Consider the following 115,343-nt stretch of genomic DNA (forward strand, 5'->3'; position numbering starts at 1 on the left):
GGTAATGGATGATCCTGAATCGATCATGAAATGTACCAATAAAGTGTTTTTAACCGAGTTATTGAATCGCCATAAAGTGCCAGTGCCTAAAAGTTTAATTTTTAAAAAGTCTGATGAAAACTGGGTCGACAATGTCATTAATACCATAGGGTTACCCGCGGTACTCAAAGTCCCGGATGGCGCATTCTCGCTTGGGGTATTAAAAGTAAAAGATCGGCAAACCTTAATTGAACAAGCAAATAAAATTTTTGAACACAGCGCGTTAATTTTAGCCCAAGCGTTTATGCCAACGGATTATGATTGGCGGATTGGCATGTTAAACCGTCAACCTATTTACGCTTGCCGTTATTTTATGAGTCGTGGCCATTGGCAAATTTATCAGCACCACCAAAGCGGCCGTGTCAGTAGTGGCGATTTTGATTGTATGGATTTAAAAATGGTGCCGCAACAAGTGCTAGATGCCGCCACCAAGGCCGCTAATTTAATTGGTGCGGGATTATATGGCGTAGACCTTAAAGAGATAGAAGGCAAAGCTTACGTGATTGAAGTCAATGATAACCCCAGTATTGATCACGGTGTTGAAGATTTATTTTTAGGTGATTTGGTTTATGACAGGATAATGACTGAATTTTTAAGACGTATTCAGTTAAGAGGTTTGTAAGTGATCTTATCTCGAAATAATAAATCGCTTTTTATTGCTAATTCGAGTTGAGGTTAAAAATTAAATGGCCACAGCAAATATGATGCAGTGGCCATTTTTTAATATAATTCTAACTGAAGTTATTTATCTTCACACACTTTGAAACAGTTTCTGCCAGCGGCTTTAGCTTGATACATAGCCTTATCTGCACGTTCATACAAGGTGGAGAGCGAGTCAGTTTTACGCGATTGTGCAATACCTAAGCTACACTTAACCCCGTAATCGTTAAGATGTGAGTGTAATGGCAAGCTTTCGATGATGCGCTGACAAACAATACTTGCCGCATCAGTGTTACCTTCAGTGATAATGACAAATTCATCACCACCAATTCTAAATGCTTGGTCTGTGTCACGAATGGATTCATTAATTAATGAGGCAAAACTGGTGAGCACATTATCGCCAACGGTATGTCCAAACTGGTCATTTAATTGTTTAAATTTATCTAAATCAATAACAATCAATGACACATGGCCTTGTCGACGTTCAGCCCTAGCAATGCTTTTATGGATCACTTTACGAAAATAATAGCGATTGCCTAAACCGGTTAACGCATCAAACATAGCTTGATTAGACATTTGCTGATATTTCATTGCATTCTGAAACGGTTGTAACACTAACGCTTCAATATGGTTAAGCTGTTTCATTTGAATCGGGCTAAGCGGCACTGCGATGTAGTAGTGCAAGCGTATTGTATCTGATTCAGATTTAATGCTGCGTATAAGCTCAATACCGTGATGACGTCCCCAGCTAAACTTATGCTCACCAACAAATAGCTGTAATGCCTTGATCGGCAAATGTTGACCGACGACTTTGCCATAACAGGCAAATACTGTCCTAGGATCTAAACTTGCGTGCAGCTGTTGGATCACTTGGACAAGATCAAGTTCTGGCTCCATATGCAGATGAGCATTAGAACGATACCAATAATCTTCGGGAAAAAGTTCGGTTGCAATAGCAAAGTCCATAGGGTTACTCCAAAACGTTACAGCGAGATACATATGTTAAGCAAGGAGCGTGCCTAGATTTTTTTTCTCATATTTTTTAGGTGTTTGTTACTTTTGTATCATTTTGATAATAAGATGTAGTGGTATCTCGACGTATTTTTGACAAGGAGTTTTTGCCTATGGAACACAATATGTTTATTCATATTTTGTTTATGTTGGTCATTGCCATCGTTTCGATAGCGGTGCTAGGACGTTTGGGATTACCGGCTATTTTGGCTTACTTGCTTACAGGCGTGATCAGTGGCCCTAGTGGTTTACATTGGTTTACACAGCAACAAGTTCATTTTGTGGCAGAACTTGGCGTTGTATTATTGATGTTTACCTTAGGGTTAGAGTTTTCTGTGCCGCGGTTATGGTCAATGCGTCGAACAGTATTTGGTTTAGGCAGTGCGCAAGTGATTGTGACGACCTTTATCGCTGGTGGAATTGCATATCTTTTAGGTCAAAATCTTGTCGCTGCGGTGGTAATAGGATCTGCTATTGCATTGTCATCAACAGCGATAGTGCTCAAACTCATGAATGAGCAAGGCTGGTTAAGACGCCGTCATGGCGAGTTGTCTATCAGTGTGTTGTTGTTTCAAGATCTCGCCGTAGTACCCATGCTTATTTTATTACCCTTGCTAGCGAGTGATGGCACCCCAATGAGTTTAAACGGCATTCTTTATGGCCTACTCACGGGGATATTGGCATTTATAGGCTTAATGTCATTTGGTAAGTGGGTCTTGCCACGGATTTTTGATGAGGTTGCTCGTTCTCGTTCCAATGAACTTTTCGTACTTTCTACCTTAGTTGTGGCTTTAGTCACTGGTGCGTTTACTCAATGGCTTGGATTATCAATGGCATTAGGTGCATTTATTGCTGGTATGTTATTAGGTGAAAGTCAGTATCGACGTCAGTTAGAAGCGGATATTCGACCATTTAGAGACCTACTGATGGGATTATTCTTTATCTCTATTGGTATGTTGCTCGATTTTAATTTAGTCCTGCAGTATTGGTGGCAAATATTAGTCACCTTAATTTCTGTGGTCGTACTCAAAATTGTGATTGTGTATGGTCTACTCAAACTGGCGGGTGAGCATGCCAAAGTGGCGTTAAGCACAGCAATCAGTTTAGGTCAGGTTGGCGAGTTCAGTTTTGTTCTTTTAGCATTAGCGGTTAATTATCAATTATTAGACAATGAAATCAGTACGATACTGGTTGCAGTGGCCGTTATTTCAATGTCGTGTTCTCCTTGGTTAATACGCCATAGTGTGGATATTGCGAAAAAATTAAAAGGGGGTAAACCTTCCAAGGCAATGGTCGAGCAAACCGTTATATTACCCGCAAGTGAAGATGATGATTTTGTGGTAATACTGGGTTACGGACGGGTAGGGCAAACGATTGCCCGTTTTTTAAAAACCGAAGCCATTAGTTATATTGTTTTAGATTTAGATCCCACACGAGTGACAGAATCCCGTGCAGCAGGTGAGCCAGTCTACTTTGGTGATGCTTGTAAAATGGGGATTTTAAAACGTGTGGGTATTCGTCAAGCAAGCATGGTGGTGGTGACATTTGCTGAAGAGCGTCAAACCGAAGAAGCATTAGCGCTAAGTAGAAAGCTAGCGCCAGATGCAAAAATTTTAGTCCGTACTCGGGATGACTCAAACTTAACAGAATTAAAAGAGGCAGGGGCAACCCAGGTGATCCCTGAGTCACTTGAAGGCAGTTTGATGTTGGTGTCGCAAGTGCTGTATAAGTGCGGCGTACCATTACCTCGTATTATTAAACGACTTGAATCAGAACGTCGCAATCATTACCAATATCTGCATGGATTTTTCTCCGGCACTGAAACCGATTTTACCTTAGATTTGCTGCATGCGGTTTCGTTAAGTACTAGCGCTAGCAGTGTAGGTAAAAAGGTGGCAGATATTCCATGGTCGCAATTAGATGTCGAGTTGCGTGCTGTACGCAGAAAAGGCGCTGAAATCGAACCCGCACCAGATGATTGGGTGTTGCGCCGCAATGATATTCTGATGTTAGTAGGCAAACCACGCAGTATTGAAAAAGCTGAAGACTATTTATTACAAGGCTAACTTTCGCGGTTATTCGTCATCTAATTTATACCCCCTAAATATATTTTATTTAGGGGGTATTTTGTTTCGGCGATAGCTATTGGGCTTTTTTAGTTCCTTTAGAATTTTTTAGACTATAGCAGCATCTGCATCTTCATCTTCATCTTCATCTTCATCTTCTTCAATAGCGGGTATTGGTGAATTTGATCGGTATCTTGTGGTTAATACCTTCGATTAAATAGATTGTCGGCTTTCATTTTTGTTCTGCTAAGGTTATCAATTTATTAGATTATTCAATACGCAACATAGGTGTGTTTTTGATTTTTAGACCAAGAAATACGTGATCTGAATCAAGGAAAAGCAGACTAACTAAGTACCTCTAAATATGTAGTTAGTTCGCTTGATCTAGATCAATGTTGTTAATTAAATTTTCAGGCAGAGTGGCGTCAATTGTTAAGGATGTAACAGAAAAGCATCCAGTTGTTACCCTCATGGAGTATGAAAATGAATAAAAAATTAACCCTAGCTTTAGTTGCTGCAGGTGTATTATCTGCTGGTGTTTCTTCAGTTGCTGTAGCTCACCAAGCTGGCGATATCATTTTTAGAGCGGGTGCGGTTATGGTTGCGCCTGACGAATCAAGTCAAAATATCATCACCCCAGACTTAGGTGACCTTGGACAGTTTTCAGTTAGTGAAAATACTCAGTTAGGTTTAAACTTTGGCTACATGTTGACTGACAATTGGGCGGTTGAACTATTAGCTGCAACACCTTTTTCTCACGATATCTCTATCGCTGGTGTTGGTAAAGTTGCAGATACAAAACATTTACCACCTACATTAGTTGCTCAATACTATTTTGGTGATGCACAGTCTAAACTTCGTCCATATGTTGGTGTTGGTGTTAACTTTACTAACTTTTTTGACAATGAAATTACCAATGATGCCGGTGGTCGATTATCTGATTTGAGCTTAACTAATTCTTGGGGCATTGCTGCTCAAGTTGGTTTAGATTACCAAGTTAATAATAATTGGTTAGTAAATGCTTCTGTTTGGTACGCAGACATATCTACCGATGCAAGTTTTAATTATGCACCAGATGGTGGAGCTGTATCAGTACCCGTAACAATCGAAACTGATATCAACCCATGGGTTTACATGGTCAGTGTTGGTTACAAGTTCTAATTACTCGTAAGCAAATGCGATAAAAAATAGGAGCCTATGGCTCCTATTTTTGTTTTCAACTTGTATGCTATTGAGTATTAAGACCTTTTGTAATGAATAGCAGGTAATATCGATATCTGGTTATCAGTCTGAAGATGAAACAGGCTTGTTAATCTGGTTATTTATGAGATTTATTAACACAAGCATCGAATAACCAGTTTGTGGATTAAATGGCAATTCAACGACCGATTATCAGATTGCTACTCCGTTTTTTTCTTGGTTTTCCAGTGGCGAGTATTATAAATATATTCAGGTAACAATCGATTTAACCAGGCCACAATGCGCCAGCGCTTTGTAACATAAACCCGCCGTTTTCCATACTTCAACGCTGCTAATATCTGTTTGGCGACTTTCTCCAAAGGCGGCAGTAAAAAACGATTTTGCTGTATTGCGGCTTTATCGAGTAAACCCAATTGAATATCACTAATGGTAATAGGCAGCTTTAAACGCTGTGCATGCATACTCAGGCCTTGAAAATAATTTTCAGCAAAGGCTTTAGAGGCATGATAAGCAACACTTGGCCCGCCGCGTTGACCGGCAATTGAGTTGATTGCTGCTAATTGGCCATAACCTTGCTGTGTCATCAATTTGAACACGCAGTTGCATATAGCCGCAAAGCCTCTTACGTTCACTTCAATAATATCTTGTTCTAATTGCCATGGTAGCGACGCATCGTAACCATTCAATCCGGTATTGACTATGACTAAATGTGCCCCATTTTCGCTCTGCCAAACCTGACTTATTTGCTGGTTCAGTTTTTTGGGCTCAGAAATCGCCAACGGGAAAACGGCTGCTGGAACGGGGAGCGAATTGGCAAAATCGGTTAATGTGTCTGGATCTTGAACAAACAACAATAATTTTACGTTTTGAGCCGCAAGTTGGCGCGCCAGTTCTTTACTCAGCTGTGAGCTGGCACCAATAATCATAGCGGTAGCAATAGTGGTCATGAGGAGGTTTGACACTCATTATTTGAAATAGAAAGGTTATGATAGGAATATCGCTTGCGGATAACAAGCACGAAAATTTTTCAATATCGGAAGTGTAGACTTCTAGACGTCTTAATGTATTATAATGCGACGTCACTCAATGAAAGTAGGTGAATCATGATTAAACAAATTTTGTGTGTCATAGCGATGGTTGTGGGTCTTTCAGGATGCCAAACCTCGCCTTTAAATACTCAGATAGTGGGTGAAGTCTTGTATAAACAACGCATTGCACTACCTGCTGATTCTGTGATCCAAATCCAGTTACAAGATGTGTCACTGCAAGATGTTAAAGCAGTCGTCCTAGCTGAATATGAATTAAGTCCGGTAACGGGCATTACGCCTTTCGAGTTTGTGGTACCAACAGAGGCTTTTAAAACAGGTCATCGTTATGCCATCAGTGCACGGATCACTGTTGCAGATGAGTTGTGGTTTATTAATACGCAATCTTATCCCGTGAATATTACCGATCCGCAACCATTAACTGTGGTTGTAGATAAGGTAAAGCGATAATTTCAGCCGTATTTATCGATTAATAATTAGGTAAAGGATGTAGTATGCCGGTTCGAATTCCAGATGATTTACCCGCAGCAGGTATTTTAGAGTCAGAAAATATCTTTGTGATGTCAGAAACGCGTGCGGCGAATCAAGATATTCGCCCAATGCGGGTACTTATCTTGAATTTGATGCCCAATAAAATTGAAACAGAAACCCAGTTATTACGTTTATTAGGTAACACGCCCCTGCAGGTTGGTGTCGATTTACTGCGTATACATGATAAAGAGTCCAAGCATACTTCTGTTGATCACATGAATACCTTTTATCGCGACTTTGAAGACGTAAGGCATAATAATTATGATGGATTAATTATTACCGGTGCGCCTTTAGGGCAAATTGATTTTGAAGATGTTGTTTACTGGGACCACATTAAAGAAATTATTGATTGGTCGCAGAAGCATGTCACCTCAGTGTTGTTTTTATGCTGGGCAGCCCATGCCGGCTTATTTCATTTGTATGGCATTAATCGTGGTTTATTAGCCCAAAAACGTTCGGGTGTGTTTAACCATGTGCGTGCCAGTGAACCTCATCCTTTGTTACGAGGTTTTGATGATGAGTTTTATGCACCGCATTCGCGTTTTGCTGAAATTAACATTGAAGACATTCGACGCCATAGCGAGGTTGAAATTTTAGCCGAATCACCTGAAGCAGGTGCTTATATTGTGCTAAGCCGTGATAGCCGAAATTTATTCGTTATGGGCCATCCTGAATATCAAAAAGGCACCTTGAATGATGAATATCTACGTGATTTATCACAGGGTTTAAATCCAAATATTCCGATAAATTATTATCGCAATGATGATCCAAGCCAAGATCAAATCGCGCGTTGGCACAGTCATGGCAGTTTACTGGTAAGTAATTGGCTTAATTATTATGTGTACCAGTTAACACCGTATGATTTATCGGATATGAGTAAGATGACGCCTTGGGAAAGTAAGAAAAATACCTAATACAGACTTACGTAACATATTTGCTGATATAAAATTCCAATTAGTATGAACTAACGCTATCTTATAATGAGTTAAGTACATTATTTTTGCTTATTGTAGACTCACTATTAATTGGAATTTTGCTATTAAAACTTTTACTTTTATCGGTATTTTTTTTAAAGCGTTTATCCTAGCTTCTTACTTATTGTGTGAGACAGCTTCCTATGCTGCTCAACCAGCAAATTTCCCCCTGATTGAACAACAATTAGCACGGCTAACCGAGCCCAGCCAAAAAGTTGAATACATTAACCGCGTACTGCCAAATACCCACGACTGGTCAGCGCTAGATAAAGCACAATTACTTTACTACCTAGCTTCAGCTCAACAAGCCAATAAGGCATTTGAGCCTGCATACCAAAGCTATTCAACAATTATCGACATCCTGTCAGAAACCCAACATTCGGCCCTGTTGATCCAAAGTTACTTGGATAGGTCATCGTTAGTTTATTATCAAACCAATGATGATAAAAAATATTGTCCAGATAGACTCACTGCCTTGGAGCTCGCGCGTCAACAGCCTGAACAAATATTATTAGCATCAGCATTAACACTTGCTGCCTACTGCTTCAATCAAGCCAGCAATTTTGATATTGGCTTGAAGCACCTTGAGCAAGCCTTAGATATTGCTAAAACACAACAACTTGGTGCGGATATATTAGCGCCAATTTTAGAGGCTAGTGCCTCGATTTACCGTGATAATCATTTACACAAGCAAGCACAATCATACTTTTTACAAGCATTGGAACATTGGCAGCAAACTCATAATATTCAAAAAATGTTTACCATGCTACGTAACTTAGTGGGTGAAGCCATTATCTTGGCTGAGTGGGACAGCGTAGCCAAGTACCTTGAACAAATGAAAACATTACAAACTAACTCCCCAGAATATAAAGAATTTGCGTTTTTCTATTATTTTAATCAAGGCCGATACAATTATGAGCGGCATGAATTTGACAATGCAACCCAAGCGTTTGAAATTGCAAATGGGCTTTCTGCAACAACGGAGGAAACATTTTTTGTGACTCAAAACCTTGGATTTTGGTCGCTTAGTTTGTTTCAGCATCAAGATATTGTGACCGCGGGACAGGTGGCTGAAGCCTTTTTAAATTCAGCCAATATGAATAGTCAATCAACATCATTAATTGAACAGGTGAGGGCGGTTTACGCTTCATCTGAAGGCGACCATTTTAGCGCTCAAACGTATTTATTTACTGCTATCGATATTGAAAGAATCCATATGGAACAAACCGTTGCCAATGATGTGGTGCTGAATTCGCTAAACCACAATATTAAAATGGCCAACTATGAAAACGAATTACTTGAAAAAGCATTAGCCATCAACAAGCTAAATTTAAAAAACCAATTAGCCAAACAAAGTATCACCAAATTATCCATGATAACCTTTATTGTCATTGCCATTAGTTTAGGCGTAGTGGTGGTATTTTTAATTTACTCGAGAAAACAATTTATTCGCCGTTCACAAACCGACTTTTTAACCGGTATCGCAAATCGTCGCCATACCTTTATTGAAGGTAAAAAACGTTTAGTTTATTGCCATGAACATCAACAACCATTTACTTTAATTCTGTTTGATATTGACCATTTTAAACACATCAATGATAAATTCGGCCATGATATTGGCGATAAAGCGATTGTGGCTGCCGTTGGCCGTTGTCAGAGTTATATCAAACGGAGTGACATTATTGGCCGAGTCGGCGGTGAAGAGTTTTTATGTGTTTTCCCTAATACAAGCCAATCAGACGCAATGCAAATTGCCGAAAGAATAAGAAGAGTTGTTGCTGAGCAAGCATTTAAATTTGGTGGGGTTACCGTTGCTTTTACCATAAGCTTAGGTGTTGCAGTACACGAGCCTGACCCCGATATCGAGCTAGATGACAAGCTCAGTGAGCAATTGTTTAGTGATCTGGCTAAAAAAGCTGACCTTGCAATGTACAAGGCAAAAAACCAAGGCCGTAATCAAGTACAGTGCTATGTTGAAAGCACTTAGCTTTCCCTGTCATTTTGCGTGTCAACGCTAAGTTGATTTGTTCAGTTTTAAGCGTCTTTTTCTAGGTGTAAATCTTCACTGACACATAGACTCAAATTCATCGACTTCTTAGACTAATTATTACTTGCTTTACGTTCGCGTAAACGTCAAAGTGATATCATGTTTTTTTGTGATAATTAGTTTTTATTGGAGTAGTTATGAGTTCACAGCAAGCTGGAATGGCCAATCAGGCTCAAGACATCGTCATTGTTGCAGCAAAGCGTACCCCTATGGGTGGCTTCCAAGGTTCATTGTCATCAGTGAAATCCCCAGCCTTGGCGGCCGCCGCTATTCAAGGCTTGATTGCCGAATGTGGCATCGCATCTGCTAGCATCGATGAAGTGTTGATGGGCTGTGTATTACCTGCAGGTCTTGGTCAGGCGCCAGCTCGCCAAGCAACACTAGGCGCAGGTTTACCGCTTTCTGTTGGCGCTACCACGGTCAATAAAGTCTGTGGCTCAGGAATGAAAACTGTGATGCTAGCCCATGATTTAATTAAAGCCGGTAGTAGCGATATCGTTATTGCGGGTGGCATGGAAAGCATGAGCCAGGCGCCATACCTTTTAGATAAGGCGCGAAGCGGTATGCGTATGGGTCATGGAAAAGTAATGGACCATATGTTTTTAGATGGCCTTGAAGATGCTTATACCGGTGGCGCTATGGGCACATTTGCTCAAAAAACGGCAGATGATTATGGCTTAACCCGTGAGCAAATGGATGCGTTTGCACTTAGCTCTCTTGAAAAAGCTAACAATGCGATTAACTCAGGTGCTTTTAAAGCTGAGATCACCCCTGTTACTGTCAGTGATCGTCGTGGCGATATTGTGATTGATACTGATGAGCAACCGGGTAATGCTCGTCCTGAAAAAATTCCTAGTTTACGACCTGCTTTTACCAAAGACGGTACTATTACCGCTGCAAACTCAAGCTCAATTTCTGACGGTGCCGCAGTGTTGTTGCTGATGACACGTGAAAATGCTGCCAATTTAGGTTTAGCTGTTTTAGCCACTATCAAAGGCCACTCAACCCATTCACAAGAACCTGCTATGTTCACTACAGCACCTGTCGGCGCGATGAACAAATTGCTTGGTAAAGTGGATTGGACCAAAGATGATGTTGATTTATTTGAAATTAACGAAGCCTTTGCCATGGTCACCATGTTAGCTATTTCTGAACTTGGATTAGATGCAAATAAAGTCAACGTTAATGGCGGTGCATGTGCATTAGGTCATCCTATTGGTTGTTCAGGTGCGCGCTTGTTAGTGACACTCATTCATGCATTAAAAGCCCGCGGATTACATCGTGGTGTTGCGTCATTATGTATTGGCGGCGGTGAAGCCGTTGCTATGGCGATTGAAGTATAAAGCGACAAAATAACGTTCAACAAGACGAGCATTAATGAGCCATAACCCGACACATAGTGATTGGGACAAATACAACATCATTGCCATTAATGCTTACCCCGATTTAATCTGGTTCAAAGGGAAATATTATGACCACACAAGTAAAACATTATATTGATGGCGAGTTCACTGTTGGTAAAGGTACCCACAATATCGACGTCACTAACCCTATCAATAATGGTGTGATTGCTAAAATCAATGCAGCAACTCCCGCTGAAGTTGAACAAGCCATTCACAGTGCAAAAGAAGCGTTTAAAACTTGGAAAGAAGTGCCCGTTTCTGAGCGTGCAAGAGTGATGTTGCGTTATCAGCATTTGTTGAAAGAAAACCACGATCAAATCGCGACTATCTTAGCCCAAGAAACCGGTAAAACGTTCGAGGATGCCAAAGGGGATGTGTGGCGTGGTATTGAAGTGGCTGAGCATGCTTGTAATATTGCCTCATTAATGATGGGCGAAACCGTTGAAAACGTCGCACGTAATATTGATACTTACAGTTACACACAACCATTAGGTGTGTGTGCAGGTATTACCCCATTTAACTTCCCTGCGATGATCCCATTATGGATGTTCCCCCTTGCCATTGCCTGCGGTAACACTTTTATTTTAAAGCCATCAGAACAAGATCCTATGACCCCGCAACGTCTGGTCGAACTGTTTGTTGAAGCAGGCGCACCTAAAGGCGTGTTACAGCTGATACACGGTGATAAAGTGGCGGTTGATATTTTATTGCGCGATCCAGCAATTAAAGCCATTTCATTTGTAGGTTCTGTCGGTGTTGGTCAATATATTTACAAAACGGGTACCGATAATCTTAAACGCGTACAAGCATTTGCCGGTGCAAAAAATCACTGCGTGATCATGCCAGATGCCAGTAAACAACAAGTGATTAATAACTTAGTTGGTGCATCTGTGGGCGCTGCAGGCCAGCGTTGTATGGCTATTTCGGTAGCGGTATTTGTGGGTAAAGCAAAAGAGTGGATCCCTGAGTTAAAAGAAGCGCTGGCTAAAGTACGTCCTGGTTTGTGGAATGATCCAGAAGCGGCTTATGGGCCTGTTATTAGCCCAGCGGCTAAAGCGCGTGTGTTAAGCCTGATTGAACAAGGTAAGCAAGAAGGCGCCGAATGCTTACTTGATGGTAGCGATTTTACCGTTGCAGGCTATGAGTCGGGTAACTGGGTAGGCCCAACCATGTTTACCAAAGTCACCACAGACATGAGCATCTATAAAGAAGAAATCTTTGGCCCAGTGTTGTGTTGTATGGAAGCAGATAACTTAGACGATGCCATTGAGCTTGTGAATAACAGCCCTTACGGCAACGGTACTTCAATCTTTACGGCATCTGGCGGTGCTGCACGTAAATATCAACATGAAATTGAAGTCGGCCAAGTGGGCATTAACGTGCCAATTCCTGTGCCTTTACCTTTCTTCTCATTTACGGGGTGGAAAGGCAGTTTCTATGGCGACCAACATGCGTATGGTAAGCAAGCTGTGCGTTTTTACACTGAGACTAAAACTATCACCTCACGTTGGTTTGAAACTGACGCGGTAAGTGGTCCAAACATGAGTATCAATCTCAAGTAGTGATTCAAGTAACAGAAAAACAAGACCTTATGGCAGGCTACACTTGTGTTCACCTGCCAATAAATGACCCAAGAGTCATCCGACAGAACAAAGTAGGAGTCCCTCAATGGATTTTAATTTAAATGAAGATCAACGTCAGTTTGCCGATCTTGCCCGTCAATTTGCCGCCGATGAATTAACCCCGTTTGCCGCTAAATGGGATGAGGAGCATCATTTTCCTAAAGATGTTATCCAAAAAGCAGGCGAGTTAGGTTTTTGCTCATTGTACTCACCAGAGTCAGAAGGCGGCATGGGCTTGTCTCGTTTAGATGCCTCGATCATTTTTGAAGAATTATCCTACGGCTGTACCGCGACCACAGCCATGTTGACCATTCATAATATGGCCACTTGGATGGTGACCACCTGGGGAACCGACACCCTGCGAAGTGAATGGTCTGAGGGCTTAACAACTGGCCAATTATTGGCCTCTTATTGTTTAACTGAGCCAGGAGCTGGCAGTGATGCCGCTTCATTACAAACTAAAGCCGTACGTGACGGTGATGATTACATCATTAACGGCTCAAAAATGTTTATTTCAGGCGCCGGTGAAACCGAGTTATTAGTAGTGATGTGCCGAACGGGTGAAGCTGGGCCTAAAGGGATTTCAGCTATCGCAATTCCTGCTGATGCCGCTGGCGTGACCTATGGTAAAGCCGAAGATAAAATGGGTTGGAATGCGCAACCTACTCGATTAATCAGTTTTGAAAACGTGCGCGTTCCAGTGACGAATCTGCTAGGCGAAGAAGGCCAAGGTTTTACTTTTGCCATGAAAGGCTTAGATGGCGGGCGGATTAATATTGCCACTTGCTCAATTGGTACTGCGCAATCTGCACTAGATCGTGCCACCCAATACATGAACGAGCGCAAGCAATTTGGTAAGCCGTTAGCGGCGTTTCAAGCATTACAATTTAAATTAGCCGATATGGCTACCGATTTAGTTGCTGCTCGTCAAATGGTGCGTTTAGCGGCGTTTAAGCTGGATACCCAAGATCCAGAGTCGAGTGCATATTGTGCGATGGCAAAACGCTTTGCCACTGATGTTGGTTTTCAGGTATGTGATGCGGCGCTGCAAATTCATGGTGGCTATGGTTACATTCGAGAATACCCACTTGAGCGTCATTTCCGTGATGTCCGCGTGCATCAAATTCTTGAGGGTACCAATGAAATTATGCGTTTGATTATTGCCCGTCGTCTGCTGGATGAAAACGCCCATCCTATTCGTTAGCCCATTCTATTCATCAATAGGCTAATAAGCGCAGACAAGATAATTTCAACGGACGATAAGGCTTACATTATGACGACTAATACCACAGCAACCGATGCCATTTGGGTACGTATTGATGGCAACACTGCCATTATAAAAATGAATAATCCACCGGCCAACACATGGACCGCAGCCAGTTTACAAGCACTGAAAGCCAAAGTGCTTGAGCTAAATGACAATAAAGATATCTATGCCTTAGTGATTACAGGACAGGGTGAGAAATTTTTCTCCGCCGGTGCGGATTTAAATTTATTTGCCGATGGCGATAAAGGCAATGCGGCCACCATGGCCAAACACTTTGGTGAAGCTTTTGAAACCCTTAGCGCATTTAGAGGCGTATCGATTGCCGCCATTAATGGCTATGCCATGGGCGGGGGGTTAGAAGTGGCTTTGGCCTGTGATATCCGTATTGCTGAAACGCAAGCACAATTGGCGCTACCTGAAGCCACGGTTGGTTTATTGCCTTGTGCGGGCGGTACGCAAAACTTAACCGCCCTAGTCGGCGAGGGCTGGGCAAAGCGGATGATCCTTTGCGGTGAGCGCATTGACGCGGCTAAAGCTGAAAAAATCGGTTTGGTTGAAGAAGTCGTTGAGCAAGGGCAAGCACTCGATGCGGCACTTGCATTAGCTGCAAAAGTGGCCAAGCAATCACCTAGCAGTGTGGCAGTGTGTAAAACCCTTATTCAAGCCGGACGCACTATGGGGCGTAAGCAAGCATTACCCCTAGAACGTGAATTATTTATTGGTTTGTTTGATACCCAAGATCAAGCTGAAGGCGTTAATGCCTTTCTCGAAAAACGTCAACCGAATTGGAAGAATGCCTAATGACTCAAGATGTAATTTTTCAAACCCTTGGCACATTATCGGGCAAATCGATTGGGATCGTGACATTAAACATTGAAAAAGCCCTTAATGCGTTGAACATTGGTATGGTGCAAGCCATGACCAAGCAATTAAAACAATGGCAAACGGATGCGAGTATCGCCTTGGTTGTGCTTGATGGCAGCGGTGACAAAGCATTTTGTGCCGGTGGTGATGTGCGGGCAATTTACCATGCCTCAATTGCTAATCCGCATAAAATGACCGACGAAGCCTGTGATTTTTTCACCCAAGAATATCAACTAGATTATTTATTACATCAATTTGGTAAGCCCGTTCTAGTTTGGGGTGATGGTATTGTGATGGGCGGCGGATTAGGTTTAATGGCAGGCGGTTCTCATCGTGTGCTGACTGAACGCAGTCGAATTGCGATGCCTGAAGTCACCATCGGCTTATATCCCGATGTGGGCGGCAGTTATTTTCTAAATCGTATGCCTGGTAAAATTGGCCTGTTTTTAGGGTTAACTGCTTATAATATGAATGCTGCGGACGCGTTTTATGTCAATGTCGGTAATCACTTTTTAGCTAGCGATGATAAAGAGCCCTTATTTGATGCCCTAGCAGATATTCATTGGAGTGATGAGACTGAGAGCAATCATCAGGCGCTGACTCAGTTATTAAACGTCATGCAAGATAACGTCAGTGTTGAAATTGGTGAAAGCCCACTGGAAGCATTTCAACAGCAAATTGATTTATTAATGTCTGGCGACATTGAAGATGTGCATTATCAATTATCCAGCTTACAAACTGAATTAGACTGGTTAAAGCGAGCGCAAAAAACCGCCTTGGCTGGTAGCCCATTAAGTTGGCATTTGGTGTTTGCCCAGGCGCAATTAGGCACCGAATTAAGTTTAGCCGACTGTTTTAAATGGGAGTTAGGGATCAGTGTGAATTGTTGCTCCCATGGCGATTTTTGTGAGGGCGTTCGTGCGCTGTTAATTGATAAAGACCGCAATCCACAATGGCGATTTAATGATGTTTCACAAGTGAGCGATGATGCGCTCGCAGCATTATTAACATCCCCATGGCAAGCAGAACATCACCCGTTAAAAGACTTCTAAAAGGAATTGAACATGGCAACAGTAGCATTTATTGGACTAGGTAACATGGGCGGCCCAATGGCGGCCAATTTGATTAAAGCAGGCATGACGGTAACCGTGTTTGACTTAAATCCACAGGCCGTAGCAGCATTAACTGACCAAGGCGCATTGAGCGCCAAAACGGCATGCGGCGCAGCGGCGTCAGCAGACTACGTTATTAGCATGTTACCCGCGGGCAAACATGTTCAAAGTATCTATATGGGTGATGACCACAATAAAGGCTTATTAGATGTTGTCGGTAAAAACACCTTATTAATTGATTGCTCAACCATTGATGCAGCAACAGCGCAAATCGTCGGTGCAAAAGCGGCAGAAAAAGGGATTGAATTTATGGATGCCCCAGTATCAGGCGGCACCGCAGGCGCAGCAGCTGGCACATTAACCTTTATTTGTGGCGGCAGTGATGCTGCCTATGCACAGGCGCAGACGGTATTAACTGTGATGGGCGCGAACATTTTCCACGCAGGTCAGGTTGGCGCGGGACAAATTGCTAAAATTTGTAATAACATGCTGCTTTCTGTGTTGATGGTAGGCACCAGCGAGTCTTTGCAATTAGGTATAGATAACGGTTTAGATCCAAAAGTATTGTCTGATATCATGAAAGTCAGCAGCGGCGGAAACTGGACGCTGGAAAAATACAACCCTTGTCCAAATGTGATGGAAAACGTGCCATCTTCAAAAGGATATCAGGGAGGCTTTATGGTTGACCTAATGGTTAAAGATTTAGGCTTATCACAACAGGCGGCGTTAGGTTCAAACTCAAGCACACCAATGGGCGCATTAGCGCGTAGTTTGTATGTTAATCATGCTCGTCAGGGCCATGGTCGTCTTGATTTTTCGAGCATTTTTGAACAGTTCGCCAATCAAAATAAAAAGTAAAAGGACTCGGTAATGGAATTAAAAGATAAGGTTGTCGTCATCACAGGTGGCGCGGGTGGATTGGGTCTTGCCATGGCGCATGATTTAGCAGCCCAAGGTGCAAAATTGGCGCTTATCGATGTAGACCAACAAAAACTTGAGCAAGCGTGTGCTGATTTAGGTGCAACAACTGAAGTACAAGGTTATGCGTTAGACATTACCGACGAAGAAGATGTCGTTGCGGGTTTCAATTTTATCCGTGAAGATTTTGGCCATATAAATGTGTTGATCAATAACGCTGGAATATTACGCGATGGTTTAATGGTTAAGGCAAAAGACGGTAAAGTAGTTGACCGTATGTCTTATGAAAAATTCCAATCAGTTATCAACGTTAATTTAACCGGCACATTTTTGTGCGGCCGTGAAGCTGCGGCAGTAATGATTGAAACGGCTCAACAAGGCGTTATTATCAACATTTCAAGTTTAGCGAAAGCTGGTAATATGGGGCAATCTAACTATTCTGCTTCAAAGGCAGGCGTAGCGGCAATGGCAGTAGGTTGGGCGAAGGAGTTAGCTCGTTACAATATTCGTGCAGCCGCCGTAGCACCAGGAGTCATAGCTACCGAAATGACTGCAGCCATGAAACCTGAAGCGTTAGAGCGTTTAGAGAAAATGGTACCAGTAGGACGTTTAGGCGAAGCTCACGAAATTGCTTCTACCGTGCGTTTTATTATAGAAAACGACTATGTAAACGGGCGTGTATTTGAAATTGATGGTGGTATTCGCTTGTAATCTTAAGCGTGATATTATCGTTAAACAAAGCCGAGCTTAGCTCGGCTTTTTGCTGATGAATATTTATACATTTTAAAAGGGCTAAAAGTGAACATTTCAACGTTAGAACTGTGGATTAAAAAGGTCATGCTGGTGGTCGGTATACTCGGCGTTGTCGTGATGTACGGCGGCTTTTTATATCTTATGTTTAGTGGGCGCTCAACCGCAGGACTACCGTGGTTTTTACTGATTTCACCTTGGATATGTATTTATTTTGGTTTGTCACAAACCAAACAAATTGCCACCATTAATTGGTTTAAAAATAAGTTTACCCGTAATTAAAGTAACTTATCTGCCTAATACCAATGCAGCTAGATTTACGAATCTAGTTTGACTCCAAGTAAATTCTTGGAGTTTTTGGGCATTGTGTAACTTTTACATTTTTAGGCGTTTAGGTTATCACTCCTTAATACCTTCAATTTACCCTCTTCACCCTCTATATCATTGTATTTCTGCCCCCAAATACTGATTCATAATAAAGTTTACTTGGCAATAAAATCAATAATGGTGATTGTTCTTTTCTGACGAACATCATTGATATTTTGAGCTATCTTCTATGAGTTGTTGAACGTTTTTTAGTTGAAAGTTAATGTGTCTGACTTATCTACTTAGAGGTGATTTTATGTTTAATCGACGAGGTTTCATTAAGTCAATTAGTGTACTAACGACAAGTGTTTTACTTGGCGGCTCGAAAGTGGCAGTTGCAAAGTCGAACAGTAACAACGCTTGGTTTATGCCTGATGAGAGCTGTCCACACCAGCGCACATGGATGGCTTTTGGTGCCAGTCAGAAAATCTGGGGAAAGAAACTTTTACCTGAAGTTCAGCGTAACTTGGCCACCATAGCATTGACTATTGCACAGTATGAGCCTGTTTCAATGCTTGTTCGTGAAGCCGATTTACCCCTTGCTCAGCAGTTAATGGGGGATAAAGTTGAGCTGATTCGTTGCCAGCTTGATGATTTGTGGATGCGCGATATTGGTCCGGTATTTATTGTGACCGAAACGGGTGCTAAAGCCGCTATTGATTTCAATTTTAACGGCTGGGGCGAGAAGCAAGACTTCGACCATGATGCCGAAGTTGCTTCATTTGTTGCAATGCAAGCTAGTGTGCGGAGTATCGAGACTTACTTGGTACTTGAAGGCGGTGGAATTGAGGTTGACGGTCATGGCACGGCAATTATTACAGAAAGTTGTGTGCTTAATGAAAATCGTAACCCAGGCCTGAGTAAAAGCGAATGCGAGCGGGAGTTGAAACGTTTACTTGGGTTAGAGAAAATCATCTGGTTGCCTGGCGTTAAGGGCAAAGACATCACAGATGGCCACACTGATTTTTATGCGCGTTTTGTACGGCCTGGCGTTGTTGTTGCGGCCTATGATCCTGATCCGCAATCTTTCGATCACGCCGTAACAAAGCGACATCTGGATATTTTGGCTCTGGCGACAGATGCTAAGGGGGAAAAGTTACAAGTCTTGGTGCTTGAAGCTCCCTCGCTAGTCAGAGAAGAGTTTGATAGTCATGACTTTGCTGCTGGCTACATCAATTTCTATGTTTGCAATGGTGCCGTGATAGTCCCAGAATTTGGAGATCTTAAAGCCGACTCTAAGGCTAGGTTCACATTACAACAAGCTTATCCTGAGCGTGACATAATACAGATAAATATTGACGGCATAGCAGCAGGTGGCGGCGGTATACATTGCACAACCCAGCAGGAACCAAAAGTTTAATGTGATTCTTCCTTTGGAAACCGTTAAATGTTTCGAAAAGTCAGCTTTATGCTTGGACCTTTAAAAAGATAGCTATTACTAGTGGCTTTTGATCTTTTAAGCTGATTTTTACAGCGCTTTGTGGGAAATTTATACAAGGCAGAGGCTTTGAAATTTAGCTGACCTACATAAAAAAATCAACAACTTAGTATAAATTAACCACAAAGGCTGCCCGTAGGGGTCGACTAAAATTGTTTTATCCTTGGATAAGAAGTATTTACTTAGATTGTTAGGCTACATACTCCTTGCCGCGTCAAAAACGATTCTATCTCGAACAAAACTTAACCATGAAAGGTCAACAGACCTTCGCTTAAATAGTCGTTAGTTAAAAAATACGCCTTACTCGCACTTTTACTCATGTGTGGTTTGTAAGGCTCCAATCTGTGATTAGATAATTTTTCAGCTGAAAATATAAAATATTGCTTAGAATAGAGTTTTATATTTTCAAGCCTTATCAATGAATATTAATCAATGAATATTTATTGAAGTAAATAACGCATCTGAAAAGTGAAACAAAGCCAATGATATTTTATTGATTTTAAATTGTTAATTTTTTTAGACTATTGCTCTAATCTGGCTCGTAATGCTTTTAATGCAGGATCGCCTGGCGTGCGTTGCTCTAGCTCGGCCACTTCTTGTAATGCGGTTATTTTATCTCCGCTACCTTCTAGTGCTAATACATAAACAAATGCGAAACGGGCATTTTCAGGTTCAATGTGTTTCGCCTGTTTAAGAGATTCGAGAGCCTTTAACCAGTTTCGTTTTATCACATAAATTAACCCGAGATTATGCAATGCCATGGGGTGCTTGGGCTCAATTGTTAAAATTTCTTCTAACAGCACTTGAGCTTTATCTAGTTGGTTTGTTTCACGGTAAACACTTGCTAGATTTAGTTTGCTGGGCAAGAAACTTGGCTGAATGAGGATTGCTTTCTGATATTGAAGCTGTGCCTGTTCTAAGTCACCAATTTTATATGCCAAATCGGCGAGTGCAATTTGAGCTGATAATAAATCTTGCTGTTGCTGATAAGTGATGACGGCTTCGAGTAAGGCATCTTGCATAGGCTGTTGTGCCTTTTCGGGCAGTTGCCCTCGAAACGCAGGAGCCAATAATTGAATCGCCTTTAAGCGCACATTTTTATGATCGTCATACAATAAGCCAAAACCTACTTGCAGTTGTAACTGTTGCGGCGAGCGCTCTAATACATCAATTACGCCTAATTTTACTAAGCTTTCTTCTGAGTTTGCTGCCTCGTTTAACACTTGCATGTTTTCCACTTTGCTCATGTCTAAATGACTCAGTAACACTGCACGGCGCATCGGTGGTTGGCTTGGGTCAAGCACGAGTTTGGCAATGTTGGCTTGGCCTTTTGTTGGATCTGTTTGGTTTAACAGTAGCGCACTGCCGATGTCATCAAAGCGGCCGAATACAGATGCTTTTTTATGTTCAAGTTGTTGCTGAGACCATTTACTGTCTTTGTCTTGGTGACAACCTAAGCAAACATCTGAAGTGCCTAACTGCTCGCTAACCCAAGGATTGGGAATTCGAAAAGCATGATCTCGGCGATCATCCACGCCCATATAACGTGTAGAGGGCATATGGCAATCAATACATAAAGCCCCAGCAGAACTGGCTTTGTGTAAGGTATGTTGAGGTGTATCAAATTCGGTGGATAAGTGACACTGTGCGCATAGGCTATTATCAACAGCTAACACTTTCCCGCTGTGCGGTTCGTGGCAGTTGCTGCACACCACGCCTGCGGTCGCCATTTTACTTTGGCTGAATGATCCATATACAAATACTTCATCCAGTATTTGTCCATCATTATGGTATAAATCCGGCACAGCCAAGCGTGGAATATAATGCTGACTATATTCACCAGGATCATTTGAATCCGTTAGTGAGGTCCGGCGACTATGACAGGCAGCACAATGGTCAAGTTGACTATTTCCCAATGACAACATTGAAGTATCAGTTCGTTCAGCAATGACTTTTCCTGGCTTAAATACCCAGTTCGATTTTTTATGTAAAGGCTTTTTAAATCCTGAATTAGCGGTTGTTTGCTGCGCTTCTGATGAAAGATTGACATGTTTCTCTGCACTGCCATGGCAGGCTTCGCAACTAACATTAACTTCACTAAATGTGGTGTTATAATGTTTAGTATTTTCATTGAAGCCACGTTTTAAGTTGGTCGAATGGCACTGGGCGCAACGGGCATTCCAATTGTTAAATTGACCTTGCCAGTCGAACGGTGAATTAGGAATATGAGTATTTTCATAGAGGTTATACCAACGCTGACCTCCATCGGCTTTTTTTCTAGCATCCCAAGCGACAGTATAAGCCTGTAAACGACCACCACCTATATCGACCAAAATTTGTTGTAAAGGATGATAACCAAAAACATAAGGCACTTTATAGCGTTTACCGGTTTTGCCATTTTGTCCTGTTTCAATATAATAGCCCGCAGGGTCTTTGCTGAATACTGTCCAACCATCTTTAGATTCAAATCTCGTTTGATTAAAGTCACCTAATACATTGTCATCATTTGCTGGGAGCATGGCTTTTGCATGGTGAGATTGTTGCCAATTTATCACTTCACTTTGATGGCAATCGCCACAGCTTTTATTACCGATATAATTTTCGATGGCGATGCTTTTGTTACTTATTAAGGCAGTAATAAAGAATAAGGCTAAACAATAAAAATGTGCGAGTGACACCATAGATTGTCTCATATTGTTATATAAATATTATTGTAAGTTGGCTTTCCAAATAGAAAGGGCGCAATGCGCCCTTTCAAATTCATCACTGTGGTGTGAAATTTATTTACTTGGGTTTTCTTGTAATTTATCCATTACTTGATCCAAGCTAAAACTTGCAGCTTTTTGACTGGGTGGAAATTCCTTAAAGGTGCTTAAGAATTTACCCACGTAAGCTTGTGCTGGTACCAGCATGTAAGCATGATCAATTAACCAGTCATAGTATGTATTAGAGGTTATATCCGCATTTTCGTATGGATCCATGCGTAAATTGAAAATTTTAGGAACTCGCAGCTCAACAAAAGGTTCTGCCCAAATCTGCAAAGTACCTTGTACGCGTTGCTCTAAAAATACCACTTTCCAGTTGTTATAACGCAATGCTGATAAATCGCCATCATCGGTGAAGTAAAAAATCTCTTCACGTGGCGCTTTGTCTGTTTTGCCTGTTAGGTAAGGTAGGAAGTTGTAACCATCAAGGTGATTTTTAAATTTTTTACCGTTAGCTTTATAGCCTTTAAGTAATTTATCTTTGACTTTATCTTCACCAGCAATGGCTGCAAATGTTGGTAGCCAGTCCATGTGGTGCATGATGTCATTTGATACTGAGCTTGAAGCTATTTTTCCTGGCCATCTCACCATAGCAGGTACGCGATATGCGCCTTCCCAGTTAGTATTTTTTTCACCGCGAAATGGCGTAGTGCCCGCATCTGGCCAGCTGTTCATGTGCGGACCATTATCGGTTGAGTAAAATACAATGGTGTTATCTTTAATACCTAAATCATCTACCTTTTTAAGTAATAAGCCAACATGACGGTCGTGCTCCATCATGCCGTCAGCATAATTGCTAACGTTAGATGAACCTTGAAGTTCAGGCTTTACGTGGGTGCGAAAATGCATACGGGTTGCATTCCACCAAACAAAGAAAGGCTTATCGGCTTTAACATTGCGTGTCATAAAATCCATGGCAGCCGTTACGGTTTCGTCATCCACGGTTTCCATGCGTTTTTTGGTTAATGGGCCGGTATCTTCAATTTTACCGCCAGCAACGGAATGAATTACACCACGAGGACCAAACTTTTTACGAAACTCAGGATCTTTAGGATAGTCAATGTTCTCAGGTTCTTCTTCAGCATTTAGGTGATACAAGTTACCAAGAAATTCATCAAATCCATGGGCGGTTGGTAAAAATTCGTCACGGTCGCCTAAGTGGTTTTTACCAAATTGCCCAGTTGCGTAACCTAACGGTTTTAACACTTCCGCAATGGTGATATCTGTCGCTTGCAAGCCTACATCAGCACCTGGCAATCCCACTTTACTTAGCCCGGTGCGAAATACGCTTTGACCGGTAATAAATGTAGAACGCCCAGCTGTACAAGACTGTTCTGCGTAATAGTCGGTAAACATCATGCCTTCTTTGGCAATACTGTCTATGTTGGGGGTTTGATAACCCATTAATCCAAAGGTGTAAGCACTGATATTGGATTGACCAATATCATCACCCCAAATGACAAGTATGTTTGGCTTTTCAGCAGCGTAAAGGTTAACGGATGCGAGTCCGAATGCGACAACTGAAAGTAGTTTCAAGCGAGAGTTAAGTTTACGGAATGACATAAAGTAGAGCCTCCATGGCTGTAGATACATATTGTGATCCATCACAAAAGTTATCTCTATGTGTGAACTAAGTCAATCATGTCATTATAATGTAAATCATTGTAATGATATGGATGTTAACAAAGATACTCAATATACTTTCTTTAAAAATTAATTAATTTATTTTTATTATCCAATTGATTACTGACACTCTTTGAGTAGCTTAATAAAAAACTCACTGCCTTTACGCTCAGCAAATTCAATATTCCGTTCAGGGATAGATTCTGGGTCATCGTAATCTGCCAAGGCTTTTTCCATACTGGCCTCTCTAATAATATGCAGTGTTGGGTAAGGGGAGCGATTAGTGTAATTGCTAGGGCTATCTTGCGCTTCACCTTCAAAGCAATAATCGGGATGAAAGCTGGCGATTTGAAAAACACCCTCAAAACCCTGTTCAAGCAAAATATCGTTAGCGGAGTCGACCAGATCAAGATATGAATAAAATCCTTCAAACCCCCGCGGCAAAATAAATAGCGTGGTTTCGATTGCAGGGTTATTTTCAAGGTATTGGCATTCACCCATAAAAGCCTGCAACACAGCTTTGACTTTAGTTTCTTCGCAGGCATGATATCGAATGCTACCGCGTTCAACTTCCCGTCGTGCAAATGGACAGATGTTATATTTCATGATTACCCGCTTGACCCAGTTTTCAGATTCAGCGATGCAAGGGTGTAAATCAGACATAAATTAGCCTAAATAATTAGTGATTTGGAATAACCATTGGAATAATTGATGCAACAAGTAATATTGCCATGCTGACGTTAAATATTCGCTGCTGACGCTCATTTTTTAAAATACGCTTTAAGGCAACCCCAAAGCTTAACCAGACAATTGCACAGGGAAATGCGACACATAAAAACACACTGGCAATGGTAATAACCTGTGGTGTAAGCTCCTGATTAACAGAGGTAAAAGTGGCAATTGCACCCACAGCCATAATCCAGCCCTTTGGGTTAACCCATTGAAATGCTGCCGCTTGAATGAAACTAAAAGGCTTACTGACCTTTTTACCTTCCATTTTACTGCTGCTATTAGCAATCAACCAAGATAGATAGAGTAAGTAACCGATCCCAAGAATTTTGATAATAGTATGTAACACTGGGTAGGCTTGGAATACCGCGCTCATACCTAAACCTACCGCAAGGATCATCGCGGGAAAGCCGAGGCTAATACCTAAAAGGTGCGGCACGCTTTGCTTAATGCCAAAATTAACCCCTGAGGTCATTAACATGATGTTGTTGGGGCCAGGAGTGATCCCTGATGAAAAAGCAAATAAAGCGATTGCGAATATCAGTTCCATGGTGTGGTAAGCTTTCTCAAATGATCAATTATCTTGGCAGGCATTCTAGCGGGTTACTTAATGACAATCTAATAAAATGTGTGATGAGTTTACGCATTGAATTAAACGTTGTTATCTAGGATTTAACCGGTTAGCTTATGATTAAAGTCAGTTAGTGTTTGAAAGCTGTTTCTACGTTGTTTTCTGATTTTGCGTGAGTTTAATTTAGATTGCGAGGGAATATTTACGCGCTTTTATTCAATGCTTTTATGTTGCATAACATCTCACCAGCAAAGGTCAACTAGCTTTTGAATTACATATTCATTACGATATAAATATTACCCCAAAGGATTGTTATTGATGATAAAAAATCTAAATTTCGCCATCTTAAGTCTCTGCCTTGTTATTGTTTCGGCCTGTACAACCAATGATCTTGAACCGAGCCTTGCAAACCGTATCACCATGGTGACCAGTGGTGATGTATCTTTAGTGTCTAAAACCTATGCCTGGCATCACAGCATGTTTGCTGTTCATACTAAAGATAAGCTAGATGAAGAGTCATTACGTGACCATTTGCGCCAATCTGTAAATAAAGTGATGGCAGCAAAGGGCTACCAACAAGTGGCTTACACCGATTCCCCGCAAATGCTGATTGGATTTGGCATGGCATTAGAGTCTGAAATGAGTGACACAGAGATATTAGCCAAAGCAGGCTTAGTGCCAGGCTTGTCTACGCACGGCGTTGATAAACAGCTCGAGAAAGGCTCTGTGCTAATAGCGTTTTTCAATCCTTCTGTTAAAGCACCATATTGGCGAGTATTAGCGCAAGGATTTACTGATCACAATAAAAGTGTCGATAAAAGAGCGGCGCGTTTTGATGATTTATCAAGCATGATGTTGGCTACTATTCCGTCTAGATAGTCTTTGGAATTAACCAATCAGTATTATCATTTCCTCTTTATACTGATAGGTATCGCTGCCATAAAAGGACAAACCTTTATGGCAGTGTATCCATTGGCTGAGTGCAGATTTATATGCTGTCGTGACTCACTTCTACTTCGTATGAGCCAAACTTACGTATATTAATCACACCAGTATCAAACAGTAAATATTGGCCTTTAATGCCTTGTAAAATGCCGCTGACTTCCGCCACTTTATCAAAATTATGAGACTTCACTTTGACAGGGAATTGTTCAATAGGATATTGAATAGCCTGAATATTAGAATCCAAACGCTCGATCACTACATCATCATATTGCGCCGCAATCTGTTGCAGTTTTTGTTCTATTAAAGGAATAAGTGTGGCTGCTTGTGATACTAAATCCACATCATCGTTATGACCTTTAAGCATGGCTTGCCAATGCGTTTTGTCATTAATGAATTTCGCTAATTCAATTTCGATTAATCCAGATAACTTTCGCGTAGCGACTTTGAATATGGGCAACCCCTGGGTGGCGCCTTGATCTATCCAACGTGTTGGTATTTGGCTATGGCGGGTAATACCGACTTTGATCCCTGAAGTATTCGATAAATACACATAATGGGGAACAAAACAGTGATTTTGTGCCCACTGTGGCTCGCGACAGGTGCCTTGATCAAAGTGGCAGGTTTCTGGTTTCATTATGCACATATCGCAGCTAGCAAGCTTTTGCATGCACACATAACAGTGGCCTTGGGAATAACTTTTTTTAGTTTTTTTCCCACAATTACAACAAAAAATATTACCCGTGTGGGTTAAAGTCAGCGATTTACCTATTAATGGGTTAAGGGCAACAAGCGCATCACCTACAGGCAATTGATATTGCACTTCATTGACATTATTTAGTGTTGTTTTAAGTTTTGACAGAGTACCTAACATTCGCGTTCCAATAATCAGCTTTGCGGCCTAGTTTAACAGAATTTACCCCGCAAATAGGAAGCAATTCACCCTGATATTGGAGTGCTAAAGAAATTACTGGTGATGATTTAACCGAGTAGCTTACTTGTTCCTAATGGAGTTAAGCACATTGTCTAGCTATATAGACTTTATTTTTACCGAAAAACTTAGCTTGATATAAAGCCTTATCCGCTTGCATTACAAGATCTTGCAGTGCAGATGATGATGGCTCAATTTCTGATACGCCCAAGCTAATGGTAAAGTTAATTTCTATGTCACCGAAGCTAAAGGTTTTTTCGGCAATGCTGTGTCTGAGGCGTTCCGAAATAGCCACAGCTTCTTGTTCACTAGTATTGGGTAGCACAATTAAGAATTCTTCACCGCCAATACGACCGACTAAATCTTGTTTTTTGATGCTGCTTTTGGCTCTATTGGCCAGTGACTTTATTGCTAAATCGCCAATATGGTGGCCATATTTATCATTGATCTCTTTAAAGTTATCAATATCAAAAATAATCACCGATGCTGGTTTATTCAATTTAATACAGCGTTTGATTAACTGCTCACCTTTGATATAGGTATAGCCTCTGTTTGCAATTTTAGTCAGATAATCCGTTTGAGAGCGTTTCTTATATGTGTTGAGTGAAAATATTAGCAAAATAGCCAGTGTTGATGTGAGTAGGGCAATCAACATGAGGGTTAAATCTTTGATGTGTTCTTTATCTTTTAAGGCCGCTAACTGTAATTCATTGATCGCTAGCTTATTGACTAATAATTCTTTTTCAAATTCGGTCACGTTATTTTGATGCTTAAGTGCTGAATTAATTACTTCATTATTCAGCATGGCCTGATTTTTTTCGCGCTCGTCATCGATCAGTTTAAATAGCAGGTTAGTCGCGGTTAAATAATCTTTATTACCGAAGGCAATAATCGCATCGGCTTTTAAAATCATATCGCTTTTGTCTACTCTAAACGATTCATTTTGCTTAAATACATGCGCCATTTCGACTGCTTGTACAGCTTGACCGTTACGCATATAGGCTAATGCGAGAAATAAATAACTGCTGCTAACAAAGTAATGTTCTTGAGTGGTGTGTTTAAGCTCGATAGCTTTGCTTAAATGAAAAATAGCTTGCTGAAAATCGTAGGTTCTTAATCCTAAACGACCGGCATTCAAATTGGCAAAAAAGTACAAATCTTTCAATTGTGGTGCATTGTCGGCAAGCTGAAATTGTTGTTCTACATTTGCCTGTGCTTGTACCCAATTGCCCAATTTAATACTTTGGCTAAACATATTATGCAACATGTTAAACATGTCTTGTTTGTCATCTATGGTTTGCCAAGTTTGAAAGGCTTTTTCAAAATGATCATAGCCCTGTTGGTGCATACCAATATTACGATATAAGCTGCCTGTGGCATTATAAATCATGGCTTTGCGGTTAGCGTTTAAATGCTCACTTTTATCGACAATTTCTAATGCTTCATCGAGCAGCGCAATACCAATATGAAAATTGTTGGCGTTTTCATAACAAAAGGCATTTTGGGTAAGGGTTTTGGTTAGCAGCTCTAAATTGCTGTGCTGCCTTGCATAATTCAGCGCTTTGACTCTGTCGATACAGTATACGGCAGGATCGTTGGTTTTTAGATAGTTGGCAAAAGAGCGCTCTAGATAGCTGTCGATCAGAATGTCAGTGACTGGAAGTGCTTCAACATAGGAAATGCCTTTGTCATAGCTAGCTATTGATAAATCGAGTTGGCGGGTTTGTTCAAACAACTGCCCATATTGGAAATAAAATTTGGCTTTCTCTTCAGCGGAGAAATCACTGTTATCAAGATCGAATTGATTAAGGTGAGCAATGCTTTGTTCAGCTGTATGAGTATTCGTGTAGTTTTTTAACTCGGTTAATACATCATTGGCCTGTGCAAAATTACCCAATAATGAACTCGCAATGGCGATTACGGTAATGAGCACTAGGGTGATGTGTTTATCCATGTCATCCTCAACACTAAGAGTCCTTTTAGTTAGCTTAATGAAGATTATCATAAATATCTGTTTTGTATAGTGATTAGACCAGTTTTCGTCGAATTTAAACCCACAACTGACATATTTAGATTATTACTCTGTTAACGTCAGTAGAATAGAGTAAAACACTATATTTATTGTGGTTAATAGAATAATGTGTTTGATGTGTTTGATGTGTTTGATGTGTTTGATGTGTTTGATGTGTTTGATGGTTAAAGGTTAACCCTCGAAAATAGCGCCGATTACGCAACTAAGTGCTTTTTGACGAGGGTAAATCGTGTTTTTCACTTAAGTCTATGGTCATTCACTGTTTAAGCGATTGCTTTACTGACTTTATCAAGTACCACATCATCGCCCATTTTATAGAGTTGTTCGATAATTTGCTCTTCTTGGATGAGTTCAGTTAAACCTAGGCGCATATTGGCTCTAAACAAGGCGACACCGGTATGGCCAGCGGTTTCATATTGGCTACTAAATTGCTCAATATTGACTCCTAAAGCGTTAAGGCTATTGGAAATCTGTAAAACTAATCCAGGACGGTCGTAGGCGACCAATTGGTAACTCACATGTTTAATCGGTTGAGCCACTTGACTGGCTTGTGAGTAAGTTAACGACAGCCCATCGATACACTCAAGGGAATCAACCAATTCATCCCATTTCTCTACCGGAAGCTCTAATTGTAATATTGCCGCAAAGATACCGTCGATATGGCGCATTTCAGAATCTAACCAATTGCCGTTATGACGACTAACAGCGTTAGCAATTTGCTCAACTAAACCTTTTCTATCAGGGGCTTGCAGAGTGACTAAATATCGCATCATAATTGTTTTCTCCTACAAAAAATTAAACCAATGGCTGTAACACTACTGTCATCTTTACGTAATATAATCGCAGCCACTTATCATTGGGTTAATGATAAATGATTTGTTGTTATGAATTATTTATTGTTAACACAGTAATTTACACAATCAAAGCGCTAATGCTAGTGAATGATTAAATATAGAGGTTCTTAATGGAAAGTCAGGTAAGTCAGCCTGGTTCTGCGGCTAAAAATCTACTCGTAGATCGCTATGCAACCCGTAGGGCATTTAAGGATAAGGCAGCACAAATTGGCGTAACGGTTGGCGGCACTATGGTGTTTGTCGCGTTATTGTTGATTTTTTTCTATCTGCTTTATGTTATTAAACCTATTTTTGATGGTGCTGATATTCAGCCGGTTACAAAAGTTGAGTTACAGCATACTGATTCTCCAACCTTAATGGTCGGGAGTGATGAGCAAAACGAAGTGCTGTTTCGCGCAGCAAAGAATGGCCAAATTGACTTTTACTCTTCAGTGACTAATCAGCTGCTTTCTTCCTATGCGATTAAAATTCCTCAGGGCTCTACCGTGACTAGTAGTGCCAAATCTAGCCCTAATGAGCAACGTATCGCTTTAGGGTTAAGTAGCGGTGAAGTGGTTGTTGTCGGAATCGACTTCAATGTGACCTATCCTGATAACCAACGTTTAATTACACCAAAAGTGCAGTATTTAAATGATGAGCCATTGATGATCAATCCCAATGGCGCAGTGTATCACTTAGCTTTTGATTATTCTGATAGCCGCATGAGCTTTGTGTTTCAAGACCAAAATGGTGTCTGGAACATTAATCGCCAAGATGGTGAAGAAAACATGATGACAGAAGAAGTGGAATGGACCGCTTATCATTCTGTTATCGAAGAGGCGCCATCAAAATCATTAACACCGTTAATGACACCCGATCATCGCCAATTGATTTTACCTACAGCAAATAAGCTATATGTCTATGATATTCGTGATGCAGAAGCGGTTGAATTACTGCAGGTGATTGATGTTACTCGCGGCGGTTCTAATGTTAATCAAGTTAATTTGCTGGCTGGCGCAAGCTCTATTCTGGTGAGTTACGACACAGGTGTAGTAAGCCAATACTTTCAAGTAAACAGTGATAATGGCCGTTTGTACCAGCAAATCCGTGAATTTGATAATTTAGCGCCTATAGGCACTATGGCTATCGAGTTTTACCGTAAAAGTTTCGCGGTATTAAGCCCAGAAGGCGAGTTAACTCTGCTTTATACCACTAGTCAGCGTAACCTGTTTGACGAGAAATTTGATCTGGCCAACCCTGGACTCATGTCATTTAGCCCACGTTCAAATGCGTTAATTATTGAAGCTGACCAAAAGTTGCACTTGTTTTCGGTTGAAAATAGCCACCCTGAAGTATCTTGGAGCGCAATGTGGCAAAAGGTATGGTACGAAGGTTACCCTGAACCGCAATACGTTTGGCAATCAACCTCTGGCTCAGATGATTTTGAAGCTAAGCTGAGCTTAATGCCATTAGCATTCGGTACCATGAAAGCGGCGTTTTATGCGATGCTTTTTGCTGTTCCGTTAGCCATTGCAGGTGCTATTTACACCGCTTACTTTATGACGCCTAAAGTACGTAATGTGGTTAAACCTACCATTGAGATTATGGAAGCCTTGCCTACGGTTATTTTAGGTTTCCTTGCCGGCTTATGGTTAGCGCCCCTGATTGAAGATCACTTGCCAGGTATCTTATTACTGCTGTTTTTATTGCCGACATCGATTCTTGTCAGCGCCTTTAGCTGGAGTAAATTACCGCAATCATGGAAACAACGTTTACCTGAAACTTACCAGGAACTCATGCTAATTCCGGTAATTGTTTTTGTTGGTTGGTTGTCATTTGCGATTAGTCCAACCATCGAAGTGATGTTTTTTGATGGTAATACGCGTCAATTTATTACCAATGATCTTGGTATAACGTTCGACCAACGTAACGCTTTAGTGGTTGGTATTGCGATGGGATTTGCGGTTATCCCAACGATTTTCTCCATTGCTGAAGATGCGATTTTCTCTGTGCCACGTCATTTGTCTAACGGCAGTTTGGCACTCGGTGCCACGAATTGGCAAACCTTAACACGTGTGGTGTTATTAACTGCCAGCCCAGGTATTTTCTCGGCCATTATGATGGGATTAGGCCGCGCGGTGGGAGAGACCATGATTGTCCTGATGGCGACAGGTAACACGGCCATTTTGGAATGGAGTGTGTTTGAGGGAATGAGAACACTGGCGGCGAACATTGCTGTTGAAATGCCTGAATCAGCTATCGGCTCGTCACATTATCGTGTGCTGTTCCTCGCGGCATTTGTACTGTTTATCTTCACCTTCGTGTTCAACACGATTGCCGAAGTTGTCCGTCAGCGTTTACGTGACCGCTATAGCTCACTTTAAGGAATGATGATGACATTTATCAACACAATTTCAGCAGTCGTCTTAAGAGGTTTATGCAATGGGTAAGTGGTTTAAATCAGGTTCTCCCTGGATATGGATGACTGGTGGCGCGGTTAGTATCAGCTTGATTGCCGTTTTGGGTTTGCTGTTACTGATTGCATGGCGTGGTCTAAGTTACTTTTGGCCTGCTGATGTTTATCAGTGGGAGTTACAGGATCAACAGGGAAATAAAAGCACCCTTATTGGTGAGATTTATGACCGTGAAGAAGTGCCAACAGAGCGCTTAATTTCAGCAGGCCATAAATTTAATCAGCATCCTGGTGAGTTTGTGACACGTTACCTAGTTAAAACCGGTAACCGTGAGTTTGTCGGCTTAGATTTTCGTTGGATACTTGCAACGGATATCGTTAGTCGCAGCACTCCAGCGGACGTAGCAAAGTTTGAACGCACTAAAAACGGCAACTTTTATGGTTATCCTATTGCGGTGATTGAAGATGGCCAGCGTTTAGCATTAGAAGGGGGAGCGCTGGAAACCTCATTAATAGATCATATTAATCGTGCCGTGGACATTAGTGATGACGCTTTAGCATTACAAAAAAGCGATATTGGTTCAATCAACTATGAAATTGAACGTTTACGCCTGAAAGAGCGCAAATACGAATTAGAAAATAGCTTAACGGCGGAACGTAAAGCCGAAATTGAAGCGGCCATTGCCAAGCTAAATCAAGATTACTTGGTACTTGAGAAGTCATTATTTGCTTTACGTGATGATGCTGCCCGTGATTCGGTGATTATTCGTGACATGCGTGGCGAAGAAGTGACCTTGAAGTTAGACAGTATTTTAGATGTAAATTACGTTAATCACATGTCGTTTATCGGCAAAATTGGTCACTGGTTTACTGGCTTAGGTCGATTTGTCAGCCACGATCCACGTGAAGCCAATACTGAGGGTGGCGTGTTTCCAGCTATCTTTGGTACCGTATTTATGGTGATGTTGATGGCGGTGATTGTGACGCCATTTGGCGTGGTAGCGGCGATATATTTACACGAGTATGCTAAAAAAGGTCCTATTACTAAGATGATCCGCATAGCGGTGATTAACTTAGCTGGTGTGCCGTCGATTGTTTATGGTGTATTTGGTTTAGGCTTTTTCGTCTATATGCTTGGTGGCTCCCTTGACCAATTATTTTACCCTGAAGCATTACCAGCGCCAACATTTGGCTCTCCAGGGGTAATTTGGTCGGCGCTGACATTGGCCATTTTAACTTTGCCAGTGGTCATTGTATCAACGGAAGAGGGCTTAAGTCGTATTCCTAGTGCGGTTCGTCAAGGCAGTCTTGCGCTTGGCGCAACCAAAGCTGAAACCTTATGGCGCATTGTGATCCCAATGGCAAGTCCTGCGATTATGACGGGGTTAATTCTTGCTGTTGCTCGTGCTGCAGGTGAGGTTGCACCATTAATGCTGGTTGGTGTGGTTAAGCTTGCACCAACCTTACCAATAGATATGAACTTTCCATTTGTGCATTTAGAAAGAAAGTTCATGCATCTAGGTTTTCATATTTATGACGTTGGCTTCCAAAGCCCTAACGTTGAGGCTGCGCGTCCTTTGGTTTACGCAACCTCATTTTTATTAGTCTCGGTAATTGTAGCGTTAAACTTAACGGCAATTAGCGTGCGTAACCATTTACGTGAAAAATTCCGTTCGCTAGAACACTAATAGCGATATCCTGAGGAAAGAAAAAATGATTTCGATTCAACGTTCAAACATGCAAACAGAAACTGTAGATTTAGCTAACTTACCTGCACAGGATACTGCTTTAGAAATTCGTAACCTTGATTTACGTTACGGTGATAAACAGGCGTTATTTGATGTGTCGATGAAGATCCCTAAAAAGCAGGTAACCGCATTTATTGGTCCAAGTGGTTGTGGTAAATCAACACTATTACGCTGCATCAACCGTATGAATGACTTAGTTGATACTTGCAAAATTGACGGTGAAATATTACTTCATGGTCAAAATATTTATGATAAGAAAGTGGATGTCGCCGCATTAAGACGTAACGTAGGTATGGTGTTCCAGCGTCCGAATCCGTTTCCAAAATCAATTTATGAAAACGTAGTATATGGCTTGCGTTTACAAGGGTTAAATAATCGTCGTGAACTTGATGAAGCGGCTGAGCGTTCATTACGTGGCGCGGCAATTTGGGATGAAGTAAAAGACCGATTACACGATAATGCCTTTGGGTTATCAGGCGGTCAGCAACAGCGTTTGGTTATCGCCAGAGCTATAGCCATTGAACCTGAAGTGTTATTACTGGATGAACCCACCTCAGCGCTTGACCCTATTTCAACGTTAACAATTGAAGAGTTAATCACTGAGCTGAAAGAAAAATATACCGTGGTGATTGTGACACATAACATGCAACAAGCGGCACGCGTATCAGATCAAACAGCCTTTATGTATATGGGTGAGTTGGTTGAATATGGTGATACCAATACCATATTTACTACGCCCAAAAAGCGTAAAACTGAAGATTATATTACTGGGCGTTATGGTTAATTTTCGAATAGATCTTCACTGTAGATCACGTCATAAACTGGACTCAGAATTTTTAGCTTAAGGTTGATAACATGGAAAAAATGAATTTAAACAAACATATCTCAGGTCAATTTAACGCTGAACTTGATGATATTCGTAACCGCGTATTGGCAATGGGCGGATTAGTTGAACGTCAATTAGAGCAAGCGCTTGATGCATTAGCCGGTTTAGATGCCGAATTAGCCAGAACCGTCATAGATGGCGATCATAAAGTTAATGGTATGGAAGTGGCAATTGACGAAGAATGCACACGTATCATAGCTAAGCGTCAACCTGCTGCTAGTGACTTGCGGTTAATTTTGGCAATTTCAAAAACCATTACCGATCTGGAACGTATTGGTGATGCTTGTGTGCGTATTGCCAAAGCTGCAGTTGATAAACGTGCTAAAAGCCAAGAGCCGCTATTAGTGAGTATAGAAAGTATGGGGCGACATGCCACACGTACATTGCATGCAACCTTAGATGCGTTAGCCCGTATGGACGCTGAACAAGCATTTGAGTTGCACAAAGAAGATGCCAAGTTAGATAAAGAATATGAAGGCATAATTCGTCAATTAATGACTTATATGATGGAAGACCCACGCTCCATTCCTGGGGTACTTGATGTGTTATGGGCAGCACGCGCAGTTGAGCGTGTTGGCGACCGATGTAAAAATATCTGCGAATACATTATTTACTATGTAAAAGGTAAAGATGTTCGTCATACTTCATACGAAGATATGGAAAAAGATTTACATCAGTAATTCAACGCCCGTGAGATAGTTTTTTATAATATCTGTATGAATTCGAGTTTAAAACGCCTTAAGTTATCGCTTAAGGCGTTTTTATTTGTTCTAATGTTGGGGTTATTTAACTTCAAGCAAAAAACTTACATTTTATGAAAAATACCCTAGCACGAGGCTTAACCAATTTATTACCTATGGTGTTATCTATTTGGTTATTTTGGTCACTGTTTATTTCACTTGATGGCTTAGGGCAATTGCTACTTAATGCACTGGGCACACCCTTTATGTTTGTGGGGGCGGGTTTTTTACTTGTTGCTGTGATTGTGTTTATTGCTGGTTTGTTATTTTCGGTCAGCCCAATCGTGTGGGTTTATGGTTGGTTAGAGCGGCAACTGATGAAGTTTCCATTGTTTAAATCTGTTTATGGCAGTATTCGTGACATAGCAGGGTTAATGAATCGCGATGGCAAACCTAAAACACAAAAAACAGTGCTTGTTAAACAAGCAAGTGGCGGGTATGTTGTTGGTTTCATTATGAGCGATAATACACCACAGCCGTTAACCGATGCACTGCCGGAAGGGGATTGGGTTCCGGTATTATTTCAACTAAGCTACCAGGTTGCTGGCATAACTACTTTAGTAAAACGTGATGAACTTATCAGTGTTGACTGGTCTTTTGAAGATGCGATGCGGTTTAATTTGACTGCGGGCATTTCAACAGCTAAAGCTAATGACGTCACCAAACATAAAGAGATCTCCCAATGAAGGGTACATTGGCCGCATTAGCCAAACTAAATCAATCGTATAGAAATTATAAAACTAAGCTTAATGCATTGATTTGTATTGGCATTGTTGGATTTACTCCGCAAGTGTTTAGTGATGACTATTCGACTCATTTTGTCGGTGTTGCAGACTCATCCATTCAAAATATTGGTAGAGTGATATTAGAAGAGATATGTTTTACCCAAAAATTGCAATGTGACATTGAAATGTTACCGGCTCCTAGAGCAGAGCGAAGTATGCGTGAGGGGCAGGTTAACGGTGAAATCATGCGAGTATGGCGTTATGGTGAAGATAACCCTGACTTTATTCGAGTACCTACTTCTTATTATGCTGTTAAAACGGCATTTTTTACCCGAAAAGACTCCCTATTGAAGTTAGCCGATACCGCTGACATTACTGAGCTCAATGTTGGGGTATTAACCGGGGTTAAGCATACCCAAAATTTAGGCCTTGACCCTAAAAAAGTGTTTTATTCATCTACCACGGAAAAGATGATGGAATTGCTGATAAAGAAAAGAGTCGATGTTGTTATAGCAAGTTATATTGATGGCATGGCAACCATTAAAAAAATGAATGCCGATAATTTGATGGTGCAAAAAGCATCAATAAAATCGCAACCCGTATATGTATATATTCATCCTAATAGCAAAGAACTTGCACCTATTATTGATAATACAATTAAGATGTTAACTAAAACTGGTAAGTTGAGAGTTATGATTGCTGATGCAGAGCAAAACGGATTTAATTAGCGTGTAACTGTCACTCATCGAATACAATAAAAAGCCGGCTAATCAGCCGGCTTTTTAATTTAGTCCGGGTTACGAGATGAAGTTAAGTAATTAAATTTGGTGCTGAGCTTTATGTCAGCAACTGAAGCTCCTAGCATAATTTCAAATTCTCCAGACTCAGCTAACCAATTATTGCTTTTGACATCCCAAAAGGATAAGTCTCGTTGAGTTAAGATAAACTGGGCCGTTTGGGTTTCGCCCGCTTTAAGCCAAACCTTGTTAAAGCCTTTTAGTTCTTTTATGGGGCGAGGCACACTCGAATCGACATCTCGTAAATACAACTGCACCACTTCAGCGCCATCTACATGGCTCGTATTTGTGATGTTTACTGACACAGTTAATGGTGTGTCGCCACTCATACTGGCGCTAGAAATTCTCATATCAGCGTAATTAAATTGGCTGTATGACAAGCCGTGACCAAATGGGAACTCTGGGGCAATATGCTGCTGTTCGAACCAGCGATAACCTATGAACACGCCTTCGCTATATAGCGAGGTTTCAGCGTTGTAATCGTTTAGTGCTATTGGCGCTGTGTCGGTCAACTTTTTAGGCAAAGTGATTGGCATTTTTCCGCTTGGGTTGGCGTCACCAAACAAAATATCTGCATAAGCATTGCCAGCCTCCATCCCGCCGTACCAGCCCCAAAGTAATGCCTTAGCTTTGTTTGCCCAAGGCATTTCTACCGCGGAGCCGCCAATCATCATCACTATGGTATTTGGGTTTGCACTTAGCAATTTGGATATGACCTCATCTTGCTGGCCGGGTAATACCATATTGGGTCTATCGATAGATTCTCTATCATCAGCATGACTCAGGCCTCCAAAGTAAATCACCGCATCGGCTTTTTTCGCTGCTGCAAGATATTCACTTTCACTGTTGTATAAACTATTAGGCGTTTCCCAGCCTAATGTTGCCTGTTTATCGCCATAATAGCGCAGACTAACCGCATAGTTTTCTCCAGCCACTAATGACATGGATGTAGACATGATCTTGTTTGATTGCGCCTTTGATGGAGTAATTAACGGTTTGTCGTTAATAAATAGCGCCACTTGACCATCGGCTTTGATGTTGAAACTGTGGTTCCCAGTGGCCATAGGTTTGATATTAGCTTTAATCTCAACCGACTGATTTTGTCCTTTGGCATCAAATTGCGGGTCAGCTATCCAGGATTCACTTGCTAGCTGGGACATTGCAGCATCTTGATAATAATTTATTTGCCACGATGGCGTGCCTGTCCAGTGGCGCGTTGTAAGGTAGTCATTCGGAATAGGCATAAACTGGCTGCCAGCAGGACGCATTAAGGTGATGTTGACCTTGTCACCCAGTTTAGCTTTTAAGCCATCAAGGGGGGTCATTTCATATAATGCTTTTACTTCAGACGACCCACCACCAAAGCCATGGCGTTTATCAGCATTGGGACCGAGTACTAAGAGGTTGTGAACTTTTGAGGCTTGCAATGGCAAAATCTGATTATCATTTTTAAGTAACACCACACCATTGGTTGCAATGGTTCGTGCATCTTGGCGGTGGCTATCGGTATTACGCTCGCCAGATAAACGTTGTTTATCCATCATACCTATACTTAATTGCACTCTTAAAATTCGGGCGACTTTGTCATCTAAAACGGATACAGGTATTTTACCGTCATTAATCATGGCTAATAGCGGTTTTGCCATAAAGTATTCATCAAAGCTTGCCACATCAGTGCCCATTTCAATATCAAGGCCATTCATGGCTGCATCATAGGTATTAATGTCAACATTCCAGTCAGTTAATAGTACACCTTGATAACCCCATTCACCTTTCAATATGGTTTTGACTAAGTGCTTACTCTGATTTGCGTTTGTGCCTCTAAATTCATTATATGCGCCCATAATTGCATGCACATTCGCTTGCTTTACTGCGGCTTCAAATGCCGGCAAATACACCTCTCGCAAGGTGCGTTCATCGGGGTTAGCATTAACACCTGTACGATTAAGCTCTTGGGTATTTAGTGCAAAATGTTTGACGGTTGCACCGACATCATTGGCTTGAATTGCTTTTACCGCAGGAACAACAAGCCTTGCAGCGAGAAATGGGTCTTCACCCATATATTCAAAATTGCGACCATATAATGGTAGGCGAGCAAGGTTCACCCCAGGCCCCAAAATTAAATCTTTATTACGGTGACGAGCTTCTGCACCTAATACATTACCATGCAGGCTTGCCATGTTTTCATCCCAACTGGCTGCAACAGCAGTAAGTGGGGGGAGGTAAGTGGAGTAGTCATTGGTCCAGCCAGCCGGAGCCCATGAGTTACGATCTATCTCATAGCGTACGCCATGTGGGCCATCAGACATCCACATTTCATGAATGCCTAAACGTTCGATGGCGGGAATATGGAACTTTCCTGCGGCATGGATCAGCGAGACTTTTTCTGCCAATGTCAGTAAAGGTAATAAGCGGTTAATTTCATCTTCCACATTAGCTATGCGATCACCAATGCGAATTTTTTCACTGTCAGACAACACGGTTAAGCTGTGTATGGTTTGCGGGGTAATACTAGGGTGGCTCGCCGATGCGGTAATGGGTATACCTGCGCATAAAATGCTAGCCACTAAAATTGTAAGCGCTTTCTTTTTGTTGTTACGCGATATAATACACCAAGGCTTAACCATAACCTGTTCCCTTTGTTATTTGAAATTAATGAAGATGTTGGCTGTGAGACGACCAGTATGAGGGTTATCATCAATGTCAGTGCTTAAATTAACTAACGTTGAATGCAGCAGGTTGCCTGGGTATATCACTAAGCGATTAGCTTGGTATTCAATTTGATGATAAATGTCGTAATGCCGATCACTTTTTACAAAATATTCAGGTGTGTCTTTCGCGTGATCAGTTAAAAATGCTTTTGCTGATTTAAAATAATGATCCATTCTGGCTTCATCAACACGTTCAAAACCGGTATTTTTGTGCCTAAAGAAGGCGGTATTGCCATGGGGCGCATCATTAAGGTAGTGCAATATGGCAAAGTAGTAAGGCTCTGGTGTGTCAAAATGCGGCAATCGCTGCAGCGGCATTAAGCTATCTGGTGTTTGGCTGATTAACGAAAATGACAATATTTGTGGTTTGATCCGCAAGTGATGTGGCACGCTATAGACATCATAAATTAACTGAAACACCTGATTTATTACTTCAATGGCGTAGCGCTGAGGTAGCGGGGATCGTACGCCAGGATAGTAGGAGCCATCATCTTTTGTAAATGGGGCATGTTGACGAGCAATACTCAGTAACGTGGATAAATCATCAGCAAAGTTGTCGATAATAATCACTGGCGTTTGCTCTTGACCGATATAGCAAATCTGTGGCTTGAAGCCACTGACATTGATGATATTGTCAGCGGCGTTTTGCTGATGATTAACATGATTCGAGTGAGTCGTGTTAGACGACATGGTCTCTATCCTTGTTAGTTATAGGTAACATTAGTACGCTTTATTCAACTTTATTACACTATGTTTGATTTACAATAGTGATTGATAAAATCGAAATGTGGCGGCAAGGTCTCCACTTTGCGTTTTGCTGTCGATTTGATGTTATTTAAAAAGCTTGCTAACTCGTCTTTTTCCATCATATCAACGATAGGATGATACTCTTTTGGCATAATCCCTTGCCCCATCATGACTTGGATCCATGAGCTTTCACCAAATAATTCATTGCCGTATTTATACACCTTACCCGATTGGCTAAACATATCAATGCGGTGTTGTAGCGATGAGGGGATCGGCATGTTTTTACAGTAACGCCAAAAACGGCTGTCTTCGCGGTCGGTAACTTTGTAATGTAAAATAATGAAATCGCGAATATTATCCATTTCTAACTTGATTTGTTGGTTAAATTCGTTGATATCCGTTTGATCAATTCCCTGAGAAGGGAACTGCTGCATTAAGCGCACAATGCTGCGTTGAATAAGATGAATGCTGGTGGATTCTAGCGGTTCTAAAAAGCCTGATGATAGACCAACAGCAACACAGTTTTTATTCCAGTGTTGACGGCGTGAACCAGTTTTAAATTTAATTACTCTGGGTTTATTAAGTGGTTCGCCTTCAATATTAGCCATTAAGGTGTCGATGGCTTGCTCATCAGTCATATATTTACTGCAAAATACAAAGCCGTTACCTGTTCGGTTTTGCAATGGAATTCGCCACTGCCATCCCGATTCACGGGCAATTGAGCGGGTATAAGCAAGTGGAGTATTGACCGATTTTGTCTGTACGGCAATCGCACTATCGCATGGTAAGTAATGGCTCCAATCATCAAAACCTGTATTTAAGGTTTGTTCTATGAGCAAGGCTCGAAATCCGGTGCAATCAATGAATAAATCACCTTCGATTAACTCACCATTTTCAAGCTCAAGCGCTTTAATATAGCCATTACTGCTATGCAGTTGTACATCGGTAATTTTACCTTCGATACGAATCAGGCCATTAGCCTCAGCCATTTTACGCAAGAATTTTGCATAGAGACTGGCATCCATATGATACGCGTGGTTGTAATCTTGATTAGGTAATATGGCAAATCGGCCCTGACGAGCAGCTAAATGTTCGGTGCAGTAATCGCCTATTTCACTGACAAGCCCCTGTTGCTTACCTTTAAGCCAGAAGTGTTGAAAGCCACAAGCCCAACAGTCTTTGCCTAAAAAACCAAATGAATGCAGGTAATCTTTACCTACGTCATGCCAGTTTTCAAAATTAATCCCCAGCTTAAAGGTAGCATTGGTAGCCGCCATTACATCCTGCTCTTTTAAGCCTAATAGACGATGGAAAATATGTAACGTCGGAATGGTGGCTTCACCTACACCCACTGTGCCGATATCATCCGATTCGACCAATACCACTTCGATGTGCTTACCCATTAATTTTGTTAACGCTGCAGCTGCCATCCAACCAGCTGTACCGCCACCGGCGATGACCACTTTTTTTATTGCTGACTTCATTCGGGTTACCTCTTGGGGATGTTTATTCTTATTTGTTTAGCGCTTTAATTTATTGGTTAAATCAGCTCTTAATTTTCGCGCGTTTAATTCATCAATCGGTTTTGTGAGCATACCTCTGGCATTATCAGGAATATGGCTTTCATCAACATCATCATGCTCAAAAATATAGTGGTCAAATAATGCTTTCCAAGCTTTTCGCTGCGCCTTAGGTAATGATCGAAGGCTCAGCATACTGTGGAGAAGTGCATTATTGGGGCGCCCCAAAAATGCTGGCGTATCACGCCACCAATGAGTAATGAGCACATTAAAATCTTCAACGCCTCTTACATGGTGCCACCACATACTTGGGATAAATAACACGTCACCGGGCTCGAGTGCTGCGGTAAAAGAGGCTGCTAACGCAGCTTTAAATTTAGGAAATCGGTCATAATCGGGGCGGTCAAAGTTAACCATGCTGATTTCTTGTCCGCCGGGCGCAAATTCCATCGGGCCAATATATAAATTGGCAATTTGTTCTGGTGGAAATAAGGTAAATGTGCGCTTGCCGACCATGTTACAGGCCAAATTGTGCGGAAAATCAAAGTGTGCAGCCACGCGAGTTTGGTTGCCTAACCAAATGTTTGCCATTGGGTTAACTTGTGAAAACTGCAAGCAATTCTCGGCAAACAGGCTAGGGAAGTATTGCTGTATATTCGTTGACCCCATATACACACTCGCTGGGGCTTGTTGCTGTGACTCCGTTTGTAAGCGCTCAAATATTTGCGCTAAATCTAGCCTGCCAGCTTGATAATTAAAACCGTCAACTTGCTCGTTATAAAATACTCGGCCTTGCTGTTCTGGAGGTAGATAATAGGCAGTGACAGGTTGTCCGCTATAGTGTTGTAACAAATAATCCATTGCAGTTTGGTTTGACTCAAGTCCCGCTTGTACCAGTGGGAAGTGACGACAAAGACCTTTGAAAATCATGGGGGTTTCGGCACTTTCTATTCGTTGATAAAGTTCATCAAGCGAGCAATCATAATACTCAGGTACATAATTTTGCACCGCTGGTTCAGCGCGTGACGTCGTGTTGTTCTGCAACGGATTATCCATGATGCTTATCGTTTTTTGTGCTGTGCATTTTTGCGATCAAGTAAATCGCGCACGTTAGATTGCGACGCCATTGACATGTATATGGCTTGTAAATAGCCTTGTTGATGAAGTTTTGTCAGCACTGTGCCATCAAGCATATTGAGTTTTTCTTCATTGATGGTGTAAAAGCCTATCATTTGATGTTTCTCACCGTTGTCTAATTCAATATCTAGGGTAAATGATTCCAATAATTCATGCTCAAGCAATACATCAATAAATGCTTGGCTGTCATTTAAGCCTTGATGGATAGCTGCCAGCATATCACCCACTTCATCTAAGTAATCGGTATTGCCTCCGAAGGCATGAAACACCGCTTCTCCATGATTTTTATTAACTCTAGGGTGATCTAAATCGATATGGATGACATGCTGTTCTTGTTCAATTCCATCTTCACGCACCATTTGCTTACCGATAAGAAACGGTTGGCGACGTAATGTCAGAGGAACATAGGAGGCATCCCAACCTTTATCAGTTAAAAACAGGTTATCTTCATTTTTAAAACCGAATAATGCGACAGCATAAAACTGACCCGTTGCTGTATCTTTGTGAAAAAAGATCGGGTAGTGAGCCTGTACACTACGAAATTCAAGTGGGAATGTGACCGTATACCATAGATTATCACCATATTTTGCTGAGCGGTCAGTGATCACCTTTAGGTCTTTGTGTTCCACACTGTTCAGTAATACATGTTGGGTCATGTTGTTATCCTGTTTATGTTTATTGTTATTTGAGGCTTAAGTTATTGTTTGGATGAGTTAAAGCCCTGAATATTAAATTTTTGAAAAACTGTTTAATTTTAATTTTTCTAATAGCGCTCGGTTTGTCGGTAGCAGTTGGCTTAAACGCGAGGCTCTTTGGTTGTTTTCGGTAAATAATTGTTGTGCTTGCTGCTTCATTGATGGTTTAAGTTGCACCTGAGGCTGGGTATCAAATTGCATGCCGTAAAGCACAAATTGATAACTTGCCGCCGGAAACAGCATTTCACGGTAGATAAAATCATGCTGGCTAGGTGCTTGGTGTCGCCATAGCGCCAATTGTTCTAACAGTGAATCAGGTATTGAATTAGCAGCCCTATGGTCGTGCCAATAGTCACTATCGCTTCTTTTGCTGATCACATAGTGTAGCTTTAAGAATTCAATAATTTGCTGCCAGTGTTGTTGAAATTGCTGATTAACGCGTTTGGCAATGGTGTCCATAGTGTCACGTGTAGGCGGTAATTGAGAGGCAACTGCTTTTGCAGTCCATTCCACAAGTGCGAGAGCTGAGGCCTCAAGTGGTTCAATAAAACCTGCTGCCATGCCTATAGCAACACAATTATTTTTCCAACAAACCTGATGATGTCCCGGGGCAATATTCAATTTTCGCGGCGAAATGTCTGCTGCTTTTATGCCTAAGTCCGGTTTAAGATAGGCCATAAGTTGCTGCAAAGCTTGCTCATCATTTGTGTGTGATGATGAATAAACATGGCCAATACCACGACGGGTAGGTAAGCCAATATCCCAAATCCAACCATGAGTTTGTGCCGTCGAATGTGTGCATGAAGCGATAGGGCTATTATCGTCGGAGTAGGGTACCTGAATGGCAAGCGCAGAATCGTTAAACAGAACATGTTTTTGGCTAATAAAGGGTACGGCTAATTTTTCACCCAGCAGCAAAGACTTAACGCCGGAGCAATCAATAAATAAATCGGCATGGATTTGCCCGTGTTGTTGGGTTAACACATGGCTAATATCACCCTTTGGTACATCTGTTTGTGTTGTTTCATCTACAAGAACGATATCAGTGACGTGGTCGAGAATATGCTTTACCGCTAAATTGTCAGTGCAATGCTGTTGTAACAATTGACTGAACTTCCCGGCGTTTAAGTGATAGCCATAGTTGTTGATAAAACTGTATTGGGGGGTAGAGATTTGTTTCGGTGCCAGCGCTAGTTGACTGATTTGATTTTGCTGGCAAACGGCATCTACAAAACTGACCTGTGCTTTATGCGGTAGCCAAAAAGGGGCGATCGCAAACTGTGGTTCACCTATTGGTAAGCTAAAAGGATGAAGATAACTGTGCTGGCCATTAGGCATGTTGTTTGCTGCCACTTGCCAATCTATAAAGCGTGAGCCTTGTTTGAAGCTAGCATCACATTGCAATAGAAACGTGGTTTCATCTATACCTATTTTTTGCAGCGTCGAGCGCATTGATGGCCAGGTTCCTTCGCCAACACCAATAGTCGGCACATCGGGAGATTCGATTAAGGTGATATCTAATTTAGGCGAGGGAGATAGGCGACCATGGTCGGCATTGTGCTCGGCGGCAATTAATCCTGCAGTAATCCAACCTGCGGTGCCGCCACCGACGATGACTATTTTGGTTACTGCTTTTTGCATGAAGTCTGCCTACCGTTACTGCTTTGTTATTTTGTTTTGGTGCTGTAATACTCACAGGTTAATGTACTCACTAAGCACGATAAAACATGGGTTAGTTTAGAATTCATTAAAATGTAAGCACTTTCAAGTGTTAATTTGATTGTTTTGAATTTAAAAAAATGGGCAATATCCATATCGCCGAGTTTTATTATCCATGTAAAAAAAGAGGTGGTTGTGGCCACCTCAAACGACCTAAAGGGAAAGCAGCTCATTCAATTAGACAGAATTGAATGAGCTTTTTTTAAAAGGTGTAACGTGCTCCTAATCCATAACGCGCACCTGTCTGGGTGTAGTTTAGGACTTGCTCATACGCTCGACCATGTACGCGAGTACTTTCGTTAGTTATGTTTAACCCTTCAAAAAATACCGTAAGGCCTTCGACTTGAGGGATGTCATAACCAATACTAAAGTCAACTTGTGAATAGGCTTCGGTGTACTGAGGGTTTGCACCAGTACCGTTACCCGTTGCATTTAAAAACTCATCACGCCAGTTCCAAGCTAATCGAGCAGATACGCCATAATTTTCATACATAGCAACAACGTTAGCCGTATCGCTGATACCAACCTCTACATTTTGAGGTAAGTCACCAGGACGGTTTAAGTTAGCATTGTTGTAACTGTCACCTGCATTCACTAAGGTGTAGTTAGCTTGCATACCAAAACCGGTTTCACCGAAGAAATGCTGTACTGCAAACTCCCAACCATCAATCACTGAACTCTTGCTATCGTTAGTCGGTTGGTTAATCAAGAAAATTAAATCATCATCACCTGGGTTACCGGTAATTTCGATGTTGCCGTTAGCTGGATTAATAGTAACGTTTGGATCCGTAGCACCGTACTTATCATAAATCCACTGACGTTGAGCTGTAGCCGTTGTTTGACCAGCTGCAATGGCTTCATTTACATAAGCACTGTGTGATGGATCTGGGATGTTATAAATGTTTGATTCAACAACACCATTATCGATAAAGTTAGTCACATCTTTACGGAAATAGCCCATAGAAACATAGCTGCCTTGATCGAAATACCATTCGGCAGATAAATCGTAGTTTGTAGACTCTAAAGGTAACAAACCAGGGTTACCGCTGGTACCGCTGCCACCACCACGGTTAGCCAATGTACCGATGACTGTGCCACCTTGAATAGAGGTGTAATCAGGACGACCAATGGTTTCACTGTATGCCGCACGAACATATACGTCTTCTACAACTTCAATATTAAAATTGGCACTCGGTAGGAAATAATCATAATCACCTGTTTGAGTAAGGAAAACCCGTTCGCCAGATGGGTTAACAGCAATTTCCGTTTCTGCAATCCAAGTTGCGCTGTCATAACCAGAGACTGCTGACGTTGATTCAACATCAGTTTTCTCATAACGAACACCAAAATGAAGATCAAATGGCATATCGGCCATTTCACCTACATAATTATATTGTAGATATGCAGATTGAGATTCTTCTTGTGTGAATCTATCTGTATCACTAGCGTAATCTGTGGATGGACAGAAGCCGTTACCACAATCACCAATGGCACTTGACGCATACAATTCAGCTGCGCGAGCTCGTAATGCCTCGAAGTCCCATAGGAAAATGGTGTTTAAAGGATCTGTTGATGCACTGCCTTGATAGCTACCAAAGTCACCTTTCGAACCGTCAAACTTATCCATAACTGTGTCAGCTGGGAACCATGCAGCATCTAAATCTCCCGCTGCACCAACGCCACCCCAGTCGTTACGCTGTACGTTAACTGATTGAGAGTGATTGTTGACATCAGTAGCCGCAATACCAAAATCGATGCTGCCAGCTTCTTCTAAATCATAAGTGCCTGAAATTTGTAATTGTTCAATTTCAGAGCGGTTTAATGCGTTACCAAATACCGAGCCGGTAACTCTCATGTCTTCTGGGCGAACATTGTTACCGTTACCAACCGCTAATACTGGAACTTCACCAGTAAAGTCAGTGGCGGCACTGGTTCGAATGAATGCAGCTGTACTTAACAAGCTGCTACTTCCATTTGGACTGTTAGGGGTACGTTCAGCATATGAGTCATGGTAATCCAATTCCAATGACAACTTATCTGTGGCGTCCCATTCAATATTGAAACCTAAAGAGCCACCCTTATCGCGCGTACCCGAATCACCAGCCGCCATAGATAAGTCTGCGCCACCACCAGGATAAGTTTCAGAATAAACTAAAGGTGAAGATACAGGGCCATCAGACCAAGTACTTTCTTGAGTCGGTACGAAGTTAAACCATGCTGAAACATCATGAAATTGTGTGTCAATATCGTTTTGCATGTAGTTATAGTCAAGTGTTGCGCGAACAGAGTCTACAGGTTGATATTGAAGAACTAATTGGCCGTTTGTACGACTACGTTGCTGTTCTTCAAAACGATAAACGGTTGTTTGCGGAACAGAATAGACATCACTATCGCCAGGACGGTTAATTTGATTGGCATCCTTTGGTACACCGCCCCACTCAGGGTTAGCTCCAGGTGAACCGCTCCAATCTTGGTCTACGCTACCAGGAAAACTACGCCAGCCAGTACCCACTTGTGCTTGCTGGTTGCCACTTTCACGATCTTGATAACTAGCAGAAATTGAGATACCAAATTTATCATCTGCAAAAGTGTTTGAATAAAGTGCAGACAGTTCAGGGGTGATAGAACCATTGTCTGTAGAGGTATCATCAACGGCTTTAACCCCAAAAGAGGCTTTTTGACCTGGAGAATTTAGTGGGCGCTGGGTCAGAACGTTAATTGTTGCTCCAATACCACCCGTTGAGTTTTTTGCTTGGCTAGTTTTTTCTACTTCAACGGCACTGATTGCTTCAGAAGCGATGTTAGCAAAGTCAAATGAGCGTGAACCTGTAGTGGTTGGCATTTGGCGATTATTCAACATAACTAAGTTACGGTCTGGACCGAAACCACGTACAGTGACTCTACTACCTTCACCATTTTGACGGTCAATTGACACGCCTGAAATACGTTGTAAAGATTCCGCTAAATTACTATCGGGAAACTTACCAATATCTTCCGCATTGATTGCATCAACGATACCGTTTGAACCGCGTTTGACATCCATTGATTTGACTAAACTGCCACGGATCCCCGTAACCTGAATCACTTCAATATTTTCATCACCAGCATCTTCAGCAGCATGTGCAGGTATCATTGAACCTAAACCGAGTACAAGCGATAAACTTGTCGCAAGCTTAGTTTTGGTAAATGTTCTTGTTTTCATCTAGGAAATCCCCATTGACTAGATTCTATTTGTTCTAATAGTTTACGAAAAAATACGTAAACCGATTTATTATTTTCCAATAGCGTCACAGTGTTTGATTGGTTTATGTAAGCGCTTACATAAACCTAGTGCAATTTGTGACCCGAGTCAATTAAAATGACCTAAAACCACAACATTTTATTAACCTATAAAGCTTGTATAACAGCGATAGGTAAGTAATGCGCTGTATTATATGAATATTTATATATGATGTGTTTTTGTTAATTATGTAAGCGCTTTCTTGGTGGTGTTTGCTTGCAGAAGGTGTTTAAGTTTTCAAAGGCTTTAGTTTCTCTACTTGAGGGGAACGGATAAGGAGAGGCTATATTGCAAATAAAATGATCTATAAAGAGTGAAAGAGGTGAGTCGTTTGGCTGTGCAACATGATGACATTGTTCACCAAGGCTTGATTAAACTGATGTTACGTTATGCCCTTGGCTGAGTCTCGGACAAACAGTTCAGGTGAAAAAGAGCAATTCACATCGACTTTTTGATTTTTATATACATGTTGTAATACCCAAAACGCCGCCATTTTTCCCATTTCGTTAATAGGGTTGCTTACTGTGGTGAGTTTGGGCGATATGTACTGCGGAAACGGGATATTATCATATCCGATAAAAGAAATATCTTCAGGAACCCGAATGCCTTGTTCTAAACACACAGCAATTGCACCAGATGCCATTTGATCACTGGCGCACACAACGGCGGTAAACTTTTTGTTTAATGAAAGCAAGTGATGCATGGCGTCACTACCGCCAAATTCGCGGAAGTTACCTTCAAACCACAAAGCGGGATCAAACATAAGTCCGTGTTCAGAAAGCGCTCTTTGATGCCCTTGCAAACGATCTCTTGCATCACGTTTGTACATAGGACCAGAGATATAGGCAATATCTGTATGGCCAAGGGACAAAATATAATCGGTTGCCATATAACCACCGCGTTCGTTCTCAAGAAAGATACAATTCTCTTTCATGGAATCGATATAACGGTTTATCAATACAATCGGGGTGTTGCCTTTATGCAATTGGATCAGAAACTCATCAGATACGGCTTCTACATCTAAAATTAATGCATCGCAGCCTCGGCTCATTAAAAAATCAACCCCGTCTTTTTCTTGAGCTTCATCGGCATGGCCAGCAGCGATGATCACATGCTTGTTAGCGCTGCGCAGTGCGGTTTCAATTTCGGTCATCATTGGGCCATAAAAAGGACCATCTAATTGCGAGACTAAAACACCGACACTATTTGAACAGCTTGAAGCAAGCGATTGGGCAATCGTATTTGGGCGATAACCTAATGAGGCCATCGCATCTAATACTTTTTGGCGTGTTTTGTCGCTGACTTTGGTGTTGTTATTCATTACCCGCGATACGGTCGCAAGCGATACACCAGCCAACACAGAAACATCGTAGATTGTAGCCATAATTGCTTGATTCTTTTATTTGTTAAAATCGGCAGCAGATTAGCACGGATTATCTTTAATTAGGAACCTTAGTCATAAAATACCTCGATGACATAGCCTGACAAACGCATAGGCATAAGTCTATTAACTCGCTATGCCAGTTTTTAAGCCTCAGTTTTTATCATCTTTGACTAAAATAGCGTTTAATTTAATTTTGTTGATTCAAGGCTAAATGTATCTCATCTACTTTGTTTGAATCTAAAATGTACCAGCGCATGACAATAGCAACCAGTAACGAACCTACCGCAGGATAAAGGGTAAATGACAGTAAAATACCATTTAACGCTTCAGCTGTTTGCGTGGTGTCTGCTTGATATCCATAACCTGATAGCAACCAACCCGCGGCGGCACCACCAACAGCAACGCCCAGCTTAATAAAGAAAATAATTGATGAATAAATCATGCCGGTAATGCGTACGCCAGTTTTATATTGGCCATAGTCAACCGCATCTGCCATCTTTGCCCACAATAGTGGTGTAGCCATATTAAAGGTGAATCCCCAAAGGATGAACATGGCAAAGGCTAAAACGGTTTGATCTGCAGCGACAAAGTAACTGGCAATACATAAAGCCGCGGCGATGAGTTGCAGGCTAATATAGGCTTTTACCTTACAAACCCTTTTCGCTAAGGGTTGTGCCAGCATACAACCAAAAATATTCCCTAGCATACCGAGTGTGATAAATAAGGTAATAGAATCAGGCATTTTTAGAAAATATTTGACATAATAAATCGCTAAGCTAGTTCTTAACACCATACCTGACAGTAAACACACTGCCGCGATTGAAAGCACGCGCCATTGATCATTTTGTACTAAAAATCCTAAGTCTTGCTTGAAGCTAGATTGTTGGTCAACAGGTGGATGTAAGCGCTCTTTGGTTCCCCAAAAGCAGGTTAAAAACATCGCTACCCCAAGAATACTCATGGCTGCAATGGTCAGTTGGTAGCCTTTAGCTTTATCACCTTGACCTAAAAAGTCGACCAAAGGCAAGGTTAAACCTGAAACCAGAAGCCCCCCTAACATAGCAAACACAAATCGATACGATTGAATTGAAACACGTTCTTTAGGATCGGCTGTTAATACCCCACCCAAGGCACAATATGGAATGTTAATCGCGGTATAAACCATCATTAGGGCAGTGTAGGTAACAAATGCATATATCATTTTGCCATCTTCACCTAAATCGGGAGTGGTAAAGGCTAATACGCTGATAATGCCGAAGGGGAGAGCAAACCAAAGTAAATAAGGACGAAATTTTCCCCATTGGGTGTTGGTTCTATCGGCAAGAGCGCCCATCAAGGGATCGGTTATCGCATCAATTAACCTAACGGCTAAAAACATGGTGCCGACGAATGCTGGCGAAATGCCAAAAATGTCGGTGTAGAAAAAAGTGAGAAATAACATCACTGTTTGAAACACAATATTACTGGCTGTGTCGCCAAGTCCGTAGGCGATTTTTTCTTTTATGCTGACCATTTTAGCCTCTTATTATTCTGAGTTTTTGACTATGCCATCGTGAGCCGTTAACGAGAACCGATTAAGTCACGGTAAGCTAGACCGCTGGCTTTTATGGTACGTTGTTGGGTTTGATAATCAACATAAACAATCCCGAAACGTTTTAAGTAACCCTCAGCCCACTCAAAGTTATCCATTAAGCTCCATGCAAAATAACCTTTTACGTTAACCCCTTGAGAAATAGCATTATTAACAGCGTTCAAATGGGATTGATAATAGTCGATGCGATCAGTATCTAGAACTTTGCCATCTGTTAACTTATCTGCCATAGCAGCGCCATTTTCGGTAATAAAAATCGGCGGCAGGTCATATGCCTGATTAAGAGAGACTAATAAGTCGGTAAAAGCCTGTGGGTATATTTCCCAGCCAATGTCGGTTTTAGGGGCATTTACCATATCAATTTGGGCGTAAAGGGTATTTGGGTGTGCTTCATATACGGCTCTGGTATAAAAGTTAATCCCAAGAAAATCAATTTTTTGTGCAATGATATCAAAGTCGCCAGACTCAATGATAGGACGGTCTGCTTGGGCTAAATCATGAATGATATCGGGATAACATTTATCAAATAGAGGCTTGATATACCATTGGTTCATATACTCATCTGCTTTTCTCGCAGCGGTAATATCAGCGGGGTTATCTGTGTGTGGGTAACATGGGGTAAAGTTCAGCACTATGCCGTTTTCAGTATTGGGGCTGAGTTGTTGTAATACTTGCATGCCTAACCCATGGGCAAGCAATATATGATGGGCCGCTTGACGCCCATAGGCAACTTTGGCTTTGCCTGGTGCGTGAATACCTATTTCATAACCTAAAAAGGCACTACAGAAAGGCTCATTAAATGTGGCGTACGAGTAAACTCTGTTACCCAAGGCGGTAACGATTTTCTCTACATAGTCTTGAAATAAAAATGCGGTTTTACGGTTTAGCCAACCACCTTGATCTTCAATATGTTGCGGTAAATCCCAGTGATATAAAGTGACATAAGGCTTAATGCCTTTCGTATTGAGTTTGTCTAATAAATGAATGTAAAAATCAACACCTTCCTGATTCAGGCTTCCGTCCTGTTTTATCACCCTCGGCCATGAAATAGAAAATCGATAAGCATCTACATTGAGTGATTCGATAAGGTCAACGTCTTGCTGCCATAACTTAACGTGCTCACATGCTTGCTTGCCATCAGAACCATCACGAATAGTACCTGCTTGTGCACAAAAGGTATCCCAAATACAAGGCAGACGGGTATCAACAGCCCCCTCAATTTGGAATGATGCGGTTGCAACACCAAAGGTAAAGTCTTTTGCTAGCATTGGTGATTCGGGTGGTAAGGTTATTTTCATATTTATATTCACTTAATTTTGTTTAAAGTGCCCAAGGTAATCGTCCGTTCATTTGACGCTAACGTATTTAAAACCCAGTTCAAAATCACTTTATTGTTTATCTTTTCAGTTCAGTTAGCGCGTTAAAAATTGTTGAGTTGCCATCAAAAATCGTTGACATCGGTTATCGTTATGTTAAAAATGAAAGCGCTTACATTGAGACTAGTGATTAATTGATAAAAGGTCAACACAAGTTTTAGACGCTAAAGCGCGATGCCTTGCTTGCTGTAAGAATTCGCAATAAACATATAACTATAAAATGGGTGAAACATATGGCAGGGCCAACAACTGATGCATCAATTGATGTGGATGCGACACAAGGTGCTTTTGATCAAGGTGGTAATTATCGTTTTGCGTTAATCGCATTGACCTCGCTATTTTTTATGTGGGGTTTCTTAACATGCTTGAATGATATTCTTATCCCTTATCTTAAAAACATGTTCGAGTTGAATTACACCCAAGCTATGTTGGTGCAATTTTGTTTCTTTGGCGCATATTTTATAGTGTCTATTCCTGCGGGGAACTTAGTTGGCAAGATAGGCTATCAAAAAGGGATTATCACCGGACTTGTGATTGCCTGTATTGGCTGTTTATTGTTTTATCCATCGGCCAGCTTTACATCTTACAATATGTTTTTATTCGCCTTTTTTGTATTAGCTTCGGGCATTACTATATTACAGGTATCAGCTAATCCTTATGTTAGTGCATTAGGGCCTGCAGCAACGGCTTCCTCTCGTCTTACTATGACTCAAGCCTTTAATTCACTAGGCACAACCGTAGCGCCCTTTTTTGGTAGCTGGTTGATTTTATCAACCATTGAGCATCCTGATTCTGTCACTGAGTTAGATCAAGCGATTAGTTCACTATCGGTAGTTGAGCAGGCCAGTACGGTTCAGGTGCCATATTTGATTTTGGCTGCGGCTTTATTCATGTTAGCTATCCTGTTTTTATTCTTAAAGCTGCCTCTGTTGGGTAAAAAAGACACTTCAACGGATCATCAACCTATATCGGGCAGCGCATGGCGTTTTCCGCATTTAACCTTGGGTGCAGTTGGTATTTTTGTTTATGTGGGTGCAGAAGTCGGTATTGGGAGTTTTTTAATTAACTTTTTAACCCAAGACGAAATCGGTGGCTTAACCGAGTCTCAAGCTGCAAATTATATCGCCTATTATTTTGGTGGCGCTATGGTGGGCCGCTTTATTGGCGCCGCTGTAATGCAGAAAGTTAAAGCCGGTAAGGTTCTGGCATTTAATGCAGTATGTGCTTGCCTACTCGTCGCAACGGCGATGTTTTCGGCGGGTACAACTGCAATGTGGGCATTGCTATTAGTGGGATTATGTAACTCAATTATGTTTCCGACGATTTTTAGCTTAGCGCTGCAAGATCTTAAACAGCACACCAGTCAGGGGTCAGGTATTTTATGTTTGGCAATTGTTGGTGGTGCGGTAGTGCCATTATTACAGGGCATGCTTGCTGACTCATTAGGGATCCAATTGGCCTTTGTATTGCCGCTAATTTGTTATGGTTTTATTTGTTACTACGGATTGATTGGCTGTGATGCTAAACGTCCAAGCACATCAGTTTAATAGGGGCATAAAAATGCGAACAATCTTAACGCCAAACTATGCCGATTTAGGTGATTTGTTTTCGAAATCATTAACTGCGACCCGCGTTGCTGCAGTGGTTTCAGCGGCATTATTTTTGGGGCTGTCAGCATGTGGTCAACAGACAGAAAGTCACCAAGCCATGCTCGATGATCACGCGGGCGCACAGCCTTCAGTGGCGGGGAAAGTTAATCAAGAGGCCACAGTAAAAACGGCTAAAGATATTAGCATTTGGCCGCAACAGGCTCCGGCGATTAATGTTAATCCTGAGTTAGAACAGAAAATTGCTACATTACTTGCCACTATGACATTAGAGCAAAAAGTGGCACAGATGATCCAACCTGAAATACGTGATATTACAGTTGAAGATATGCGTAAATACGGTTTTGGCTCATACCTAAATGGCGGTGGTGCGTATCCTAATAATGATAAACATGCCACTCCAGCAGATTGGATAGCCTTGGCTGAGCGTTTTTATCAGGCTTCAATTGATGATTCGCTAGATGGCAGTTCAATACCCACAATGTGGGGGACCGATGCGGTTCATGGTCATAACAATGTCATTGGTGCGACGTTATTCCCTCACAACATTGGTTTAGGTGCTGCCGACAATCCGAAACTGATTGAACAAATTGCCGCTATTACAGCAAAAGAAGTGATGGTAACTGGTATTGACTGGGTATTTGCGCCAACGGTTGCTGTGGTGCGAGATGATCGTTGGGGCCGAACCTATGAAGGCTATTCTGAAGACCCTCGCATTGTAAGAGACTACTCTTTTGCAATCGTTGAAGGTTTGCAAGGTGCCGTAGGGCGTGATTTTTTAACTGATCAACATGTGTTATCAACGGTAAAACATTTTCTTGGTGATGGCGGGACTGAAAAGGGCGTAGATCAAGGCAATAACATTGCTAGCGAACAGGACCTTTATGCCATTCACGCACAAGGTTATGTTGGCGGGTTATCTGCAGGCGCGCAATCTGTTATGGCGTCATTTAATAGCTGGAATGGTGAAAAAATACATGGGAATAAGTATTTGCTTACCGATGTATTAAAAGGCCGCTTTGGGTTTGATGGCTTTGTTGTCGGTGACTGGAATGGTCATGGGCAAGTTGATGGCTGTACTAATGAATCATGCGCACAAGCGGTTAATGCGGGTTTAGATATATTTATGGTGCCTACAGCAGCTTGGAAGCCTTTATATCAGAATACTATTGAGCAGGTTAAGCGTGGTGAGATTGCATTATCAAGAATCGATGACGCTGTGAGTCGTATTTTACGGGTAAAGTTTCGTGCAGGATTATTTGATAAACCCAGTCCTGCTAAACGTCCTCTATCTGGTAAGACTGAACTTATCGGTCAACAAAGCCATCGTGAAGTCGCAAGACAAGCCGTACGTGAGTCGTTAGTGTTACTTAAAAACAACCAAAGTCTATTGCCATTGTCACCTAAATTGAATGTATTAGTGGCCGGTGATGCTGCGGATAATATTGGTAAGCAATCAGGCGGTTGGACCATTACCTGGCAAGGGACTGATAATCAAAATAGTGATTTTCCAGGCGCAAGTTCAATCTTTGCTGGGATTAAAACCACAGTTGATCACGCTGGTGGCATTGCCACATTGAGCGTCAATGGTGATTTTGATGTTGCTAACAAACCTGATGTGGCAATAGTGGTCTTTGGGGAAGAGCCTTATGCCGAGGGAAATGGCGATATTGATAATTTAGAGTATCAACGTGGTGATAAACGAGACCTTGCCTTACTTAAAAAGCTAGCCTCGCAGGGTATTCCTGTGGTGTCTGTATTTATAAGCGGTCGCCCTATGTGGGTAAATGCCGAATTTAATCAATCTGATGCATTTGTTGCAGCATGGCTGCCAGGTTCTGAAGGTAATGGCGTCGCGGATGTATTATTTACTAATGCCGAGGGGAAAGTGCAGTACGATTTTAAGGGTAAACTCTCTTTCTCTTGGCCTGCCACACCTCAGCAAACGACAGTAAATCGCCCTTTAGATGATGGCAATCATCTTGCTCTAAATGCGTATTCACCTTTATTGCCTTATGGCTACGGTTTAGGTTACCAATCAAATATCTCTGAGCATATTAGCTTAGAGGGGTTATCTGAAGACAATTTGTCATCGACTCAAACACTAGAAGATTTAGCTTTATTTGAACGAGCTGTTAAATCGCCATGGTCAATGTTCATTGCGACAGCGACTGAACGAGAGGGTTTATCCAGTAGTGTTGCAAGCAATAGTGCGTTAACTATCCGCACTATGGATAGAGTAGTTCAAGAAGATGCGCGTTTAGTTAAATTCAATGGTACAGAGCTTGGCACTGTTGGCTTACTCAGTAATTTTCCAAGAGATTTTCGAGCTTTTAGTGATACAGAGGCTGCTTTGTCATTGAGCATTAAAGTGGATAATGACTTAACACTTCCCTTATGGCTTGGCATGGGCTGCGAAGGCGAATGTCGTCCGAAGTTCGATATTGCTGGATTGGTTAAACCCGGTGAGTGGCAAAATATCAGTGTGTCATTAAGTTGTTTTAATCAAGATGCTATGGATTTCAGTAAAATCGTGTCGCCATTTTACATAGCGACTAGCGCAAAAGTGCAATTGAGCTTCAGCGATGTCGTGATCCAAGCGCACCATCAAAACAACACCGTGCAATGTGATTAATTTAACAACAAACATACGGTGTAATTAACCCCAACATTCTTAAATTTTTACCCAGGCTAAGCTTTCCTTATAAAAGGAAAGCTTAGCCAAACTCAATCAAAATATGTGCTGAGTAAGCTGTTGATGAACCAATTAGTTGTGGTTTGTTATCTACAATGCGCGATGTTCATCAATTTAGGAGCAATAATGAAGCATATTAAGTCCCGCAATAAATTAGCTTTAAATTTTTCTAGCCTTGCACTATCTGGTTTATTTTTGATTGGCTGTGGTTCAGACAGTACCAGTGTTGTCGACACGCCTGAGGTGGTGCCTCCTGCACCGACAGGTTGGCAAATGGTATGGCAAGACGAATTTGATGGCACTAGTGTTGATAGCACCAAATGGAGTTTCGCGGTTGACTGTTATGGTGGCGGTAATGATGAAGCTCAGTGTTATACCGACCGAGCAGAAAACGCTTCAGTTGCCGATGGTCTACTTACCATCACAGCCCATAAAGAAACCTTCTCTGGGCCAGCGGTTAATGATGCAGATCCTAATTATTCATCGCAAGACACCTCGAAAACACTCAACTATACCTCTGCGAGACTTTTGTCTAAAAACAAAGGCGATTGGAAATACGGTCGTTTTGAAATTCGCGCTAAGTTGCCCCAAGGCCAAGGTACATGGCCTGCTATTTGGATGTTACCTACAGATGTGGTTTATGGCCCTTGGGCTGGCTCAGGTGAAATCGACATTATGGAGGCAGTTAATTTAAAAACAGTGACAAATAACCAGGCACCAGAATCAGCAGTACATGGCACATTACACTTTGGTAAGTCATGGCCAAACAACGTCTATAGTGGCCAGGATTACCATTTAGCCAACGAGCAAAATCCCGCCGATGATTTTCATGTTTATACATTAGAGTGGCAGGAAGATGAAATTCGTTGGTATGTTGATGATGTACATTATGCAACCCAAAGATCATCTGGCTGGTATAGCCAATACATTGATGATAATGGTGATTTGGTCAATGCACCTGGTGATGCGCCTTTTAATCAGCCGTTTCATATGCTGTTGAATCTTGCTGTTGGTGGTTCATGGGCAGCTAATGTGAATAACAAAGGTATTGATGACAGCGTGTTTCCGCAATCAATGTTAATTGATTACGTACGAGTTTATGAATGTGCAGATTCACCTAACACTGGTGAAGGTTGTGCAACCATTGGTGAGGACGCAATTGTAGTACCTGGTCATCAAGCCCCAGAAATTTTAATCCCAAGCAATGAATTTGGCGAAGGTCCTATTTTTAATTTGTTTAGCTTTGGCGATGCCTCTGCTCTGGCAACAGGATTATCTTTTGGCAGTTATAACCCAGATGGTGCCATTTCTCATACGGTTGTTACTGATGAGGTGCGTGGTGAAGTCCTTGAGATTACCAAAACGGGCGCGACGGGTAACCTATTTTTTGAATACCCACCGCGTGCTAATTTAGCTCACTGGCAAGCTTTAGGTGAGTTAGTTTTTGATATTAATATTGTTTCTATTACTGATGGCACCGAGTTGTTGGTCAAGGTGGACAGCGGTTGGCCTAATGTGGGAGATACCGCGATTACATTACCCACTAACCTGAACCTATGGCAGGAAGTGCGAGTACCTTTGGCGAGTTTAGTTACAAATGGTAATCGCTTCTCACCAGGAAGTACGGTTAACTTGGCTGACGTAGTCAACCCATTTGTGATTGAGCCGACAGGTCCTGTGGTGCTTAAACTAGATAATATTCGTTACCAATATCAAGTTGCAGAGCAAGCCGATTTAATCGTTTACGATGACAAAGCGATAGCCCCTTATGCTTTTGGTTTATTTGCGGCATCGGGTCAGTTACTTGAAGATCAAGTTGATGTTGGTGGTGAACATAAAATGGTCACTCAGCTGACTTTTAACACCAACGAAGCCGTCGGCTTTTACCAAAGCACGGGTTCGGTAATGGATTTTAGCGGTTTTAGCACCTTGTCATTCGATTTGAATGTGGTGGCTGACCCACGTGATGTGCGCAGCATGAAGATTAAAATGGATTGCCAAACCCCCTGCAGCTCAGGTGATTTTGATATTAGCGCGCCAGAACTGGGTATTTGGACGCATTATGATATTGCATTAACAGATTTGGTTGCTAATACCGGGTCAACATTAGATTTAACCAAAGTAGATACGCCGATTGTTATTTTCCCTAAATGGGGCGATCAGCAAGGTGTGGTATTGCAAATTGACAACATTAAATTGATGAAATAATGATGACTTAAACATTGAATCCAGTGTGTCGGAGTGCATTATTTATGTTGAATACGAATGCAGGATGCACTGTTTTCTTTGCCAGTTTGAATGGTTAGCTTAGTATCTCTTTTACTGATGTTAATCCAATGTATTCATTTGAAATAGGCTGCATAAACAGCGTTTTTAGTTGTTTTCGATTGAAGTGCAATCAAATAGTTATAAATCAATAGCATTAACAGTGGCATAATATTGATTAAGATTTTCCATTTTATCGATGTTTTTGCTAAGGATTTAATTTGTCTATTTTTGAATTTTCTCAAGCTGAATTACAGCAAATAGTCACTATCGCCAGACAGGCTGGTGATGCCATTATGACCGTTTATGCGCAAACAGATTTGCAGGTTGAGGTTAAACAGGACGACAGTCCCGTAACGGCGGCAGATATAGCTAGTCATAATGTGATTGTTGAAGGCTTAGCCAGAGACTTTTCAAATATCGCTATTATGAGCGAAGAAGATGCCAATATTGATTGGGCAACACGAAAAAACTGGCAAACCTACTGGCTTATTGATCCATTAGATGGCACCAAAGAGTTTATAAAACGTAATGGTGAATTTACCGTTAATATTGCATTAATTCATCAAGGTAAAGCCATAGCTGGCGTAGTTTACGCGCCCGTTTTAGATAAATGTTATTACGGTGTTTTAGGTCAAGGCGCTTGGCTAGAACATCAAGGGCAAGTCGTGAAGTTAGATATTACTCAGCGTAGCATCCAACCAATTCCAGTTGTGGTGGGAAGCCGTTCACATATAAGTCCCGATGTGGCTGAATATTTACACTCTGTCGGTGAGCATCAAATGCTCAGTGTCGGCAGTTCATTAAAGTTTTGTATGGTGGCAGAAGGTCTGGCTGATGTATATCCAAGACTCGGTTTAACCAGCGAATGGGATACTGCCGCAGCTCAAGCCGTTTTAGAGGCCGCTGGTGGTTTGGTCGTTGAATATCCTTTGTTAACGCCATTGCAGTACAACCAAAAAGAAAACATTTTAAACCCGTATTTTATTGCAGCTTCTGCGGCATGGTTTGAGCGTAAGTAGCCTAGTTGTTTGCCTTAATGAATATCGGAACTCATTAATAATCAAATGGAGAGACAAGTTATGATGCGTATGGGCGTCGATCTTGGTGGGACTAAAATTGAATTAGTGGCATTGGCCGATAACGGTGATGAACTATTTCGTAAACGTATTCCTACCCCACGAAATTATCCAGAGACGCTTGATGCCATTATAGGTCTGGTAAACGAGGCTGAAGCAAATTTAGGTGAAACGGGCTCTGTGGGTGTTGGGATCCCAGGTGTGATTTCGCCTTTCACTGGATTAGTGAAAAACTCCAATTCAACTTGGATTAACGGTCATCCTCTAGATAAAGATTTAGGTTCACGCTTAAACCGTGAAGTACGCGTAGCCAATGATGCTAACTGTTTTGCTGTGTCTGAAGCAGTCGATGGTGCCGCAGCAGGTAAAGGTGTTGTGTTTGGTGGCATTATTGGTACTGGTTGTGGTGCAGGTATTGCGATTAATGGTCGTGTGCACCAAGGCGGTAACGGTATTGGCGGTGAATGGGGTCATAACCCATTGCCCTGGATGACAGCAGAAGAGCATAATTCTACTGACTGCTTCTGCGGTAATAAAGATTGTATCGAAACCTTTATTTCTGGAACGGGCTTTGTGCGGGATTTTCGCGCCGCAGGCGGAGAAGCCACTAGCGGTATTCAAATCGCCCAAATGATGGCCGATGGTGACGAGTTTGCCAAACAAGCATTCGATCGTTTCATTGACCGTTTAGCAAGGTCTTTGGCACACGTTATTAATATGATGGACCCCGACATGATTGTCTTGGGAGGCGGTGTTTCTAACATAGATGCCATTTATACCGAGCTGCCAAAAGTCTTACCTCAATATGTAGTTGGCCGAGAGTGCCGCACTCCAGTGGTTAAAAACCTTTTTGGGGCATCATCAGGTGTTCGTGGCGCAGCGTGGTTATGGGGTAAATAGCGCTAATTATACCTTAACATGCCATTGATATTATCAATGGCATTTTTGTTTGCGATTCCCAAAATGGTTTCGCTAAATGTCGACCAAATCGTTACACTATTGTGATTGCTGTCAATTGGATAAGTTTGATGTTCTGGGTTAAAAAAATCGTATCGCAACTGTTTATGCCCATTCCGCTAACGGTATTGCTGATGATCATCGCGGCTGCACTTTGGCGCGGTTCAGCATTAAAACGTACATCTTTTGCAGGGTTGTGCTTGGTTGGTGGGATTATTTTACTGGGTAGTTTAAGTCAAACTAACATCAGCTATCTATTAACAGACTCGTTAGAATCTCAATATAAGGCTAACTCAGCGCCTTTTACTCATCAATCTGCTTGCTGGGTAATGGTGCTTGGCTCAGGTCATAGTGAAAAAGCTAATTTGACTGCGGTGCAACAATTATCCTCTGTGGCATTAGGTCGATTAATCGAAGGGATACGTCAATTATCACTTGGACAAGATTGCCAACTGGTGGTCAGCGGTTGGAATGGTGGTTATATGCAAACGGCCCATGCCAATGTCATGAAGCAGGCTGCCATTGAGCTAGGGGTTAATCCGGATAAAATAACGACTTTCCCCGATGCCAAAGATACCATAGAAGAAGCGATGTTTTTATACCCGTTAGTCGGGCAGCATCCTTTTCGATTAGTCACATCCGCAACCCATATGCCACGTGCTATGATGATTTTTAATTCATTAGGTATGCAGGCAGAAGCTGCCCCAGGTGATTTTATTGCTAATAAAGATTTATGGTGGCGACTTGATGCGGATAATTTGCTTAATTCCCAGAGAAGTATTCATGAATACCTAGGTATGCTGTGGATTAAGTTTAAAGGGGTTTCAGCGGATCAAATGGTAAATCAAGTTTCAATGCCTAGGGCTAATGTCAATGAGTAGCATGCTAACAATTCATCCACAAACGAAGCGTAATGGCTTAACTTTAGCTGTTGCAGGGGCAGTGGGGTTATTACTGAGCTTGGTTTTATTTATAAAGCTAAGCCATTTATTTGCACTTTCTTTGGTCATTTTTGGCCTGTCGATTGTAGGCCTTTTGTTAGGTATAGCTAAGTTAAATGAGCCCGCAGTGAGTCTTGAATTGACTCAGACTGGATTGACGTATTTTCACCGTCGAGGGCAATTCACTATAGGCTGGGATAATATTCAACGACTTGATAACGCACGTGTTACTCAAAATATGGAATTAATTGAATTACCTTATTTAGGGGTAAAGGTGAAAAAAATGAACCCTGTATTAGATTCTATTTCTCCTCGACTCGCCACAGGTTTGTTAACAGAACAACGGCCACTATTGATGACCGCGGCAACACACGATGAAGACTTACAAAGTTTAGAACGTTACATTGGTGCAGAGTTTAATCCCTTCGTAAGCCATGGCGAGCGTTATCGCGGTGTATTGGCAATGTTTGGGCGCCGCAGTGAAACCTTAGCGGAGAATTTGGGCTATCATTTGTACATTTCACACGATGCCCTTGACCGAGACCCAAAACAAATGGTGAGCTTGTTACGCGAGTGGCAACAACAGGCAACAATCAATAACACTTAAGATATTTGCTTGCTTAACACGATTAAATCGCGGATGTAATTGCTGCGATGGCGATGGCGATGGAGTGACTTAGATATTTTCAAAATGAATCGATTCAATCAGCAAACTGCCACTTGCCTTTAGGTTCTTCAACTCATTTGATGTTTCTTTAGTGGCTTATATTTTATGGGTTTTCTTTTATGGACTGAGTTTAAGGGGAGATGATGAAAACCAGTGAAATGTTGCTAGGTGGGTGTTTATGCGGTGCAATTCGTTACCAAACACAGGCGGCGCCTTTTGATGCAGATTACTGCCATTGTCGTCAATGTCAATTATCATCGGGTGCAGTGATGATGGTGTGGATGGATTTTAAGCGTCAGCAGGTGAAATGGTTAAACGGTCACGTAACTGAATTTGCTTCATCAGATAAAATTCGCCGAGGCTTTTGTCAGCAATGTGGTTGCAGTGTAAGTTATCGACATTTGGATTATCCTGACTATCTGACGCTTTCTGTTGCCACTTTAGATAATCCCAACCTAGTGGCACCTAAGTATCATATTTTCACTGACAATCAAGTCAGTTGGTTAACTCTTGAAGATAACTGTCAGCGCTATCCTCAATCGAGATCGTCACCTATCGTGGCGTAAAGGTAAGGGTAATTAAGTCATCAAGCCTAGGCAATATTTAACTTAGCATCACGATGACGTTGACCTAAAAACTGGCCGCCATCAATGACTTCTAATTTTTCACTGTAGGCATCGCCTTCAAACAATCCTGTTGAAGAGATATGTAATTTTTGGCATTGCACCGTACCTTTGACTAAGCCGGTAATGCTAATATCCTGACACTGAATATCTCCGTTTACTTCGCCGCCCGCTTCTACCACTACGTTGCCTTTTGTCGAGATGTCCCCAAGTAATTTGCCGCTGATCATCACATCACCGTTAAAATGGAAATCACCCGTTAATTCACAGCCTTGAGCAATAAAACTGAGTTGTGGAATGTCTTTTTTTTGAGTAAACATGTTAACGCTCTTATTATTATTTGTGTGTTATCAGGTTTGATATTGGTATTGATTTAGTATCCTCATTTTGACAGACATGTAAATCAAAAACACATCTAAACTATCTTGAGGATGTTTTTGTCAGGTGTTTGCTAATGTTATCGCATCAGAAGGGCATGGTGAAACACAGGCACCGCAACCTGTACAGGCGCTAACATCAATAACGGGTTTCGGCACTTGGCCGATAGCCATTACGAAACTGATCGCTCTAGGCTCGCAAGCATCTTTACAACTTTGACACCATACGCCTGTGTTGGTTAAGCACGAATCCTTAATCGAGGCGGTAATAGTCCATGGCGCAGCCTGTTCAGTATCGAATAAAGGCTCACTACAAGCCGTGACGCACTTTTGACAAAAAGTACACTCATTAATACTAAAATCAACCTCAGGAAACCCACCATCACCACGTTTAATTATTTGGGTCTCGCAAGCTTTAATACAGTCATCACAACGAGTACAAATATCGGTAAATTCAATATCTGCTTTTACCCAAGGTGGTCTAATTGCTGAACTTTTTCGACGATTAAATAAACGTCGACGACCTTGGTTTATAGCTTGACTCATTGTCTCTCCTTGCAAAACGACATGTAATGAAACATGAAAATTACTTGTTTTTATAACCATTTGGATTATTAGATTGCCATTTCCAGGTGCTGCTGGCCATGTCTTCAACAGAATGTGTTGCGGTCCAACCTAATTCAGTTGCCGCAAAATTAGGGTCAGCATAGTATTCTGCAATATCGCCAGCTCTGCGGTCAGTGATCTCATATGCAATCGGCATTCCGCAGGCTTTTTCAAATGCTTTCACCATGTCTAATACACTGTAACCTATCCCTGTTCCTAGGTTATAGGTTACAAGCCCTGGTTGGGTATCTAGCTTATCAAGTGCTTTTAAGTGACCGATTGCTAAATCGACCACATGAATATAATCACGCACCCCAGTGCCATCAGGCGTGGCATAATCACCACCAAACACGCTTAGTTTCTCACGTTTGCCTACGGCAACTTGTGAGATAAACGGCATCAGGTTATTAGGTATATCGTTAGGATCTTCGCCGATTAAGCCACTGTCATGCGCGCCAACGGGGTTAAAGTACCGTAAGCAAGCAATGTTCCATTGTGGGTCGGAGCGATAGAGGTCGGCCAAGATATGTTCAACCATCAGTTTAGACTGACCGTAAGGACTGGTTGCCCCAGTTGGGAATTCTTCAGTGATGGGCAAGCTTGCGGGCTCACCATAAACTGTCGCTGAAGAGCTAAATACCAGGTTTTTAACACGATATTCAGCCATAACCTGACACAATACTATGGTGCCGGTGACATTATTTTCATAATATTTAAGTGGCTTGGCAACCGATTCCCCAACAGCCTTTAGGCCTGCAAAGTGAATCACAGAATCAATAACGTGATCGGCAAAAATTTTCTGTAATAATGCTTTATTCAGCACATCACCTTGATAGAAAGTAACCGGTTTATGGCTGATTTTTTCAGCGCGTTTTAAGGCTTCAATGCTTGAGTTTGAAAGATTGTCTACAACGATGACATCCTGTTCGATAGCTAATAATTCCACCACGGTATGAGTGCCAATATAGCCTGCTCCGCCAGTCACTAAAATTGCCATGTTGAATTCCTAAAATGTATTGAGCGTTGAGATAGTCTATTGCACTTATTGTAAATCAGCTGACTAGAATTACTATAAAAAACCTGTATTTAAGTTAAATTTAATCGCTTTATTAGCCATAACCTAACCGTATGTCAAAATACTTATCCAAATTAGGGTGCTGATTTATAAGGTTATTCAGCTTTTTAATATTAATATGTATTTATTTATTTACAAAACATGCTTGTTGCAGCATGGACTATAAACTGTGAGGTAGTTAACAAAATTGATTGGATGACACAATATGATTGCAGTGAAGTTGACGTAAAGTGGAATTATGAATAACGCAGCAAAGTATATTTCTCACCAACCTGATAGCCAAGGATATATTAATTATTCTGAGCAAGAACACGATCTTTGGCAGCAGCTTTATCAGCGCCAAATTACTAACTTGCCTGGCCGTGCGTGTGATGCCTATTTACAAGGAATTGATGCGCTTAATATGTCAGTGGATAAAATCCCACAACTACCGGATTTAGACCGTGTTTTAACTAACACGACAGGCTGGAAAACTGCCGCGGTTCCGGCATTGATTTCTTTTGGTAAGTTTTTTGAATTATTGGCTAGTAAGCAATTTCCTGTAGCGACGTTTATTCGAACAAAGGAAGAATTTGATTACTTACAAGAGCCAGATGTTTTTCATGAAGTATTCGGTCATTGCCCATTACTGACTAACCCTGCATTTGCCAATTTTTCGCACATGTACGGACAATTAGGCTTAGCGGCATCAAAAGAGGACCGCGTATTTCTCGCGCGTTTATATTGGTTCACCGTTGAATTTGGTTTAATGCAAGCTAAAGATGGCTCATTGAATATTTATGGTGGTGGCATTTTAAGTTCACCCGGCGAAACCTTATATGCCTTGGGCGATAAACCTGAGCGTCGACCATTTGATTTATTAGATGTACTGCGTACCCCTTATCGCATTGATATTATGCAGCCGATATATTATGTGATTGAACATATTGATTACTTAGACGAAATAGCCAAAATGGATATTATGTCTTATGTTAACAAAGCCCGTGAGTTGGGGATGTTCGAACCGACATTTGCCCCCAAGGTAAAAGTGGCAGCAAGTTAACTTGCCCTATTTTAAAATAAACAGTAAATAAGATGTATTTAGGAGTACCAATGACCGCACTATCCGAAATGAAATGCGAAGCTTGTCAAGCTGATGCCCCAAAAGTAACCGATGCAGAGCTTGCTGAACTGGTTAGAATGATCCCTGATTGGGCTGTGCAAGTGCGTGATGGCGTGATGCAATTAGAACGTGTATATAAGTTTAAAAACTTTAAATTAGCGATGGCATTCAGTAATAAGTTAGCTGATTTAGCCGAAGAAGAATTCCATCATCCTGGTATTTTTACCGAATGGGGTAAGGTTACTGTGACTTGGTGGTCGCATTCAATTAAGGGTCTGCACAAGAATGATTTCATTATGGCAGCCAAGACCGACCAGTTATTAGATTAACAACAAGACATTTCAATTCAGCGTGTTACGTTAACGTAATGCGCTGAATTCTTCCTCTGTTACAATTCTGCTGTAAACTTCACTTGCCACCACCCGCATAACACACTACCGTATGCTCAGTTTCCAAAGAAAACACTAATAAATTAGGGAATCAAAGCATTATGCGTTTGGAAGTGAGCTGTAACGATCGCGTCGGCCTCGCGAAAGATATCCTCGTCGTACTTGAAAAATATGGCATTAATTTGATTGCCATTGATGCCAGCAACAAAGGCTTTTTGTATTTACAATTTGCCGAAATCAGCTTTGAAATGCTGCGAGAACTGATGCCACTTATTCGTAAAGTGGAAAGTGTCCACGATGTGCGTACTGTGTCATTTATGCCATCAGAGCAAGAGCATTATGCGTTAAAAACCTTGCTCAAAACCTTACCAGATTCGGTATTTTCACTTAATTCAAAAGGGCGAATTCGAATTGTTAATGAATCCGCATTGTTAACCTTGAATATGGCTGAGCATGAAGTCCTTGATGAGTCGCTAAATCATTGGGTTCAAGGTTTCAACTTTTCTCGTTGGTTAAGTGAGCCTCAGGTGCCAGCAGTGGCATCACGTGTGACCATTAATTCCAATGAGTACCTAGCTGAAATGCTGCCAATTTATTTGCCTGATGATAATGATAAAACCATTCTTGCAGGTGCGGTGGTGTCACTCAAATCTCCCGCCAGAGTCGGTAAGCAATTCAATGCATTACAAAATCAAACAACTGGTTTTGATAATGTGTTAGCTGTAAGCGACAAAATGAAAGACGTGCTAAAACAAGCTAAACGTATGGCACAACTTGATGCACCGTTATTAATTACCGGCGAAACGGGAACCGGCAAAGAGTTAATGGCACGCGCTAGCCATGATGCTAGCATGCGTCGGGAGCATCCTTTTATTGCGATTAACTGTGCTGCGTTGCCTGACAGTGTGGCGGAAGAAGAATTATTTGGTTTTGTCAGTAATGGTCAAGTGGTTAAGCGAGGCTTTTTTGAAGAGGCTAAAGGCGGCACAGTCTTTTTAGATGAAATTGCCGAAATGTCTAAGGCAGCTCAGGTTAAACTATTGCGTTTATTGCAAGATGGTGCTTTTAGGCGGATGGGGGGCGATGAAGAAGTGCGCGCCGATGTAAGAATTATTTGTTCTACTCAAAAAAATCTTGCCGAGCTTTGCCAAGCGGGTGAATTTAGAGAAGATTTATACTATCGAATTCACGTACTAAGCTACCACATGCCATCATTGCGTGAGCGCAAAGTCGATGTCATTCCACTGACAGAAATGTTTTTAGAGCATTACAGTCAGCAACTTTCTAGTCCATTAAGGCGTATTTCGGCTTCGTGCCGTGATTATTTGTTCACTTACGCTTGGCCTGGAAATGTTCGCCAGTTAAAAAATGCCATTTTTCGGGCGGTATCTATGTGGGATGGTTCGGCTGAGCTAACCGTAGAACAGCTTAAGCTTCCTTCTTATGCTGAAGGCTTTGGCTATTTTGATGAAGAGTTTGAAGGCACCTTAGATGAGGCCATGAAAGAGTATGAAGCTAATTTGCTGCGTCGTTTATATCCCGCTTATCCAAGTACAAGACAATTAGCCAAAAAACTGGGGGTTTCACATACGGCGATTGCCAATAAACTCCGTGATTATAGTATTTCGAAAAAGCGCTAATCAGCTATCAATAAAATGGTGTAACGTTTTAATGCCAACATTTTGCTGACAATCTGAACAAAGCAAGGCTTGGAAATCATCATTTTCAGGCCTTGATTATAAGTGTATATAAATATTTACAAAATAGTGGTTAATGATAAAAAATGTGATTCAGCGCACAAGCTGTATATTGTGTGAGATATCGGTTATTTCTATCATTAATTAAGCTGTCATTGTCTGATTTAGCTCGCCTTCTTATACGGCTAACGGACATTTTGAATTTAGGAGCAATAATGAAACTTGCAAGTTATAACAATGGTCGTCGTGATGGCCAACTGATGTTAGTAAGCAAAGATTTAACTAAAGCTGTTGCTGTACCTGCAATTGCTCACACTATGCAGCAGCTTCTTGATGCGTGGGATTTATTAAATCCACAATTGCAAGAATTGTACGAAGCATTAAACGCAGGTCAAATGGACAATGCTATCGCGTTTGATGAATCTAAATGTTTGTCGCCATTGCCGCGTGCTTACCAATGGGCTGATGGCAGTGCCTATGTCAATCACGTTGAATTAGTGCGTAAAGCGCGCGGTGCAGAAATGCCTGAAACTTTTTGGACAGACCCATTAGTTTATCAAGGTGGCTCTGACAGCTTTATCGCCCCTAAAGCAGATATTGAAATGGCCAGTGAAGAATACGGTATCGATTTTGAATCTGAAATTGCGGTGATTACTGATGATGTCGCCATGGGTGTCAGCAGCGAAAACGCAGCAAAGCATATTAAATTGCTGATGCTAGTGAATGACGTGTCATTGCGTAACCTTATTCCTGGTGAGCTTGCTAAAGGTTTCGGCTTTTTCCAATCAAAACCCTCTAGTGCTTTTTCTCCGGTCGCGATTACTCCAGATGAACTTGGTGATAAATGGCAAGACAGCAAAGTACATTTACCTTTAGTGACCCACTTAAACAGTGAATTATTTGGCCGTCCAAATGCGGGTGTTGATATGACCTTTGACTTTAGTCAATTGGTATCTCATGTCGCTAAAACACGCCCACTAGGTGCGGGAGCGATTATTGGTTCTGGTACGATTTCAAACTATGATCGTAGCGCAGGTTCAAGCTGTTTAGCTGAAAAACGTATGCTTGAAATTATTGCAGACGGTAAGGCGAGTACGCCTTTCATGCGTTTTGGTGATACTGTTCGTATTGAAATGTTTGATGACAACAATGTCAGCATTTTCGGTTCAATCGATCAGAAAGTTGTTGAGTATAAAGGGTAACTCCTTCGTCAATAACGTAGTATTTGGGCAATAACAGCAGTGTTATTGCCTTTTTTATAGGGAAAATATTATGAAACTATATGGCTATTGGCGTTCAAGTGCCGCTTATCGTGTACGGATTGTGCTTAATTTAAAAAAATTATCAGCCGAGCATATTTCAGTGCATTTAGTCAACAATGGCGGCGAACAGCATAGTGAAGCTTATCAGCAACTAAACCCTCAACATCTAGTGCCGACGTTAATCGACAGCAATGAGCAAGGTGAATTTAGTTTAAACCAATCATTAGCTATCATCGAGTATTTAGAAGAGAAGTATCCGCAAGTTAATGTATTGCCAACAAATATTGAAGATAAAGCCGTAGTAAGAGGCATGGCACAAGCTATTGCCTGTGAAATTCATCCACTGGATAACCTACGTGTTTTACAATATTTGGTAAAAGAAATGGCTGTAGATGAAAGCCAAAAAATGAAATGGTATGCCCATTGGATCCATTTAGGCTTTAGTGCTTTGGAAACCCAACTTGAGCGTTATGCGGGTGAGTATTGTTTTGGTAATAAAGTGACGCTGGCCGATGTCTGTTTAATCCCCCAAGTTTATAATGCCAAGCGCTTTAATGTTCCTTTAGATGCCTATCCTAATATTGTGCGTATATGGGAAAACTGCCATCAATTAGATGCCTTTATTCAAGCGGCTCCAGAACAGCAAGCTGATGCGAGTTAATTTCTATTGATGCTAACTGCTGACAAAATTCCGCTATTCCAAAATCAATCTTCCTCAACCCAGTTGGCTTTATTAACCACGTGGTTTGAGCAAGATGAGATGCGCATGCAGGCATTAGCCGCCTGCGCTGTGGTTTTTGAACGCTTAAACATCGAAGACTGGTCAATAGCAGCCGGGTTTGTCAGAAATTTAGTTTGGGATAAATTACATGGTTTTGCCACCAGTGCATTAAATGATATTGATGTGATTTACTTTAGTGCTGCCGATTTGACTGTGCACACCGAGCAACAAATTCAGCAGGCATTGAACCGCATATTGACGCTGAATTGGTCGGTAAAAAATCAGGCAAGAATGCATATTCGTAATGGTGATGCGCCTTATCTGTGTTGCCTTGATGCCATGGGATATTGGCCTGAAAAACAAACCGCAGTTGCCGTTAAGCTAGTTAATAACACTATTATTAGTCAGCAATATCCTGTTCAAGTGCTAACATCTCGGCCCCTTCAGTCCGCGCACAGATTATTGTTTATCTTTGCCTTTGGTATTGAACATTTATTTAATCGGACTTTATCGCATAATCCCAGGCGGACATTAACCATTTTTGAGCAAAGAGTGACACAAAAAAATTGGCTGATCCGCTATCCTGAGTTAGTGATTAAATAACAATTCGACACTCATTTGCGTTAGATATCGTTATCCATGCTTGCCAAACCTAAATCGTTCAGCTATTTTACTGTTATTATATACAGTGCTTTTGGGGCGGTTTTTATATTCGTGAAATTCCTTTATTGCTTTTTGTGCCGTTAATGAACACCAAGCGATGTCATTCACATGAATATCGGTGCTGCAAATGTATGAGACAAATCAGATGATGATGGGTAAACCAGTTTGAGATTATTTATTGCAGAAAAACCCAGTCTTGGCAGGGCACTCGTTGATGTCTTACCCAAACCACATCAAAAGAGCGATGGTTTTATCAAAGCTGCAAATGGCGATGTGGTAACCTGGTGTATCGGTCATTTGCTCGAGCAGGCAGAACCTGAAGCCTATAACCCAGATTATAAAAAGTGGGCGGTAGAGCATCTGCCAATCGTACCGACAGAGTGGAAACTGGTTGTTAAAGCCAACACCAAAAAGCAATTTACTGTGGTTAAAAAGCTGATTAAACAAGCTGATGTTCTTGTTAATATGGGCGATCCGGACCGTGTTGGGCAGATTTTAATTGATGAGGTTATTAATCATTGCGGTGTTTCTAAAAGCCAAAAAGCACAAGTGTTGCGATGTTTGATCAGTGACTTAAATCCCGCAGCGGTAACCAAATCCTTAAATAACCTGCGTAAAAATACCGACTTTATTCCATTAGCCACCTCAGCCTTAGCCAGAGCCAGAGCGGATTGGCTATATGGTATCAATATGACTCGTTTATGTACCCTGCAAGGCCGTCAATCGGGCTATAACGGTGTTCTGTCTATTGGACGAGTTCAAACGCCTGTGCTTGGCCTTGTCGTGCATCGTGATCTCGAGATTGCAAATTTTGTCTCTAAACCATTTTATGAAGTTGTCTGCCGTTTTAAAACCCGCAATGGTGAGTTTTATCAAGCTAAGTGGCGTCCAAGTAAGGCCTGCGAACCCTATATGGATGAAGATAATCGCGTCTTGTCTAAAGCATTAGCCTTGAATGTGATATCAAGAGTGGCAGGACAAGAGGGTAAGATAGTCAAGGTTTCTCAAGACATCAAAGCCACGCCTGCGCCACTGCCTTATAGTCTATCAGCGCTTCAAATTGATGCGGCTAAACGTTTTGGCATGAGTGCCCAAACCGTGCTTGATACGTGTCAGCAATTATATGAACGCCATAAATTAGTCACCTATCCGCGTTCAGATTGCCGCTACCTTCCTAAAGAGCATTTAAATGATGTTCCTCAAGTTATTGCGGCCATCCGTCATTCGTGTTCAGCGTTAAATGATGCTGCCAATAACGCTAATGCCAGTTTGATAAGTAAAGCATGGAATGATTCAAAGGTGAGTGCTCACCATGCGATTATTCCAACATCGAAATCAACCGATATGAGCCGTCTTTCTGCTGCAGAAAATAACATTTATGAACTAGTAGCTCGGCAGTATTTGATTCAGTTTTACCCTCCATTTGAGTATGTCGATAAACAAATCGATACTGAGGTTTCCGGTGGATTATTTATTGCCAAACAAAAAGAGGTTGTATCACTGGGCTGGAAAAGCTTGTTTCCCTCAAAACCAAATACAAAAGCTGAAGATGACTTTTCGGCGACCAGTTTGCCTAATGTTGAAAAAGGGGATGATGTAGACTGTTTGCAAGCTGAGCTAAAAGAGAAGCAAACTACACCGCCTAAATATTTTACCGATGCAACCTTGCTTGCTGCCATGACAGGTATTGCACGTTATGTGACAGATGCTTCGATAAAAAAGGTGTTACGTGATACAGATGGCTTAGGGACTGAGGCAACGCGAGCGGGGATCATAGAGCTGTTATTTAAAAGACAGTTTTTGACTCGAAAAGGCAAAGATATTCGAGCTACAGATGTAGGAACCCAGCTAATATGTGCATTGCCAGAACGAATGACCATACCTGATATGACCGCCCATTGGGAGTCACAGCTTGAAGCGATCAGCCAAAAAGAAATCAAATACACGCATTTTATGGATCCAATAACCCAAAGCATAAATGAGTTAATTAATGAGGTTAAAGCCGTGACCTTTGGCGGTTTAAAGGGCAAAGGCACACCTTATAAACCTAAAGGGGCTTATAAAGCGAAAGGTAAACGAAGCCGCAAAGTAAAAGCTTAACTATTATTAGTTAAGACTTGATGAGGGGTTGTTAACTTTCGATTTATGTTAACCCTCCCTCTAATCTAACTCGACAAACACGATCCCTTTGCGTTGAATGTAGATGAGCCTTCCTCCAAATAAAAATGCTGCAGAAGTTAATCCTGCTATCAAGCCTGCCCAAAAACCATGTGCCCCCATTGCAGGTACGAATATATCTGTGTAAGCGAGCATATATCCCAATGTCATGCCAACAAACCAGTAAGAGAAAAGGGTGATGTAAAATGCGCTGCGAGTGTCTTTATAGCCTCTTAATGCGCCAGCTGCGACAACCTGAATAGAATCTGATATTTGATATAATGCCGCCATTAACATCAAACTGCCCGCTAAAGTGACCACTTCAGGGTTATCATTGTAGAGTAAGGCGATTTCTTGTCTAAACACCACAGTAGAGATGGCAGTGATCATCGCTAATGACAAAGATAAAGCTAACGCTACATAGGCTACACGTTTGGCGATATCTGTGCGCTCGCGTCCAAGGTAATAACCAATACGAATGGAGGCGGCAATACCAATTGATAATGGCAGCATGAAAACCATAGATGAAAAGTTAAGTGCAATTTGATGGCTAGCGACAACGTTAGCCCCCAATGGCGCTAGAAACAGCGCAATAACGGCGAATAAACTGACTTCAAAAAACAGCGCCATAGCAATAGGGAACCCTAGCTTGCTCATGGACTTCATTGTTGACCATTTAGGTGCAAAAAAATGTTTGAAAGGGGCAATTTCAATGAATTTTTTATCCACTAACATGTAAAGAGCCATTGAGATAAACATGGCCCAAAACACCATAGCGGTCGCTATACCACAACCCGCACCTCCCATGGCCGGCACACCAAATTCACCATAAATAAAAATATAATTAGCAGGAATATTAACCGCTAATCCGACAAAACCAATGATCATAGTTGGCATAGTGTAGGAAATACCTTCACTACAACCTCTAAGTACTTGATATAAAGCAAATGCGGGAGCGCCCCACAGAATACCATCGATATAGCCAACCGTGAGTCGATGTAATTCAGGTTCTAAATCCATGAAATCCAAAATATAACTGGAACAGGCTAAAAAGAACATCACACCTAAAGAACCAATTATGGCAATATAGCCAGCTTGAAAAAGTAAATTTGGGATCACCTTTTGATTGTTCGCGCCGTGATGCTGCGAAAATACAGGGGTGAATGCCATTAATAAGCCTTGCACAAACAATATTGCAGGTAACCATAAACTGGTCCCCACAGCGACAGCCGCCATATCGACAGCACTGACGCGACCTGCCATTACGGTATCAATAAACCCCATCATGGTTTGGGTGACTTGCGCAATGAGAATAGGTAAGGCAAGTTGTATTAATCGCTGGGCTTGAAAGCCGGTGTTGTTCATATTTAGCCCATCATTAAACGAGAGTTATGTTATGTTTACAGGAATTGTACAAGCCACATGTGAAGTGGTTTCGGTTCAACAGCAAGCTGGATTGAAACGTTTTGAAATTGCGTTAAAGCCTGAATTGCTTGACCGTTTACAGATAGGGGCTAGTGTTGCCACCAATGGCGTTTGCTTAACGGTAACTAAGATAGCGAATGATAAGGTTTTCTTTGATGTAATGGAAGAAACATTAAGCCTGACAAACTTAGATAAAGTCCAACAAGGTGATCAAGTTAACATTGAACGTTCACTCACCTTCGGCAGCGAAATTGGTGGTCATATTCTATCAGGGCATATTCATACCCAAGCTGAAATTGTAGCCATTAGTGATACAGCGGAGCATTACAATATCGAACTTGCAATTGATGCAAAGTGGAGAGACTACATTTTTTATAAAGGTTTTGTAGCGGTCAATGGTTGTAGTTTAACCGTAGGGCAATTAACTGAACACGGTTTTAAATTACACTTAATACCAGAAACCTTGCGCTTAACCAATCTTGATTTTCAAGCTGTTGGCGACAAAATGAACATTGAAATCGATAGCCAAACTCAAGTTATTGTGGACACAGTTGAACGTATTCTGGCTAAAAAGCAATTAAGCTAATAGCCAATCATTTTAGCGGTAAGTTATTATATTGATGCTGATTAGTATATTTGCTCATCATCAGAATCAATAAACAATTGTATTGTTCGTCTGTTGTCATCTAAATGCATTCTAATATGGATTGGATTACAGCAGATGCGGCAATCATCATAATACTCCTGATCACCTGAACTAGCATCTATCGTCACATGTTGATGATGTCCGCAGTGGGGGCAACTGATTGCTCTAGATAAAAGCTTCATGATTTATCTCCTTAACGTCCTGATACAAGGTTAATGCACTCGGTCATCTCGATAGGTTGACTGTCAATTATAAATATAGTGCGCCTAGCACAAATGTACATTTTGTCGGAGTGATTAAATTAATCCGCTTAAAGTTGATTTTAGGGAGGTTAAAGGTTGATCCTCGTTGAGGTTGTCACATACAATTGGCGGCTACATTTTTGGGTAATTAAGACTCTTGTACTGTCTTTATTTCATTAATGTTTATCACTCATTTTACATTAAACCAAGTGGCCCTACGTGTGGGTCACCACTGGACAAGGAATTTTCATGCCTATTATTACATTGCCTGATGGCAGCAAACGTGAGTTTGCCAATCCTGTATCTACTCTCGATGTTGCAGCTGATATTGGCCCTGGCTTAGCCAAAGCCTGTATTGCTGGTCGCGTTAATGGTGAATTAAAAGACGCTTGTGACATTATTTCAACCGATGCGGATTTATCTATCATCACGGCTAAAGATGAAGAGGGTGTTGAAATCCTTCGCCATTCTTGTGCACATTTGTTAGGTCATGCAATCAAGCAATTATGGCCTCAAACAAAAATGGCCATTGGTCCTGTTATCGATAACGGCTTTTATTACGATATTGATTTAGAGCACAAGCTAACCCAAGACGATATAGATGCGTTAGAAAAACGTATGATGGACTTAGCTAAAACAAATTATGACGTGGTTAAGCGTGTTGTATCTTGGCAAGAAGCCCGTGACGCATTTAGCGAGCGTGGTGAAGAATATAAAATTGCCATTTTAGATGAAAACATCAGCAAGGATGCCACGCCTGCGTTATATCATCACGAAGAATATACCGATATGTGTCGTGGTCCACACGTACCTAACATGCGTTTTTGCCAACATTTTAAATTAATGAGTGTTGCCGGTGCATATTGGCGTGGTAACTCTGACAACAAAATGTTGCAACGTGTTTATGGTACTGCTTGGGCAGACAAAAAAGCCCTTAAAACACATTTAACTCGTTTAGAAGAAGCGGCAAAACGTGATCATCGTAAAATTGGTAAGCAATTAGATTTGTACCATATGCAAGAAGAAGCCCCTGGAATGGTGTTCTGGCATAACGATGGTTGGAGCTTATTCTTAGAGTTAGAAAAGTTCATTCGTCAAAAACTAGGCCAATACACTTACCAAGAGGTGAAAGGCCCATTAATGATGGACCGTGTATTGTGGGAGCGTTCAGGTCACTGGGATAAATATTCAGAAGCCATGTTCACCACCAAGAGTGAAAACCGTGAATATGCGGTCAAACCAATGAACTGTCCAGGTCATGTCCAAATATTCAACCAAGGCCTTAAATCATACCGCGATTTGCCGTTGCGTATGGCTGAGTTCGGTTGTTGTCATCGTAATGAGCCATCAGGTTCTTTACATGGATTGATGCGCGTTCGTGGTTTTACTCAAGATGACGCCCATATCTTCTGTACTGATGATCAGGTTCAAAAAGAAGTGAGTGCTTGTATCCAAATGGTATATGACACTTATGCCACTTTTGGTTTTGAAAACATTGTGGTCAAATTATCAACACGCCCAGAAAAGCGTATTGGTGATGACGATATGTGGGATCGTGCTGAAGAAGCACTCAAACAAGCACTTAAAGCGAATAATATTGAATTTGAAATATTACCAGGTGAAGGTGCTTTCTACGGTCCTAAGATTGAGTTCACATTACACGATTGTTTAGATCGCGCTTGGCAGTGCGGTACTGTACAATTAGATTATGCATTACCGTCACGACTTGGGGCAACTTATGTTGCTGAAGACAATAGTCGCCAGACACCAGTAATGATCCATCGTGCTATTTTAGGGTCGTTAGAACGTTTCCTCGGTATTTTGATTGAAGAATATGCTGGTAAATTCCCAACATGGCTTGCACCAATGCAAGTTGTTGTAATGAATATTACTGACAAACAGTCTGAATATGTTGAAGAAATCGTTAAATTCTTCAAAGAACAGGGCATTCGTGCATCTTTTGACTTGAGGAATGAGAAAATAGGCTTTAAAATACGCGAACACACCTTAAGACGTGTGCCTTATTTATTGGTCGTAGGTGATCAAGAAATGGAAAATAAGGAAGTTGCGGTGCGTACCCGTGACGGTATCGATTTAGGTAAGCTAAAACTAGAAGATTTTGCTACCAAGATACGTCAACAGATTTCGCTCCGTAGTCTAAAATTGTTGGAGGAATAGGTCATAAAGATCAAGAGAGCAGCAGGGCGACAACCAGCGCCTAATAGAATCAATGATGAAATCACCGGTGTTCCTGAAGTCCGTTTATCGGGTTTAGATGGTGAGCCAATTGGTATCGTTAGCATTAAAGAAGCCCAGAGTGTAGCAGATGAAGCAGGGGTAGACCTTGTAGAAATCAGCCCTAATGCTGAGCCTCCAGTTTGTCGCATAATGGACTACGGTAAGTTCCTTTTTGATAAGGCTAAGGCCCAAAAAGAACAAAAGAAGAAGCAAAAACAGGTTCAGGTTAAGGAAATTAAATTCCGTCCTGGCACTGATGAAAACGACTATCAGGTAAAACTACGCAACCTGATACGTTTTCTGGAAGATGGGGACAAAGCGAAAATTACGCTGCGTTTCCGTGGTCGCGAAATGGCACACCAAAACCTAGGTATGGATCTTTTGAACCGTATCAAGGCTGATTTGGAAGTATATGCGGTTGTCGAATCTTTCCCGAAAATGGAAGGCCGACAAGCAATTATGGTCCTAGCACCTAAAAAGAAATAGTAGGGCAACCAATTAAAAAGTAGCGAAGACTCTTTTGAGGACTTCGCTCGCCTTACGTTTTATTAACGTCCCAATGCGGAGTTTTAGAAATGCCTAAAATGAAAACAGACAAGGGTGTACAAAAGCGCTTCAGAAAAACCGCTAATGGTTTCAAGCGTAAACAAGCACACTTACGTCACATTTTGACCAAGAAGAGCACTAAGCGTAAACGTCACTTACGTGCTAAATGTTTAGTAGCTAAGTCTGATGTGCCAGCAATTGCACGTCAACTACCATACGCTTAATTAAAGGAGCAATGAACAATGCCTAGAGTTAAGCGTGGTGTAACCGCTCGTGCTCGTCACAAGAAAGTACTTAAATTAGCTAAAGGTTATTATGGCGCTCGTAGCCGTACTTTCCGTGTTGCTGTTCAAGCAGTAACTAAAGCTGGTCAATATGCTTACCGTGACCGTCGTCAAAAGAAACGTCAATTCCGTCAATTATGGATTGCACGTATCAATGCGGCTTCTCGTCAAAATGGTCTGTCTTACAGCCGTTTCATCAACGGTTTGAAAAAGGCGTCTATCGAAATCGATCGTAAGATTTTGGCTGACATCGCTGTATTCGACAAAGTTGTATTTGCAACTTTAGTTGAAAAAGCAAAAGAAGCTTTAACTAAGTAATTAGTTAGTCGGCTTTGAAAAGAGGAACCTTCGGGTTCCTTTTTTTATGGCTGGATTTTACCTATTTAATGGCAATAGGCTTACCATTAAGGCATAAATTTAGCGTTGATCAAACCAACTTTAAGTTTAATACTTGGGACTGTTGATCTTTGCTGGTTAAATTTTGCTAGAGTTAACAACGTTTTATTTGAGGCGAATGTATTAACGCCTAATCTTCTAAGCAAAAACATTCAACAAAGAGTAAAACGTTTTTAGCCGAACCCTTCGGGCGGTATTTGTTGGTCATTTTTACTGTGTTATTGGCCTTTATGTAGAATAACTACATCACAAGGTCTCTGCCTTGTACAAATGACCCACAGTTGGCTGCAAAAACAACTTTAAAAGATCCACAGGCCCTAAGATATAGGATTGTTGTCTATTTCAATGGCGATAATTCATCGCTTAAAACGAATTGAGGTTAATTAGTCATTTGAATTAGAGTATGATTAATATCAAATCGGTCAGCATTAATTAATGCCTAATGAGCTTCTTGGTAACGTTTGTTTTTATTAATTTGGAAGCTTTCATTAACTAGCCTTTATGCTTTGAAAGTTAACCGCTTGCTTAAAAGCGAAGCCAATTACGGATTTACATTCATTGATTTTTAGCCCATTTACTTTCTAATAATTATTAATTAATGCCATTATTTTCATTTTACCAATCTATAAAGAGCATTCAGAAACCTTTTGTCTAACACTGACTTTCCAATATTAGCCAAATTTTCCAGCCTAACTTCACTTGTCATTGCAGAGTTTAGTGAGGGTGGAGCGTTGTCTCGTCATTTACACCAATATCGTAGCAGACAGGTGCAAACAGATATGGCTATAGCAGTAAGTGAGTCTATGGTTAAAAAGAAAAACTTAATTTTGGAAGCTGGTACTGGTGTAGGCAAAACGTTTGCTTATCTGATCCCTGCATTATTAAGTGGCAAGCAAGTGGTGGTGAGTACAGGAAGTAAGAACTTACAAGAACAATTGTTTTTAAAAGATATACCTGCATTGCTTTCTATGTTGGATATAAAACCGCGTATCGCATTGCTAAAAGGACGTAGTAATTATTTATGTCAGCTGCGTTTAGACAAGCAAATGCAGTATGCAAGTCAATATCGTGAACAGGCTTTAGATGATTTATTGAAGATTAATCAATGGGCTACGCTCAGTACAGATGGCGATATTGGTAATTTAACTTCAGTGTCAGAACACTCGTCTGTTATTCCTAGTGTTGTCAGTACAAAAGAAAGCTGCACGGGTAAAAAGTGTGAGTTTTATAATGTATGTTTTACTCGTAAAGCCCGCTTAAAAGCAATGGAAGCAAAACTTGTTGTGGTTAATCATCACCTGTTTTTTGCGGATAGATTATTAAAGGACACCGGCTTTGCTGAACTACTGCCTGATCCTGATGTAGTTGTGTTTGATGAAGCCCATTTAGTACCGGATATTTGCATCAGTTATTTTGGAAATCATGTCGGCAGTCGAGAAATTGATAAGCTGCTTAACCTTTTCATTTCTATTCATAAAAACAACATTCGTGACAGCATTCAAATAGAGCATTTAGCTAATCGAGCCATTAGCGCATTAAACCATTGGCATAATGCCATGTTTGATAACGCCCAGACTGATTGGCGTCAAGTTCTGGCAACTAAGCCCTTAATAATTAGTTCATGGGCGTTGCATCAATCTTTAGCTGAATTAAGTGAGCTAGTGACGCATCATTTGGGGCGTGATGACGATCTTGACACGGCATTTGAACAACTTGTTAGTTTAAAAGACAGATTAAAAATATATTTTGAATGCCAAGATCCGCAAGCCGCATATAGTGTTGAATATGGGCCTAGATTTATTACGCTGCGAGCATCACCTATTAATGTTGCCAAGCAATGTGAACAATTATTCAATCCAAAAACCAGTTGGATTTTTACTTCCGCCACTTTACAAGTTAATCGCCAACTGAGCCATTTTGCTAAAGAGTTAGGCTTACAAAGTGCGACGCAAGTGATTCTAGACAGTCCATTTGATTACCCAAATCAAGCCATGTTTTGTGTCCCTAGACATTTGGGTAAAGTGGGCCAAACGCAATTTAGCGCAAAACAACTTGTTGATGTGTGTGTGCAAGCCATTAACGCGGCGCAGGGGCGTACATTTATTCTGTTCACTAGCCATAGCATGTTGGAACAGGTAGCCAGTTTATTGCGCAGCCAAGTGAGCTATCCGTTGCTCGTTCAAGGGCAGGCAAGCAAGCAAAGTTTACTTAATAAGTTTCGACAATTGGGCAATGCTGTGTTGCTTGGCACGGGCAGTTTTTGGGAAGGTGTCGATGTAAGAGGCAAGTTATTGAGCTGTGTAATTATCGATAAACTGCCTTTTGTATCTCCAGATGATGCTTTATACCGAGCAAGAGCGACTAATATTGAACGTCAAGGCGGTGATCCGTTTGTCGAGATCTCGTTGCCTCAAGCTGTGATTGCATTAAAGCAAGGGGTAGGGCGTCTGATCCGTGACGAAAAAGACCGTGGGGTACTTATTCTGTGTGACAATCGCATTGTAAATCGTGCCTATGGACAAGCATTTATCAATTCTTTACCGCCAATGCATCGTACCCGTGATTTAGATAGTGCGTTACACTTTTTAAAACAAATTCCTTAAGTTATCATAGCGCCTTTATTTTGTTCCAAAACGGGTTGTAAACATGACATTTCATTCGCCATTACGTGTACTTGCACTTGATACTTGCACAGAGTCTTGTTCTGCTGCGCTTTCTGTTGACGGTAATTTATTTACTCGTATTGCCGATGCTCCGCGTGAACACAGTCAACGTTTACTACCTATGGTTGACGAAGTGCTTCAGGAAGCTAACATTTCCCTTGCAGATATCGACGTTATTGCATACGGACGGGGACCAGGCAGTTTTACCGGGATCCGTATTTGTACTAGCATGACGCAAGGGCTTGCATTAGGTTGTGATTTGCCTGTTATCGGTATTTCTACTTTGGCGGCCATGGCGCAAATGGCAATAACAGAGCACGGTGCAGAACAAGTATTTTGTGCCATTGATGCAAGAATGAATGAAGTTTATGTTGGTCAATTTATTGCTAAAGATGGCATAGCCACGCTAATCGGTAATGAACAGGTCTGCTTACCAGCAGATGTTGAACTACACTTAGATGCGTCATTATCGATAAAAGCCTGTGGTACGGGGTTTGATGCTTATCCAGGTTTAACCTCGTTAGCTGCCAAGATAGAGGTGGTTGAAGCGGTAAAGTATCCAGATGCCAAAGCCATGATAGCACTTGCTGAATTTGGCGTAAGCCAAGGTATGCAGACATCAGTAGATGATTTAGCACCTGTATATTTACGTGATACGGTAACCTGGAAAAAATTACCCGGACGTGAATAATATGGATAATATGTTGTGCGTTATTTTTGTTCGATGGTATAAAGATATTTCAATAACGCATCAGCACCTTTGATACATAAGGTCTTGTGAGATAAACATCAATGCAAATTAATTCTACATCGATTCAAAAGGCAGTGCCTCAACACATGGTGAAAACCTCGTTGAGTCAAGCTGTTGCTGGTAATCGCCCGTTAGGATCAGTAGATGAAATTAAACAGATAAATCCGCCCGCTTTAAACATTCTTAACACTAATCCGCAATCTGATTCCCATCAGTTTGATCAACATGCCGAGCAAAATCTATTAACTCAAAATCAAATCGAACAAGCCGTTGCTGACTCTGGTTTATTTGAGTTTACGGGGAAAAATCAACGATACGAAATTGCGACCAATGGTATTGAAAATAAAAGTTCAAAAATACAATATGATATCGATGTTGAGTTGAACCGTGGTGCCATACAGACGTATATGATGACACAACATGCCGCTAAGCGTGATGAGATACAACAAATGGTAGGCATTGATTTATACGTATAACAACTCCCTAGGGTCTGTTGATTTATTTGATGGTAAGACTAATACAGATGGTGCATTGTCGCCAATCCAGTTTGCATATTTCCTTTTGATTGCCTTTCAAAGCACAATTTATTTTATATACCTTTTAATCTCACAGAGTTTAATTAACGCTGTGGTATGGCTATTTAACATTAAACCGTAATTATTCACAGCAAAAATTGTTTGTATCTTAATGTTTAACAGCCATTCCATCATCAGCTTAATTCTGCTTAACTAAGCACATAAATTATTTTTGTTAGGTTACTTGTAACTGTAATGTCTAATGTGAATCGTAATAACCCGTTAGCTCTATCATCTGGTACTCCAAGTCGGGGGCGGTTTATTGTTGAACTTATCGTCGCGTTTTTATTAACTCGTTTACCTTATATCAGTGTGCCTTTTAAATGGTTTGAAAGTTATTTCCATGAGTTATCCCACGGCATAGCGACGTTATTCACTGGGGGGATTGTCAGTCATATTGAACTGTTTCCCAATGGAGCTGGTCTTTGTTATAGCCAAGGTGGCAATGCTGTGTTGATTGCTTTTTCGGGTTATTTGGGGGCAGCTATATGGGGGTATTTGATTTTTTTGCTGGCAACCTGGCGTGATGCTATACGTTTTACTTTGTCTATTTTAGCTCTGACCATTTTAATCTCTGTTGTTTTATGGGCACGAGACCTGCTGACAATTGCTATCTTACTCTGTTTAAGTGGACTTATTTTGTTACCACTTAAATTAACAAATAGTCGTCCTTTAAACAGTTTACTGCGTATATTAGGCTTGATGATAATACTAAATGCCATGGCTAGCCCTATGGTGTTGTTTGGTTTAGCTGGACAAGGTGATGCCGTCGCGTTAGCACAAATGACTTGGATACCTGCATGGTGCTGGGTAGTCATTTGGTTAGCGGTCAGTTGTGGCATGTTATGGCTCAGTTGGCAAAAAGTCGATTCAACAAAAGGGAGTATTAAATGAAACGTAAATTAGCGTTAGCAATCATGATGAGTTTTACAACCGTAGGCCTGTACTCTGCGCCGATAGTTGTTCAAGCGGAAGAGGTTAAAGTCAATGATGCACTGGCTGCTGTAGTAGCAAGTGATTTTCGTACCGACACGAATAAGCTAAGAGATACATATCGAAATCCGGCTCAAACGTTAGCCTTTTTCGATGTGAAAGCAAATCAAACTGTTATTGAACTTTGGCCTGGTGGTGGTTGGTATGCAGAAATTTTGGCACCCTATTTAGCTAAAAATGGTCAATATGTCGCGGCTAATTTCGAAACAAAACCGGCAGAAGACACCCGTCAAACAGAGTATTTTAAAGCTGCTGGATTAAAGTTTGAAAAATGGGTTGAAGATAATAAAGCCACTGTTGGCAATGTACAGTTTGTGACGTTAAGCCCTCCAGAAAAATTTAAGCTAGGTGAAGATAATTCTGCAGATCATGTATTAACGTTCAGAAACTTGCATAACTGGGCGATGAAAGGTCAGTTAGAAGGTGTATTTAACGCGGCTTATGCAGTGCTAAAAGAGGGTGGTTCATTCGGTGTTGTTGAACACCGTGCCAATATTGGCATGGCTGCAGAAAGTGGCTATATGGAGCAAAATCAAATGGTGGAATTAGCCAAGAAAGCCGGTTTTGAATTGCTTGCTAGCTCTGAAGTGAATGCCAATCCAAAAGACACTAAAGATTATCCAAAAGGAGTGTGGACTCTGCCTCCGCGTCTAGCAATGGGTGATCAGGATAAACAGAAGTATTTAGATATTGGTGAAAGTGATCGCATGACTTTGAAGTTTATTAAGAAAGCGAAATAATCTATGCCATCAAATGAGTCAAAGCAGAATTCAACTCTCGCTTCTCAAGGAGAGCCTTTGACAATCCCTTTGGCTCATTTATCGCTATCAGCAATACGCTATGGGTTCGATGGCAAGCCAATCATTTTGGCATGCCATGGTTGGCTCGATAATCTGAACAGTTTTATTCCACTTGCTGATGAGTTTTTACGCTCAGATCTCGCGAAACATTTTCAGTTAATTACCTTTGACTGGCCAGGCCATGGGTTATCGTCACATCGCCCGGGTTGTTATCCGTTACATTGGGTTGACTATGTATATGACTTAGATGCTATTGTTAACTATTTAATTCCAGATCCTAATCATAAAATTATTTTACTCGGTCACTCCTTAGGCGGGATCGTCGCCAGTGCCTACAATGCAAGTTTTCCAGAACGTATAACTCAGCTCATTCTAATCGAAGCTTTATCCCCTTTGTTCGAAGATGTAAACCGCAATGCTTCCAGACTTAATAGAAGCTTTAAACAGCATCGACATTTATTCAATAAACCTGAATCCAATATAACCAAAGGTTATGCATCTGTTGATGTGGTGGTAAAGGCTAGACAACAGCTAACAGGGATGGACGAACAGTGGTGCCGGATCATTTCGACTAGAAACCTACAGTTTATTGATGGTTTATATTACTGGCGAAGCGATCCAAGGTTAAAGTTAGACTCAGCATATCGAATGACTTTTGAACAAGTCGATGCATTAATGAGCCAAAGCGAGACACCAACGTTATTAGTACTAGGTCATGCAGGTTTTAAGCAGTTAAAATTAACGCAACAGCAGGCTAGCATCTGGTTTAAACGGTTGCAGTGGCAAGAAATCGAGGGTGACCACCATTTGCATATGGGTAATGCAGCGGGGTTAATTAACTTGATTCGAGCATTTATTCTAAAATAAGCTATGTATCGTTTAAACCGCTATTATTTTGCTTTCAATTATGTGATTATGTTCAAAATTAAAACGCTTGTATGATTTTCATCACAGGCTATAACGATAACAACACGTAGACTGATTATTGCCAAATCATAATAAGAGCAAGTAATAGTGATACGTTTTAGCCACTGACGGGGAATGCACGTCTTAGCACAGTGGCCATTATAGGAGACACCCGTGGACCAGCCTTGGATTAATAACCTACCAGCCAATGTACCGGCTGAAATAGACCCAAATCAATTTCCTTCTTTGGTGGCTATGTTTGAAAATGCAGTAGCGAAATACGCTGATCAACCTGCTTTTATCAATATGGGCGCAACGATGACCTATCGTAAGCTTGAAGAAAGAAGCCGTGCTTTTGCTGCTTATTTACAGAATGACCTAAAGCTAGAAAAAGGCGATCGAGTCGCATTGATGATGCCTAACTTATTGCAATACCCTATCGCCTTGTTTGGTGTACTTCGAGCTGGCATGGTGGTCGTAAATGTTAACCCGCTATACACCCCTAGAGAGTTAAAACATCAGTTGGTTGATTCTGGTTCAAAAGCCATTGTCGTGGTGTCTAACTTTGCAAACACATTAGAAGAAGTTGTTGACCAAACTCCGGTTAAAGCGGTCATTATTACGCGATTGGGCGATCAATTAAGCGCGCCAAAACGTACGTTGGTGAACTTTGTCGTTAAGTACATCAAGAAAATGGTGCCGAAATATGACTTACCTCACGCACGATCTTTTAGAGATACCTTATCCAAAGGTAGACGTTTACAGTACGTCAAACCAGAAATTAGCGGTGATGATCTTGCTTTCTTGCAATACACAGGGGGGACAACGGGTGTTTCTAAAGGCGCTATGTTAAGTCATCGTAATGTTGTATCTAATGTACTGCAAGCAAATGGCGCATATTCGCCAGCACTTGATGACGGGACTGAATTTGTTGTAACCGCGTTGCCGCTTTATCATATTTTTGCGTTAACTGTGAATTGTCTACTGTTTTTACATAAAGGTAGCAAAAACCTGTTAATCACCAATCCCAGAGACATTCCAGCTTTTGTCGGTGAACTGAAACGTTATCCGTTTACTGCACTTACGGGCGTGAACACCTTATTTAATGCCTTAGTTAATAATGAAGATTTTAAATCGCTCGATTTTAGTGGGTTAAAGTTATCGATTGGCGGCGGCATGGCTGTGCAAAAAGCGGTTGCTGACAAATGGCAATCGATCACCAAAACACGTTTGTTAGAAGGTTATGGTTTAACGGAAGCCTCGCCATTAGTAACATGCTGTCCTTATAATTTAGATGGCTACAATGGTTCTATTGGATTTCCAGCCCCATCAACGTTCATCCAAGTACGTGATGATGATGGCAAGGTATTAGCCCAAGGTGAAACAGGTGAGCTTTATGCAAAGGGCCCACAAGTGATGCAGGGTTACTGGCAACGTCCTGAAGAAACGGCCAAAGTGATTGATAACCATGGTTGGTTAGCCACTGGTGATATTGGTTACATGGATGAAAAGGGCTTTTTCTTCATCGTTGATCGTAAGAAAGACATGATTTTGGTATCAGGCTTTAACGTGTTCCCAAATGAAGTTGAAGATGTCGTTGCACAGCACCCTAAAGTGATTGAGGTTGCTGCTGTTGGTGTACCTAACGATGCCAGCGGTGAATTAGTTAAAATATTTGTTGTCGCAAAAGATAAGTCTTTGACTGAAAAAGATCTGATTGAACACTGTCGTCATCATTTAACGGGATATAAAGTACCAAAACTGGTAGAATTCCGAGACGAATTACCAAAGACCAATGTGGGTAAGATTTTACGTCGTCAGCTTCGAGACGAAGCCAAAAAGGCGTAATATTGAAAACCGGCATTTGCCGGTTTTTTTATCCCCAAAATAAATGGAGTAAGCTGTGTTAGCGTTTGAGTATATAAGTAATGAGAATGCATTAGCCTTGTTAGTGGCGCAATATGAGCAAGCCCCATTATTGGTGTTAGACACCGAGTTTGTTCGTACCCGTACTTATTACGCAAAGTTAGGCTTAATTCAAGCATATGATGGTAAAACATTAGCGTTAATTGACCCTGTTGCGATTAAAGATTTAACGCCATTTTGGGCATTACTCACCAATAAAAATATCATTAAGTTACTGCATTCTTGTAGTGAAGATCTTGAGGTGTTTGCACACTATGGTGAATGCCAACCAACGCCATTATTTGATAGCCAAATCGCTGCCAGTTTAGCTGGTATGGGGCACGGATTAGGTTATGCGAAATTGGTTGAGCAATGTTTGAGTGTTGAACTCGATAAAGGCGAATCTCGTACCGATTGGATGAAACGTCCTTTAACAGACGCTCAACTGCAATATGCGGCAAATGATGTGTCTTATCTATATCAATTATACCCGCAAATTTTACAAAAACTCACAGAACAAAATCGTTTGGGCTGGTTATACGAAGAAGGTGAGCGCATCACAGAAGGGCGCTTATCAGGGGCTGATCCTGCAGAAGCATATCTAAAAGTGAAGAATGCTTTTCAATTAACTCGATCTCAGTTGGCCAGCTTAAAAGTCATGGCAGCATGGCGACTTGAAAAAGCCGTAGCAAGAAATCTGGCATTAGGTTTTGTGATCAAAGATCACGCATTGATAGCATTGGCCAAAAAAGGTCCTAAAACCTTAGCTGAACTAAATCAATTGAACGATTTAACTGAGCAGGAAAAACGTTTTCATGGCAAAGATTTATTGAGAGTTATGGCCACAGCCGATTTTGATAATCCGCCTGAAGAAGTTGATGTAATTGCGCTTAAGTCAGGCTATAAATCAGCATTTAAAACGGTTAAAAACCGTTTGACTGAAATAAGTGAAGCTAAGCTTGTGCCGTTAGAGTTCATTGGTTCTAAAAGATTAATTCATCAATTCTTATTATGGTTATTTAATGATAAGCAAGGTGAGGTGCCACTGGTACTACAAGGGTGGCGTGGTGAGTTAGTGACGAATAAACTCGATGATATCGTATTTAAAGGCGAGTAGTTATATTACTTATGGATTACCGATCTTCGCTGCCCAAATAACCTTATACGCTAATCTCATTTACATAAAAAAGGATATGATTAATCATATCCTTTTTTATTGGGTATCTTATTGGCCGTGTTACTTACCTTCAGGTAAAGTCACATTTAATTCCAATACAGATAAATTATCATCGTTTTGCTCAAGTTGAACACTAACCTGCTCATCTGAAATTTGCACGTATTTACGGATCACTTCGATAATTTCTTGCTTCATTCTTGGCAAGTAATCAGGCGCTTCACGTTCTCCACGTTGATGTGCCACAATGATTTGTAAACGCTCTTTGGCTAAAGAGGCGGTGTTGGTTTTTTTAGTACTTCTGAAATAATCAAGTATGGACATAATTAGCTACCAAATATCCTTTTTAGGAACCCTTTCTTTTCTTCGGTGATAAAACGTACTGGGACATCTTCACCCAGTAAACGATCAACAGTGTCACTGTATGCCAAACCTGCATCGCTTTCTTGGTCAATAATCACTGGCACACCTGAGTTAGATGCTTTTAACACTGCCTGAGATTCTGGAATAACCCCTAAAAGTTCGATGGCCAAAATTTCTTTAACATCTTCAACACTGAGCATTTCGCCAGTTTTAACACGCGAAGGAGAGTAGCGTGTTAATAATAAATATTCTTTAATCGGCTCAAGGTTTTGCTCTGCTCGGCGTGAGCGGCTTTGTAACATACCCAGAATACGGTCAGAGTCGCGTACTGAACTGACTTCAGGGTTAGTTGTTACAATAGCAATATCAGCAAAATAAAGTGCCATCATTGCACCTTGTTCGATACCTGCTGGCGAGTCACATACAATGAAATCAAAGTCTTTTGCTAAATCTTCTAAAACTTTGCCGACACCTTCTTTAGTCAACGCATCTTTGTCTCGGGTTTGCGAAGCAGGTAAAACAAATAACTTATCGCAGCGCTTATCTTTGATCATGGCCTGGTTTAAGTTTGCTTCGCCATTAATAACGTTAACAAAATCATAAACAACACGGCGCTCACAACCCATAATTAAATCCAGGTTACGTAATCCGATATCAAAATCGATAACAACGGTTTTTTTACCTTTTAACGCAAGACCTGTAGCTATGGCAGCACTTGAGGTTGTCTTACCCACACCGCCTTTTCCCGAAGTGACAACAATAATTTGTGCCATGATGATAATTATCCTTAAAATTTGCCTTATTTATGGCAATAGTTCAACAGTGAGAGACTCGCCTTCTAGGCGGACACAACCTCTTTGAGCTTGGCAATGTTGTTGCAGGTTTTCAGCAAGCCAATATTGTCCAGCAACGGATACCAACTCAGCTTCAAGTGAGCTTGCGATAATCACACTTTGTGTGTCACCGCCTGCGCCAGCCATGGCTTTACCCCGTAATGCCCCATACACATGAATGCTACCATCAGCAATCACCTCTGCGCCATTACCAACGGCACCAAAAACAATTAAATCGGCGTCTTTAGCATAAATTTGTTGTCCCGAGCGGATATTTTGTTTAACAATTTTTGTTCCACGCGGCGGTATTGTGGCAGTGGCAGCCTGCTTACCTGATTTTACCACTGCTAACCCTAAATCTTTTGCTTGAACAGAAAAAGGAATAGAAGCTTCGGTAATACCAACAATCACTAATTGGCGTTCAATAAGTAATGCTCTTAATGCTGCTAAATCAACCGGCGTATCATCTAAAGCGCTTAAATTTAATATTAAGGGCGCTCCTAGAAAAAATTGCGGAGCTTGGGCCAGCTTTTTATCAAGTTCTGCGGCAATAATGTCAAGATTAGCATTATTGATATAAAGTACTGATAGAGTAAAAGATGTGGCTTTCAACTCGAGATTTTGTTTAGCCATCTCGTCGTTATTCTCCAAATTTTTATGCTTGTAAACTGATTTACAATTATTTTATTGGGTCACCATGTTATAGTGTGCGTAGTGGACTATCAAGTTTCAACCAGCGGAAATTTACACTAAAATGATTTGTGCAGTATATAAAAGCAGTCGTAAGGCAGATACATACCTTTTTGTTGAAAAACGTGATGTTTTTGATGAAGTTCCTCAACCATTAATGGAGATGTTCGGCACGCCTAAATTAGTCATGTTAGTTCCTTTATCTAAAAGGGACTCTTTAGCATTAGCTGATATCGATAAAGTGAAAAGTGAATTAAAAGCCAAAGGCTATTATTTACAACTTCCGCCCCCAACAGAAAACTTACTCGAACAACATAAAGCCAGTATAAACTTTGAAAGTAAGTAGTAAATAGCTTGCTTGTCGATATGCATTAAGAGACGAATGTGCCATGCGTTTTTGGGAAACAACAGCTTTAAAAGATATGACATCAGAACAATGGGAGTCCCTATGTGATGGATGTGGTAAATGCTGCTTAAATAAAATAATTGATGATGAAACAGAAGAGCTGTATTACACCAATGCCGCTTGCCATCTTCTTGATGATGACAGTTGTCAATGTCGACGCTATCCAGAACGTTTTGAATATGTGCCTGAGTGTACGGTGATAAGTTTAGAAAATTTGCCTAAATTAGATTGGCTACCTGATAGTTGTGCTTACCGACGTTTGTTTTTAGGCAGAAGCTTACCTAGTTGGCACCCATTGCTTACAGGTTCAAAAGACGCCATGCATCTTGCGGGTATGTCTGTTCGGGCTAAAACCGTCAATGAAATGAAGGTTAGATATCTAGAAGATAATATTGTGTTATGGCCACTTCAAGATGTTGATTAAACTTTCCTAAAACGAAATAAAAAACAGACCAGATGGTCTGTTTTTTGTTTTAACTTGCGAAGGAAGCCGTTAACGTTTTGGTGTTAACGCAGGTAAAACCATGACTAGCCAGACTAAACAGTACACAACAAATCCGATTATCATCCATTGCACCATGCTAATAGACATAAATGACCATACAGATTCACCGCACATTCCTGTAGGTGAAAACACTTGTGGCAACCACTGATCTAATGGCATGAAATCAGGAAACTCAGGAAAAAACGAGCAGGTAGAAAAAGGAGAGGGATTCACTTGCATCTCGTTGAGTTCAATCGCCAGCCTGACGCCCCATACTGAAGACACTAGCCAACCTATCATGCCCAGCAAACGAACCAGCCAAAGCCTTGGCATTATCAGCCCAACTAAAGCCGATAACATTATTCCAAGTACTGCAACCCGAATGTAGATACACATAACACAAGGATCAAATTTTAATACATATTGAAAATACAGTGCGGCTAACTCTAGAGCTAAACCCGAAGCAAATAATATTGCCCATGAAGTACGCTGATGACAAAAACGTTGTAATGCGCTCAAAATATTTTCCTGCAAAAGAGAGATAAAAAACACCCTCATAAAGAGGGTGCTTCAAGTATGCTCAGACCATAAAATATTTGTAGATTATTGTCTATCTCAAGATATGGTCATTAACAGAAGTTAATGGCCTGAAACAGCACCACCGATATCTTTGGCAGAGTGGTGTATCAACCAAGCATTATCGTAGAAATACGTGGTCATATCCGCTAAAAATCCTGATTCAATCATGGTCACACCTACGATAGATAACACTATGGTATAAGGCAGAGCCATCCAAACCATACGCCCATAGGATAAACGAATAAGTGGAGCAAGTGCTGAGGTTAGTAAGAACAGGAATGCTGCTTGGCCATTTGGTGTAGCAACTGAAGGCAGATTTGTCCCAGTGTTAATCGCCACGGCCAGCAAATCGAACTGATCACGAGTAATTTGCCCTGCAACTAAAGCAGCTTTGACTTCATTAATATAAACTGTTCCGACAAACACATTATCACTCACCATGGATAGTAAACCGTTGGCTATATAGAAAATCACCAACTGCGTATTGCCTTGGTAACTTAGTGCCCATTGAATGACGGGAGCGAATAAATGCTGATCAATAATTACCGCAACAATGGCAAAGAACACTGCAAGTAATGCAGTAAATGGCAGTGCCTCTTCAAATGCTTTACCGATTTGATGTTCATCGGTAATACCATTGAAGGCCGTGGTTAAGATAATCACCGAAAGACCGATTAAACCGACTGAAGCTAGATGCAATGCTAAACCCGCAATCAACCAAACACCGACAATTGCTTGAATAATTAATCGTGCTTTATCCTGATTTGTGCGGTGCTCATCTTCATAGTTAGCATAGTCAGTTAAAATTCGGTGCACAGCATCAGGTAATTGAGCGCCATAACCAAACCACTTTAATTTTTCAACTAAGAAACAGGTAAATATCCCCGCAAAAAGTACTGGCATTGTTACAGGAGCCATGCGAATAAAGAACTCACCAAAGTTCCAATGAGCTTGTGCAGCAATAATCAAGTTTTGAGGTTCGCCCACCATAGTACAAACACCACCCAGTGCTGTACCTACTCCAGAATGCATCAGAAGATTACGTAAAAATGCACGAAAATCTTCAAGTTCATCATGGTTTAACTGAGGGCTACTTTCTTCGTTAGTATGATCATGATTAGAGCTAAAATCTTTTCCTGAAGCCACTTTGTGGTAAATAGAATAAAAACCAACAGCGACTGCAATGATGACGGCAATAACCGTTAACGCATCTAAGAACGCCGATAAAAATGCCGATGCGGCACAAAACATCAAAGATACAACAATTTTTGAGCGGATCTTAGTGATCATTTTAGTGAAAGCGAATAGTAGCAGTTGCTTCATAAAGTAGATGCCTGCCACCATAAAAATCAGCAGTAACAATACTTCTAGGTTGGCTTCGATTTCATGTAAAACTTGGGTGGGCGAGGTCATGCCGATGATCACGGCTTGAATGGCAAGTAAACCACCAGGCTGCAGTGGATAACATTTTAATGCCATGGCTAATGTAAAAATAAACTCTATGACTAATACCCAACCAGCAATAAAAGGGCTGACATAGAAGAATAATAATGGGTTGATTACAAGAAATGCCACAATGGCGAGTTTGTACCATCTAGGCGAGTTACCTAAAAAGTTACTAAACAGCGCTTGAGCTTGGGTTGCCGGCATATTAGCCACTCCGATATTGTTATGTTATGAATTTTTGCCAAATAAAGCATCTTCATGGTTTTGAATAACTAACAACTGATTACAGAGTTCAATGTTGTTTGTCTGCAGTTAAATGTTTTAACCTAAAATTAACAGGGATTCATTTGACTGTAATCTGCATTGGTTCAGTAAAGTTAATTCATTTTAATGAATTGATTTAAATGTCTTTATCCTTAAAGGTAAAACATTTTTTCTTGATTTGGTTCTGTAATTTTTCGCTAGTTTAGCTTAATTAAAGCTTAATTGTAATTCAAAAGCTTGAGCTACATCATAAAAGCCGCCGAATGTTGAAGACAATGTAACAAGTTAGTGGTTACAAAATAGCCATCAAAAGGTTTGTGATTAAACAAATGTTTTTATTTTTCACTTCTCTGGTATGATCAGTAATCATTCTAGTAGCTTGTCAGCTACAACCGCTAAGTTAAGTATAGGAAATTTAGGCTGATGATTATCAATGCCAAAGGTCCTGCAAGTTTTGCAGAGAAATACATTGTTCGTTCTATTTGGGACAACAAATTTCCACCGGGTTCAATATTGCCTGCGGAACGTGAGCTTTCAGAACTTATCGGTGTCACGCGTACAACGCTTCGTGAAGTGTTACAGCGATTAGCACGCGATGGTTGGTTGAAAATTCAGCATGGTAAGCCGACGCAAGTCAATAATTTCTGGGAAACCTCAGGGTTAAATATTCTAGAAACGATTGCCGATTTAAACCCTGAAGGCTTTCCTTTATTAGTGGATCAATTGATGTCAGCGCGGGCTAATGTCAGTACTATCTATTTTAGAGCCTCATTCCGTCATAATCCTGAAAAAGCGCAAGAAATTTTATCAAGTGCGCATTTATTATCGGATGATGCTGAAGCCTATGCCGATTTTGATTATCGTTTACATCATACCTTGGCATTTGCTTCGGGAAATCCGTTATACGTTCTTATTTTAAATGGGTTTAAAGGACTTTATAGCCGAGTAGGGCGTTATTACTTTTCAAGTAAAGATGCGCGGAAATTAGCGCTTAATTTTTACATTGAATTAGAAAAACTCGCCAGTGATAAGAACTACCAAGCTGTACCTGCTTTAATGCGTTTAAACGGTATAGAAAGTGGTAAAATGTGGCAGAAATTACGCGATGATATGCCTGCAGAAATTGCGCATGATAATAGTTAAGTCTTAAGCCGCATTAGGAACAATAAAAAACGCCAATCATTTGATTGGCGTTTTTTATTGAGCGCTTAATCACTATTCAGCGGAAGACGTTTCAGATTCGACAACTGTTTCTGCTTGTGATTCTTGCTCTAATGCTAGTTTTGCCCGCTCAGCTTTAGATATATAGCGTTCTTTTGGCTTGCTGCTTGGGTTGTCTGGAACAACTTTATTCTGTCTCGCCTTGGCACGCTTGGCCAATTTTTTAATCATCTGCTGTTTTTTATTCATAATACATCTTCATTGGCTGATATTCGATGGCTTTAAGCAATCGCAAAAATTCTTAAGGCCATTTTAGCCTATGTTGACTAAAACCCCTAGCGTCCAAATGTGCTGATGTCTTCATCCGTGGCGCCATCATTACATTCGCCACGAATTTCACCTCGTTCAGGTTCAATATAGCGGCTTAATTCGATAAAACCTTGCTTACAGTAGCCGGTCATGGCAATTGTTTTATCTAATCCAATTTGCACCTGTTGACTCCACAATTCAAGATACTCTTGTTTGTCTCGCATTTCTTGAGCATAACTGCGAGCATCTTGTTTACGACGATCTATAGGTGTTTGATTTGTTGATTGATCATTAATGTTACGATCTGCTGCAGTCGCTAATTTTGCGCTATAAACAAACAGCTTAATGCCATCACCTTTAATTTCAGTGTTAAATTTATCTTTGAATTGACCCGCAAACTCCATCGGATCGATGGTTTTAGAGCTGCAAGCTGTGAGCAAAAGGAGTAACACACTTGATATTAAAATTTTAAACACTGAAATGACCTTATAGTTCAATGAGACGAATATCATTGCTTGTTTGGCAAGAAATAACGCATTAGCAACTTAAAAACGAGTTAAGGCAAATGGTAGTTCACTTAACTCGTTGATGAATTTAAGCAAACTCAGTATTGAGGTAACTCATAATGGCTTTTGATTCATACAACCATTCAACCTTGCCATTGTTGTTAATTTTTAAACAAGGCACTTGTAGCTTACCGCCTTCGGATACTAATTCCTGCTTATTACTCTCTTGCTTGGCATCAACTAAATGGATGTTTACATTCTGGCGACGCATCTCGCGGCGAACTTTAACGCAAAAAGGGCAGGCATTATACTGATAAAGGCTTAAAGATTGCGCTTTTTGGTCTACTTGTTGTTGGTCATCAGCCGAGCGTTGACGTTTCTTTGGGGCAAAAATAAAATTGAGTAAAAGAATAATTCGACCCAAAATCCAGCGTACTACAAACATATAAACCTCATTGGTGTGTAAATAAGTGTTGGCATATCAGAAAAATGTAATTTTACTTTATTGATGATTCAGATAAAAGTCACCAGTGAATAATCCTTTTATGTCAATCTTAACAATAATCCAAATTAATTAGCCTGCAGCTCTAGCTGAACTTCAGCAGCTTGCTGTTTGGCGTTAATACGACTTTCCATAACAAATACTCTTTGGCTTTCTATTTTCCCTTGCTCTACCAAAAATGATTTAACGGCTTTGGCTCTTTTTTGAGCCAAAATACCTAAATCACTTGGTTCAATAATTTGATTGTTTTTTAGTAGGTTGTATAAAGCAATATGCCAGCGAATAGTCATTTGATCATCAGTTAACACTTCTGCTGGTTGTTTGGCCGCAATTTCAGCCATTAAGGTTTGCTTTATCAGTTCTGGCTCTTGACCCGTTTCAGTATTATATACTTCATATAGGGCATCGCTTAAGGGGCCTGTGATTGGGAATTGACTTGCTGTTAAATCCGCGGGTAATTCAGATATATCTATAGCTAAAACTTTAGCAAGCTTGGCTTTTAAACGCTGCTCGGCGAGAGCCTGGCTATCATTGATCTCGTCAATATCACCCTTTACATTCACAATGAGCAATGGACGATCAATTAAGGCCTCGGTTAATGACAATAAATGTTTAGCTTGGTTATCACTAATCACACTATCACCGAATTCAAAGGTCACGTTATTCATTGGTTCATCTGAACCTATTAAATTGGCAAGCAAGCTAAATGGCGCAGTAATAGCTTTAGTAATGATGTTTCCGACAGCGCCCCAAATAATGCTGCCAAAACTAAAGCTTGGTGAGTTTATATCACCCTCTACATCAACGCCTAAATCTATTACTCCGTGTCGGTCTTGCAATAATGCCACCGCTAATGTCACTGGCAAACTGGTAGCCAAATCACTGTTACTGGGCTTCCCGAGTTGTAATTGATCAATAACGACATGATTAGAACCCACTAAAGCATTATTTTTTAGTTTGTAGGTTAGATTTAGTGATATTTGGCCTTTATCAATGTAGTAGCCAGCATATGTCCCTGAATATGGGTTAACTGAGGTCAACTCGACATTTTTAAAGACTAGATTTAAATCTAAATAGGGCTGCGCCACTAAAGGGTTAATATCGCCTTTTAACGTGACAGGAGCATACTTATCAATTTTCCCAGCTAAATCAACCGATGCAATTGTTTCTGGGTTTGTGGATAATTGACTGATATGGCCGTTAAGTAATTCGATACCAGAGGAGAAGTTAGGTGTTAATGAGTTATCAGCAAAAAATGCAGAACTATTTTTTAAGGATATACGGTTAATTTCAATGCTCGGGCTGACATTTGCCGATTCAATTTTTACGTCATCATCAAGATTAACCTTTTCAGTCGCTTGTGCTTGTTTTGCGGTTAAGTCTGCCTTTTTCTGTGCATGGTTATCGGTTGAGCTTGTTGACGGTTTTAATAAATGTGAAATGTTAGTGGTTCTATCTTCTGAGATAATTATTCGAGAAAATAGCTCATCAAATAGAATTTCATCAATTTTGACTTGGCTTTGTTGTCGATTAAATTCTAATGAGTTGATAGCCATACTCTGCCAACTCACCAGAGGTTGTTTGAGTAAATTATCTTTGATATTTAAGTTATCTACCCAAGCCTCACCGCGATAAGTTAAGTTCTTTTCATTATCTAAGTTCAGTTTACCTTTAGTATTGAACACGCCATCTTCAATGGTGATATTTATAAAAGGTTCGATGTAAGGTTGTAAATTAGGTAAGTACATATTTTGGTAGCTAAAATCGGCCACCAGAGATTGATTCATTAAATCGAATATCCCCGATGAATCTAGCAGACTGCTCTGATTTATTTGCGCTGAAATTTGATAATTTAATGGAATAGACAAGTCTGACTTTATTGCCCCAGTTTCAATGTTGATGTTATCCACTTGCCATAGAATGACATTCTCACTGGCAACAGATTCACCTAGTTGTAATTCATAATCTGCAATATTAATTTTATTTAAATGCACAAGCCAGGGCGACTCAGACTCTGCTGAAGCTTCAATAGCGTTTTCTGCCGTATTGTTTTCTGAAGCATTAAGGTTTTTTGGCATTAATAAGGTCATTAAATCAGCACCAGTCGGTGAAACATTCAATGCGATTTCACCCTGGCGGGTTTCAAAACTGCCGATGTTAATTTGCTTACTTAAGCTATTTATTTCTAGATCATTTAGCTTGATTGCGCTAATGGCAATTTTCTGTTCATTTGCATGCGAAGCAATAATCCCTGACAAATCGATGTTTGTTTTAGAAAGGCTAAATTGCAATGAGTTGTCTAAGGCAGGATCAATTGCTAATGCTATATGACTATTGATATTCAATTTTCCTTGATTAAGTTGAATATCAAAATGTTCATCGATAAATTGCCAATATTTTTCAAGGTTGAAATCGGCAAGTGCGATATCTAGGTCTAAGGTAAACGGGAATAACTGCAGCTGTCCCGCCAAACTGAGCTGACTATTATGTTCGTCATTAAGGATTAATTTGTAGTTATTCACCCGTTTAAGCACGGTTTCTGTCGTCTTTACCACTTTAGCCAAACTATCAAATTGATTAAACTCTAAATTAATACTTGGATAGACAATATGGCTATTACTCACCGCATCGCTAACTGAAATCGCCCCTTGTTCTATGGTGATTTTATCGATACGGATCCCAAAAGGAAGGCCGGTTTGCTCTGGCTGAGGAGTGGGGGATTGGGGTGTTGCATTTTTTTCTATGTACGCAAGAATATCTGAAAAGTTAAATTCTTGTTGGGTAATTCGTGTCAGATTAATGGTTGGTTTACTAACAATAATCGTTTGCAAACTGACATCTAGGTTTAGCAATGACTCCCATGGCGATAAGTTGGCATAGAGTTTCTCAAAGCCAACAAAAGTATCTTGAGGATCTTTTTCAGCCATTAATAGGCGTTCAACAACAAGCTCAAAGGTAAAAGGGTTAAAGCTAATATCTGCAATCTGACTTTCACGGCCTGTTTGTTTGGTAAGCAGCTCTGGTAGTTTTTTGAGCGCAATATATGGCGCAAACACTCCGATAACCAAGCAAAATAGCGCGTAACAACATAAGGCAATAAATAGGCTCTTTTGATAAAGGGGACGTTGTGAAAAATGAGAATACAAGGAAGCCATAGGGTGCTCTTGACCGAAAAAAGATAAGACCATTTTAACCAAATTTGAGCATGATTGAGAGGTATTTCTGCACTATTTTCAAATAGGCAACAAATAGACATTTGTACTATTTACATGTAAACTTTTGTAATTCATGGTTTTAATTAGCTTGTTGTTTTAGCCGCAAGTCTAGATTTTATCAAGTAAACTAATCAACTCGTAATTCAAGGATGAAATATGCATATACGTCTTGCTGCTGATACTGATTTACAGCCACTGAGTCATCTTTTCGACCATTACCGTCAGTCCTGTGATCATCCAAGTGATATAAATGGATGTTATACTTTTTTAAGTCAGCGTTTATCAGAAAATGATTCAATTATTTTTGTTGCATGTGAAAGTGATAATATTCTCGGTTTTATTCAACTTTACCCTTCTTTTTCTTCCTTACTGTTACAGCCAGTGTGGTATTTTGAAGACGCATACGTGATGCCACAGTACCGCAACCAAGGCATAGCAAGTCAAATGATTGCCCGTGCAAATGTGCTGGCAAACAGTGCTCAAGTAAAATTAGTCGATGGTCATCGCGAGCAAAGTTTACGCGTTTAGTTTTAAGGATAAATGAATAGTTTACGGCCCCCAGTATTTTACTGTTAAAATACTGGGGGTTTTGGTATCTGGAGATGATAGGTTGAATAAGAGTTTGTTAACTAACGTGATAGCGGCTTCATTTGTTGTGTTGGGTTACTTTATGGCGCAACCATTAATATTAACGGTTGGCTTATTTGCGCTTTCAGGTGCCGTGACCAATTGGCTAGCTGTGTACATGTTATTTGAAAAGGTGCCCGGCTTATATGGTTCTGGTGTAGTGCCAAATCGCTTTGAAGAGTTCAAAGCGGGGATCAAACATCTGATGATGGTGCAGTTTTTTACTGAAGAAAATATCGATAGATTTCTTACCGTGAGTGACAGCAAAGCAATTAACTTAGCCCCAGTAATTGATAAAGTGGATTTGGCTCCTTCTTTCGATGCTTTAGTGTCTACCGTTGAGAAATCGTCACTCGGTGCTATGTTGGCAATGTTTGGCGGTACTGAAGCGTTACTACCATTAAAAGAGCCTTTTATTGAGAAAATGAAGCAATCATTAATTGAATTGTCAGCAAGTGAACAGTTTAATCAAATACTCTTAAATGAATTAGAGCAGCCAAATGTGATTGCCGACATTCAAGCCAAAGTCGCCAATATTGTTGACCAAAGGTTGAATGAATTAACTCCCGAATTAGTTAAACAAATTATTCAAGAAATGATTAAACAACACCTTGGTTGGTTAGTGGTTTGGGGCGGAGTATTTGGTGGATTAATTGGTGCATTTGCCGCATTAATCAGTTAAAAGCTAATTGCTACAATACATTTAAATAGCATATTAACCGTCACTCAGATTGAATTTCATCACGGTTAATTGGGTAAAAAAAGGTTATTCGCTATACTGTGAATAACCTTTTTTATTTAAAGATTTTGGATATGTCACATCATCACATTAATTACCTCGAGATCCCGGTCAAAGATATGACTAAAACAAAAACATTTTTTAACCGTGTTTTTGGTTGGCAATTCCAGGACTATGGCCCGCAATATAGCTGTTTTCTAGATGTAGGTATCACAGGCGGATTTTTTGAGTCCGGCAATGTGTTTACAACTGAAAAGGGTGCACCTTTGATTGTTCTATACAGTTCATCACTCGAGAAATCACAAAGTAGTGTAATTGAAAATGGCGGTCGCATTAGCAAGCCTATATTTAAGTTTCCAGGTGGAAGGCGGTTTCAGTTTTTAGATACGAATGGAAACGAATATGCAGTGTGGTCTGAGTAATCTTTATGGCTGATCCGCAAGATGTTGCCTCACCATGTATACGTCATTGCAGTTTAGACGAGCAAGATATTTGCTTGGGTTGTCATCGCACTTTGGATGAAATTTTAGCTTGGCATACCATGACAAATGAACAGAAGTCATCACTGCTTAACGAATTGCAGTATAGGGCGTTAGGTCGTAAACGCCCTTTTAAGTTTTAATTGTTGAGTTCTCACTGAATAAAAGCCATCACCATGGACGGCTATCATTGATATTAATGTGAGGATTGATGATCCTCATGTGTTTTAGGGAGTACTAAATTCATTAAAATGGCTATGATGCCGCATAAACTGATACCGGTTAAGCTGAATGAACCGATACCAAACGCCATTCCCCCGATACCAAAAACCAATGTTACTGCAACAATACTCAGGTTTCTTGGCTCAGATAAATCAACTTGATTTCGTATTAAGGTATTTAGACCAACGGCAGCGATAGAGCCAAATAACAAACACATGATCCCGCCCATTACTGGCACTGGGATGGTTTGCAGCAGTGCGCCTAATTTACCAACAAACGCTAAAATAATTGCAGTTATCGCAGTCCAGGTCATAATCCGTGGGTCAAAACTTTTTGTTAAGGTTACAGCGCCTGTAACTTCCGAATAAGTGGTGTTCGGTGGTCCGCCAAATGCAGATGCTGCCATAGTTGCAATGCCATCACCGGTTAAAGTGCGATGTAAGCCTGGCTTTTTCATGTAATCTTTACCAGTGACATTGGATATTGCAAGAATGTCGCCAATATGCTCAACAGCAGGAGCAATCGCAACTGGGATCATAAATAAAATCGCTTGCCAGTGAAATTCAGGGGCGACGAAATCAGGTATAGATAACCAGGCAGCTTGATGAACAGGGGTGAAGTCGACTACCCCGAACATTAAGCTCAAACTGTAACCGACAATAATACCCGCTAATATGGGCATGAGTTTGGCAAGACCTTTGGCAAACGTTGCCACTAAAATGGTGGTCGCTAACGAAGCCAATGAAATAATTAACGCGGTATTTGAGTTAATTAATTCAATTGATCCATCACCTGTCTTGCCAATCGCCATGTTTACGGCCATTGGAGCTAAGCCCAATCCGATAATCATGATCACTGGGCCAACTACCACAGGAGGCAGTAATTTATTGATAAAACCAACGCCTCTTATTTTTACCGTTAAACCTAATAACACATAAACAAATCCGGCAACCATCAGACCGCCCATTGTCGCAGGGATCCCCCACGTCTGAACACCATACAAAATCGGGGCGATAAATGCGAAAGACGAAGCTAGAAATATTGGAACTTGGCGTTTTGTTACAAGTTGAAACAAAAGGGTGCCGATACCTGCAGTGAATAGGGCAACACGGGTATCTAATCCAGTGAGTAAAGGCATGAGAACAAGGGCACCAAAGGCCACAAATAGCATTTGTGCACCTTGTAGTGGTATTGACAAGCGATTCATAGGGTAAACTCCATTATATTTATTATGTCTGTCAAGATGTCCTAAAGCTTGATTTTTATGCTAATAGAATCAGATAAAAAGAGTAACTAAAGACCATACTCGATAGATTTTTATTATGTTACACTTTCAGCACTTATTTTGATTGCGTTTACGTCACCTAATGCTAAAAAAACTACTTACTTTTATATTCATTACTTTGTCTTTTTCCCATGCTGAGGTATTTGCTGCTGAGGTATCGAAACTTGATGAAGCCGATATTGTTGTCACATCTCGTGCTGACAGTGCCCGTTCAAGTGCCTTAAAAGAGGCATTAGCTAGCGTCTTTCTTAAAAACTCAGGAAGTCCTAGTGTAGTTATGAACCCTATGGTTAAAGCGCAAATTGATAACCCTGAAGCGTTGTTGATCCAGTATGGTTACAGCCAGGTAAATGAAGACCTAATATTCAAGGCAAGTTTTGATCATCAAGGCGTGATTAATATTCTGCGTCAGGCAAACTTACCTGTGTGGGGAGCCCAGCGCCCACTGACGTTATTATGGGTCACTATGGCTGAAAATAACGATACCGTGATTTTATCTGACTCTAGCCAAACCCCCTTAAGAATGGATTTTGCCACTGAGTCAAGTAATAAAGGGATCCCAGTATTACTGCCGTTGATGGACTTAGATGATTTAATGGCAGTAACGCCAACCGATGTTAAAGGGATGTTTGTCAATCCAGTTAACATTGCATCTAGCCGTTATCAAGCCGATTATTTTGCTATGGTCGATATTGATGAGTCACTTGGTAAAGTGAGATTCCAACTTGCTTTATATAATAAGTCGCACACAGGCGTGATGTTACAACCTATTATTATGCAACAAGGAGAAGCCGTTGATGTTACAGCGGCAACCAAACGTATCGTTACTTTGTTAGCTGATTACTATATTAGCCAATATGCGATAGCATCTTCGGGAAACAATCTTCAAACATCAGTCAGTTTTACGGGCGTATCTAGCATGAAGCAGATTGTTGATATTGAAAAATACCTCAAGCAACTCAGTGCAGTAAAAGATGTCGCCGTAAGCCAACTAAGTAAAGAAACCATCACCTACAAACTAGATTTATTTAGTAGCGTTGAAGATTTACAGCGCTTACTTAGCATTGATACACGTTTAGCTAAAATAGATGCAATGGGCGATGCTAATTCATATTTAACACCGCAATCAAATGGTAATGCTTCGTTAATTTATGAATGGAAAAACCAATAGTCGCAAGTGTTTTTACCTCTGGGGCAATTATGCTATGATTGCCCCGCTTTGTGTTTATTTTTGAGAAATTTGAGTGACCCAATCCTCTCCTCGCCAATTGTCATTGCCCGTTTATTTACCTGATGATGAAACTTTTAACAGTTATTATCCGGCATCAGGTAATGATGAGCTGATCCAAAAGCTTCAAGCATGTGCTGAGGGCAATCTAAGCTCGTCTTTATATTTATACGGCCCACAAAAGTCTGGTCGAACTCATTTGATGCATGCTGCGTGTGCGCACGCCAATGATATCGACCGACGTTCTTTATATGTGCCATTAGGGATCCATGCCAGTATTTCGCCAGCATTATTTGAAGGTGTTGAGGCATTAAATTTGATCTGTATCGACGACATCGATGCAGTAGCCGGTCATCCAGTTTGGGAAGAAGCGCTGTTTCATTTGTATAATCGAATAGCAGAGCAGCAAGACTGCCGTTTAATTGTCAGTGCGAGTGCATCACCCATTGAAGCATGTTTTGCTTTACCTGATTTAGTGTCCCGCATGCAGTGGGGGTTAATTTATCATTTACAGCCTATGGCTGATGATGAAAAATTAGTTGCCCTGCAGCGACGCGCAGCTATGCGTGGCTTACAGTTATCCGATGAAGTCGGTCGCTTTTTGTTGACACGGATGGCGCGAGATTTGAGAACACTATTTGATGTACTTGATAAATTAGATAAAGCATCAATGGTACATCAACGTAAATTAACAATACCTTTTATTAAAGAAATGCTCCGATTGTAATAACCTAACCCTTCTGGCAGTATTTTTAGGCCATTTTACTGTGTTATCGACTTTTTATGTAGAATAACTACAGCCAAAAGTCTCTACCTTGTACAAATAGCCAACAATTCGCTGCGAAATAACCTTGAAAAATCAACCGATTTTAGTGGGTTAGGTTATTTATCAATATCATCTTCCTTTTATGTTATCTATGCTGGCTGCCGCTTAGCTCTAACGGTCTTTCTGGTGTACTTAAACTTTGTTGAACTTGGCTGACTTTTTGTGGGGCAAAACCATTATTTGATATTAAGGTTAAGTTCTCTAGCCATGATTTACCCGCAATCATTGGTATAGGATCGGGTAAATTGGCCACTAAGGTTGCGCTTCCTACTTCAGGTAATATTTCTGTGATAACAAATTCTGCACGAGGTTTGATGGCTGATTCACCAATTCTTCCTCTTTGCCCCCAATTAACGGTAATTGTTGATCCCGATGCATTTTCTGGAGCATCTGTAACTGCAACATCACGTGAAATTGCATATCTGTGACTCATTAATGATTCCTCAAATAACATAGCCACATCTTCTCGTGTTGAAGAATATGCGTAGTAGTCAGAGGCGTGATCTGGCCTAAAGAAACTAGTTATATCACTTGGTTCATATGATTTTTGGGTTGCATTAGCCGTTTCACCTTTAAAACTTACATTGGCTAGACCATACATTTCACTGCTTTGTAGTGGTGAAAAATTGCTGAGCTGATCAGATATCAACGCCTTGTTATTTGTGCGCTTATAAAAATCATCTAATAACGTAGGACCTTGAAGGTTTGCATGAACGCTGCGCGGGAAAAAATCATTAGCATGGGCTAATTCATGATATAGCAACGAAGCTAATCTAGGGGTTAAGTCGTTGATAGTGCGATTAGTGCGGTTTTCATATGGATATGATGAATAAGCATATTGATTATTTTTAACATGTCGCCAAGGCATTAAAAACTGCAGGTCATTACCAAAATCACTTCGATAGTCGGGTGCTTCATTAATGGTGTCTCGCTCGGCAGGGGTGAGCCATAAGTTATCAGGGTCAAGATAAATGGCGCCGGTGACCACCCAATAAAACGAAGGACGAATATCATAACTTATGACAATTGCACTGACAGATTGTAATAGGGTAATAAAGTCACCGTGTGGATCTTGCTGTTGTAAAAACTGCTCAAAATTACGACCCATCCAATCATGTGACACAACAACCCGGTCCATAATGGTACTTATGCTAGGGTTGGTGGTTTGTTGACCTATCAGTGGCAGTTGTGAAATGGTGCAACTGCTATTAAGGCTATTTGAATAAGTACATTGAGTTAAACGGTCACTGTAAGCAGAATTGGCTTTATAGGCATAAGTGCGTGCTAGTGGGCTATCAAAATAAGGCGAGCTTATATTGGCTTCTTTGGTGACGAGAATATGAACGTCATCAGTTAATGTTTGGCCATTAAATTCGGCAGACGCTCTGATTGATATCACGGTATCTTGAGCGACATCAGGGGCGACAAATAACGGACGTTCTGTTTTGGACAAATCCAAATTTACATCAGTACCAGAATAGGTGCACCAGTTGATATCTGTTGGCATTTGACCATTCATGCTGGCCAATCTCACGCTGACATTATTACCTTCAACCACCTGATGATTGCTGTGCACAGCAAGGCTAGATTGTTGCGCATTATTAACATTAATCGTCACAAATTGAGTGATATTTTGTCCAGCTCCGCTTACCGTCAGTTTAAATTGATAATCTCCCCCATTGTCAGGCGTAAAACTCAATACCGGCGACTTATCACTTATTAACGATAAAGACTCACCGGTTATTTGTTGCCATTGAAAACGCATTCCTGATGAGTTCTTATCTGTCAGCTTTGCAATAATCACCCCAGGTTGATTGGTTTGATAAGCTAATTCAGTTAAAAACTCAATATTGTCAGTGGTTTCGACAACCGACCATTCGACTACATTATCACACTGAGATATTGGCAAGTTATTATCGGGGGGAGGAATAGGAGCAGGCGTAGACGCGGGATCAGAACTTCCACCACAAGCAGTGAGAAAACAGGCTGATACAAGAAGTGAGATAATATTGCGACTCATTGCCATGGGTTAATTCCTATCGTTACTATAAACTGACTATAGCATGGCGTTTTTCATTACGACAAGATTAAAAAAGCGCCGTAATGGCGCTTTCTCATATCTAATTAAATGTTATATCAATTAGTTAATCTGTTTTTTGTGATTTTTTCTTTAGGCCTAAACCTAATTCTCTGCCTCTTTTACGGGCATAAAATGGAAAGCCAACCAACAGTGCAGAAATAAGCACTGATTCAATCACGGCAAACGCTAATGCCTCTTCAGTGACATAAACCAAAGTAAGCCCATGAAGTAGATATAGGCAAAGAATAAAGCTGGCCCATGCATAGGTATATGGGTTGCCTTGGATCACACCTTTTAGAGGCATTAACAAAGGTAAAATCCACATAAGATTGAAAGCTAAAGAGTAGGTACCCTCAAGACCTTGTTGAACAAACCATCCGGTTAGTAATAATACCAGGGCGATGTAGCCTGTGCGGCAAAGCTGAAATAAGCTGTAGGTCGTCATCTATGATTACTCAATAATCGTTAAAACACTTGCAGGAGGGCGACCAATAGCAGCCTTTCCATTAGCAAGCACAATAGGGCGCTCAATCAGTTTAGGGGTATTAACCATTGCTTGAATAAGCTGTGCTTCAGTCAATTTTTCATCCTGTAAACCTAATTCTTTATATTCGGTTTCTTTAGTGCGCATTAATTGACGAGCGCTTAATCCTAGTAAAGTAAGGATATTGGCAATTTCATCTACCGAAGGGGCATTTTTTAAATATTCAACCACGTTGATATCATCTGATTTTTCTTGCACTAAGGCTAGGGTTTCACGGCTTTTAGAACAACGAGGATTATGTAAAATAGTAATTTTTGTCATAGTATCAACTTTCATTTTTGGGCTTGAACACGGTTTATTTAAGCGCTTCTAACTGTCTGTCAGCTTCACGAAATTGTCTTATACGCGCTTCAATTCGCGCAATTTGCAGCTGCTCACCTTCAGAGTGGCGATAAGCATAATTTAATTGGTCTATCGCACCTTTATAATCAGCCGCCAGTGCCATAGCTTCCGCATTAGCATAATATTCTAGGGCTTTATTACCCATTTTGCGGTAAGCGTCGGTCATTATTTGGTATGGGAGTATATTCTGTTTATCTAAAAATATCAGTTCTTCTAACATAGGAATGGCTTTTTTAGGTGAGCCTGACTCTACATATATATTTGCTAAATTGGCATTAACCACCTGAGAGGTGGGTTTAAGTTTACGTTGTGCTTCTAATAAGACAATCGCATCGTCGAACGCTTTACGCTGTGCCAGTAAGTCTGTTTTAGTATCGATATAGAATAAATTATTGGTATCTTGTTTGATTAAGGTATCTATGATTGCTTCAGATTGATCATATTTTTTTAAACGAAACAAAGCCAACGCTTTGCCGTATAAAGCGGCTTCTTTAAAGGTGTAAGCATTCTTTTTGATTTGAGTTTCAAATAATGACAGAGCCGCTTCATCGTTAAAGCTTGAAAAACGTACTTGGATACGGGCTTTTGCAAGTTGGTAATTTAAATTATCGGGGATATAACGGTTTGGATATTGTGCCGCTCGGTTACGGGCATCAGTTATACGCGATTCAGGTAATGGGTGAGTTAAGAGCATTTGTGGTGGAGTCGTCGTAAAACGATAACGAGTTGCTAACTCTGCAAAGAAGTCAGCCGCACCATTAGGGTCAAATCCTGCTTCGACTAGAATTTGCATACCGATACGATCAGCTTCTTTTTCATGCAAGCGGGTGTAGTTAATTTTGGATTGCGTGGCTAATGCCTGGGTCGTAGCTAGTGCAGCCATACCGGCTTGGGGGGCGGCGATGGTTAATAAGATTGCCCCTAATAATCCGGCAATGGTTGCCGTAGAACTTTTTTGTTGCGCTTCTAATGAACGGGCTAAATGGCGTTGGGTAACGTGGGTGATTTCATGGGCTAATACTGATGCGAGCTCACTTTCTGAATCAGCATTAAGAAATAATCCAGTGTGCACTCCAACATGGCCGCCAAAAAACGCGAAAGCGTTAATTTCATCATTTCTCAGTAAGAAAAAATAAAAAGGGGTTTTAACCCCAGTCGCATGGGCAACAAGCTTATTGCCCAGTTCAGACAAATACTGATTTAGTACAGGATCGTTTAATACTGGCGCGGATGAGCGAATCACCCGCATGTAGGCATCACCGTATACCATTTCTTTTTCGAGGCTGAATGTATTAACAGCCGCAGTACCAAGATCAGGCAGATCACTATTGGCAAAGCTGCTACCAATGTTCGCCATAAAGAAAAATGCAAACGCACTAGCAAGCATGCTTTTATTAATGTTACGAAATGATTTAGTGGTGAAAGATAATTTACTCAAACGGCACCCTTAACGCTGAAAATTTTTGTAGAGAAAACCGCACAAGAGTCTACTCTGTTAGCTTGTGGTTTGCTATGCAACTAAGGATAATAGCATCAGTTTATTTGACGTAAATTATTATGAAACTGATAGATTTAACGACGTATCGTTGTCCGTATCCTTTAGTACAGGTCAAACTGTTATTAAAGCAATTGCCGCAAGGCGAAACATTGAAAGTTTTACTGTCAGACCCTGGTTCTTGCAAAGATGTTCCCGCATGGGCTGAAAAAAATGGTTTCCATGTCAGCCTATTGCAACAAGATATAAGCACTATGGCAATTAATATCACTAAATAGGCCTATGTTAGGTTAATTTTTCTTCATTTATACAAGGTTTTGCAATGTTAGAGTTTTTAAAAGAATGGTACAAAACCCGTTTTAGTGATCCACAAGCAATTACATTAGTGTTTATTCTTGTTGGTATAAGTTTAACCCTTTATTTTGGCGCAGGTTTATTAGCCCCATTACTTGTGGCATTAGTGTTAGCTTTTTTATTAGAGTGGCCTGTTGCGCAGATGTCTAAGCTCGGGATTAATCGTACGGCGGGGGCTTCAATAGTATTGGTCGCTTTTTTAGGTTTAATGTTAGTGCTGCTTCTGGTGCTGATGCCAAGTATATGGCGACAGGGTGTTAGCTTAGTGACTGATTTACCGAGTATGTTAGATAAGGGTATGTTAGTTATTCGAGATTTAAGCCGTGATTACCCTAAATTTATCAGTGTTGAACAAATTGATGCTTCTTTTAATGAGCTAAAAAAGCTACTGGATACGCAGCACCTGTTAGATTTTGGTAAGCAGTTACTGGGTTTTTCTGCGTCATTGCTTGTGCTGATGGTTTACGCGATTTTAGTGCCATTATTAGTGTTTTTCTTTTTAAAAGATAAGCATGAATTAATTCAGGGAAGTAAGCGTTTTTTCCCAACTAACCGTGGTTTAGCCAGTAAAGTGTGGTTTGAAATGGATCAACAGATATTTAATTACATTCGCGGTAAAGTGATGGAAATTATTATTGTTGGCGTTGTCAGTTATGTGTTTTTTGCCGTGATGGGCTTACGATATTCGGCACTGTTAGGTGTGCTCACTGGTTTATCAGTGTTGATCCCTTATGTTGGAGCAACACTGGTCACATTACCCATCGCATTAGTGGCATTTGTGCAGTGGGGAATAGGGCCAGAGTTCGGTTATTTAATGTTAGGGTACGGTATTATTCAGGCATTAGATGGTAATGTATTGGTGCCCATTCTATTCAGTGATGCGGTAGATTTACACCCGGTTATGATTATTGCCGCGGTATTGGTATTTGGTGGTTTATGGGGAGTATGGGGAGTATTTTTTGCGATTCCATTAGCTTCGTTAGTCAAGGCCGTTATTAATGCTTGGCCTCACCACAACGAGAAAAAAGCGACCCTTGATCTTGAATAGTTAGCTTTTAATCACTTAATCTTGAAAGACTAGAAATGCACAATACTAAATTGTGCATTTTCATTTAACACCTTGATAGATTCAATTTCAGTCAGTATCACTTCTATATCATCACCATTAACCAGCTTACCGCGGACTACCTCTTGCTTTATTGGCGTGTCGGTAAGCCCTGTGGTGCTGAATACGCCATTAATGTGTTGACCACTGTTCAGGGTGATCAATACTGAGTATCGATATAAGCACATAACCTCAATATAATCGTGAAGCTCGCAAGCAAGAATTTTTGACATACATATTTCCATTATTAATAAATTAATATCGGCTTAGTGATATTGCGCTGTTCACATTGGTGTCATTCAATAATGGTGCTTTCGGTCATTTTGCAAACGAATTTATTAGCTATCTGGACACAAAATATCAAAAATAGCGCAAGATACGAAAATGACGTTTAGATTAAAACATTATTATTGTCGTAATCTAATAGCGAAAGCTGTGGATTCATTAATAACTGAATCGATACACTGAATTTGTTCTTTTACCGTCAATGATATTCACTTCAACAAAATACAAGCGATCATAATCTTCGGTGAAGTCCATTTTTGCGAAATCGATTTGCTGGCTTAATTTTTTAGCCAATACAATCATCGTATTGCCATGGCCTACAATTAAATAGCGTCCTGGTTGCTGCATTAATGTTTGGCTAAATCCTTCAAGATCGCTGGGGTCATATGAAGTGACCGCTAAGTTTTGGTTTTTGGCTGTAGGGGCTGCTGTCAGTTGGGTGCGGCGATAATCGGTGGAATATACTTTATCTAGCGGAATATGTTGCAGCATATCAGCGAGACGTTGCGCTCTCAGTGTACCTTGCTGATTTAATTCTGGGTCGCTACCTGTTTGCTTTTCTCCGTGGCGAACCAATATAAATGTCCATGTTTGCACGCTATCCTTGGCACTTTGAACACTAGGGCTATTATCAGCAGGAATAATGACTTGTGCCATGCTACTCAGGCTTAACAGGTTAAGACAAAAAAGGCTAAATATAAAAAAATGAGTGGATTTAAGGTGATAAATCATGTGCATATATTCTAATAGAAAGGATGCATTTCATCATACCACTGGTAAAGACAATATAAAATAATGCCCTAGAAATGTAGGGCATTGATCTTTATAACATGCGAAATTATCTAACTGGATCGTTTTGCAAATCAATATTATAAATTGCAAAACCGGCTATCGTACCTTCAACCTGTTTTTTGATCATTTTACGTTGCTGATTAGCTTGAATAAATGTGTCGGCTAAATCACTGTCTTGGGTCTCAAAGCGCACATCTAGTTGTATTGATGTGTTGATAGTTTTGAAATCCCAGTTGTAGTCAGCTGTCGGATTTACGGCTGAATTATATCCACCACTACCATCAGGTTGTGATTGCTCAGTGATATAGGCCGCTAAGGCCGCACGGTTTTCATCTGGAAGTTCTAGTATCACATGCTCCGGTCCGGTTCCCGCAAATGCACCGCCAAATGCTCGATAGTTATTCGAAGCAATAATAAACTCCATTGCGGCGAGTTCACTGCCTGTTATTGGATTTCCATCAAGATCAGTGTAGGTTAAATCAACAATGCGGCTAGCATCAGCATTAACCACTTTACAATTGCGATCGAATTTAGCGGGTTGTGTAACATCAATTTTGTAAGTCACGCCATCAATAGTGTCAAAATTATATGTTGGGTGGCCTGCACGATTGATTAAGTTTTGTGGTGCAGTTTTATTAGGATCAATTTGATTAAATTGATTTGCACTACACTCTAACCAATCTTTAAGCTCTGCACCATTAGCTTTGACTGCAACCATAGTATTTGGATACAAATACAAATCAGCAGCATTTTTATAGGTTAAATCGCCTTTTTCAACCATAACATATTGAGCAGCATCACCTTCAGAGTATCTTCCACCGGCTTTGAATGGGGCAGAGGCTGACAGTATTGGAAAATCTTTTAATTCAGGGGGTAATTTTGCCTTTACGTTAGCAATTTGGGCATCCGATACTATTTGTACCGTAGGATCGTCTTGTACCAATGATAGGAAGCTATACATATCACCGGTAGATTTACCTATTGGCTGGTTAACATAATCAAGTGTACCTTGGTGCTCTGCTGCAATGGCATCACGAATACTGTCTTCTCCAGTCACTAATGGCGTTTTATTAGCATTATCATAGATAGGGCGTGCCGCAGTTTGAGATTCCTCGTGGACAACAACCCACTGGTTATCTTGTTTACGTAATTTTAAATCAACAATACCTAAATTATCCCCCCAACGGCCAGGCATCACAGCTGGTACACCATTTAAGAGACCTTTTTCTACATCAGTATTTGGCAGATTTGCATAATTTGCATGTGGGAAAATTGAATGACTGTGACCAAACATAATCGCATCAATGCCATCTACATTGGTGAGTGCGAATGTTGCATTTTCAGCCCATGCATCGCCTGGGTTTTCAGGTGAGCCTATGCCTGAATGAGGTATAGCTATGATCACATCAGCACCTTTGGCTTTCATTTCGGGTACATATTTGTTTGCCGCTTGAGTAATGCCGATGGTTTCTACTTCACCTTCTAGGTTGGCTTTATCCCAGATCATGATCTGCGGTGGTACAAATCCGATATAACCTATATTAATGGTATGCTCATTCCCTTGGGTATCGACTACGACTTTTTCCTTTATTAGATACGGGCTGAACATCGGCTCTGAAAATTGAATATCATTCCAGCATCCGTCTTTATTTGCACAAATTACGTTGGCATTTATGTAAGGAAAATCCGCACCTTCAAGTGATTTTTCGAGGAAGTCTAAACCATAATTAAACTCATGATTACCAATATTGGCAACATCATAGTCCAGTGTATTCATCGCTTTGTAAGCTGGGTGAGTATCATCTACACCTACACTTGCCATGTAATCACCCATAGGGCTGCCTTGCAATAAATCGCCGTTATCAACTAACACAGAGTTGGTGACTTCAGCTCTTGCAGCATTAATCAAGCTGGCTGTGCGAGCTAAACCTATGGTTGGATCGTCTTTACCCGAATAATAGTTAAAGTCCATAATGTTAGTGTGAAGATCTGTGGTTTCCATTACGCGTAAATCCACTTCAACTAAATTGACACTATCATCATCGTTACTACCGCAAGCGGATAAACCGAGCGAGCTAGCGATAATAATCGCAAGTATTTTTTTGTTATGCATTGAAATATTTCCTGTTTGACCCCAGGGCGATGTTGCCCTTGCTTGAATAACAAACCTATGATTATGTTTTGGTTTTTAATTATTAAAGCGGGCAAATTATATCGAATTTCAATGAAGTAAATGTGACGTGAGCTGGCTTTTTGCTGTATCAATTTGTTACTGATGCATTTGCAAACAGTTAAAAAAAAGCATCACAAATGATGCGATGCTTTTTAAACCCATCAGTAAAGTTTAGTCTTTGTCTAATAAACCTCGAGAACGAAGTAGCGGTTCAATGCCAGCTTCTTTACCGCGAAATGCTTTGTAAAGCATCATAGGATCAGCACTACCGCCTGTTGATAAGATATATTGACGGAACTTATCTGCGGTTTGTTGATCAAAAATACCATTTTCTTTAAATGCTTCAAACGCATCAGCGCCTAAAATATCCGAC

103 protein-coding genes (2 of these 103 cut by a window edge) are annotated in these 115,343 nt (G+C 40.9%); 61 read left to right on the forward strand and 42 right to left on the reverse strand.

Annotated features, from left to right (window positions below):
* A protein-coding gene (locus IEY03_RS00540; protein ID WP_188839393.1) for a RimK family ATP-grasp domain-containing protein crosses the window boundary here: on the forward strand, positions 1–661 show its final stretch. The gene continues 791 nt to the left of window position 1, outside the view; the window shows 661 of its 1,452 coding nt (coding positions 792–1,452); its start codon lies off the left edge, out of view; its stop codon occupies positions 659–661.
* Between the two features lie 119 nt (positions 662–780).
* Here IEY03_RS00540 and dgcS read toward each other — a convergent pair whose 3' ends face one another.
* A complete protein-coding gene (gene dgcS, locus IEY03_RS00545; RefSeq protein WP_188839394.1) occupies positions 781–1,665 on the reverse strand; it encodes a diguanylate cyclase DgcS in 885 nt (294 codons plus the stop codon).
* A 158-nt stretch (positions 1,666–1,823) separates the two neighbouring features.
* Here dgcS and IEY03_RS00550 point away from each other — a divergent pair, with 158 nt between their 5' ends.
* Together IEY03_RS00550 and ompW are read left to right on the forward strand one after the other, a co-directional pair.
* Positions 1,824–3,776 (forward strand): monovalent cation:proton antiporter family protein, encoded by a 1,953-nt coding sequence (locus IEY03_RS00550; protein WP_188839395.1) that lies wholly within the window; start codon positions 1,824–1,826, stop codon positions 3,774–3,776.
* 483 nt (positions 3,777–4,259) lie between these two features.
* The gene (gene ompW, locus IEY03_RS00555; protein ID WP_188839396.1) at positions 4,260–4,937 is read left to right on the forward strand and encodes an outer membrane protein OmpW; all 678 of its coding nucleotides are present in this window, start codon (positions 4,260–4,262) and stop codon (positions 4,935–4,937) included.
* 239 nt (positions 4,938–5,176) lie between these two features.
* Here the strand turns inward: ompW and IEY03_RS00560 are convergent, their stop codons facing one another.
* Positions 5,177–5,923, reverse strand: coding sequence for an SDR family NAD(P)-dependent oxidoreductase (locus IEY03_RS00560; protein WP_188839397.1), 747 nt, complete (start codon positions 5,921–5,923; stop codon positions 5,177–5,179).
* 156 nt (positions 5,924–6,079) lie between these two features.
* Between IEY03_RS00560 and IEY03_RS00565 the strand changes: the two genes are divergently transcribed.
* From IEY03_RS00565 to IEY03_RS00620, 12 genes are all read left to right on the forward strand, one after another.
* Positions 6,080–6,472, forward strand: a complete 393-nt coding sequence (locus tag IEY03_RS00565; protein WP_188839398.1) for a YbaY family lipoprotein — start codon at positions 6,080–6,082, stop codon at positions 6,470–6,472.
* Positions 6,473–6,516: 44 nt separating this feature from the next.
* Complete coding sequence (gene metA / locus IEY03_RS00570) at positions 6,517–7,467, forward strand: homoserine O-acetyltransferase MetA (RefSeq protein WP_188839399.1); 951 nt, start codon at positions 6,517–6,519, stop codon at positions 7,465–7,467.
* Positions 7,468–7,651: 184 nt separating this feature from the next.
* Complete coding sequence (locus IEY03_RS00575) at positions 7,652–9,514, forward strand: GGDEF domain-containing protein (RefSeq protein WP_188839400.1); 1,863 nt, start codon at positions 7,652–7,654, stop codon at positions 9,512–9,514.
* 218 nt (positions 9,515–9,732) lie between these two features.
* Positions 9,733–10,917 (forward strand): thiolase family protein, encoded by a 1,185-nt coding sequence (locus IEY03_RS00580; protein ID WP_373290829.1) that lies wholly within the window; start codon positions 9,733–9,735, stop codon positions 10,915–10,917.
* Between the two features lie 128 nt (positions 10,918–11,045).
* Positions 11,046–12,539 (forward strand): CoA-acylating methylmalonate-semialdehyde dehydrogenase, encoded by a 1,494-nt coding sequence (locus IEY03_RS00585; RefSeq protein WP_188839402.1) that lies wholly within the window; start codon positions 11,046–11,048, stop codon positions 12,537–12,539.
* 106 nt (positions 12,540–12,645) lie between these two features.
* The gene (locus IEY03_RS00590) at positions 12,646–13,803 is read left to right on the forward strand and encodes an acyl-CoA dehydrogenase family protein (RefSeq protein WP_188839403.1); all 1,158 of its coding nucleotides are present in this window, start codon (positions 12,646–12,648) and stop codon (positions 13,801–13,803) included.
* A 69-nt stretch (positions 13,804–13,872) separates the two neighbouring features.
* Complete coding sequence (locus tag IEY03_RS00595; RefSeq protein ID WP_188839404.1) at positions 13,873–14,667, forward strand: enoyl-CoA hydratase; 795 nt, start codon at positions 13,873–13,875, stop codon at positions 14,665–14,667.
* Entirely contained in the window at positions 14,667–15,782 is a 1,116-nt protein-coding gene (locus tag IEY03_RS00600; protein ID WP_188839405.1) for an enoyl-CoA hydratase/isomerase family protein, read from the forward strand. The genes IEY03_RS00595 and IEY03_RS00600 overlap by 1 nt, the downstream gene beginning before the upstream one ends.
* Before the next feature lie 12 nt (positions 15,783–15,794).
* Entirely contained in the window at positions 15,795–16,700 is a 906-nt protein-coding gene (gene mmsB, locus IEY03_RS00605; protein WP_188839406.1) for a 3-hydroxyisobutyrate dehydrogenase, read from the forward strand.
* 12 nt (positions 16,701–16,712) lie between these two features.
* Complete coding sequence (locus IEY03_RS00610; protein ID WP_188839407.1) at positions 16,713–17,471, forward strand: SDR family oxidoreductase; 759 nt, start codon at positions 16,713–16,715, stop codon at positions 17,469–17,471.
* A 126-nt stretch (positions 17,472–17,597) separates the two neighbouring features.
* Complete coding sequence (locus IEY03_RS00615; RefSeq protein ID WP_188840004.1) at positions 17,598–17,792, forward strand: hypothetical protein; 195 nt, start codon at positions 17,598–17,600, stop codon at positions 17,790–17,792.
* A gap of 340 nt (positions 17,793–18,132) precedes the next feature.
* Positions 18,133–19,236, forward strand: coding sequence for an agmatine deiminase family protein (locus tag IEY03_RS00620; protein WP_188839408.1), 1,104 nt, complete (start codon positions 18,133–18,135; stop codon positions 19,234–19,236).
* Positions 19,237–19,835: 599 nt separating this feature from the next.
* Here IEY03_RS00620 and IEY03_RS00625 read toward each other — a convergent pair.
* From IEY03_RS00625 to IEY03_RS00640, 4 genes are all read right to left on the reverse strand, one after another.
* Positions 19,836–21,995: an ammonia-forming cytochrome c nitrite reductase subunit c552 gene (locus IEY03_RS00625; protein ID WP_229778161.1), complete on the reverse strand. Its 2,160-nt coding sequence runs from the start codon at positions 21,993–21,995 to the stop codon at positions 19,836–19,838.
* A gap of 99 nt (positions 21,996–22,094) precedes the next feature.
* Positions 22,095–23,642: an arylsulfatase gene (locus IEY03_RS00630; protein WP_188839410.1), complete on the reverse strand. Its 1,548-nt coding sequence runs from the start codon at positions 23,640–23,642 to the stop codon at positions 22,095–22,097.
* Positions 23,643–23,822: 180 nt separating this feature from the next.
* Positions 23,823–24,365: a DUF1415 domain-containing protein gene (locus IEY03_RS00635; protein ID WP_188839411.1), complete on the reverse strand. Its 543-nt coding sequence runs from the start codon at positions 24,363–24,365 to the stop codon at positions 23,823–23,825.
* A gap of 16 nt (positions 24,366–24,381) precedes the next feature.
* Complete coding sequence (locus IEY03_RS00640) at positions 24,382–24,981, reverse strand: LysE family translocator (protein ID WP_188839412.1); 600 nt, start codon at positions 24,979–24,981, stop codon at positions 24,382–24,384.
* Between the two features lie 339 nt (positions 24,982–25,320).
* On the opposite strand from IEY03_RS00640, the gene IEY03_RS00645 reads away from it, so the two are divergent.
* Positions 25,321–25,881, forward strand: coding sequence for a DUF4136 domain-containing protein (locus IEY03_RS00645; RefSeq protein WP_188839413.1), 561 nt, complete (start codon positions 25,321–25,323; stop codon positions 25,879–25,881).
* 109 nt (positions 25,882–25,990) lie between these two features.
* Here IEY03_RS00645 and IEY03_RS00650 read toward each other — a convergent pair whose 3' ends face one another.
* The 3 genes from IEY03_RS00650 to IEY03_RS00660 all read right to left on the reverse strand — a co-directional run bounded on the left by IEY03_RS00650 (position 25,991) and on the right by IEY03_RS00660 (position 29,680).
* Positions 25,991–26,818 carry a DUF2797 domain-containing protein gene (locus IEY03_RS00650; protein WP_188839414.1) on the reverse strand — a complete coding sequence of 276 codons (828 nt, stop codon included), beginning with the start codon at positions 26,816–26,818 and terminating at the stop codon, positions 25,991–25,993.
* A gap of 139 nt (positions 26,819–26,957) precedes the next feature.
* The gene (locus IEY03_RS00655; RefSeq protein ID WP_188839415.1) at positions 26,958–28,829 is read right to left on the reverse strand and encodes a GGDEF domain-containing protein; all 1,872 of its coding nucleotides are present in this window, start codon (positions 28,827–28,829) and stop codon (positions 26,958–26,960) included.
* Between the two features lie 341 nt (positions 28,830–29,170).
* The gene (locus tag IEY03_RS00660; protein ID WP_188839416.1) at positions 29,171–29,680 is read right to left on the reverse strand and encodes a glycine cleavage system transcriptional repressor; all 510 of its coding nucleotides are present in this window, start codon (positions 29,678–29,680) and stop codon (positions 29,171–29,173) included.
* Positions 29,681–29,871: 191 nt separating this feature from the next.
* Here IEY03_RS00660 and IEY03_RS00665 point away from each other — a divergent pair, with 191 nt between their 5' ends.
* The 6 genes from IEY03_RS00665 (at position 29,872) to IEY03_RS00690 (ending at position 36,980) form a co-directional block, all read left to right on the forward strand.
* Positions 29,872–32,124 (forward strand): ABC transporter permease subunit, encoded by a 2,253-nt coding sequence (locus IEY03_RS00665; RefSeq protein ID WP_188839417.1) that lies wholly within the window; start codon positions 29,872–29,874, stop codon positions 32,122–32,124.
* A 58-nt stretch (positions 32,125–32,182) separates the two neighbouring features.
* Positions 32,183–33,841 carry a phosphate ABC transporter permease PstA gene (pstA, locus tag IEY03_RS00670; RefSeq protein ID WP_188839418.1) on the forward strand — a complete coding sequence of 553 codons (1,659 nt, stop codon included), beginning with the start codon at positions 32,183–32,185 and terminating at the stop codon, positions 33,839–33,841.
* Between the two features lie 25 nt (positions 33,842–33,866).
* Positions 33,867–34,685 (forward strand): phosphate ABC transporter ATP-binding protein PstB, encoded by an 819-nt coding sequence (gene pstB, locus IEY03_RS00675; protein ID WP_188839419.1) that lies wholly within the window; start codon positions 33,867–33,869, stop codon positions 34,683–34,685.
* Between the two features lie 71 nt (positions 34,686–34,756).
* A complete protein-coding gene (gene phoU, locus IEY03_RS00680) occupies positions 34,757–35,467 on the forward strand; it encodes a phosphate signaling complex protein PhoU (protein ID WP_188839420.1) in 711 nt (236 codons plus the stop codon).
* A gap of 134 nt (positions 35,468–35,601) precedes the next feature.
* Complete coding sequence (locus IEY03_RS00685; protein WP_188839421.1) at positions 35,602–36,213, forward strand: DUF502 domain-containing protein; 612 nt, start codon at positions 35,602–35,604, stop codon at positions 36,211–36,213.
* Positions 36,210–36,980: a substrate-binding periplasmic protein gene (locus IEY03_RS00690; RefSeq protein ID WP_188839422.1), complete on the forward strand. Its 771-nt coding sequence runs from the start codon at positions 36,210–36,212 to the stop codon at positions 36,978–36,980. The genes IEY03_RS00685 and IEY03_RS00690 overlap by 4 nt, the downstream gene beginning before the upstream one ends.
* A 59-nt stretch (positions 36,981–37,039) precedes the next feature.
* Here IEY03_RS00690 and IEY03_RS00695 read toward each other — a convergent pair whose 3' ends face one another.
* The 10 genes from IEY03_RS00695 to IEY03_RS00740 all read right to left on the reverse strand — a co-directional run bounded on the left by IEY03_RS00695 (position 37,040) and on the right by IEY03_RS00740 (position 53,131).
* Positions 37,040–39,676 (reverse strand): glycoside hydrolase family 3 C-terminal domain-containing protein, encoded by a 2,637-nt coding sequence (locus tag IEY03_RS00695; protein ID WP_229778162.1) that lies wholly within the window; start codon positions 39,674–39,676, stop codon positions 37,040–37,042.
* A 15-nt stretch (positions 39,677–39,691) separates the two neighbouring features.
* Positions 39,692–40,450 (reverse strand): DUF6445 family protein, encoded by a 759-nt coding sequence (locus tag IEY03_RS00700; RefSeq protein WP_188839423.1) that lies wholly within the window; start codon positions 40,448–40,450, stop codon positions 39,692–39,694.
* A gap of 53 nt (positions 40,451–40,503) precedes the next feature.
* A complete protein-coding gene (locus tag IEY03_RS00705; protein WP_188839424.1) occupies positions 40,504–41,991 on the reverse strand; it encodes a tryptophan halogenase family protein in 1,488 nt (495 codons plus the stop codon).
* A gap of 36 nt (positions 41,992–42,027) precedes the next feature.
* The gene (locus IEY03_RS00710) at positions 42,028–43,083 is read right to left on the reverse strand and encodes a cupin-like domain-containing protein (RefSeq protein WP_188839425.1); all 1,056 of its coding nucleotides are present in this window, start codon (positions 43,081–43,083) and stop codon (positions 42,028–42,030) included.
* A gap of 5 nt (positions 43,084–43,088) precedes the next feature.
* Positions 43,089–43,820 (reverse strand): SapC family protein, encoded by a 732-nt coding sequence (locus IEY03_RS00715; protein WP_188839426.1) that lies wholly within the window; start codon positions 43,818–43,820, stop codon positions 43,089–43,091.
* Positions 43,821–43,892: 72 nt separating this feature from the next.
* Entirely contained in the window at positions 43,893–45,500 is a 1,608-nt protein-coding gene (locus tag IEY03_RS00720; RefSeq protein ID WP_188839427.1) for a tryptophan halogenase family protein, read from the reverse strand.
* A 280-nt stretch (positions 45,501–45,780) separates the two neighbouring features.
* Positions 45,781–48,780, reverse strand: a complete 3,000-nt coding sequence (locus IEY03_RS00725) for a TonB-dependent receptor (protein WP_188839428.1) — start codon at positions 48,778–48,780, stop codon at positions 45,781–45,783.
* Positions 48,781–49,240: 460 nt separating this feature from the next.
* Positions 49,241–50,242 (reverse strand): LacI family DNA-binding transcriptional regulator, encoded by a 1,002-nt coding sequence (locus IEY03_RS00730; RefSeq protein ID WP_188839429.1) that lies wholly within the window; start codon positions 50,240–50,242, stop codon positions 49,241–49,243.
* Between the two features lie 187 nt (positions 50,243–50,429).
* Positions 50,430–51,755: a glycoside-pentoside-hexuronide (GPH):cation symporter gene (locus IEY03_RS00735; RefSeq protein WP_188839430.1), complete on the reverse strand. Its 1,326-nt coding sequence runs from the start codon at positions 51,753–51,755 to the stop codon at positions 50,430–50,432.
* Between the two features lie 47 nt (positions 51,756–51,802).
* Positions 51,803–53,131, reverse strand: coding sequence for a GH1 family beta-glucosidase (locus IEY03_RS00740; RefSeq protein ID WP_188839431.1), 1,329 nt, complete (start codon positions 53,129–53,131; stop codon positions 51,803–51,805).
* Between the two features lie 311 nt (positions 53,132–53,442).
* Between IEY03_RS00740 and fucP the strand changes: the two genes are divergently transcribed.
* From fucP to IEY03_RS00780, 8 genes are all read left to right on the forward strand, one after another.
* Entirely contained in the window at positions 53,443–54,756 is a 1,314-nt protein-coding gene (gene fucP, locus IEY03_RS00745) for an L-fucose:H+ symporter permease (RefSeq protein ID WP_188839432.1), read from the forward strand.
* Between the two features lie 160 nt (positions 54,757–54,916).
* Entirely contained in the window at positions 54,917–57,451 is a 2,535-nt protein-coding gene (locus IEY03_RS00750) for a glycoside hydrolase family 3 protein (protein WP_188840006.1), read from the forward strand.
* A 186-nt stretch (positions 57,452–57,637) separates the two neighbouring features.
* Positions 57,638–59,719, forward strand: a complete 2,082-nt coding sequence (locus IEY03_RS00755) for a glycoside hydrolase family 16 protein (RefSeq protein ID WP_188839433.1) — start codon at positions 57,638–57,640, stop codon at positions 59,717–59,719.
* A gap of 278 nt (positions 59,720–59,997) precedes the next feature.
* Positions 59,998–60,798 carry a 3'(2'),5'-bisphosphate nucleotidase CysQ gene (gene cysQ / locus IEY03_RS00760; protein ID WP_188839434.1) on the forward strand — a complete coding sequence of 267 codons (801 nt, stop codon included), beginning with the start codon at positions 59,998–60,000 and terminating at the stop codon, positions 60,796–60,798.
* Positions 60,799–60,858: 60 nt separating this feature from the next.
* On the forward strand, positions 60,859–61,755 hold the full coding sequence (gene mak / locus IEY03_RS00765) for a fructokinase (RefSeq protein WP_188839435.1): 897 nt from the start codon (positions 60,859–60,861) through the stop codon (positions 61,753–61,755).
* A gap of 128 nt (positions 61,756–61,883) precedes the next feature.
* The gene (locus IEY03_RS00770) at positions 61,884–62,693 is read left to right on the forward strand and encodes a YdcF family protein (protein WP_188839436.1); all 810 of its coding nucleotides are present in this window, start codon (positions 61,884–61,886) and stop codon (positions 62,691–62,693) included.
* Positions 62,686–63,360 (forward strand): DUF2982 domain-containing protein, encoded by a 675-nt coding sequence (locus IEY03_RS00775; protein WP_346055548.1) that lies wholly within the window; start codon positions 62,686–62,688, stop codon positions 63,358–63,360. The genes IEY03_RS00770 and IEY03_RS00775 overlap by 8 nt, the downstream gene beginning before the upstream one ends.
* Before the next feature lie 203 nt (positions 63,361–63,563).
* Positions 63,564–63,986: a GFA family protein gene (locus IEY03_RS00780; RefSeq protein ID WP_188839438.1), complete on the forward strand. Its 423-nt coding sequence runs from the start codon at positions 63,564–63,566 to the stop codon at positions 63,984–63,986.
* 26 nt (positions 63,987–64,012) lie between these two features.
* On the opposite strand, the gene IEY03_RS00785 is transcribed toward IEY03_RS00780, so the two are convergent.
* From IEY03_RS00785 to galE, 3 genes are all read right to left on the reverse strand, one after another.
* The gene (locus IEY03_RS00785; RefSeq protein ID WP_188839439.1) at positions 64,013–64,363 is read right to left on the reverse strand and encodes a bactofilin family protein; all 351 of its coding nucleotides are present in this window, start codon (positions 64,361–64,363) and stop codon (positions 64,013–64,015) included.
* 120 nt (positions 64,364–64,483) lie between these two features.
* Positions 64,484–64,966: a ferredoxin-type protein NapF gene (gene napF / locus IEY03_RS00790; RefSeq protein ID WP_188839440.1), complete on the reverse strand. Its 483-nt coding sequence runs from the start codon at positions 64,964–64,966 to the stop codon at positions 64,484–64,486.
* 40 nt (positions 64,967–65,006) lie between these two features.
* On the reverse strand, positions 65,007–66,023 hold the full coding sequence (galE, locus tag IEY03_RS00795) for a UDP-glucose 4-epimerase GalE (protein ID WP_188839441.1): 1,017 nt from the start codon (positions 66,021–66,023) through the stop codon (positions 65,007–65,009).
* A gap of 316 nt (positions 66,024–66,339) precedes the next feature.
* On the opposite strand from galE, the gene phhA reads away from it, so the two are divergent.
* The 7 genes from phhA (at position 66,340) to IEY03_RS00830 (ending at position 74,035) form a co-directional block, all read left to right on the forward strand.
* A complete protein-coding gene (gene phhA / locus IEY03_RS00800) occupies positions 66,340–67,143 on the forward strand; it encodes a phenylalanine 4-monooxygenase (RefSeq protein WP_188839442.1) in 804 nt (267 codons plus the stop codon).
* Positions 67,144–67,193: 50 nt separating this feature from the next.
* Positions 67,194–67,532, forward strand: a complete 339-nt coding sequence (locus IEY03_RS00805) for a 4a-hydroxytetrahydrobiopterin dehydratase (RefSeq protein WP_188839443.1) — start codon at positions 67,194–67,196, stop codon at positions 67,530–67,532.
* Positions 67,533–67,693: 161 nt separating this feature from the next.
* Positions 67,694–69,232, forward strand: a complete 1,539-nt coding sequence (gene tyrR, locus IEY03_RS00810) for a transcriptional regulator TyrR (protein ID WP_188839444.1) — start codon at positions 67,694–67,696, stop codon at positions 69,230–69,232.
* Positions 69,233–69,504: 272 nt separating this feature from the next.
* The gene (locus IEY03_RS00815; RefSeq protein WP_188839445.1) at positions 69,505–70,491 is read left to right on the forward strand and encodes a fumarylacetoacetate hydrolase family protein; all 987 of its coding nucleotides are present in this window, start codon (positions 69,505–69,507) and stop codon (positions 70,489–70,491) included.
* 70 nt (positions 70,492–70,561) lie between these two features.
* Positions 70,562–71,212: a maleylacetoacetate isomerase gene (gene maiA / locus IEY03_RS00820; RefSeq protein ID WP_188839446.1), complete on the forward strand. Its 651-nt coding sequence runs from the start codon at positions 70,562–70,564 to the stop codon at positions 71,210–71,212.
* Between the two features lie 9 nt (positions 71,213–71,221).
* The gene (locus IEY03_RS00825) at positions 71,222–71,875 is read left to right on the forward strand and encodes a nucleotidyltransferase family protein (RefSeq protein ID WP_188839447.1); all 654 of its coding nucleotides are present in this window, start codon (positions 71,222–71,224) and stop codon (positions 71,873–71,875) included.
* A gap of 225 nt (positions 71,876–72,100) precedes the next feature.
* Positions 72,101–74,035 (forward strand): DNA topoisomerase III, encoded by a 1,935-nt coding sequence (locus IEY03_RS00830; protein WP_188839448.1) that lies wholly within the window; start codon positions 72,101–72,103, stop codon positions 74,033–74,035.
* Between the two features lie 60 nt (positions 74,036–74,095).
* On the opposite strand, the gene IEY03_RS00835 is transcribed toward IEY03_RS00830, so the two are convergent.
* On the reverse strand, positions 74,096–75,457 hold the full coding sequence (locus IEY03_RS00835) for an MATE family efflux transporter (protein ID WP_188839449.1): 1,362 nt from the start codon (positions 75,455–75,457) through the stop codon (positions 74,096–74,098).
* A gap of 31 nt (positions 75,458–75,488) precedes the next feature.
* Here IEY03_RS00835 and IEY03_RS00840 point away from each other — a divergent pair, with 31 nt between their 5' ends.
* Positions 75,489–76,103: a riboflavin synthase subunit alpha gene (locus tag IEY03_RS00840; RefSeq protein ID WP_188839450.1), complete on the forward strand. Its 615-nt coding sequence runs from the start codon at positions 75,489–75,491 to the stop codon at positions 76,101–76,103.
* Positions 76,104–76,144: 41 nt separating this feature from the next.
* On the opposite strand, the gene IEY03_RS00845 is transcribed toward IEY03_RS00840, so the two are convergent.
* Positions 76,145–76,345: a CPXCG motif-containing cysteine-rich protein gene (locus IEY03_RS00845; protein ID WP_188839451.1), complete on the reverse strand. Its 201-nt coding sequence runs from the start codon at positions 76,343–76,345 to the stop codon at positions 76,145–76,147.
* Positions 76,346–76,654: 309 nt separating this feature from the next.
* On the opposite strand from IEY03_RS00845, the gene thrS reads away from it, so the two are divergent.
* The 12 genes from thrS to rnd all read left to right on the forward strand — a co-directional run bounded on the left by thrS (position 76,655) and on the right by rnd (position 89,579).
* The gene (thrS, locus tag IEY03_RS00850; protein ID WP_188839452.1) at positions 76,655–78,583 is read left to right on the forward strand and encodes a threonine--tRNA ligase; all 1,929 of its coding nucleotides are present in this window, start codon (positions 76,655–76,657) and stop codon (positions 78,581–78,583) included.
* Positions 78,584–78,586: 3 nt separating this feature from the next.
* On the forward strand, positions 78,587–79,129 hold the full coding sequence (gene infC, locus IEY03_RS00855; RefSeq protein ID WP_248986376.1) for a translation initiation factor IF-3: 543 nt from the start codon (positions 78,587–78,589) through the stop codon (positions 79,127–79,129).
* Between the two features lie 89 nt (positions 79,130–79,218).
* Positions 79,219–79,413, forward strand: coding sequence for a 50S ribosomal protein L35 (gene rpmI / locus IEY03_RS00860; protein WP_055023949.1), 195 nt, complete (start codon positions 79,219–79,221; stop codon positions 79,411–79,413).
* Positions 79,414–79,431: 18 nt separating this feature from the next.
* A complete protein-coding gene (rplT, locus tag IEY03_RS00865; RefSeq protein ID WP_188839453.1) occupies positions 79,432–79,791 on the forward strand; it encodes a 50S ribosomal protein L20 in 360 nt (119 codons plus the stop codon).
* Positions 79,792–80,516: 725 nt separating this feature from the next.
* Complete coding sequence (gene yoaA, locus IEY03_RS00870) at positions 80,517–82,472, forward strand: DNA repair helicase YoaA (protein ID WP_373290815.1); 1,956 nt, start codon at positions 80,517–80,519, stop codon at positions 82,470–82,472.
* Positions 82,473–82,515: 43 nt separating this feature from the next.
* On the forward strand, positions 82,516–83,223 hold the full coding sequence (gene tsaB / locus IEY03_RS00875; RefSeq protein ID WP_188839454.1) for a tRNA (adenosine(37)-N6)-threonylcarbamoyltransferase complex dimerization subunit type 1 TsaB: 708 nt from the start codon (positions 82,516–82,518) through the stop codon (positions 83,221–83,223).
* A 101-nt stretch (positions 83,224–83,324) separates the two neighbouring features.
* Complete coding sequence (locus IEY03_RS00880) at positions 83,325–83,759, forward strand: hypothetical protein (protein WP_188840037.1); 435 nt, start codon at positions 83,325–83,327, stop codon at positions 83,757–83,759.
* Between the two features lie 294 nt (positions 83,760–84,053).
* A complete protein-coding gene (locus IEY03_RS00885; RefSeq protein ID WP_188839455.1) occupies positions 84,054–84,752 on the forward strand; it encodes a M50 family metallopeptidase in 699 nt (232 codons plus the stop codon).
* Positions 84,749–85,591, forward strand: a complete 843-nt coding sequence (locus tag IEY03_RS00890; protein WP_188839456.1) for a class I SAM-dependent methyltransferase — start codon at positions 84,749–84,751, stop codon at positions 85,589–85,591. Before IEY03_RS00885 ends, IEY03_RS00890 begins: the two co-directional genes overlap by 4 nt.
* A gap of 57 nt (positions 85,592–85,648) precedes the next feature.
* A complete protein-coding gene (locus tag IEY03_RS00895) occupies positions 85,649–86,518 on the forward strand; it encodes an alpha/beta hydrolase (protein WP_229778164.1) in 870 nt (289 codons plus the stop codon).
* Between the two features lie 213 nt (positions 86,519–86,731).
* Positions 86,732–88,405 carry a long-chain-fatty-acid--CoA ligase FadD gene (gene fadD / locus IEY03_RS00900; protein WP_188839458.1) on the forward strand — a complete coding sequence of 558 codons (1,674 nt, stop codon included), beginning with the start codon at positions 86,732–86,734 and terminating at the stop codon, positions 88,403–88,405.
* Between the two features lie 55 nt (positions 88,406–88,460).
* The gene (gene rnd, locus IEY03_RS00905; RefSeq protein ID WP_188839459.1) at positions 88,461–89,579 is read left to right on the forward strand and encodes a ribonuclease D; all 1,119 of its coding nucleotides are present in this window, start codon (positions 88,461–88,463) and stop codon (positions 89,577–89,579) included.
* A 120-nt stretch (positions 89,580–89,699) separates the two neighbouring features.
* On the opposite strand, the gene minE is transcribed toward rnd, so the two are convergent.
* Genes minE through minC form a run of 3 tightly spaced genes read right to left on the reverse strand, consistent with a single transcriptional unit; the run spans position 89,700 to position 91,465 of the window.
* Positions 89,700–89,960 carry a cell division topological specificity factor MinE gene (gene minE, locus IEY03_RS00910; RefSeq protein ID WP_188839460.1) on the reverse strand — a complete coding sequence of 87 codons (261 nt, stop codon included), beginning with the start codon at positions 89,958–89,960 and terminating at the stop codon, positions 89,700–89,702.
* Between the two features lie 2 nt (positions 89,961–89,962).
* Complete coding sequence (gene minD, locus IEY03_RS00915; RefSeq protein WP_188839461.1) at positions 89,963–90,772, reverse strand: septum site-determining protein MinD; 810 nt, start codon at positions 90,770–90,772, stop codon at positions 89,963–89,965.
* Positions 90,773–90,802: 30 nt separating this feature from the next.
* Complete coding sequence (gene minC / locus IEY03_RS00920; RefSeq protein WP_188839462.1) at positions 90,803–91,465, reverse strand: septum site-determining protein MinC; 663 nt, start codon at positions 91,463–91,465, stop codon at positions 90,803–90,805.
* A gap of 121 nt (positions 91,466–91,586) precedes the next feature.
* Here minC and IEY03_RS00925 point away from each other — a divergent pair, with 121 nt between their 5' ends.
* Positions 91,587–91,868 (forward strand): YcgL domain-containing protein, encoded by a 282-nt coding sequence (locus IEY03_RS00925; protein ID WP_188839463.1) that lies wholly within the window; start codon positions 91,587–91,589, stop codon positions 91,866–91,868.
* Between the two features lie 43 nt (positions 91,869–91,911).
* Positions 91,912–92,352 (forward strand): YcgN family cysteine cluster protein, encoded by a 441-nt coding sequence (locus IEY03_RS00930; RefSeq protein WP_188839464.1) that lies wholly within the window; start codon positions 91,912–91,914, stop codon positions 92,350–92,352.
* 69 nt (positions 92,353–92,421) lie between these two features.
* Here the strand turns inward: IEY03_RS00930 and dsbB are convergent, their stop codons facing one another.
* Together dsbB and nhaB are read right to left on the reverse strand one after the other, a co-directional pair.
* On the reverse strand, positions 92,422–92,931 hold the full coding sequence (gene dsbB / locus IEY03_RS00935; protein ID WP_188839465.1) for a disulfide bond formation protein DsbB: 510 nt from the start codon (positions 92,929–92,931) through the stop codon (positions 92,422–92,424).
* Positions 92,932–93,051: 120 nt separating this feature from the next.
* Positions 93,052–94,641, reverse strand: coding sequence for a sodium/proton antiporter NhaB (nhaB, locus tag IEY03_RS00940; protein ID WP_188839466.1), 1,590 nt, complete (start codon positions 94,639–94,641; stop codon positions 93,052–93,054).
* A gap of 483 nt (positions 94,642–95,124) precedes the next feature.
* On the opposite strand from nhaB, the gene fadR reads away from it, so the two are divergent.
* Positions 95,125–95,844 (forward strand): fatty acid metabolism transcriptional regulator FadR, encoded by a 720-nt coding sequence (gene fadR / locus IEY03_RS00945; RefSeq protein ID WP_188839467.1) that lies wholly within the window; start codon positions 95,125–95,127, stop codon positions 95,842–95,844.
* Between the two features lie 72 nt (positions 95,845–95,916).
* On the opposite strand, the gene IEY03_RS00950 is transcribed toward fadR, so the two are convergent.
* From IEY03_RS00950 to IEY03_RS00965, 4 genes are all read right to left on the reverse strand, one after another.
* On the reverse strand, positions 95,917–96,111 hold the full coding sequence (locus tag IEY03_RS00950; protein WP_188839468.1) for a DUF2986 domain-containing protein: 195 nt from the start codon (positions 96,109–96,111) through the stop codon (positions 95,917–95,919).
* 86 nt (positions 96,112–96,197) lie between these two features.
* Positions 96,198–96,647, reverse strand: a complete 450-nt coding sequence (locus IEY03_RS00955; protein WP_229778165.1) for a hypothetical protein — start codon at positions 96,645–96,647, stop codon at positions 96,198–96,200.
* Positions 96,648–96,765: 118 nt separating this feature from the next.
* Positions 96,766–97,122: a glutaredoxin family protein gene (locus IEY03_RS00960; protein WP_188839469.1), complete on the reverse strand. Its 357-nt coding sequence runs from the start codon at positions 97,120–97,122 to the stop codon at positions 96,766–96,768.
* 125 nt (positions 97,123–97,247) lie between these two features.
* Entirely contained in the window at positions 97,248–100,367 is a 3,120-nt protein-coding gene (locus IEY03_RS00965; RefSeq protein WP_444544454.1) for a DUF748 domain-containing protein, read from the reverse strand.
* 183 nt (positions 100,368–100,550) lie between these two features.
* Here IEY03_RS00965 and IEY03_RS00970 point away from each other — a divergent pair, with 183 nt between their 5' ends.
* The 4 genes from IEY03_RS00970 to IEY03_RS00985 all read left to right on the forward strand — a co-directional run bounded on the left by IEY03_RS00970 (position 100,551) and on the right by IEY03_RS00985 (position 102,382).
* Positions 100,551–100,922: a GNAT family N-acetyltransferase gene (locus IEY03_RS00970; protein WP_188839471.1), complete on the forward strand. Its 372-nt coding sequence runs from the start codon at positions 100,551–100,553 to the stop codon at positions 100,920–100,922.
* A gap of 82 nt (positions 100,923–101,004) precedes the next feature.
* The gene (locus IEY03_RS00975) at positions 101,005–101,703 is read left to right on the forward strand and encodes a DUF445 domain-containing protein (RefSeq protein ID WP_188839472.1); all 699 of its coding nucleotides are present in this window, start codon (positions 101,005–101,007) and stop codon (positions 101,701–101,703) included.
* 131 nt (positions 101,704–101,834) lie between these two features.
* A complete protein-coding gene (locus IEY03_RS00980; RefSeq protein WP_188839473.1) occupies positions 101,835–102,182 on the forward strand; it encodes a VOC family protein in 348 nt (115 codons plus the stop codon).
* A 5-nt stretch (positions 102,183–102,187) separates the two neighbouring features.
* Positions 102,188–102,382: a DUF1289 domain-containing protein gene (locus IEY03_RS00985; protein ID WP_188839474.1), complete on the forward strand. Its 195-nt coding sequence runs from the start codon at positions 102,188–102,190 to the stop codon at positions 102,380–102,382.
* 53 nt (positions 102,383–102,435) lie between these two features.
* Here IEY03_RS00985 and IEY03_RS00990 read toward each other — a convergent pair whose 3' ends face one another.
* Positions 102,436–103,668: a uracil-xanthine permease family protein gene (locus tag IEY03_RS00990; protein ID WP_188839475.1), complete on the reverse strand. Its 1,233-nt coding sequence runs from the start codon at positions 103,666–103,668 to the stop codon at positions 102,436–102,438.
* 160 nt (positions 103,669–103,828) lie between these two features.
* On the opposite strand from IEY03_RS00990, the gene IEY03_RS00995 reads away from it, so the two are divergent.
* Positions 103,829–104,917, forward strand: a complete 1,089-nt coding sequence (locus tag IEY03_RS00995; RefSeq protein ID WP_188839476.1) for a DUF2066 domain-containing protein — start codon at positions 103,829–103,831, stop codon at positions 104,915–104,917.
* A 73-nt stretch (positions 104,918–104,990) separates the two neighbouring features.
* A complete protein-coding gene (gene hda, locus IEY03_RS01000; RefSeq protein ID WP_188839477.1) occupies positions 104,991–105,701 on the forward strand; it encodes a DnaA inactivator Hda in 711 nt (236 codons plus the stop codon).
* Between the two features lie 184 nt (positions 105,702–105,885).
* Here the strand turns inward: hda and IEY03_RS01005 are convergent, their stop codons facing one another.
* The 4 genes from IEY03_RS01005 to bepA all read right to left on the reverse strand — a co-directional run bounded on the left by IEY03_RS01005 (position 105,886) and on the right by bepA (position 110,153).
* Entirely contained in the window at positions 105,886–107,826 is a 1,941-nt protein-coding gene (locus IEY03_RS01005; RefSeq protein WP_308424612.1) for a hypothetical protein, read from the reverse strand.
* Between the two features lie 118 nt (positions 107,827–107,944).
* Positions 107,945–108,325 carry a DUF2069 domain-containing protein gene (locus IEY03_RS01010; protein WP_188839478.1) on the reverse strand — a complete coding sequence of 127 codons (381 nt, stop codon included), beginning with the start codon at positions 108,323–108,325 and terminating at the stop codon, positions 107,945–107,947.
* Positions 108,326–108,331: 6 nt separating this feature from the next.
* Positions 108,332–108,685, reverse strand: a complete 354-nt coding sequence (arsC, locus tag IEY03_RS01015; protein WP_188839479.1) for an arsenate reductase (glutaredoxin) — start codon at positions 108,683–108,685, stop codon at positions 108,332–108,334.
* Positions 108,686–108,719: 34 nt separating this feature from the next.
* Positions 108,720–110,153: a beta-barrel assembly-enhancing protease gene (gene bepA, locus IEY03_RS01020; RefSeq protein WP_188840011.1), complete on the reverse strand. Its 1,434-nt coding sequence runs from the start codon at positions 110,151–110,153 to the stop codon at positions 108,720–108,722.
* A gap of 170 nt (positions 110,154–110,323) precedes the next feature.
* On the opposite strand from bepA, the gene IEY03_RS01025 reads away from it, so the two are divergent.
* Both IEY03_RS01025 and IEY03_RS01030 read left to right on the forward strand, forming a co-directional pair.
* Positions 110,324–110,539, forward strand: coding sequence for a sulfurtransferase TusA family protein (locus IEY03_RS01025; protein WP_188839480.1), 216 nt, complete (start codon positions 110,324–110,326; stop codon positions 110,537–110,539).
* A 44-nt stretch (positions 110,540–110,583) separates the two neighbouring features.
* Positions 110,584–111,663 (forward strand): AI-2E family transporter, encoded by a 1,080-nt coding sequence (locus tag IEY03_RS01030; RefSeq protein WP_188839481.1) that lies wholly within the window; start codon positions 110,584–110,586, stop codon positions 111,661–111,663.
* A 29-nt stretch (positions 111,664–111,692) separates the two neighbouring features.
* On the opposite strand, the gene IEY03_RS01035 is transcribed toward IEY03_RS01030, so the two are convergent.
* From IEY03_RS01035 to IEY03_RS01050, 4 genes are all read right to left on the reverse strand, one after another.
* Positions 111,693–111,953: a Rho-binding antiterminator gene (locus tag IEY03_RS01035; RefSeq protein ID WP_188839482.1), complete on the reverse strand. Its 261-nt coding sequence runs from the start codon at positions 111,951–111,953 to the stop codon at positions 111,693–111,695.
* A gap of 211 nt (positions 111,954–112,164) precedes the next feature.
* Complete coding sequence (locus IEY03_RS01040) at positions 112,165–112,662, reverse strand: histidine phosphatase family protein (protein WP_188839483.1); 498 nt, start codon at positions 112,660–112,662, stop codon at positions 112,165–112,167.
* 181 nt (positions 112,663–112,843) lie between these two features.
* Positions 112,844–114,910 carry a bifunctional 2',3'-cyclic-nucleotide 2'-phosphodiesterase/3'-nucleotidase gene (locus IEY03_RS01045; RefSeq protein WP_188839484.1) on the reverse strand — a complete coding sequence of 689 codons (2,067 nt, stop codon included), beginning with the start codon at positions 114,908–114,910 and terminating at the stop codon, positions 112,844–112,846.
* Between the two features lie 231 nt (positions 114,911–115,141).
* Positions 115,142–115,343 carry the final stretch of a M3 family metallopeptidase gene (locus IEY03_RS01050; RefSeq protein ID WP_188839485.1) on the reverse strand. It continues 1,985 nt past the right edge of the window, so the window shows 202 of its 2,187 coding nt (coding positions 1,986–2,187); the start codon falls outside the window, past its right edge; it ends in the stop codon at positions 115,142–115,144.

The organism is Shewanella aestuarii (assembly GCF_014647215.1).
In the GTDB taxonomy this organism is placed as follows: Bacteria; Pseudomonadota; Gammaproteobacteria; order Enterobacterales; family Shewanellaceae; genus Shewanella; species Shewanella aestuarii.

Coding starts and splice junctions, on each gene's coding strand:
- IEY03_RS00805 (WP_188839443.1), top strand. CDS start 67,194: ATGACCGCACTATCCGAAATGAAATGCGAAGCTTGTCAAGCTGATGCC.
- IEY03_RS00685 (WP_188839421.1), top strand. CDS start 35,602: ATGAAAAATACCCTAGCACGAGGCTTAACCAATTTATTACCTATGGTG.
- IEY03_RS00600 (WP_188839405.1), top strand. CDS start 14,667: ATGACTCAAGATGTAATTTTTCAAACCCTTGGCACATTATCGGGCAAA.
- IEY03_RS00705 (WP_188839424.1), bottom strand. CDS start 41,991: ATGAAGTCAGCAATAAAAAAAGTGGTCATCGCCGGTGGCGGTACAGCT.
- IEY03_RS00770 (WP_188839436.1), top strand. CDS start 61,884: ATGTTCTGGGTTAAAAAAATCGTATCGCAACTGTTTATGCCCATTCCG.
- fadR (WP_188839467.1), top strand. CDS start 95,125: ATGATTATCAATGCCAAAGGTCCTGCAAGTTTTGCAGAGAAATACATT.
- mak (WP_188839435.1), top strand. CDS start 60,859: ATGATGCGTATGGGCGTCGATCTTGGTGGGACTAAAATTGAATTAGTG.
- IEY03_RS00620 (WP_188839408.1), top strand. CDS start 18,133: ATGTTTAATCGACGAGGTTTCATTAAGTCAATTAGTGTACTAACGACA.
- IEY03_RS00735 (WP_188839430.1), bottom strand. CDS start 51,755: ATGGTCAGCATAAAAGAAAAAATCGCCTACGGACTTGGCGACACAGCC.
- IEY03_RS00630 (WP_188839410.1), bottom strand. CDS start 23,642: ATGTCATTCCGTAAACTTAACTCTCGCTTGAAACTACTTTCAGTTGTC.
- metA (WP_188839399.1), top strand. CDS start 6,517: ATGCCGGTTCGAATTCCAGATGATTTACCCGCAGCAGGTATTTTAGAG.
- IEY03_RS00690 (WP_188839422.1), top strand. CDS start 36,210: ATGAAGGGTACATTGGCCGCATTAGCCAAACTAAATCAATCGTATAGA.
- IEY03_RS00580 (WP_373290829.1), top strand. CDS start 9,733: ATGGCCAATCAGGCTCAAGACATCGTCATTGTTGCAGCAAAGCGTACC.
- IEY03_RS00660 (WP_188839416.1), bottom strand. CDS start 29,680: ATGATGCGATATTTAGTCACTCTGCAAGCCCCTGATAGAAAAGGTTTA.
- IEY03_RS00825 (WP_188839447.1), top strand. CDS start 71,222: ATGCTAACTGCTGACAAAATTCCGCTATTCCAAAATCAATCTTCCTCA.
- IEY03_RS00625 (WP_229778161.1), bottom strand. CDS start 21,995: ATGGTGTCACTCGCACATTTTTATTGTTTAGCCTTATTCTTTATTACT.
- IEY03_RS00750 (WP_188840006.1), top strand. CDS start 54,917: ATGCTCGATGATCACGCGGGCGCACAGCCTTCAGTGGCGGGGAAAGTT.
- arsC (WP_188839479.1), bottom strand. CDS start 108,685: ATGACAAAAATTACTATTTTACATAATCCTCGTTGTTCTAAAAGCCGT.
- IEY03_RS01045 (WP_188839484.1), bottom strand. CDS start 114,910: ATGCATAACAAAAAAATACTTGCGATTATTATCGCTAGCTCGCTCGGT.
- dgcS (WP_188839394.1), bottom strand. CDS start 1,665: ATGGACTTTGCTATTGCAACCGAACTTTTTCCCGAAGATTATTGGTAT.
- phhA (WP_188839442.1), top strand. CDS start 66,340: ATGAATAACGCAGCAAAGTATATTTCTCACCAACCTGATAGCCAAGGA.
- IEY03_RS00880 (WP_188840037.1), top strand. CDS start 83,325: ATGCAAATTAATTCTACATCGATTCAAAAGGCAGTGCCTCAACACATG.
- maiA (WP_188839446.1), top strand. CDS start 70,562: ATGAAACTATATGGCTATTGGCGTTCAAGTGCCGCTTATCGTGTACGG.
- IEY03_RS00695 (WP_229778162.1), bottom strand. CDS start 39,676: ATGGTTAAGCCTTGGTGTATTATATCGCGTAACAACAAAAAGAAAGCG.
- IEY03_RS01035 (WP_188839482.1), bottom strand. CDS start 111,953: ATGTCAAAAATTCTTGCTTGCGAGCTTCACGATTATATTGAGGTTATG.
- galE (WP_188839441.1), bottom strand. CDS start 66,023: ATGGCAATTTTAGTGACTGGCGGAGCAGGCTATATTGGCACTCATACC.
- IEY03_RS00990 (WP_188839475.1), bottom strand. CDS start 103,668: ATGAATCGCTTGTCAATACCACTACAAGGTGCACAAATGCTATTTGTG.
- IEY03_RS00755 (WP_188839433.1), top strand. CDS start 57,638: ATGAAGCATATTAAGTCCCGCAATAAATTAGCTTTAAATTTTTCTAGC.
- IEY03_RS00715 (WP_188839426.1), bottom strand. CDS start 43,820: ATGACCCAACATGTATTACTGAACAGTGTGGAACACAAAGACCTAAAG.
- IEY03_RS00725 (WP_188839428.1), bottom strand. CDS start 48,780: ATGAAAACAAGAACATTTACCAAAACTAAGCTTGCGACAAGTTTATCG.
- IEY03_RS00655 (WP_188839415.1), bottom strand. CDS start 28,829: ATGGATAAACACATCACCCTAGTGCTCATTACCGTAATCGCCATTGCG.
- IEY03_RS01005 (WP_308424612.1), bottom strand. CDS start 107,826: ATGGCAATGAGTCGCAATATTATCTCACTTCTTGTATCAGCCTGTTTT.
- IEY03_RS00950 (WP_188839468.1), bottom strand. CDS start 96,111: ATGAATAAAAAACAGCAGATGATTAAAAAATTGGCCAAGCGTGCCAAG.
- IEY03_RS00650 (WP_188839414.1), bottom strand. CDS start 26,818: ATGTTAGGTACTCTGTCAAAACTTAAAACAACACTAAATAATGTCAAT.
- IEY03_RS00610 (WP_188839407.1), top strand. CDS start 16,713: ATGGAATTAAAAGATAAGGTTGTCGTCATCACAGGTGGCGCGGGTGGA.
- pstA (WP_188839418.1), top strand. CDS start 32,183: ATGGGTAAGTGGTTTAAATCAGGTTCTCCCTGGATATGGATGACTGGT.
- fucP (WP_188839432.1), top strand. CDS start 53,443: ATGGCAGGGCCAACAACTGATGCATCAATTGATGTGGATGCGACACAA.
- IEY03_RS00980 (WP_188839473.1), top strand. CDS start 101,835: ATGTCACATCATCACATTAATTACCTCGAGATCCCGGTCAAAGATATG.
- IEY03_RS01040 (WP_188839483.1), bottom strand. CDS start 112,662: ATGGCACAAGTCATTATTCCTGCTGATAATAGCCCTAGTGTTCAAAGT.
- ompW (WP_188839396.1), top strand. CDS start 4,260: ATGAATAAAAAATTAACCCTAGCTTTAGTTGCTGCAGGTGTATTATCT.
- IEY03_RS00590 (WP_188839403.1), top strand. CDS start 12,646: ATGGATTTTAATTTAAATGAAGATCAACGTCAGTTTGCCGATCTTGCC.
- IEY03_RS00890 (WP_188839456.1), top strand. CDS start 84,749: ATGAAACGTAAATTAGCGTTAGCAATCATGATGAGTTTTACAACCGTA.
- IEY03_RS00930 (WP_188839464.1), top strand. CDS start 91,912: ATGCGTTTTTGGGAAACAACAGCTTTAAAAGATATGACATCAGAACAA.
- tyrR (WP_188839444.1), top strand. CDS start 67,694: ATGCGTTTGGAAGTGAGCTGTAACGATCGCGTCGGCCTCGCGAAAGAT.
- IEY03_RS00965 (WP_444544454.1), bottom strand. CDS start 100,367: ATGGTCTTATCTTTTTTCGGTCAAGAGCACCCTATGGCTTCCTTGTAT.
- phoU (WP_188839420.1), top strand. CDS start 34,757: ATGGAAAAAATGAATTTAAACAAACATATCTCAGGTCAATTTAACGCT.
- nhaB (WP_188839466.1), bottom strand. CDS start 94,641: ATGCCGGCAACCCAAGCTCAAGCGCTGTTTAGTAACTTTTTAGGTAAC.
- IEY03_RS00785 (WP_188839439.1), bottom strand. CDS start 64,363: ATGTTTACTCAAAAAAAAGACATTCCACAACTCAGTTTTATTGCTCAA.
- IEY03_RS00845 (WP_188839451.1), bottom strand. CDS start 76,345: ATGAAGCTTTTATCTAGAGCAATCAGTTGCCCCCACTGCGGACATCAT.
- IEY03_RS00985 (WP_188839474.1), top strand. CDS start 102,188: ATGGCTGATCCGCAAGATGTTGCCTCACCATGTATACGTCATTGCAGT.
- IEY03_RS00775 (WP_346055548.1), top strand. CDS start 62,686: ATGAGTAGCATGCTAACAATTCATCCACAAACGAAGCGTAATGGCTTA.
- bepA (WP_188840011.1), bottom strand. CDS start 110,153: ATGCTTGCTAGTGCGTTTGCATTTTTCTTTATGGCGAACATTGGTAGC.
- minC (WP_188839462.1), bottom strand. CDS start 91,465: ATGGCTAAACAAAATCTCGAGTTGAAAGCCACATCTTTTACTCTATCA.
- IEY03_RS00970 (WP_188839471.1), top strand. CDS start 100,551: ATGCATATACGTCTTGCTGCTGATACTGATTTACAGCCACTGAGTCAT.
- IEY03_RS00615 (WP_188840004.1), top strand. CDS start 17,598: ATGCTGGTGGTCGGTATACTCGGCGTTGTCGTGATGTACGGCGGCTTT.
- IEY03_RS00780 (WP_188839438.1), top strand. CDS start 63,564: ATGAAAACCAGTGAAATGTTGCTAGGTGGGTGTTTATGCGGTGCAATT.
- IEY03_RS00665 (WP_188839417.1), top strand. CDS start 29,872: ATGGAAAGTCAGGTAAGTCAGCCTGGTTCTGCGGCTAAAAATCTACTC.
- IEY03_RS00815 (WP_188839445.1), top strand. CDS start 69,505: ATGAAACTTGCAAGTTATAACAATGGTCGTCGTGATGGCCAACTGATG.
- mmsB (WP_188839406.1), top strand. CDS start 15,795: ATGGCAACAGTAGCATTTATTGGACTAGGTAACATGGGCGGCCCAATG.
- IEY03_RS00925 (WP_188839463.1), top strand. CDS start 91,587: ATGATTTGTGCAGTATATAAAAGCAGTCGTAAGGCAGATACATACCTT.
- IEY03_RS00730 (WP_188839429.1), bottom strand. CDS start 50,242: ATGGCTACAATCTACGATGTTTCTGTGTTGGCTGGTGTATCGCTTGCG.
- IEY03_RS00700 (WP_188839423.1), bottom strand. CDS start 40,450: ATGTCGTCTAACACGACTCACTCGAATCATGTTAATCATCAGCAAAAC.
- IEY03_RS00635 (WP_188839411.1), bottom strand. CDS start 24,365: ATGTCTGATTTACACCCTTGCATCGCTGAATCTGAAAACTGGGTCAAG.
- IEY03_RS00550 (WP_188839395.1), top strand. CDS start 1,824: ATGGAACACAATATGTTTATTCATATTTTGTTTATGTTGGTCATTGCC.
- IEY03_RS00560 (WP_188839397.1), bottom strand. CDS start 5,923: ATGACCACTATTGCTACCGCTATGATTATTGGTGCCAGCTCACAGCTG.
- IEY03_RS00995 (WP_188839476.1), top strand. CDS start 103,829: ATGCTAAAAAAACTACTTACTTTTATATTCATTACTTTGTCTTTTTCC.
- IEY03_RS00720 (WP_188839427.1), bottom strand. CDS start 45,500: ATGCAAAAAGCAGTAACCAAAATAGTCATCGTCGGTGGCGGCACCGCA.
- thrS (WP_188839452.1), top strand. CDS start 76,655: ATGCCTATTATTACATTGCCTGATGGCAGCAAACGTGAGTTTGCCAAT.
- pstB (WP_188839419.1), top strand. CDS start 33,867: ATGATTTCGATTCAACGTTCAAACATGCAAACAGAAACTGTAGATTTA.
- IEY03_RS00585 (WP_188839402.1), top strand. CDS start 11,046: ATGACCACACAAGTAAAACATTATATTGATGGCGAGTTCACTGTTGGT.
- IEY03_RS00840 (WP_188839450.1), top strand. CDS start 75,489: ATGTTTACAGGAATTGTACAAGCCACATGTGAAGTGGTTTCGGTTCAA.
- IEY03_RS00640 (WP_188839412.1), bottom strand. CDS start 24,981: ATGGAACTGATATTCGCAATCGCTTTATTTGCTTTTTCATCAGGGATC.
- IEY03_RS00960 (WP_188839469.1), bottom strand. CDS start 97,122: ATGTTTGTAGTACGCTGGATTTTGGGTCGAATTATTCTTTTACTCAAT.
- rplT (WP_188839453.1), top strand. CDS start 79,432: ATGCCTAGAGTTAAGCGTGGTGTAACCGCTCGTGCTCGTCACAAGAAA.
- IEY03_RS00835 (WP_188839449.1), bottom strand. CDS start 75,457: ATGAACAACACCGGCTTTCAAGCCCAGCGATTAATACAACTTGCCTTA.
- IEY03_RS00710 (WP_188839425.1), bottom strand. CDS start 43,083: ATGGATAATCCGTTGCAGAACAACACGACGTCACGCGCTGAACCAGCG.
- minD (WP_188839461.1), bottom strand. CDS start 90,772: ATGGCACAAATTATTGTTGTCACTTCGGGAAAAGGCGGTGTGGGTAAG.
- IEY03_RS00885 (WP_188839455.1), top strand. CDS start 84,054: ATGTCTAATGTGAATCGTAATAACCCGTTAGCTCTATCATCTGGTACT.
- IEY03_RS01030 (WP_188839481.1), top strand. CDS start 110,584: ATGTTAGAGTTTTTAAAAGAATGGTACAAAACCCGTTTTAGTGATCCA.
- rpmI (WP_055023949.1), top strand. CDS start 79,219: ATGCCTAAAATGAAAACAGACAAGGGTGTACAAAAGCGCTTCAGAAAA.
- IEY03_RS00645 (WP_188839413.1), top strand. CDS start 25,321: ATGATAAAAAATCTAAATTTCGCCATCTTAAGTCTCTGCCTTGTTATT.
- IEY03_RS00740 (WP_188839431.1), bottom strand. CDS start 53,131: ATGAAAATAACCTTACCACCCGAATCACCAATGCTAGCAAAAGACTTT.
- tsaB (WP_188839454.1), top strand. CDS start 82,516: ATGACATTTCATTCGCCATTACGTGTACTTGCACTTGATACTTGCACA.
- minE (WP_188839460.1), bottom strand. CDS start 89,960: ATGTCCATACTTGATTATTTCAGAAGTACTAAAAAAACCAACACCGCC.
- IEY03_RS00565 (WP_188839398.1), top strand. CDS start 6,080: ATGATTAAACAAATTTTGTGTGTCATAGCGATGGTTGTGGGTCTTTCA.
- napF (WP_188839440.1), bottom strand. CDS start 64,966: ATGAGTCAAGCTATAAACCAAGGTCGTCGACGTTTATTTAATCGTCGA.
- IEY03_RS01025 (WP_188839480.1), top strand. CDS start 110,324: ATGAAACTGATAGATTTAACGACGTATCGTTGTCCGTATCCTTTAGTA.
- IEY03_RS01010 (WP_188839478.1), bottom strand. CDS start 108,325: ATGACGACCTACAGCTTATTTCAGCTTTGCCGCACAGGCTACATCGCC.
- IEY03_RS00595 (WP_188839404.1), top strand. CDS start 13,873: ATGACGACTAATACCACAGCAACCGATGCCATTTGGGTACGTATTGAT.